Below are 87,151 nucleotides of genomic sequence, written 5' to 3' on the forward strand. Positions count from 1 at the left end.
ACATTGTCGTGCTCGACAATCTCGGCAGCCACAAGGGCAGGCCGGTGCGGGCGGCGATCCGTGCAGCCGGCGCCAAACTGTTGTTCCTGCCGGCCTACAGCCCCGACCTCAATCCGATCGAGCAGGTCTTCGCAAAGCTGAAGCATTGGCTGCGACGCGCGCAGGCGCGGTCGATCTCTGAAACCGTCGAAGCTATCGGCAACGTCCTCAACCGCTTTCAGCCGCAGGAATGTGCCGCCTACTTCGCAAACTCAGGCTATGCTTCCACCTAAAGCGGGAACGCTCTAGGCTGTCGGTCCGAACCGAGAGGCAAGGAGGACCGGGTGGACCAAGAGAAACTGCGGAAGCTGCGCGCGCGCTTTGCCGACCAGGCGCCGGGACAGATGTACGATCCCCGCTTCCGGCCGCTGGCGGAGGTGCAGTTCAAGGCGGACGGCCGCCGCTGGGCGCCCTATTCCGGCATCGCGACCTTCCTGGACGTGCCGCCGGTCGACGGCACCGATCCGGCCGCCCTGGCCGATGTCGACATCGCCCTGGTCGGGGTGCCGATGGACCTCGGTGTCACCAACCGGCCGGGCGCCCGCTTCGGCCCGCGGGCGGTGCGCGCCATCGAGCGGGTCGGCCCTTACCACCACCTGTTCCACCGGGTGCCGTTCCTGGAGGCGCGGGTGCGCGACATCGGCGACGTGCCGTTCCGCAGCCGCTTCAGCCTGGAAACCAGCATCGCCGATATCGCCGACTTCTACGGCACCCTCCGCGATGCCGGCGTGCGGCCGCTGTCGGTCGGCGGCGACCATTCGATCACCTATCCGATCATGCAGGCGCTGGGCCGCGACCGGCCTCTGGGCATGGTGCATTTCGATGCCCATTGCGACACCGGCGGGGAATACGACCTGTCCAAGTTCCACCATGGCGGCCCGTTCCGCCAGGCGGTGCTGGACGGCGTGCTGGACCCGGACCGCTGCATCCAGATCGGCATCCGCGGCTCGTCGGAATTCCTCTGGGAATTCTCCTACGAGGCGGGCATGACGGTGCTGCATATCGAGGACGTGGCCGCCATGCCGGCGGCCTCGATCGCGGCCCGGGCGCGGGAGGTGGTCGGCGACGGCCCGGTCTATGTCACCTTCGACGTCGACTGCCTGGACCCCGCCTTCGCGCCGGGTACCGGCACGCCGGAGGTCGGCGGCATGACACCGCGGGAATGCCAGGCGATCCTGCGCGCGCTGGACGGCCTGGACATCGTCGGCGGCGACGTGGTGGAGGTGGCGCCGCAATACGACGCCACCACCAACACCGCCCAGGTCGGCGCGCAGATGCTATTCGAGATCCTGGCCCTGATGGCGCGGCCGGCCGGATAGCGGTCTCCAGTCAACACCTGGCGGGTCAGTCGATCTCCGGCGTGAAGCGGATCGTGTCGCGGCCGATGCCGTCCAGCACCACCTGCAGGCCGCCGGACTTGATCATCCATTCCAGGCGATGGTCGCGGTACTGGCGGCGGAAGCGGCCGGCCTCCACCGCCTTGTGGACATTCGCCATCTCCGCCACCGCGGCGCGTGCCTCGGCCACCGTCTGTGCCACCGCCGGGCGGGCATTGGCGCGCTTCAGCCAGGCGATGAGGGCCGAGCCTTCCGGCGGCGGGAAGCCGAAGCCGGCAGACGCATTGAGGAACGGCACGACGGAGAGATCCGCACGCCCGAACGGTCCGCAGAACCATTCGGCGCCGGGCGCCAGCCGCCCCTCCAGCCAGGCATGGAAGCCGGCGATCTGGCGGCGGGCCGCCGCCTTCAGATCCGCCGCGTCGCGGCCGTCGGCGCGGCGGAAATAACGCAGCTCCCCCAGCCCCCAGTTCACCGCCTCGTAATGGGTGTCCATCACCTCCTCGATGCTGCGGGCCTGCGCGCGGGCGGCCGGGTCCGGCGGCATCAGGGGCGGGTCGGGAAAGGCATCCTCCAGATAATCGAGCTGGATGGTGGAATCGAACAGCCGCAGACCCTCGTGCAGCAGGAACGGCACCTCGGCGCGAGGATTGCCGTCCAGGAAGTCGTCCTGTTCGACGCCGGGCCCGCGACCGCCGGCGCGGCGCAGTTCGAAGGGAATGCTCTTCTCGCGCAGCGCGATCTTCACCTTCTGCACATAGGGGGAGAGCGGATGTTCGTAGAGGACGATCATGGTGCGGCCTTCCGGGCAGGTTCGGCGGCGCGGCAGTCGGCGAGATGTGCGGCGAGCGCCGCGTCGAAGGCCGCCACCGCCTCGGCATTGATGGAATGGCCGCCGTCCAGGCGCACCGTGCGCAGGCCCGGCAGGCGGGCCTGCGCCAGCGCGGCCAGCGGGAGGAAGGCCTTTTCCCAGACGCCGACGACCATCAGGGTAGGCACGGCAATCCGCTCCAGGTCGCCCAGCACCGACAGGGTCGGGCGGCTGCCCTCGATGCAGCCCAACAGGCCGGCCGGGGTCAGCAACCCGGCATCCGCTTCCAGCGCGGCGCGCACCGCCGGGTGTAGCCGGCGGCCGTTGCGGGGATGGAACGGCAGCTCGGTCAGCGGCGCGCCGGCGGCGAACAGGCCGCGCAGCCGCGCCGCCCGTTCCGCCGCCGCATCGGGCCCGTCGGAAGCCAGGCCGGACAGGGAATTGGTGAAGGCCTGGCCGAACAGGGCTTCCGGACAGAGCAGGCTGTAGCGCAGGGTCAGCCCGGCGCCGAAGCTTTGCCCGACGGCATACCAGGATTCGCCGCCGATCTCGTTGCGGATCGCCTCGAACTGCTCGGCATAGGCGCGCGGGTCGTGCAAGGCGGGATCCTCCGGCACCGGCGATCGGCCATGCCCCCACAGCTCGACCGTCACCGGGCTGGCGACCCGCTTCAGCGCCGGCAGGTTCGCCGCCCATTGCGCCCGGCTGGACATGAAGCCGTGCACCAGCAGCAGCGGCGGGCCATCGCCCTCGTGAACGTCGAAATGCAATCGTGGCCGCATGCTCCGGATCAGCGACGGCTGCTCTGCATTCGGGCCACATATTCCCGAAGCGCGGCGTTGATATGGCTCTGGTAGCCGCGGTCGCCCTCGCGTCGATGAAGACGGAACCATTCGAGAATGTCGGCATCGATCCGGATCGTCGTCTGCTTCTTGACCGGCCGGTAGAAGCGTCCGCGGACGGCGCCAGACCAGTCCACGGTCTCCGGCGCGTCGGGATCGTCGGTGGCGATGTCCTCATCGGACAGACGATCGAGGGCGGCGAGTTCCGCTGCCTGACGTCTGGAGAGGCTTCGCTTGTCAGCCATTCTCATATGCCTTTCGTTCCGCGGGGGTTGCCTTGCGGACGCTGATCGCGCGTGCCACGCCATCCTCTTCGCGATCCGGCCAGCTATGCACGGCAAAGAGCAGCCGCCCTGCGACCATGCCGATCGTACGCCAGCGGTCGCCATCCCGGTGCGCATCGGGCAGCGACAGGCCATGCTTGCGCCGGTTCGCCCTGTCCTTGCCCGGATCCCATATCCACCGCACCATCGCCGCCTGCCATCTACAATTATGTAGTTACAAATTGGATGCCGATCTAGGGATATCGCCACCGGTGATGCTACCTTCGGCGCCCTTTCACCCAGGTAGTCACCGCCCATGCCTCAGCCCGCCGCACCCGCCCGCCACTTCGCTTCCGACAATTATGCCGGCATGTGCCCGGAGGTGCTGGCGGCGATGACCCGCGCGGACGCCAGCGGGCACGAGCCCGCCTATGGCGACGACCGCTGGACGCAGATCGTCTGCGACCGGATACGGGAGCTGTTCCAGACCGACTGCGAGATCTTCTTCGTCTTCAACGGCACGGCGGCGAACGCGCTGGCCCTGGCGGCGCTGACCCAGCCCTACCATTCGATCCTCGCCCATGCCCTCGCCCATATCGAGACCGACGAATGCGGCGCGCCGGAGTTCTTCTCCAACGGCGCGAAGCTGCTGCTGGCCGACGGGCCGGACGGCAAGCTGACCCCGGACGCCATCGCCGCGAAGGTCACGGCGCGGTCGGACGTACACTACCCGAAGCCGGAGGTCGTCTCCCTGACCCAGGCGACGGAGGTCGGCACCCTCTATTCGGTGGCGGAACTGCGCGCCATCGCCGCGATGGCGAAGCGCCACGACCTGAAGGTGCATATGGACGGCGCCCGATTCGCCAACGCGGTCGCGGCGCTGGGGGTGCACCCGTCGGAGATCACCTGGCGCGCCGGGGTGGACGTGCTCTGCTTCGGCGGCACCAAGAACGGCCTGGCGGTGGGCGAGGCGGTGGTCTTCTTCAAGAAGGAGCAGGCGCGCGACTTCGCCCACCGGGTGAAGCAGGCGGGGCAGCTCTGCTCCAAGATGCGCTTCATCTCCGCGCCCTGGCTGGGCCTGCTGGACGATGATGTCTGGCTGCGCAATGCCGGTCATGCCAATGCCATGGCCGCCCGCCTGCACAGCGCGATCCGCGACCTGGCGGGGGTGGAGATCATGTTCCCGCCCCAGGCCAACGCCGTCTTCGCCCGCCTGCCGAAGCCGGCGATCGAGCGGCTCTGGGCACAGGGCTGGAAGTTCTACGACTTCATCGGCGCCGGCGGCTGCCGCTTCATGTGCGCCTGGGACACCACGCCTGAGGTTGTCGACCGCTTCGCCGCCGACATCGCCGCCGCGGTTAGCGCGGCCGCGACCGGCTGAAGCGCCCTTGCGCACGGGGCGGCGCGCCCCGAACATGCGCGCCATCCAGACAGCAAAAGCGGAATGAGGGGGAACGCCAGGTGACGGCGAAGCACATCATCGACATGAGTGGCAAGGTGGTCCTGATCACCGGCGGCAGCCGGGGCCTGGGACGGGAGATGGCGCTGGGCTTCGCCGCAGCAGGTGCCGATATCGGCATCACCAGCCGCAAGCTGGATGCCTGCGAGCAGACCGCGAAGGAGGTCGAGGCGCTGGGCCGCCAGGCCTGGGCCCATGCGGCCCATGTCGGCCGGTGGGACGAGTGCGACGCGCTGGTGGAGGCCGCCTATGCCCGCTTCGGCCGGGTCGACGTGCTGATCAACAATGCCGGCAAGTCGCCGATCTACGACCGTCCCGTCGATATCGAGGAACGGCTCTACGACAGCGTGCTGGACGTGAACCTGAAGGGGCCGTTCCGGCTGTCCGCGGCGATCGGCCAGCGGATGATGGAGGGCGATGGCGGCTGCATCATCAACATCTCCTCCGTCGGCTCGATCCGGCCGCGCAAGGACATCATCACCTATGCCGCGGCGAAGGCCGGGCTGAACGCGATGACCGAGGCCTTCGCCGACGCCTATGGCCCGAAGGTGCGGGTGAACTGCATCCTGCCCGGGCCGTTCCTGACCGACATCTCCAAGGCCTGGGACATGGAAGCGTTCAACGCGCGGGCGGAAACCACCATCGCCATGAAGCGCGGCGGCCAGCCGGACGAGGTGGTGGCGGCGGCGCTGTACCTGGCCTCTCCCCACGCCGGCTATACCACCGGCGCGCTGCTGCGGGTCGACGGCGGCATGCACTGAGCGGGGACGGAAGCCGATCGACAACCGGCGGAGCCAGATGAAATCCGACGACCGTCTGCGCGAGAAACTGCGCAAGATCGAAGCACTCTATGCCGCCGCCGGCACCGCCGGGGAGAAATCCGCCGCCGGCGCTGCGGCCGAGCGGATCCGCCAGCTGTACGAGAAGGCCAGCAGGAAGGAACAGCCGGAGGAGGTCAAGTTCTCGATTCCCGACCAATGGTCCAGGCAACTGTTCATCGCCCTGTGCCGCCGCTACGGCGTGACGCCGTTCCGGTACCCGCGCATGCACCGCCAGACGGTCATGGTCCGGGCTCCGGCGAGTTTTGTGCACCTGACCCTCTGGCCGGAGTTCGAGGAGCTCAGCCAGGCGCTGGCCGCCCATCTGCACGAGATCACCACGACGATCATCCGGGAGGAGGTGCACGACTCCACCCAGGACGCCGAGGAATTCGCCGAGCCGCGCCGTCTGCTGTAGGCGGCGCGGCCCGCGGCGGTCAGAAGTCGATGGTGGCGGAGACCAGGAAGGTCCGCGGCGGACGCGTGATCGCAAAAGCATGCGCGTGTCGTCCGTCTGCCGACACATCCGAAGGTCCGATACGGCCGTATCCTGATGGGAACGCGCCGATGACGGCGCGAAACACGGGAGAATGTCGTCATGACCAGAACCGCCGAGACCGCCCGCCGCCGCTTCCTGCGCAGCGCCGGTACAGCCACCCTCTCGGCCGGTGCGGTGGCACTGCTGGTCGGCTGCGAGAGCATGGCGGCGAAGCCCGGCATGACCGCCGACCCGATGGCCGATGCCGCGCTGCTGAACGGCGCCATCGGCCTGGAGGACCAGGCGATCGGGGCCTACCAGCTTGCTCTGGACAGCGGCCTGCTGGCCGCGGAGGTGCGCCCCGTCGCGATCCTGTTCCAGTCGCATCACAGGGGCCATCGCGATGCGCTGGCCCGCGCCGTGACGAAGCTGGGCGGTGCGCCGCAGGGTCCGAAATCGCTCGCCGACTATGCCGCCGCCCTGGATGCAGCGAGCCTGAAGAACCAGACAGAGGTGCTGGAGCTGGCGCTGCGGCTGGAGAAGGAGGCCGCCGACGGCTACCTGAAGGCGGTCCCCGACCTGCAGGGCGACGGCCTGGTCCAGGCATCCGCCCGCATCGCCGCCGACGAGGTGCTGCACTGGACGGTCCTAGCGCAGGCCCTGGGCCGGCCGCTACCGGCGGAGCCTCTCACCTTCGGGGCCTGACCCGCAAAGATCCATCGTAGCGTTGTCGGCTTTCCCTCGGCCCGCCGGCCTGCCACCTTCCCATCGGCAGGAATGGCAGCCGGGGGTGGAGGTGCGATGAACCAGGAGCCGCGGATCGACATCATCGCCGCCGCGCTGGCGGACCGGGCGCGGGCGCGCATCGTCACAGCGCTGATGGACGGCCGCGCCTATTCGGCAAAGGAGCTGGCGTTCCGGGCGGAGGTCACGCCGCAGACGGCGAGCTTCCACCTGCAACGGCTGACGGGGACCGGGCTGCTGGCCGACTATCGCCGCGGCCGGCACCGCTATTTCTACATCGGCGATGCCGACATGGCCGGCGCGGTCGAGGCCCTGATGGCGGCCGCGCCGCAGGACCATCTGCGCAGCCTGCCGCCGCGGGCCCGCGGCGCCTTCGTCCTGGCGCGGTCCTGCTGGACCCATCTGGCGGGCAAGCTGGCGGTGGCGCTTGCGGAACGCCTGGCGGAGATGGACGCGATCGCCTTCCGCGGCGGCAGTTTCCTGCCCGGGCCGCAGGCGGCCGCCCTCTTCCACCGGCTGGGCCTGCCGTCGGATACGGTCGCGGAACCGGCTGCTGCCCGGCTGCAACCCGGATCGAGCCCCTGCTGGGCCAAACCCTGCCTGGACTGGACGGAACGCCGCTTCCACCTGGCCGGGCGGTTGGGGCGGTCGCTGCTGGAGCATTTCCTGGCGCAGGGCTGGCTGGTGCGGCTGCCGGAGGGCCGGGCCCTGGCGGCGACGCCGTCGGGCATCGCGGCCTTCCGCGACCTCCTGGGCATCGACGTCGAGGCCCTGGAGAGCGCCGTCGCGGTGGAGCGCCAGGCGGCGGAGTGACCGCTGCGGCCGGCCCGGCGACCGCCCCCGGGGCCGGTGCGCCGCTGCGGCACCAGGTCATGGCCCGCCGGCATCGCCGCATGGCATAAGGGGGCATGTCCGACACCCGCTTCTTCCTGGCAGAGAACCTGGCCTGCGCCCGCGGCGAGCGCGCGGTGTTCCGCGACGTCAGCCTGCGGGTCGAGAATGGCGGCGCGCTGGTGCTGCGCGGGCCGAACGGCACCGGCAAATCCTCCCTGCTGCGCATGCTGGCCGGCCTGCTGCCGCCCTTCGCCGGCCATCTGGCCTGGCATGACGGGCCGGTCGACGAGAACCCCGACCGGCATGCTGCGCGGCTGGTCTATCTGGGCCATGCCAATGCCGCGCAGCCCGCCCTGACGGTGCGGGAGAACCTGGCCTTCTGGGCACATCTGCAGCCGGATGGCCAGCCGCAGCGCATCGGCGATGCACTGGGCGCCTTCGCCCTGTCCGACCTGGCGGAGCTGCCGGCGCGCTATCTGTCCGCCGGCCAGACCCGGCGCCTGGCACTGGCGCGGCTGCTGTTGGGCGGCGCGCCACTCTGGCTGCTCGACGAGCCGGCGACCGGCCTGGACGCGGCCTCCACCGCCACCCTGTGGGAACGGATCGCGGCCCATCGGGCGCTGGGCGGCATGGCGATCGTTGCGGTGCACGGCCCGGCCGACCTGCCCGGCGCGGCCGAACTCGACCTGGCCCCGCATTCGCTCATCCGGCAGGCTGCACTGCCGTGACGCGGCCGGATACGCCCTACGGCCATCCTTCCGCCCTGGCGGCGTTCCGCGCCCTGGTGCAGCGCGACCTGCGGCTGGCGGTGCGGCAGGGCGGCGCCACGGTGCTGGTGCTGATCTTCTTCGTGCTGGCGGTCACCCTGTTCCCGCTGGGGGTCGGCCCGGCGCCGGAGGTGCTGAGCCGGATCGCGCCCGGTGTGCTGTGGGTCGCCGCGCTCCTGTCGGCGCTGATGTCGCTGGAGCGGCTGTTCCAGGCCGATTTCGCCGACGGTACCCTGGACATCCTGGCGCTGGGGCGGCTGCCGATGCCGGTGGTGGTGCTGGCCAAGGCGCTGGCGCACTGGCTGACCGCCGGCCTGCCGCTGACCCTGCTGGGCCCGCCACTGGCCCTGTCGCTGGCCCTGCCGGTGGAGGCGCTGGGCGCGGCCTGGATCGCGATGGCGCTGGGCACCCCCTGCCTGACCCTGCTGGGCGCGATCGGCGCCGCCCTGACGGTCGGCGTCCGGCGCGGCGGGCCGCTGCTGGCGCTGCTGGTGCTGCCGCTCTACATCCCGACCCTGATCTTCGGCGCCGCCGCCGTCGATGCCGCCGCCTTCGGCCTGGCGGCGGTCCCGCACCTGCTGCTGCTGGGCGCCACCCTCTGCGTCGCCCTGGTGCTGGCCCCCTGGGCCGCCGCCGCGGCGCTGCGGCTGTCGCTGGAATAGGCGGCGCCCGCCCCGGTCAGCGGCGCGACTGCTGCACCGACCGGCGGGCGCGCTCGCGCATCAGTTCGGCCGCGACCTCCTTCGTCACCACCGCCTTGCCGACCGGCAGCAGGCTGGCCTCCGCCAGCTTCAGATGGGCGATGGCAAATGGAATGCCGATGATGGTGATCGCATAGGCGATGGCGGAGATAACATGCCCAAGCGCCAGCCAGATTCCGGCGACCAGCAGCCAGATGATGTTCGCCACCAGCCCCAGCGGCCCGGTACCCAGGTCGTCGCTGCCGGTCAGGTCGCGCCGGTTGACCGTGGTATGTCCGAACGGCCAGAAGGAATAGAGGCCGATGTTGAAGGCCGCCCGCGCCCAGGGCAGGCCGATGATGGTCAAGGCCAGGATCGCCGCACCGGCCAGCCACATCAGGCCGAGCAGCCAGCCGCCGAACACCAGCCAGATCAGGTTCAGTATTGTCGCCATCGCCGCCCCTCCTGCCCGCGATACTGCAACGGCTCGGCCAGGGCGCAAAGGGGGCGCGACACCGGGACGACTTGCGCCGCCGCGCCGCTGCCTCTAGCTAGGTCGGATCCGACACGGAACCGCCCGAACCATGGCCTCCAGCCTGCACCGTCTTGCCAATCCGACCCGCTTCCTGGCCCTGATCCGGCCGGTGCAGCCGGTGGCCGGCGTGGCGGCGCTGCTGCTGATCGTCGCCGGGCTGGGCTGGGGGCTGCTCTACGCGCCGCCGGACTACCAGCAGGGCGAGACGGTGCGGATCATGTACGTGCATGTGCCCGCCGCCTGGATGGCCCTGTTCATCTATGTCTGCATGACGGTCGCATCGGCCGTCGGGCTGATCTGGCGGCATCCGGTCGCCGACCTCTCCGCCAAGGCCTCGGCACCGATCGGCGCCGCCTTCACTTTCCTCTGCCTGGTGACCGGCGCGCTCTGGGGACAGCCGATGTGGGGCACCTGGTGGGTCTGGGACGGGCGGCTGACCTCGGTCCTGATCCTGTTCTTCCTCTATCTCGGCTATATCGCGCTCTGGTCCGCCTTCGACGATCAGGCGAAGGCGGCGCGGGCGGCGGCGATCCTGGCGGTCGTCGGCGTGATCAACGTGCCGATCGTGAAGTTCTCGGTGGACTGGTGGAACACCCTGCACCAGCCGGCCAGCGTGCTGACGATGGAGGGGCCGAAGATCCACGCCACCCTGCTCTGGCCGCTGCTGCTGACCGGGCTGGGCTTCACCGCGTTCTACATCTACCTGCTGTGCCTGCGGGTGCGGACCGAGATCCTGCGCCGCAAGGTGCGGATCGCCCGGCTGGCGGCGCTCGCGCAATCCTGATCGCGGCACGGTCCTTCCGGGCCGGTGCGATTGTCGCACCGCCTGGACGCACACCGTCCGGCAGATATATTCCGCCCGGCAAGGGATACAGCAGAATCCGGCGGCCTGGCGGAGGGCGCGACGTCGCCCGGCCGGACCGGACAGGGAGATGGCGGCAATAGCCCGCGCCGGGATGGCGCGCCGGCCGCGCGGAGAGAGATGGATTTTCCCGGCAGGTTCGACAGTCTCGGGGCGTTCCTCGCGATGGGCGGCTACGGCGCCTTCGTCTGGCCGGCGCTGGCGCTTGCCGTCGTCATCCTGCTGGGCCTGTGGCTGCAGAGCCTGGCCGCCCTGCGGGAGGCGGTGCGGCAGGAGGCGCTGGTCGCGCAGCTGCGGCGTGACGGCCGCTCCGGCGGCACCGACCGGGACCTGAACCAGGGGCAGCAGCAGGCGGAAGCGGGCCAATGACTTCGGACACTGAAACCGGTCGCGGTAGCCCGGCGCGGCGCCTTCCCGGCATGGGACGCCGCAAGCGGCGGCGGCTGTGGCTGGTGGTCGGCGGCCTGGCGGTGCTCGGCGTCGCGGTGGCCCTGGTCCTGTCCGCCTTCGACGACAACCTGGTGTTCTTCCACAGCCCCTCCGACATCGCGGAGCGGCAGGTGCCGCCGGACCGGCGCATCCGGATCGGCGGCCTGGTCCAGGAAGGCTCCGTCCTGCGCGACGGCATGACCACGGAGTTCACGGTGACCGACATGGCGAACGACCTGCGGGTGCGCTATGTCGGCCTGCTGCCCGACCTGTTCCGGGAGGGCCAGGGCGTCGTGGCGGAAGGCAGCCTGGGGACGGACGGCCTGTTCACGGCCAGCCAGGTGCTGGCCAAGCATGACGAGAACTACATGCCGCCGGAGGTGGTCGACAGCCTGAAGCGGGCCGGGCAGTGGCAGCATGGCCCCGGTGGACCAGAATCGGGTGGGCCGAAGAGGGGCGGCACGTGACCGCGAAGCTCAGCCCCGCACCGAAGGACAAGGCCCGGTGATGATCGTCGAGGTCGGTCATTTCGCGCTGGCATTGTGCCTGGCGGTGGCGATCGTGCAGGCGGTGCTGCCGCTGGTCGGCGCGGCGCGCGGCCATGCCGGCCTGATGCGGCTGGCCGGCCATGCCGCCTGCATCCAGGCAGCACTCTGCCTGGTCGCCTTCGCGGCGCTGACGCATGCCTATCTCGGCTCCGACTTCTCCGTCGTGAACGTCGTCGAGAACTCGCATTCGGCCAAGCCGCTGCTCTACAAGATCACCGGCGTCTGGGGCAATCACGAGGGCTCGCTGCTGCTCTGGCTGCTGATCCTGACCCTGTTCGGCGCGGCGGTGGCGCTTTTCGGCGGCAACCTGCCGGCACAGCTGCGGGCCCGGGTGCTGGCGGTGCAGTCGATGCTGGGGGTCGGCTTCCTGGCCTTCATCCTGTTCACCTCCAACCCCTTCACCCGCACCTTTCCGCCGCCGCTGGACGGGCAGGGCCTGAACCCGCTGCTGCAGGATCCCGGCCTCGCCTTCCATCCGCCCTTCCTCTACCTGGGCTATGTCGGCTTCTCGATCGCCTTCGCCTTCGCGGTCGCGGCCCTGATCGAGGGGCGGGTCGACGCCGCCTGGGCGCGCTGGGTGCGGCCCTGGACCCTGGCCGCCTGGACCTTCCTGACGATCGGTATCGCGCTCGGCTCCTGGTGGGCCTATTACGAGCTGGGCTGGGGCGGCTGGTGGTTCTGGGACCCGGTGGAGAACGCCTCCTTCATGCCCTGGCTGGCCGGCACCGCGCTGGTCCATTCCGCCGTGGTGGTGGAGAAGCGCGATGCGCTGAAGACCTGGACCGTGCTGCTGGCGATCCTGACCTTCTCCCTCAGCCTGCTGGGCACCTTCATCGTGCGCTCCGGCGTGCTGAACTCCGTCCATGCCTTCGCCACCGACCCGGCGCGCGGCATCTTCATCCTGGGCTTCCTGGTCCTGGTGGTGGGCGGCAGCCTGACCCTGTTCGCAATCCGTGCGCCCGCCCTGCGCGGCGGCGGCAGCTTCCGCCCGGTCAGCCGCGAGGGCGGCCTGGTGCTGAACAACCTGCTGCTGGCAACGGCGACGGCGACGGTCCTGGTCGGCACCCTCTACCCGCTGTTCCTGGATGCCGTGACGGGGGAGAAGGTGACCGTCGGCCCGCCCTATTTCAACGCGGTCTTCGTGCCGCTGATGGTGCCGCTGATCGCCGCCATGGGGATCGGCCCGCTGCTCGCCTGGAAGCGCGGCGACCTGGCCGGCGCCCTTGCCCGGCTGCGGCTTGCGATCGCGGTCACCGTGGCGGCGATCCTGCTGGCGATCGCGATGGCCGATACCGGCGCCGCGGGCGCGGCTTTGGGCCTGGGTCTCGCCGCCTGGCTGGCCGCCGGCACCCTGACCGAATGGGCGGAGCGGATCCGGCTGTTCCGCGCCCCGCCGGCGGAGAGCTGGCGTCGTGCCGGCCATCTGCCGCGCGCCGCCTGGGGCATGACGGTGGCGCATCTGGGGATGGCGATGCTGATCGCCGGCATCACCGTGTCGAGCACCTGGTCGACCGAGGCACAGGGCCTGCTGGCCCGCGGCGGGAGCCTGTCCGCCGGCCCGGTCGCCTATCGCCTGGACGATGTCACCGAGCAGCGGGGCGCCAATTTTGACGCCCTGTCGGCGGAGATGACCGCGACCTGGAGCGACGGCAGCAGCGATCGCCTGGCGCCCGAACAGCGCCGGTACACAGACCCGCCGATGGAGACGACGGAGGCGGCGATCCGCCCCTCCCTGGTCGCCGACCTCTATGCGGTGGTCGGCCGGCCGCAGGAGCCGGGCGCGGCGCGCTTCGCCGTCCGCGTCTATCACAAGCCGATGGTGTCCTGGATCTGGCTCGGGTCGCTGGTGATGGCGCTGGGCGGGGCGATCTCCCTCACCGACCGGCGGCACCGGGTCGGCGCGCCGGCAGCCCGGCGGCGCGGCGCGACCGATATCGGGGAGCAGGCGACCGCATGACCGAAAAAGACCTTGCACAAGCGCAGGAGCCGGCGGAAGAGGCCCGGCCGCGGCGCCGCTTCCTGGTCACCTATGGCCTGCCGGCGCTGGTCTTCGCGGTGATCGCGGCGGCGATGGGCTATGGCCTGCTCTACCTGGACCCGCGGTCGCTGCCCTCGGCCCTGATCGACAAGCCGGTGCCGGACTTCTCCCTGCCGCCGCTGCCCGACCGGCGGCGCGGCCTGGACAGCGACGACCTGCACGGGCAGGTCTCCATCGTGAACGTCTTCGCCTCCTGGTGTGCGCCCTGCAAGGTGGAGCATCCGGTGCTGATGCAGATCGCCGCCGACTATGAGGAGGACGTGAAGATCTTCGGCATCGCCTACAAGGACCGGCCGGCCGATACGGTGAAATGGCTGGAAGAGCTGGGCGATCCCTACAACGCCATCGGCGTCGACCGCACCGGCCGGGTGTCGATCGACTTCGGCGTCTACGGCGTGCCGGAGACCTATGTCGTCCGCCCCGACGGCAGCATCGCCTACCGCCATGTCGGCCCGATCACGCAGCAGGACTGGAACCGGGTGATCGCGCCGCTGGTGAAGACCCTGCAGCGCGAAGCCTATCGCCAGGGCTCGTGAAGCGCCGATGGCCCCCCTTCACCGCTTCCTGGCGGCCGTCGCGATCCTGCTGGCCGCCTGCCTGTCCGCCCTGCCGGCGGCGGCGATCGGCGTCGACCGGCCGCTGGACGACCCGGTGGCGGAACGGCGGGCACAGGACATAGCTGAGACCCTGCGCTGCCTGGTCTGCCAGAACCAGACGATCGCCGAATCCGACGCCGACCTGGCCCGCGACCTGCGCGGCATCATCCGCGAACAGGTGGCGGAGGGACGCTCCGACGACCAGATCCGCGGCTTCCTGGTCGACCGCTACGGCCAGTGGGTGCTGATGCGGCCGCCGTTCAACTGGCGCAATGCGGTGCTGTGGATCGCCCCGGCACTGATCCTGCTGGCCGGGATCGTCCTGGTGCTGCGCCGCCGCCGGCGGATGGCGCAGCCCGGCGATACCGGCCGGCCGCTGAGCGCGGCGGAAGAGGCCCGCCTCGCCGCCCTGCTGGACCGCGACGAGACATGAACCGGCCGGCGCAGCATCGGATCCTGTCATGTTCTGGCTGATCATCGGACTTCTGGCCGCGGCGGTCGCCGTGGCGCTGGTGCTGCCGCTGGTGCTCGCCCGCCGGCAGCCGCTGCCGGACGCGGCCGCGCACGACCGGGCCGTCTACCGCGACCAGCTGGCAGAGGTGGAGCGCGACCTGGCGCGCGGCGTGCTGGACGAGAGCGCCGCAGCCGCGGCGCGGGTGGAGATCCAGCGCCGCATCCTGCGCACCGACCGGGAGGCGCCGGAGAAGGCGGCAGGAACCGTGCGGCCCGGCGGAACTGGGCGGCCCGGCGGCCCGGCCGGCCTGCTGGCGGTGTTCCTGGCGGTCCTGGTGCCGCTGGCGGGACTGGGCCTTTACTTCCAGACCGGCACGCCGGGCATGCCCGACATGCCGCTGGCGATGCGCGGTCCCGGCCCGGACGCGGCGCAGATGCGCGCCGCGTCCGGGATGGATCCGGAGGCCCGGGCGGAGATGATCGCCGGCATGGTGGCCGGGCTGGAGGAACGGCTGGCGGAAATGCCGGACGATTTCGACGGCTGGATGCGGCTCGGCCGCTCGCGGCTGGTGCTGGGCGAACCGATGAAGGCGCGCGACGCCTATGCGCGCGCCTCCGCGCTGCGGCCCGACAGCCTGCCGGCGGCGACCGCCTATGCCGCCGCGGTGATGCAGTCCGACGGCGCCGGCCAGCCGGTCTCGCCGCAGGCGGAGGCGGCGCTGAAACGGGTGCTGGAAATCGCGCCGGAGGAGCCTTCCGCCCTGTTCCTGCTGGGCCGGGCGGCCAGCGAGCGCGGCGACTGGCCGGCGGCGATGGACTGGTTCGGCCGGCTGGCGGGCAGCCTGCCCGACAGCGACCCGCGGGCCCCGGTCGTCGACCGCATCCTGGAGGAACTGCGGCAGCGCGGCACCGGCCCGGACAGGTCGGAGGCGGGGCAGGGCGACGATGCCGGCGAAGCGGCCCAACCGTCGCCGCAGAGGTAGCCAGCGGCCGTATCGCTGCCTATCTTGCCTTCAGATGAGCGTGATGGATGGCTGACGGCGACGACACAAGGATTGGCGGACAGGGCAACCCGGCCCTGGGCCCCGTGCAGCGCGTGCGCCAGGTCGCCTCGCGCGGGCGGGCGCGTGCCGGCGCGGACGACGAGGGCCGCACCGGCGAAGCGCCGCAGCAGCATCACCATCTCGACGATCCCGGCATCCGCCCGGGCCCGCGTGGCGGCCTGCCTGACTGGCTCGGCCGGAACCTCAACATCTACGTCTGAGCGGCTGCCTCCGGCGCGAAAGTCACCGCCTCGACATTATGGCCTTCGGGATCGCGCACGAAGGCGGCGTAGTATTCCGGATGGTAGGCCTGCCTGATGCCGGGCGCACCATTGTCGCTGCCGCCATGCGCCAGAGCTGCGGCATGGAAGGCGCGGACAGCCGCGCGGCTGCCGTTCCGGAAGGCGATATGGCAGGGCGGCTGCTGCTGCCCCTTCGCGACCAGCCAGAGCTGGCCCTTGCGGCCGATGCCGAAGCCGACCTGCCCGCCGGCATGCGCGTCCGACGGCAGCGTGCTGACGACCGACAGGCCCAGCGGCGCCAGGACCGCCTCGTAGAACCGACCGGCCAGGTCGAGATCCGCGACACTGAGCGCGACATGGTCCAGCAGCATGGTCAGTTCGTCGGTCATGTCCCGCCCGCTTCCCGGATCGGCCACCGGTTGCCGGCGGCAGGGGACGGCAGACTGGACAGCCCGCCCGCGGCGCGCAAGATAGGCGCCATGAGCGTGCAATCGCCAGCAGACTACGGATTCAGGCAGGAAGTGCCCGAGGGCGACGACCGGCAGCGGCTGGTCTGCGGCGATTGCGGCTGGATCCACTACGTCAATCCGAAGATCGTCGTCGGCGCGGTGATCGCCCATGGCGAAAAGCTGCTGATCTGCCGCCGCGCGATCGAGCCGCGCAAGGGGTTCTGGACGATCCCCGCCGGCTATATGGAGGAACGGGAAAGCAGCGAGCAGGGCGCCGCGCGCGAGGCGCGGGAGGAGGCCTGCGCGGAGATCCGCATCGACGGGCTGCTGGGGGTCTACAACATCGCCCGGATCAGCCAGGTGCAGCTGATCTACCGCGCCGAACTGGTCGACGGGCAGCACGCGCCCGGCCCGGAATCGCTGGAGAGCCGGCTGGTCGCCTGGGACGAGATCCCGTGGACCGAACTGGCCTTCCCCACCGTGCAATGGGCGCTGAACGCCTGGCACGCGCATCGCGGTCGGCCGCTCGCCGCCCCCGACACCAATCCCCCCGACATCGACCCGCACTGGAAAAGCCTGACGGCCCGCCAGGCCTGACCGAACGGCCGCAACGCTGCCGTCAGTCCTTCTGCAGGAAGCGGCGCGCGGCGGCGCGGTGGCTGTCGCGGATCGAGCCGCCGACCGCCCGGGTGGCGGCGAGCAGCACCGCCAGATCGTCGCCATAGCCGATCAGCGGCAGGAAGTCGGCGACCGCGTCGGTCGGCAGGACGAAATAGGCCAGCGCGCCGAACAGGGTCGCCTTCACCGTCAGCGGGGTGGCCCGGTCGGTGGCGCTGTAGAAGGCCGCGGCCGCATCCTCGGCAAAGGGGACATGCCCGGCGGTTCGCCGCAGCTTGCGCCAGAAGCCGTCGCGGACCAGGGCCTCTTCCGCCGCCGGGTCCAGGCCGGTGGCCGTCGCAGTGCTCTCGCTCATTACCAGGATGTGGGAAGCGGGCCGGGGATTCGCAATTGCCGGCGCCTCAACCCGCCGCGTCCATGAAGGCCGCCATGTCGACATCCTTCTGGGTCACGCCGCCGGCATCGTGGGTGGCCAGGGTCACCTCGACCTTGTTGTAGACATTGAACCACTCCGGGTGGTGGTCCATCTTCTCAGCCAGCAGCGCCACCCGGGCCATGAACCCGAAGGCGGCGTTGAAATCCTTGAACTGGAAGGTCTTGCAGATCGCCTCCCGACCCGCCGCCTCGCTCCATCCGTTCAGCCCGGCCAGCGCCTGCCGGCGGGCGTCCGCGTCCAGCTTCGTCATCGCCATGTCCGACTTCCCCGTCATCAGGTTCGTCCGCGTCCGTCCGGCAGGTGTCGCATGTTGAGGCCGGCCAAGGAAGGGCCCGACCGCCTGCTCGCCCTGGCGGAGCAGGCCTATGCCGAAATCCCGGAGGAGCTGCGCCGGCACACCGAAGGCATCGTGTTCCGGGTCGCCGACTGGGCGGACGCCGACACGCTGGAGGAGATGGGCATCGACGATGCCTATGACCTGCTGGGCCTCTATCACGGGGTCAGCCTGGACCATCAGAGCGTTTACGATTCCGGGCGCATGCCGGACATGATCTGGCTCTACCGCGAGCCGATCCTGGCCTATGCGGCGGATACCGGGGAGGCGCTGGCCGACGTCGTCCGCAATGTCCTGGTGCACGAGATCGGCCACCATTTCGGCCTCTCCGACGACGACATGCACGCCATCGAGGATGAGGACGACTGAGCTCAGAACGGTTCCCGGGTCAGGCTCTACGGCGGTCACACGGTCTCTTCGACGCATCTTCCCCGGCACCGTCGCCCTCGGCCCCCGAGCCGAGGGCCGTGACGATACAAGGACGCTGCGCAGCCTCATCGCCTTGCCACGATCCTCGGGTCAAGCCCGAGGACGACGGCGGCAGGAAAGCCGCGTCGAGAAGATGTGTGAATGCCGTAGGCTCGGGGCCGAGGACAACGGCAACCCGGCAGGACGGCAAGGCCGCATCAGGTCCGCTGGTGAGATATTTGAGTGCCGCAGAGCCCGGCCCGGGAACGACGGGCTTCCCCGACGGCAGTGCGAACGCACCACCAGCGTCCGCCGGCCTCCTCTCACCCCGCCGCCAGCAGTTCCTCGACGAAGGCCGGCACCAGGTCCGTCGCCGGGCCCTGGCGGGCCTCCGCGAACAGGGTGGCGCCCTCCGACGGCTCCAGGTTCAGTTCCACGGTATGGGCGCGGCCGTGGCGGCGCACTTCGTCGACGAAGCCGGCGGCCGGATAGACATTGCCCGAGGTGCCGATCGAGACGAACAGGTCGCAGGCGGCCAGTTCCACGCCGATCTTCGCCATGTGGAAGGGCATCTCCTCGAACCAGACGACATGCGGGCGGACATAGCCCGGGGTGGTGCAGGTGGCGCAGATTGTCGCCGTGCCGATCGCCTCCCGGCTTTCGGCGACCGTGCCGCAATTCTCGCAGCGGATCTTCAGGATCTCGCCGTGCATGTGCAGCACGTTGCGGCTGCCTGCCCGTTCGTGCAGGTCGTCCACGTTCTGGGTCACCACCAGCAGACGCCCGCCGTTGCGGGCGGCCAGCTCCGCCTCCAGCCGGGCCAGCGCCTCGTGCGCGGCATTGGGGCTGTAGCCCGCCATGCCGGTGCGCAGGCTGTTGTGGAAGTCATGCACATAGTCCGGGTTGCGGGCGAAACCGCCGGGGGTGGCGACATCCTCCAGCCGCACCTTCGTCCACAGCCCGTCCTTGTCGCGGAAGGTGTCCAGGCCGCTCTCCTTGGAGATGCCGGCGCCGGTCAGCACCACGATCCGCCGGTAGGGACCCGCCATTCGTTCCTCCCCCTCTGCTTCGCCCGGTCTTGCATCCGCCCGGTCTTGCATCCGCCCGGCCTTGCACGCGCGTGCCGACCGATTGCCCGGGCGCGCCGCGCGAGTCAATCTGGGGGCCGGTCCCGTTCGCCAGAGGAGAATGCCGTCATGGCCGCCGCACCGGGCTCCCCGCGCAGGCCGCTGCGCCTCGAGGATTGCGTCAACGAGACCTGTCCCTGGTCGGGCAAGCCGGTCTCCGCCGATTCTCTGACCGTCCATGACGGCGTGGTGGTCGGCTTCTGCAATACCGGCTGCCGCGACAAGTTCGACGCAGCGGTTCGGCATTTCAAGGCGGCGCGGGAACGCCGCCGCGGCGTGGTCTGAGGCGCTCGGCCAAAGGACCGCGCTCAGCGATCCGCCGAGGCGTAGCCGTACCAGGCCTCCTCGTCGTGGAAGTCGTCGAACTCCGCCAGGTCGTCATCCTCCTCCTCGTCCTCCGCCGCGCCGGATCCGCCGGCCAGGTCGAAGCTCTCCTCGATCCGGTAGATCGCGCCGGACTGGCTGAGCTGGGAGGAGAATAGGTGGAAACGGTCCGCCTCGAACGGCATCAGCGACAGTGTGTTGTTGCGCGCCAGATACTCGCCGAGCCGGTTCGCGGGCGCGCCGCGGTCCAGTTTCGCCAGGGTGACATGGGGATGGTATTTCCGGGTCTCCGGCGGCACGCCGACACGGGCCAGCGCTGTGTCGATCTTCGCCCGCAGGTGCATCAGCGACGGGTTGCCGCGCACGCCGGCCCACAGGATGCGGGGCCGCTTCTTCTCGCCGAAGGTGCCGAGCTCGGCGATCGTGACGTCGAAGGCCGGGCTGCGGATCGCCGCCAGGGCATAGACGATGTCGTCGGCCAGCCGCTCGTCCACCTCGCCGATGAAGCGCAGGGTCAGGTGCAACTGGTCCTCCCGCTGCCAGCGCGCGCCGCTGAGGCCTCCGCTGTAGAGCATCAGGTTCTGCTTCACCCTGTCGGGCAGGGCGATGGCGGTAAACAATCTGATCATCGCGGGCGACCTTTCCTGCATCGGCGGCCGCCCGCGCCGCGGGCGGCACGGATATCGACTGCCCTCAGGGGCAGGGATTGGGCTGTTCGGTCTGTATCGTCTCGATGAGTTCCAGCACCTCCTGGTCGAGTTTCACGTCGGCGGCTTCAAGGTCGCGCTCCAGCTGTTCCGTGGAGGTCGCGCCCAGGATGGTGGCGGTGACGAAGGGCCGCGAATGGACATAGGCGAGCGCCATCTGCGCCGGGTCCAGGCCGTTATCTTCCGCCAGCTGCACATAGCGGGCGACGGAGAGGATCGATTCCGGCGTCTGGTAGCGCTGGAACCGGTCGAACAGGGTCAGGCGGGCGCCCGCCGGCTTCTGGCCGTTCAGGTACTTGCCGCTGAGCACCCCCATGGCCAGCGGCGAATAGGCCAGCAGGCCGACATCCTCGCGCATCGCGATCTCCGCCAGGCCGATCTCGAAGGTCCGGTTCAGCAGGTTGTAGGGGTTCTGGATGCTGGCGATGCGCGGGCCCCGCCCGGCATCCGCGGCGCGCAGATAGTCCAGCAGGCCCCACGGTGTCTCGTTGGAGACGCCGACGGCGCGCACCTTGCCGGCGGTCACGAACTCCCCCAGCACCTCCAGGGTCTCCGCGATCGGCACGCTGTTCGGCCGTTCCTCCGGCGCATAGCCGAGCTTGCCGAAGAAGTTCGTCGCCCGCTCCGGCCAGTGCACCTGGTAGAGGTCCAGATAGTCGGTCCGCAGCCGCTTCAGGCTCTGCTCCAGGGCATAGGCGATCTGCGCCCGGTCCAGCCGGCTTTCCGTCACGCCGGAGTCCGCGGCGCGCATCCAGGTCATCGGGCTGCGGCCGGCCACCTTGCTGGCCAGAACGACCCGGTCGCGGTTGCCGCGCGCGCCGAGCCAGCTGCCGATGAACGCCTCGGTGCGGCCCTGGGTCTCCGCCTTAGGCGGCACCGGGTACATCTCTGCGGTGTCGATGAAGGTCACGCCGCGGTCCAGCGCCATGTCCAACTGGCGGTGCGCCTCCGCCTCGTCGTTCTGCTCGCCCCAGGTCATTGTGCCCAGGCAGAGCGCGCTGACCTCGATTCCGGTGCGGCCCAGGCGGCGCCGTTCCATGACCTTCACTCCACTGCGGCGCGCCGGGGTCAGCCGCCGCGCACGAATTCCAGGACCGCCGGCCCCATCCGCTCGGCCAGCAGCGCGGCACCGGCCGCGTTGGGATGGATGCCGTCGGCCTGGTTCAGTTCCGGCCGGATCGCCACCCCGTCCAGCAGGAAGGGATACAGGGCGATATCGTACTTCGCTGCCAGGTCGGCATAGATCGGGTTGAAGGCGGCGGCATAGTCCGCGCCCAGGTTCGGCGGCGCCAGCATGCCGGCCAGCAGGACCGGGATGCCGCGGTCCTTCGCCCCTACCAGGATGGCATCCAGGTTGTCGCGCGCGCTGGCCGGGTCGATGCCGCGCAGCGCGTCGTTGGCGCCCAGGGCCACGATCAGGAAGTCCGGCTTCTCCGCCAGCACCCAGTCCAGCCGGGCCAGCCCGCCGGCGGTGGTGTCGCCGCTGACCCCGGCATTGACCACACGCGCCTGCACGCCCTTGTCGCGCAGCCAGGCCTGCAGCTGCGCCGGCGGCGCCTCGCCCTCCGCCAGGCCATAGCCGGCGGTGATGCTGTCGCCCAGCATGGTGATGACGACCGGGTCGTCATCCGCCGCAGCGGCGGGCAGGGCCGGCAGCAGGAGCACGGCGATCGCCGCGACAACCAGCCCCTTCAGGATGTTGCGGCGGCGCGGCTTCGCCTTGATCCGGGCGGCGGGCCGGCCATATGCACCCTCAGGGCCTCGTCCGCGACGGGGCACAGGGTGTCTTGCCTTGCCTGTCCCGCCACGCATACCGGGTCTCCGATGCATCAGCCACATTCGCCGCAAAGTTCCGCACCCGCCACCGGCAGGGGCGCGGCCAGCGCCGACAGCCCCGCCGCCGCGGCAATGGTCGATCTTCGCGACGTTCATCTGACATTGGTGGGGACGGCAGGGCCCGTCAATATCCTGCGTGGCCTGACCCTCGCCATCCCCGCCGGACAATCGGTCGGCGTGGTTGGGCCCTCCGGTTCCGGCAAGTCCACCCTGCTCGCCGTGATGGCGGGACTGGAACGCGCACAGGGCGGCCAGGTGCAGGTGGCAGGCCAGGATCTGTCGCGGCTGGGTGAGGACGGGCTGGCCCTGTTCCGGCGCCAGCGGCTGGGCATCGTGTTCCAGTCCTTCCACCTGATCCCGACCATGACGGCGCTGGAGAATGTGGCCGTGCCGCTGGAGCTGGCGGGCCGCCGCGACGCCTTCGACCGCGCCGAATCGGCGCTCGATTCGGTCGGCCTGGCGCATCGCCGCACGCACTACCCGACCCAGCTTTCCGGCGGCGAGCAGCAGCGGGTGGCGCTCGCCCGCGCCGCGGCCGGCGAGCCCGACCTGCTGCTGGCGGACGAACCCACCGGCAATCTGGACGCCACCACCGGCGGCGGCATCGTCGACCTGATGTTCGCCCTGCAGGCCCGCCATGGCACCACCCTGGTGCTGATCACCCACGACGAAGGCCTGGCACGGGCCTGCGACCGCATGGTGCGGATCAGCGACGGCCGCATCACCGAGGATTCGGGCGACGCAGGCGCCGACCGGGCGGCGGCCAAGGCCGCCCGCGCCGCCGGCGGCTGAGCGGGTCCGGCCGCATGGAGGGCCTGCCCGTCGCGATCCGCTTCGCCCGGCGCGAGCTGCGCGGCGGGCTGAAGGGCTTCCGGATCTTCCTGGCCTGCCTGGCGCTGGGTGTCGCGGCGATCGCCGCCGTCGGCTCGCTGGCCGCCGCCATCGTCACCGGGCTGGAGCGCGACGGCCGCATCATCCTGGGCGGCGATGTGGAGCTGCGCCTGGTGCTGCGCCCGGCCACCACGGCCGAACGCGACTGGCTGGCGGCCCGGGCGGAGGTCTCCGAGATCGTGCAGACGCGCGCCATGGCCCATGCGGTGGCCAACGACAAGCGTACGCTGGTGGAACTGAAGGCGGTGGATTCCGCCTATCCCCTCTACGGCCGGACGGTCCTGGGCGATGGCGGCGCGGACGCCCTGGGCCTCGACACGGCGCTGGCCGGCCGCGGCGGCCTGCCCGGGGCGGTGGCCGACCCGATCCTGCTGCAACGCCTGGACCTGGCACCCGGCGACCGGGTCCGGGTGGGCGAGCAGGTTTTTGTCCTGATGGCGCCGCTGACCCGGGAGGCGGATCGCGGCAGCGCCGGCCTGACCCTGGGCCCGAAGCTGCTGGTTGCCCGCGAATCGCTGGAGGCGACCGGGCTGGTCACCGAGGGCAGCCTGCTGTTCTGGTTCTATCGCCTGAAGCTGCCCGAAGGCGCCGATCCCGCCGTTTTCGTGGAAGAGATCAAGGCGGCCTTTCCGGAAGCCGGCTGGCGGGTGCTGGACTGGCGCAACGGCAATCCCGGCCTGCGCAGCTTCGTCGACCGGATCGGCCTGTTCCTGGTGCTGGTCGGCCTGACCGCGCTGCTGGTCGGCGGGGTCGGGGTCGCCAATGCGGTGAAGAGCTACCTGGACGGCAAGACCGTCACCATCGCGATCCTGAAATGCCTGGGCGCGCCGGGGCGGGTGATCTTCCAGACCTACCTGGTGCAGATCCTGGTCCTGGCGCTGGGCGGCATCGCCATCGGCCTGCTGCTGGGCGCTCTGGCGCCGGTGGTCCTGGCCGCGGCGCTGGTGGAGGTGCTGCCGGTGCCGGTGGCGGTCGGCTTCTATCCCTGGCCGCTGGCGCTGGCCCTGCTCTATGGCCTGCTGACCGCGCTCGCCTTCGCGCTCTGGCCTCTGGCGAAGGCGCGGGAGGTCAGCCCCGCCGGCCTGTTCCGCGCCGCCGCCGCGCCGCCGGGCGGTTGGCCGCGGCGGCGCTACATCGTCGCCACCGCCGCCCTGTTCCTGGCCCTGGCGGCGATCGCGGTGCTGACCACCGCGGCGCAGGACTTCGCCCTGGGCTTCGTCGCCGGCGCCGCCGCCAGCCTGGTCCTGCTGCGGTTGCTGGCGGAGGGAATCACCCGCGCCGCCCGCCGCGCCGGCCGGCCGCGGGTCGCGGCGGTGCGCCTGGCTCTGGCCAGCATCTGCCGCCCCGGCGCGGCGACCCCGGGCATCGTGCTGTCGCTGGGCCTGGGCCTGTCCCTGCTGGTGGCGGTGGCGCTGATCCAGGGCAACATGAACGCCGAGATCTCCGAGCGCATGCCGGAAGACGTGCCCGGCTTCTTCTTCATCGACATCCAGTCCGACCAGGTCGAGGCGTTCGAGGAAATCGTCCGCACGACGCCGGGCACCAGCGGCCTGGACCGGGTGCCGATGCTGCGCGGCCGGATCTCCGCCGCCAACGGCATCCCCGCAGATGAGCTGGAGGTGACGGAAGACCAGCGCTGGGTGCTGCGCGGCGATCGCGGCCTGACCTATGCCGCTGAGCCGCCGGAGAACGGCGAGATCGTCGCCGGCGAGTGGTGGCCGGCGGATTATGACGGGCCGCCGCTGATCTCCATGGAGGTCGATGCCGCCCGCGGCCTGGGCCTGGATGTCGGCGACAGCCTGACCGTCAACGTGCTGGGCCGCGACGTGGCCGGCACCATCGCCAACCTGCGCACCGTCGACTGGTCGAATCTGGGCATCAACTTCGTGATGGTCTTCTCCCCGGGCCTCCTGTCGGCGGCGCCGCACACCCACCTGGCGACCGTCCATGCCACCGGCGCAGGCGAGGAGGCGGTGTTCAATGCGGTCACCGATGCCTTCCCCAACATCTCCGTGGTGCGGGTGAAAGAGGCGCTGGAAGAGGTCAACCGCCTGCTGGGCCATGTCGCCACCGCGGTGCGGTCCGCCGCCGGCATCACCCTGCTGGCCGGGGTGCTGGTGCTGGGCGGGGCGATCGTCGCCGGCCGCCGCAACCGGCTGCGGGAGGCGGCGATCCTGAAAGTGCTGGGCGCCACCCGCGGCGACGTGCTGCGGGCGATGGTGGTGGAATATGCCATCCTGGGCCTGGCCACCGCCCTGGTCGGCGGGCTGGTGGGCTGGGTGGCCGCCTGGATCGTCATCACCCAGGTGATGGGCGCAGAATGGGTGATGCTGCCCGGCACATTGGTGCTGACCGCGCTGGGGGCGATGGCCCTGACGATCGCGCTCGGCCTGGTCGGCACCTGGCAGGTCCTGTCGCAGCGCCCGGCGCAGGTGCTGCGGGAGATCTGACGGCCAGGCGCCGCCCGAAACGTCGATGACATCGGCGTGATCGACCCGCCTCCGGCACAAATCACTGAATTCATTTGGGATTTGCGAAGCGGGAATCCGTAGCGACGGCGCCGTCAATCCTTGATTTCGCAACCAGTTCCGCCAATATCAGCGGCAGCTATCAGGTCTACCAAAATTGCATAGGGGCAAGGAGGCGATGAACACTCAGCTTGGGCGCGGCTGGTCCGCTACCCGTACCGCCGATCGCGCCGTCGTCGATCAGGCGCTCCGCAGCTACATGCTGCGGGTCTACAACCTCATGGCATCCGGCCTGCTGGTCTCCGGCATCGTCGCCGTGGTGATCGCCATGTCGCCGGCGGTGCAGCAGGTGGTCTTCCAGCCCGGGCTGGTCTGGCTCTTCATCCTGGCGCCGATCGGCATCCTCTTCGCCATGAGCTTCGGCATCAACAAGTGGAGCGCCGGCACCGTACAGGGGATGTACTGGTTGATGGTGGCCGCCTTCGGCGTGTCGTTGTCGACCATCTTCATCGCCTATACCTCCGAAAGCATCGTGCGGGTGTTCTTCATCACCGCCGCGACCTTCGGCGCGATGAGCCTGTACGGCTACACCACCAAGCGCGACCTGTCGGGCTGGGGCACCTTCCTGTTCATGGGGCTGATCGGCATCCTGATCGCCAGCGTCGTGAACATCTTCCTGGAATCCTCGATGCTGCAGTTCGTGGTGTCGGTGATCGGCGTGCTGATCTTCACCGGCCTGACCGCCTACGACACCCAGCGGATCAAGTCCGACTTCTACGAAGGCGATCCCGCCGAGGTGATGTCCAAGAAGTCGATCATGGGCGCGGTCTCGCTGTACCTGAACTTCCTGAACCTGTTCATGCTGCTGATGAGCCTGCTCGGCAATCGCGAGTAGCGCTTCGGCACCAGGTTCGACCGACCGGAACCCTCGGCAGCTCCGCTGCCGGGGGTTTCTTCTTTTCCGGGACATCCTTCGCCGGGGGTTCTGTCCTGGCGGACCGGTGAGCTAGTCTGGCGGGTCAGACAGTCACGGGAGGCCCGACATGCGCGTGCTCATCGCGATGATGAAGCATGAGACCAATACCTTCTCCCCCATCGTCACCGATTTCGCGCGCTTCGCCGCCTGGGGCTGCCATTTCGGCGCTGATGCACGCGCCGCCTATGCCGGCACCGGCATGCCGATGGGTGCCTACCTGAAGCTGGCGGAGGCCCGCGGGGCAGAAATCGTCACCCCCGTCGCGGCAGAGGCGATGCCCTCCGGCCCGGTGACCGCGGATGCCTATGAACGGCTGTCGGCGCCGATCCTGGACGCGGTGTCCAAGGGGGTCGATGCCGCCCTGCTGGACCTGCACGGCGCGATGGTGGCGGAGGTGACCCCGGACGGCGAGGGGACCCTGCTGCAGCGGATGCGCGGAATCGCGCCGCACCTGCCGATCGCGGTGACCTGCGACCTGCACTGCAACCTGACCGCCGCGATGGTGGAGAACTGCACCGCGCTGATCGGCTACAAGACCTATCCCCATACCGACATGTACGAGGTGGGGGAGCGGATCGGCCGGGTCCTGTTCGACACCCTGGACGGCAAGGTGCGGCCGGTGATGGCCTGGGGGAACATCCCGCTGCTGTCGCAGACCCTGATGCAGGGCACCGACGACGAGCCGATGAAGGGCCTGATCGCCATGGCCCGCGCGCAGGAGGCGGAAGGCGCGCTGGCCTCGACCGTGTTCGGCGGCTTCGCCCTGGCCGACATGCCGGATGCCGGCAATTCGGCCATTGTCGTCGCCGACGGCGACCTGGCGAAGGCCGAGGCCTGGCGCGATTCCCTGCTGGCGCGCGCCTGGGACTCGCGGGAGGCGTTCATCTACCGGCACCGCCCGCTGGGCGAGGCGGTGGCCGCCGCGAAGGACCTGGGCGCGCAGGTCGACGGCCCGGTGATCCTGCTGGACCATGCCGACAATTGCGGCTCCGGCGCCACGCAGGACGTGATGACCGTGATCGCGGAGGTGATCGAGCAGGGGCTGGAGGATGTCGCCGTCGCCGCCGTCTGGGATCCCGAGGCGGTGCAGCAGATGCGCGCAGCCGGGGTCGGCGCCACCGTCACCGTGACGCTGGGCGGCCGCACCGACATGCCGGCGATCGGCATGGCCGGCCGGCCGCTGGAGGTGACCGGCCGGGTGCGCACCCTGACCGATGGCGAATGGGTGGTGCACGGGCCGATGTACACCGGGGTGAAGGTGATGATGGGCCCGACCGCGGTGCTGGACACCGGCAAGGTGCAGATTGTCGTCGTCTCCAACCATCACGAGCCCTGGGACCAGGGGGTCTTCACCTCCGTCGGCATCCAGCCGCAGCACAAGAAGTACCTGCTGCTGAAGTCGCGCATCCATTATCGCGCCGGCTTCGGCGGGCTGTCGGAGCATCACCTGACCCTGGACGGCGACGGGGTGACCACCTCCGACAACAGCCTGCTGACCTACGAGCATGTGCGCCGGCCGGTCTATCCGCTGGACCGCCTGAACCGGCCGGACTGAGGGGGAGAGAGATGCTGCAGGACGCGCAGGGGCTGGAGGTCGCCACCGACGATCCGGAACTGGTCGCCGCCATCGATGCCTGCGGCGAGGGTTTCCTGCAGCAGGACCTGGCCGGCGTGCTGAAGATCTTTCCCGCGCTGGAGCGCGATTCCGGCTGCGTGCAGGCGCAGGCCCTGGCGGCGATGCTGCAGATGTTCGGCAATACCTGGGAGAGCCCGCGCAAGGCCCGGCCGCACCTGACGGCGGCGCAAGGCCGCGCGCCCCTGGCGACCGAGCGCGAACGGCTGTGGCTCGACGCGGTCACCGCCTGGGCCGATGACGCCAAGGACCGCGCCATCGCCATCCACCGGGAGATCGCGCGCCGCTGGCCCCGCGACCTGCTGAGCGCCCGGCTGGGGCAGATCCACCTGTTCCTGCAGGGCGATGTCGAGGGCCAGCTGGCGATCACCGAGGATGTCTTCGATGCCAACCGCGACCGTGCCTATGCCCATGGCATGATGGCCTTCGCACTGGAGGAGGTCGGCCGCCTGCGGGAAGCGGAGGAAGCCGGCCGCCGCGCGGTGGAGATGCAGCGCCGCGAGCCCTGGGCGCATCATGCCGTCGCCCATGTGATGGAGACCGAGGGCCGCTGGCAGGACGGGCTCGACTGGATGCTGCCGCTGTCCGGGGAGTGGCAGGGCTGCAACTCCTTCATGTTCACCCACAACTGGTGGCATGTCGCCCTGTTCCTGATCGACGGCGACCGGACCGACGAGGCGCTGGCGCTGTTCGACACCCGCGTCTGGGGCGCCGACAAGAGCTATGCCGGCGACCAGGGCAATGCGATCAGCCTGGCCACCCGGCTGGAATTCCAGGGCATCGAGGTTGGCGCCGACCGCTGGTCGGACATCGCCGATCATCTGAAGAACCGGGTCGCGGAACATATCGACCCCTTCCTGTCGGTGCATTTCGCCTATGCCCTGGCCCGCGCCGGCCGGCTGGCGGAGCTGCGGCAGATGCTGTCGCACCTGGAGGCGTGGGCGCCGGGCGCACCGGACTGGTGCCGGCCGGCCTGGACCGACGCCGCGATCCCGGCCGCCAAGGGCATGGCCGCCCTGGCGCAGGGCGATGCCCTGGGGGCCTTCCAGCTGATGGGGACGGCGCGGCCGCACCTGCAGCTGCTGGGCGGCAGCCATGCCCAGCGCGACCTGTTCCAGCAATGCTGGCTGCGCGCCGCCATCGCCGCCGGCCGCGGCGGTGCGGTGCGCGACAGTCTGGACCGCCGCTGCGCCCGCTGGCCGGATATCGCCTTCAACCGCCGCTGGGCGGCCGAGGCGGCAGCGTAGGGGGGCCTTGTCCCGTGCGCCGAATGTTCGGAAGTCGTCACCCGCGGGCTTGTCCCGCGGGTCCATCGTGCCGTGCCTCAATAAGATCAAGCCCTGATTGAACCTGGCCGCGTCATGGACCGCCGGGACAAGTGTACAGCCCGGCGGTGACGATAATGGAAAGATGTTGCTGACTTTCCGCAGCGCCACCGCCCATTCCGGCGTCCCGTTCGTGTCGTTCCCAGCGCGGAAGCGGCCCACCCATGACCTGTGTGCAGCGCTCGCCCGCTCACCCTTGCGTTGACGGCACGGCGGCCGGCGGCGGAAACTCGACGCACGTTCAAAAACAGAGAAACGCATTTGTTGGAAACGCCTGACCGCAGGGCCCCGGCCCCGTCACCCGGCCATCGATGACGACCGGAGGTCCCGACGCTCCTGCCGGCCCGGCCCGGCAGCGCCGCCGTGGCCGCGCGGTGCGGCTCGCCGTGGTCGCCGTGCTGCTGGCCGCCGGCGCCTGGTTCGGCTGGTCCTGGCTGCACGACCGCTGGACCCATGTCTATGTCGTCGATGCCCGCATCGACGCCTCCGCCGTAACCCTGTCCAGCCGCATCGCCGGCTGGATCGCCGAGATGCCGGTCGACGATGGCGACCGGGTGCGCAAGGGCGACGTGCTGGCAGTGATCGACCAGCGCGAGGCGCGGCTGAAGCTGCTGGAGATCGAGGCCCAGGCCGCGCGGATCGAGGCGGAGGAGGGCCGGCTCGCGGCCGAACGCCGCATGGCCGACCGCCAGACCGAAAGCGAGGTGGCAGAGGCCGAGGCCCGGCTGATCGCGGCGGAGGCCGACCACAAGGTCGCGCAGGCCGCCCTGAAGCTGGCGCAGAACGCCCATCGCCGCACCCGGGAACTGCATGCCAAGAGCGTCTCTTCCGCCGCCCGGATGGATGAGGCCCGCACCGCCGCCGAACTGGCCGCGCAGGAGGAACGCTCCACCCATGCCGACATCGCCTCGGCCCGGGCGGAACTGGCCGCGGCGCAGGCCGCCCGCGAGCGCCTGCTCGTGCTGGACCGCGAACTGGCCGTCCTGCAGGCCCGCCGGCAGGAACTGCAGGCACAGCGGGAGATGGTGCAGCTCGACGTCGAGGACCGGGTGCTGCGCGCCGCCTTCGACGGGGTGGTCGACCGCACCTACATGACGCCGGGCGAGTATGTCGCGCCGGGCATGCGGCTGCTGCGCTATCACGACCCGTCGCGGGTCTGGGTCGACCTGAACGTGAAGGAGACGGAGATCCGCCGTTTCCGGGTCGGCAGCCCCGCCCGGGTCACGGTCGACGCCTATCCCGACCGCAGCTTCGAGGGGCGGGTCAGCCTGATCGGCCATGCCGCCACCAGCGAATTCGCGCTGCTGCCCACCCCCAATCCCAGCGGCAATTTCACCAAGATCACGCAGCGCCTGCCGGTGCGCATCGACCTGCAGCAGGACGGCGACCTGTTGCGCCCCGGCATGATGGTGGAGGCGGTGATCGAGGCCGACGGCGCCGCCGGCGATGCGGCGGCGGGCACCGCGCGCCCCTCCGGGGACTGAGATGGCGGAAGCCGCGCTCGACCCGCCGGCCTCCACACCCGGCGCCCTGCGCCAGACCATCGTCAGCATCACCGCGGTGACGGCGGCGGTGGCCGCGGTCCTGCCCGGCACGATCATCAACGTGGCGATCCCGGACATCATGGGCTCGTTCGGCATCGGCCAGATCGAGGCCCAATGGCTGGCCACCGGCTTCTTCGCGGCGATGACCGCGACCATGCTGCTGACCGACTGGGTGGTGAAGGTGTTCGGCCAGCGCATGGGCCTGGCGCTGGCGATGGCGATCTTCGTCGCCGGCGCGATCCTGGGCGGGATCAGCCCGGACGCCGACCTGCTGGTCCTGTCGCGGGTGCTGCAGGGCGCGGCCGCCGGCGTGGTGATGCCGCTGTCCATGCTGATCATGTTCGAGGCCTTCCCGCCCTCGGCCCGCGGCCTGGCGATGGGCCTGTTCGGGGTCGGCGTGGTGCTGGCGCCGGCGATCGGGCCGCTGGTCGGCGGCATCCTGATCGACGCGCTGGGCTGGCGCTATGTCTTCTACATGGGCGTGCCGGTGGCCAGCCTGGCGATCCTGCTGGCCCTGATGGTGCTGCCCGGCCGGCAGGAAAAGGGGCCGCCGCCCGGCTTCGACTGGATCGGCTTCGCCCTGCTGGCGGCCTTCCTGGTGGCGCTGCTGACCGGGCTGTCGAACGGCCAGATCGACGGCTGGTCGTCGGAGGCGAGCTTCTGGCGCTTCGCCGCGGCGCTGGCGGCCGGCATCGCCTTCGTGTTCTGGGAACGCCATGTGGAAAAGCCGATGCTGGACCTGCGGCTGTTCGCCAACACGGCCTTCTCCGCCGCGTCTGTCGTCGCCTTCATCTTCGGTGCCGGGCTGTTCGGCTCCACCTACCTGATCCCGATCTTCGCGCAGACGGTGCAGGGGATGAGCGCCACCACCGCCGGCCTGCTGATGCTGCCGGCCGGCGTGGCGATGGCGGCGGTGTTTCCCTTCGGCGGCCGGCTGGCGGACCTGGTCTCCCCCGGCTGGCTCTGCGTCTTCGGCACGATCGTCTTCGCCTGGTCCTGCTGGCTGACCGCGCAGGTCGATATCGGCACGGACTTCTGGACCTTCGCGATCTGGATCCTGATCGGGCGGATGTCGCTGGGCGTGCTGTTCCCGGCGCTCAGCGTCGCGGCGCTGGCGGTCCTGCCGCCGCACCTGATGGCGCAGGGCTCCGGCGCGTCCAACTTCGTGCGCCAGCTGGGCGGTGCCTTCGGGGTGAACCTGCTGGCGATCATGCTGGAACGCCGCAGCGCCTATCACGCCGATGCCCTGGCGCTGACCCAGCACCCGGGCAACCCGGCCACCATGGACTGGATCGGCCGCGGCATGGAGATGGCCGCCCGCGCCGGCCTGGGCGAGCCGCAGCACCTGCCGCTGGCGATCTACCAGCTGGGCCGCACGGTCTGGCTGCAGGCCTATATGCTGGGCTTCCGCGACGGCTTCCTGATCACCACCGCCGCCTTCGTGATCTCCCTCCTGCCCTGCCTCTGGCTGGTCCGCACCCTGGCGCTGCAGCGGCGTTAGGGCAACGCCGCGACGTCATCCCGGGCTCGACCCGGGATCCATTCCTCCAGCACCGCGGCCGGGCTGGCGGAATGGGCCCTTGGGTCAGGCCCAAGGGCGACGGATCGGGTATGGCGGAACGGACGGCGGGAGCGGAGACGACAGGACGGGAACGGTATCAGGGCCGCAGCGGCTATTCCGCCTCGACCAGCTTCATCACCTTGCGTTCGAAGACGCCGAGGGTCTGCGCCAGGGAACGGCCGCGCTTCATCACCCGGCCATCGGCGCCGAGCACGGCATAGGCGCCCTGCTTCTTTGCCAGCTTCGGCGTCTTGACGATGCGGTAGAGGGCGCCGTCGGCACTGCGGCGAAAGACGGCGAAGGTGCAGCTCTCGGCGTCATGGCCGATGGCATAGTCGCGCCACTCGCCCGCGGCGACCATCACGCCGTAGAGGCGCAGGATCAGGTCGAACTCCCGCCGGTCGAAAAAGACGTGCCCGGCAGCGTTCTGGCCCTTCTGGCCGGAATTCTGGGCGGATTTCTGGCCGGCGGGGTGCGACGCACCCTGCCCGCCCGCATCGCCCCCGCGATAGCTGTCCAGGGTTACGATGTCCGCCATCAGCGGGTCCGGTTTCGATGCTTGGATGACATGCAGGTGACAGTGTCGGCCGTCGGACGGGAGGGGTCAAGCGGTCTGGGCACCGACGCCGGGCGCAATCGCTTCGGGTCAACGACGCTGGGCTCTATCCGGTGCCGCAACTGGTGTAGGTTTGGCCGGAGCAGCCGAAAGGGGTTCTCCCATGCCCGTCAAGAAGCTCGAGCACTACACGATCCGTTGCAGCGACCTGGAGCGCACGAAGGACTTCTACTGCAACATCCTGGGCCTCGAGGTCGGTCCGCGCCCGCCCTTCGCTTTCCGGGGCTACTGGCTCTATGCCGGCGATACGCCGTCGGTGCACCTGGTGGACAGGGCCGAGACGCAACCGGTGTCGGGGAAGCGGCATACAGCCGAGGATACCGGCCCGGTCGACCACGTGGCGTTCCTGGCCCGCGACCTGGAGGCCACGATCGCCATGCTGCGGGACCACGACGTGCCCTTCCGGGAGGGGTCGCTCCAGGGTGTCATGCACCAGATCTTCCTCGCCGACCCCGACAATATCACGGTGGAGCTGACGTTCCGGGAGGGGGAGGGCTGAGGCAGGCGGGAGCCGGTTTCGCATGCGCCACCGCCATGCCCTTCCGGGGCCGCGGCGGCGGGTACACCTACCGCTGACGGCGCCCCGGCCAATTGGCCATCCCGCAGCCTGGCGTCGAGGCGTTCTGCGCAGGCCCGCCAAATGTCTGGGAGCCCTGAGCCGCAGCCGGCCGCCGCTAACCTGAGGCGATTTCCCCGGCGGCCGCGCCTGTGCCGGGAACGCCCTGCACCTCCGTCGCGAAATGACAGGCCGCCAGATGCCCGCTTTCGCCCGCCACCGGCCGCAGCGCCGGGCGCTCGATGCGGCAGCGGTCCTCCGCCCGCGGGCAGCGGTCGGCGAAGCTGCAGCCCGGCGCCATCGCCATGGCGCCGCCGGCGCCACCCTGCAGGACGGCGCGGCGCCTGCGGCCGCCTGCCCCGCCGGAGCGCGCCGTGCGGTTCGGCACCGCGGCCAGCAGCGCCTGGGTATAGGGATGCGCGGGGCGGCGGAAGATGTCGGCGGCGGCGGCCTGTTCCACCACCCGGCCGAGATACATCACCGCGACCTGCGGGCAGACATATTCCACCACCGCCAGGTCGTGGCTGATCAGGATGTAGGTCAGGCCGAATTCCGCCTGCAGGTCCAGCATCAGGTTCAGCACCTGCGCCTGGACCGAGACGTCGAGGGCGGAGACCGGCTCGTCCGCCACGATCACCTGCGGCCGGGTGACCAGGGCGCGGGCGATGGCGATGCGCTGGCGCTGGCCGCCGGAGAATTCGTGCGGATACTTGTCCATGTCGGTGGGGCGCAGGCCCACCGCCTCCAGCACCTCCGCCACCCGCGCCTGGCGGGCGGGCGGGTCCGAGGCCATGTCCGGCACCGCGTCCAGCGGCTCCGCCACGATGCGGCGCACCTTCTGCCGCGGGTCGAGGGAGCCGTAGGGGTCCTGGAACACCATCTGGAAATGCCGGCGATGGGCGCGTAAGGACCGCCCGTCCATCGCCCCCAGGTCCTGCCCCAGCACCTCCACCCGGCCGGCGGTGGGCCGGTCCAGCGCCATGACCAGCCGTGCCAGTGTGGACTTGCCGCAGCCGCTCTCCCCCACGATGCCCAGGCTCTGCCCCGGCGCGACGGTCAGGTCGACGCCGTTCAGGGCATGGGAGACCGGTGCCGGGCGAAACAGGCTCTCCCGCGGCAGGCGGTAGTGGCGGACCAGCCCCTCCACCCGGACGATGGGGTCGCCGGCCGTCATGTCGGTCCCTCGCCCGCCGTCACTGCGCGGCGGTCCAGGTCGCCATCCGAGCCCACGGGCGGCCGGCCGAACACCCCTTCCAGCGCCTTCGGCACCCTGTGGCAGACTGCCTCGTGGCCGCTGCCGGCCGTTACCGCGCCGCCGTCCAGCGCCACCACCGGCGGCGGCACGGTGGCGCAACGGTCCTCCGCGATCGGGCAGCGCGGGGTGAAGGGGCAGCCGGCGGGCATGTCCGCCAGCTCCGGCACCCGGCCCGGGATCGTCTGCAGCCGGTCGGTCCCGGCCAAAGCGCGGCCGAGCTGCGGCAGGGCGGCGAACAGGCCCTGCGCATAGGGATGGGTCAGGCGGTCGAACACGGCATCGACCGGGCCGCGCTCCACCGCCATGCCGCCGTACATCACCATCACCTTGTCCACCACCTCGCCGATCACGCCCAGGTCGTGGGAGATCAGCACCAGCGCCATGCCGCGCTCCGCCACCAGGTCCTCGATCAGGTCCAGGATCTGGCCCTGGATGGTGACGTCCAGCGCCGTTGTCGGCTCGTCGGCGATCAGCACCGCCGGGTCGCAGGCCAGCGCCAGCGCGATCATCACCCGCTGCCGCTGGCCGCCGGACAGTTCGTGCGGATAGGCATCGGCGCGCCGGCGCGCATCCGGGATGCCGACCCGGTCCAGCAGCTCGACGGCGCGTGCCCGGGCGGCGCGGGCATCCATGCCGCGATGCAGGCGCAGGGGCTCCGCCACCTGGCGGCCGATCCGGTGCAGCGGGTTCAGGGAGGTCATCGGCTCCTGGAAAATCATGCCGATGCGGTTGCCGCGGATCCGGCACAGCGCCGCCTCCGGCGCGCGGGCCAGGTCCAGCCCCTCCAGCGCGATGCGGCCGTCGATGCGGGCGCCGTCCGGCAGCAGGCCCATCAGGGCCAGCGCGGTCATCGACTTGCCGCAGCCGCTTTCGCCGACGATGCCCAGCTTCTCCCCCCGGCGCAGGGTGAAGTCGAGGCCGCGCACGGCGGCCGCCGGCCCGCGCGGGGTGCGCAGGGTCACCGTCAGGTCCGCCACCTCCAGCAGCGGGATGTCGTCGCCGGCATTCATCGCACCACTCACCGCTGCCGCACCAGGCGCGGGTCGGTCAGGTCGCGCAGGCCGTCGCCCAGCAGGTTCAGGCCCAGCACCGAGAGCGCGATGGCGATCCCCGGATAGACCGCCAGCCAGGCGTTCTTGTACATCTGCAGCTGCGCCTCGTTCAGCATCCGGCCCCAGGAGGGCTGCGGCGGCTGGCTGCCGATCCCCAGATAGCTCAGCGCCGCCTCCGCCAGGATCGCGATGGCGAACTGGATCGTCGCCTGCACCAGGATCACCGAAAGGATGTTGGGCACCACATGCTCGACGGTGATGCGGACCCCGCCCTTGCCGGCGGCGCGGGCGGCCAGCACGTATTCCCGGGTCCAGACGCCGTTCGCCGCCGCCCGGGTCAGCCGCGCGAAGACCGGGATGTTGAAGATGCCGATGGCGAGGATCGAGTTCACCGCGCCGGGGCCCAGGATCACGGTGATCATGATCGCCGAGAGGATCGCCGGAAAGGCGAAGGCGAAGTCGGAGAAGCGCATCACCAGCTCCTCCACCCAGCCCTTGCGGGCGGCGGCCCAGAGCCCCAGCGCGCTGCCGGCGGTGACGCCGATCAGCACCGCCACGACGCCGACGGCGATGGAGAGCTGCGCCCCGGCCATGATGTTGGACAGCACGTCGCGGCCGAACTTGTCGGTGCCCAGCCAGTGCGACCAGGACACCGGGGCATAGCGGTCGCGCAGCGCCATCGCCGTCGGCTCGTAGGGGGTCCAGACCAGCGACACCAGGGCCATGCCGACCAGCAGCAGGGTCAGCGCGGCGCCGACGACGAAGCTCGGATGCCGCAGGGCGCGCGCCAGCCAGGCCCGCCGCGCCGCACCCTCCGCACCGGCGGTCATGCCGGGATCCTGCGCAGTCGCCTCAGACATCGGCCGGCTTCAGGCGCGGGTCGATGGCGGCATAGAGCATGTCCACCGCGAAGTTGATGCCGATCACCAGGAAGGCGATCAGCATGACGCAGTTCTTCACCACCTCCACGTCGCGGTCGCTGATCGCGGAGAAGACGAGGCGGCCGAGGCCGGGCAGGTTGAAGACCTGCTCCACCACGATGGCGCCGGTCAGCAGGAAGCCGAACTGCAGGCCGGTGATGGTGATCACCGGGATCAGGGCGTTGCGCACCACATGCCGCCACAGCACGGCACGTCGGGACAGCCCCTTGGCACGGGCGGTGCGCACGAAATCCTCGCGCATCACCTCCAGCATGGCGGAGCGGGTGACCCGGGCCAGGATCGCCGCCTGCACCACGGCGAGGGAGATGGCCGGCAGCAGCAGCGCCTTCAAGGCCGGCCAGAGCCCCTTGTCCCAGCCGGGGAAGCCGCCGGCGCTGAACCAGCCCAGGCCGACGGCGAAGGCGGAGATCAGCAGGATGCCGAGCCAGAAATTGGGGATCGAGATGCCGACCTGGCTGGCGGTCATCACCGCCACGTCGCCGGCGCGGTTGTGTCGCGCCGCGGCATAGATGCCCATCGCCAGGGCGGCCACGATCGCCATCGCCATCGCCAGCAGGGTCAGCGGCAGGGTGATCTCCAGCCGGTCGCCGATCAGCTGCCAGACCGGCACCTGGTAGGTATAGCTCTGGCCGAACTCGCCGACCGCGATGCCGCCGATCCAGGCCAGGTAGCGCTCCAGCGGCGGCCGGTCGAGGCCGAGCTGCCCGCGCAGGGCGGCCACCGCCTCGTCCGGCGCGTCGATCCCCAGGATCAGCAGGGCCGGGTCGCCGGGCAGGATCTCCATCACCACGAAGATGATGACCGAGGTGAAGATCAGGGTCAGCACCAGGGTGGCCAGGCGTTTCGCGATGAACAGGCTCAACCGGCGCCCCTCCGCAAGGGCCCTGGAGTGCGGGATTTCGGCGGCATGTGCCGCATCGGGCAGGACCGGGGGAGGCTAGACGGGGCGGCAGGGCCGGTCAAACCGCATGTCGGCCGGCCTGCAACCCGCCGGACACCGCAGAATACCGCGGTTCTGGAGGAAAAAGCCGCCCAACCGAAATTGCCCAAATCTTGCCCCATTTCCGGCCAACGGCCGCCGCAAACCGCTCTGATATTCAACATCAAGGACACGGGGCAAGGTTCGGTCCAGCATTCGGACGTATCCCCCCCTCCGTCCGTGGTCCCCCCCCGACGGGTCGGGCCGGGCCCCGTGTCCCCCCTTCAATCTGCGTAATCGACACCCCTCCTTCACACCACCTGCGCCGCGACGGTTCCCCGTTGCGGCGTTTTCTTTTGGGGCGGCGTTTTCTTTTGGGGCGGCGTTTTCTTTGGTGCGGACTTTTCTCCGGGACCGCGGCCTTCTCGCGCCAACGCGACCGGGGTGTCGCAGCAGACTTGATGCGCTGCCTGCGAATGCCTATGTCGGGACCGCCATCCGGACAAGCAGAGAGAAGGGCGCAACCCCCATGACCGACCAGACGATGCAGTTCCAGGCCGAAGTGGCGAAGCTGCTGCACATCGTCACCCATTCCCTCTACAGCGATAAGGAGATCTTCCTGCGGGAGCTGATCTCCAACGCCTCCGATGCCTGCGACAAGCTGCGCTATGCCGCGCTGACCGCGCCGGAGCTGCTGACCGAGGATACCGAACTGAAGGTGCGGATCGCGCCCGACCCGAAGGCCGGCACCCTGACCATTGCCGATAACGGCATCGGCATGAACCGCGACGAGCTGGTGGAGAATCTGGGCACGATCGCGCGGTCGGGCACCGAGGCCTTCTCCCGCCAGCTGGAAGAAGCGGCGAAGGAGGCGGGGAAGGAAGAGGGCGGCAAGAAGGGGGCCGAGGCCGGCCGCCTGATCGGCCAGTTCGGCGTCGGCTTCTATTCCGCCTTCATGGTGGCGGACAAGGTAACCGTCACCTCCCGCAAGGCCGGCGAGGCGCAGGCCTGGCGCTGGGAATCCGACGGCACCGGCAGCTACACCATCGGCGAAGCGGACGAAGGCCAGCGCGGCACCACCATCACCCTGCACCTGGCGAAGGCGCAGAAGGAATTCCTGGAGCCGGCGCGCCTGCGCACCGTCATCAAGACCTATTCCGACCATATCAGCCTGCCGGTGATGCTGATCGACCCGGAAAAGGCGGCGGATGCGGAAGATCGCGAGGAGCAGGTGAACGCCGCCGGCGCGCTCTGGGCGCGGCCGAAGTCGGAGGTCAGCGAGGAGCAGTACCGCGAGTTCTACCACCATGTCGGCCGGGCCTTCGACGATCCCTGGCTGACCCTGCATGCCCATGTCGAGGGCAAGCTGGACTACACCCTGCTGCTGTTCGTGCCCTCGCGGCGGCCGTTCGACCTGTTCGACCCGGACCGCCGCCATGGGGTGAAACTGTTCGTGCGCCGGGTCTTCATCACCGACGATTGCGAAGGGCTGGTGCCGCCCTGGCTGCGCTTCCTGCGCGGCGTGGTGGATTCCAGCGACCTGCCGCTGAACGTCAGCCGCGAGATGCTGCAGAACAACCCGCTGGTGGCGAAGATCCGCGCCACCCTGCAGAAGCGGGTGCTGCGCGAGTTGGAGCGGAAGGCGGAGAAGGCGCCGGAGGATTACGCCACCTTCTGGGAGGCGTTCGGCCCGGTGCTGAAGGAGGGGCTGTACGAGGACCGCGAGGCGCAGGAAAGCCTGCTGAAGCTCGCCCGCTTCCATTCCAGCGAACGCGACGGGCTGGTCTCCCTCGCCGACTATGTCGCGGCAATGAAGGAGGGGCAGAGCGCGATCTACACCATCTCCGGCGAAAGCTTGGAGGCGCTGCGCCGCAGCCCGCAGCTGGAAGGCTTCCGCGCCAAGGGGGTGGAGGTGCTGCTGTTGACCGATGCGGTCGACGATTTCTGGCAGAACACCGTCACCGAATTCGACGGCAAGCCGTTCCAGTCCGTGACCCGCGGCGCCGCCGACCTGGGCGAGATCAAGGGCAAGGCGAAGGACGACGGCGAGTCGGACGAGGCGAAGCCGGAGAAGGTCGAGGGCGCGGCGCTCGGCACCCTGATCGCCGCCCTGAAGCAGAACCTGGGCGAGGCGGTGAAGGATGTGCGGGAGACCGACCGCCTGACCGACAGCGCGGTCTGCCTGGTCGCCGGCGATGCGGACCTCGACATGCACCTGGCGCGGATGCTGAAGCAGCACCAGCGCCTGGACGCGGCACCGGCGCGGATCCTGGAGATCAATCCTGGCCACCCGCTGATCCGCCGCCTGGCGGAGCGCGCCGGGGAACCGGGCGGCAGCGACGCCCTGGCCGATGCCGCCCACCTGCTGCTGGACCAGGCCCGCATCCTGGAGGGCGAGACCCTGCCCGACCCCACCGCCTTCGCCCGCCGCATGACCGCCGTGATGACCCAGGGGGTGGGGTGAGGGGGTGTGCGAAGCAGGCCAGCGCCTCGCTTCACGCACCGCAATCTCCGTCGCCCTCGGCCACCGAGCCGAGGGCCCATTCCGCCAGCCTGTCCGCACGGATTGCGGAATGGATCCCGGCTCAAGGCCGGGATGACGGCGCAGACGCGGAACGGGCTACTTCACGATCCGGTCGACCTTGACCTCGCTGATGCCATAGCCGGCCTCCGCCGGGATGCGCAGGACGGCGCCGCCCGGGGCCTCCTTGTCGAGCACCGGTTCCACCGTGACGATCGGCCGGGCACGGGCCCGGGCGATCGCCTCGTCGGCGGTGGCGGCGCGGCCCAGCAGCTCCACGTTCAGGCGGGTCGCCACCACCATGGCGAAGCGGCCTTCCTCGGCCCCCTTCAGCGCCTCTGACGGGGTAATCCACAGCGAATCGACCGACTCGCTGCCGTCGTGGCGGCCGATCTGCCCTTCCGGCGCATGGGCGATGTAGAAGGCGGTGTCGAAACGCTTCGGCATGAAGGTCGGCGTCACCCAGTGCGCAAAGGGCACCAGCGCATCCAGCGCGAAGTCCAGCCCCTCCGCCTCGGCGAAGGCGCGCATCGTCTCCTCGCCCTTGTCGAGCTTCGGCCGCCAGGGCGCCAGGGCATGGGCGCGGTCGGCATCCAGCAGCGCGCTCTCGCCCTTGGCGCGGGCAAGCAGCAGGCCCGATTCCTCGAACGCCTCGCGGATGCCGGCGACCATCATGCCGCGGCTGCGGTCGTCCATCGTCGCGCCGCCGTCGGTGCAGTGCGTGGCGAGAGCGGGATCGCTGTCGCCCTCCGCCAGCTTGCCGCCGGGAAAGACCAGCGCGCCGGAGGCGAAGTCGATGGCGTGGTGGCGTTTCACCATGAAGACCTCCAGCCCGCCGGCTGCGCCATCGCGGACAAGGAGGATCGTGCTGGCCGGCCGGGCGGGCGGTGCCTTGCTCTGGTCGGCAGCGAGGATGTCGGACGTTTCCATGGCCGAAGAGTCGGCCCGACAAGGCCGTGAAGTCAATCGGCTTAAATCACCTGCCGACGGTCAGGAGCCTGGGGCGGAATCCAGCCGTATCTCCGCCGCGCCGATGATCCGCCCCATGTCGGGCGCCTGCACCATGACCACCGCCTTCTCCCGCCCCGCGGCCCGCAGGGCGCCGGCATCGATGGTGACCCGCGCGGCCATACCGTCCCATTCGCCCAGCCGCTCCATGGAGCGGACGATGTTGCTGTAACGCAGGGTCTTGCCGGCATTCTCGCCGCGGGCGATCGGCACCTCCCGTGCCCCGTCCACCCCGGCGAGCCAGATCGCCGCGCCGCGGGCCAGGCCGGGACCGACGGTCTGCGACCCCGATTCCGGCAGGTCGACATGAATCCTGTCGCGGCCGTCCCAGGTGGTCTTCAGCGCCACCGTCGCCATCATCTTGGCATCGTCGATCGCCCTGTCGATGGCGCGCTTGTCGGAGCCGTTGAAATGGCCCAGGCCGTCCACCACCGCCTGCGGCGTGTAGACGTAGCTCTGCTCCATCGCCTTGGCATAGGCGCGTTGCCGCGGCGCATTGCTGTCCAGCGCGAAGCTGTCCTTCCAGCCCAGATAGTCCCAATAGTCGACATGGAAGGCGATGCCGATCACATCCTCCCGCGCGTCGAGCTGCTCCAGAAGCACGTCGGCCGGCGGGCAGGTATTGCAGCCCTGGCTGGTATAGAGCTCCACCAGGACCGGGCAGGGATGCATCACGTCCTTGGGCTGCCCGGCGCCGGCAGCGGCCGGGGCGACAGGCAGCAGTGCCGCCGTGACGAGCGCCGCCAGGGCGACACCGGCGGCCGCAATTCCGTTGAGTTTCATCATGACTGGAGCCTATGGCGCCGGCAGGGGCCGGGCCACTCACGTTTCATTGACGGGACCGTCTGCGGGCTGGCCCGCGCCGTGGCCTTCCAGCACGGAAAGCGCCCCGGATTCCGCCAGGAGCGCTGCCAAACGGTCGGCTGCGGCCGGCGGCAGGGCCGCCCAGGCCTCACGCAGGCGTGACAGGCACTTCGCCTGGTAGCCGAACGGCGCCTGCACGTAGCGCCGCCCGCCCAGCGTCACCGCGACCTCCGCCGCACCTTCCTGCAGCGCCGCCGCGTTCGCCGCCAGGAAGGGCAGGTAGGTGTCGCCGGCCAGCGACAGCAGGTCGCGCAGGGCCGGCCGCAGGTCGGCGGCGGGATCGTCCCAGGCGCCCTCCGCCTCCCCCGACAGGTCGTCCATGTGGCGCACCCAGTTGTCCAGCCGTGGCGCCGCCTGCCGGATCAGCACCTGCGGGCTGGGGTCGGTGACCAGCGGCGCCAGCTGGCCGAAGATCGCGAAATCCGCGACCGAGGGCCGGCTGCCGAACAGCCAGGCACCGCGGGTCACCCGCCCCTCCATGGCCGCCAGCCAGCGGCTCAGGCTGTCGCGGATCACCGGGTCGTTCTCCGGCGTGCAGCCGACCAGCGCCATGCGGGAGACCTGGCGGTCGCGGATCGCGGCGGCGGCATCCGCCCGCTCCGCCGCCGGCGCCTGCGGCATCGCGTCATCGACGATCCAGCCGGCGGCGAAACCGCGGTCCGGTTCCGCCCACCAGCGCAGATGGAACATCGCCTTGGTCAGCCATTCATCGGCCATGTCCTCCACCAGGCGGCAGAGAAAGGCCTGGCCCGGATCGGACGGCCAGACGGCGCGGCCGGGATGGCGGCCCTCCAGCGCCTCGATCATCGGCGTGGAATCGACCAGGTAGGTGCCATCGGGCACCTGCAGGACCGGGATCACCGGCGGCCGCAGATGCGCAATCTCCGCCCGCACCTCCGGCGTCCGGTAGAGCCAGAGATGCGGGATCCGCCGGTAGCGCAGCACGGCCCGCACCTTCATCGAATAGGGCGAGGAGCCCATGCCGATCAGGCGATAGGTTCCCTGCGTTCCGCTCATGCCTGCCTCCTTCCCCTCTCTCAGGTCCGCCGCTGGCGAATCCGCCCCGGCCGGCGCTATGCTGCACCGCAGTTCGACGGTTGCACAGGCGTCAATGCCGCGCCGCTGCGACCCGATACGCATCGCACGAGGTCCGTTTGGCCCATCCGAGGAAGAAGCAGAAGCCGGCCACGCCGCCGCCGCCATTGCGCGGCGATACCGGTGGCGAGCCCGGCCGCGTTTCCCCCTATCGCACCTTCACGCGGGAAACCTGGGCCGGACTTCGCGCGGACACCCCGCTGCCCCTGGAACCCGCCGAGATCGAGCGGCTGCGCGGCCTGAACGAACGGCTGCCGGTGTCGGAGATGGTGGAGATCTACCTGCCGCTGTCCCGGCTGCTGAACCTCTACGTCCATGCCATCCAGGACCTGTTCGCGGCGACCCAGGACTTCCTCGGCATCTCCGACCGGAAGGTGCCGTTCGTGATCGGCATCGGCGGCTCCGTCGCGGTGGGCAAGTCGACCACGGCGCGCGTGCTGCAGGCCCTGCTGGCGCGCTGGCCGAACTCGCCGCAGGTCGACCTGGTGACCACCGACGGCTTCCTGCACCCCAACGCGGTGCTGGAGGAGCGCGGGCTGATGCGCCGCAAGGGCTTTCCGGAGAGCTATGACCGCGGCGCCCTGCTGCGCTTCCTGTCGCAGGTGAAGTCGGGCAAGTCCGCGGTGCAGGCGCCGGTCTATTCCCACCTGTCCTACGACATCATCCCCGGCGGGGCGGTCACCGTGGACCGTCCGGACATCCTGATCGTGGAGGGGCTGAACGTCCTGCAGACCGGCGACGCGCCGCCGGACGGGAAGACGGTGCCCTTCGTCTCCGACTTCTTCGACTTCGCGATCTATGTCGACGCAGAGACCGAGGTGATCGAGCGCTGGTACGTGGAACGCTTCATGCAGCTGCGCCAGACCGCCTTCATGGACCCGGAGGCCTATTTCCACCGACACACGAAGCTGACCGAGGAACAGGCGCTGGCCACCGCCCTGGACCTCTGGCGCGGCATCAACCAGGTGAACCTGGAAGCGAACATCCTGCCGACCCGCCAGCGCGCCGACCTGATCCTGGTGAAGGATCCCGACCACCTGGTGGAGCGGATCGAGCTGCGGCGGCTGTAGCCGCGGGCCGGGGCCCGGTCAGCCTCTCATCAGCCGGCGGCGCGCTTCCTCGGCAATGGCCTGCTTCATCTCGACCCTGGCGAGTTCGGCCATCACGGCCTTGCGCTCGCCCTCGTCGGTGATGCCTGCGAGGTGGGCGCGCAGCGCGATCGCCTGCTTCTTGAATGCGATCTCCTCGGGCAGGACGCCGGCCTGGGCCATCATCTGCAGCCCCACGGCCTCGCCCGCGTCGACATAGGCGTCGCCGCTGCGGTCGCGCAACCGCCGCTGCGGTCGCGCAACGGCTTGCCTTCGCCGGCAAGGCCGCTCAGCGCCCCGCTGCGGGCGGCCTTCTGCATCTGTCGTTCGGCGAGCCTGTTCAGCCAGTTCATATCTGGAAGATAGGATGTCCGCGGCGCCGCCGCGACGCGCATTGCGCCGCAGACGACTCGCCCGCGGGCCACAAAGAAAAAAGGGCGGGCCTTGCGGGGCCCGCCCTTCGGTCTTGCGTGAGGTGCCGCCCGCGGTCAGGCGGCCAGGTTGCGCAGCACGTAGTGCAGGATGCCGCCGTTGGTGAAGTAGGCGACCTCGTCCAGGGTGTCGATCCGGCAGAGCGCCTGGAAGGTCTCGTCCTTGCCCTTGGCCCGCTTGATTGTGACAGTGACGTCCTGGCGCGGCGTGATGCCGCCCTCGATCCCGGTGATCGTGATCTCTTCCGAGCCGTCCAGCTTCAGCGACTTGCGGTCCACGCCGGCCGGGAACTGCAGGGGCATCACGCCCATGCCGACCAGGTTGGAGCGATGGATGCGCTCGAAGCTCTCGGCGATCACCGCCTTCACGCCAAGCAGGTTGGTGCCCTTCGCCGCCCAGTCGCGGCTGGAGCCGGTGCCGTATTCCTTGCCGGCGAAGATCACCAGCGGCGTCTTCTCCTTCTGGTACTGCATCGCGGCGTCGTAGATCGACATCTCCTTGCCGTCGGGCATGTGGCGGGTGACGCCGCCCTCGGTGCCCGGCGCCAGCTCGTTGCGCAGGCGGATATTGGCGAAGGTGCCGCGCATCATCACCTCGTGATTGCCGCGCCGCGAGCCGTAGGAGTTGAAGTCCTTGAAGGCGACCTTGTTCTTCATCAGGTATTCGCCGGCCGGGCTGTCCTTCTTGATCGAGCCGGCGGGCGAGATGTGGTCGGTGGTGATGCTGTCGCCGAGCAGGGCGAGGATGCGGGCGCCCTTCACGTCGGAGATCTTGCCCGGGGTCTTCTTCATGCCCTCGAAATAGGGCGGGTTCTGCACATAGGTGGACTTCTTGTCCCAGCCGTAGGTCAGGCCCTTGCCGGTCTTGATCTTCCGCCAGCGGGTGTCGCCCTTGAAGACGTCGGCATAGCGTTCCCGGAACATCTTTTCCGTCACCGCGCGGTTGACCGCCTTCTGCACGTCATCGTTCGACGGCCAGATATCCTTCAGATAGACCGGCCTGCCCTTGGCATCCTCGCCCAGCGGGTCCTTGCGCAGGTCCACCTTCAGGGAGCCGGCCAGGGCATAGGCGACCACCAGGATCGGCGAGGCCAGGTAGTTGGCCTTCACCAGCGGATGCACGCGACCCTCGAAGTTCCGGTTGCCGGAGATCACGGCGCCGACCGTCAGATCCTCGCCGGTGACGGTGTCGGCGATCGGGTCCGGCAGCGGGCCGGAATTGCCGATGCAGGTGGTGCAGCCATAGCCGACCAGGTCGAAGCCCAGCGCGTCGAGCGGCTCCTGCAGCTTCGCCTTCGCCAGATAGTCGGTGACGACCTGGGAGCCGGGTGCCAGCGAGGTCTTCACCCAGGGCTTCACCTTCAGCCCCTTCTTCAGCGCGTTCTTCGCCAGCAGGCCGGCGCCCAGCATGACGCTGGGATTGGAGGTGTTGGTGCAGGAGGTGATGGCGGCGATCACCACGTCGCCATGGCCGAGGTCGAAATTCTCGCCCTTCACCGGCACCCGCCGGTCGGCTTCCGCCTTCGCGACCTTGAAGGTCTCCACCAGCTCCTTCTTGAAGGCCGGCGCCAGGCGCGACAGCAGCACCTTGTCCTGCGGCCGCTTCGGCCCGGCAAGCGACGGCTCCACCTTGCCCAGGTCCAGCGACAGGGTGCTGGTGAACACCGGATCCGGCGTCCGCGCAGTGCGCCACATGCCCTGCTTCTTGGCATAGGCCTCCACCATCTCGCAGAGATGGCGGTCGCGGCCGGTGGCCTTCATGTAGCGGATCGTCTCCGCATCGATCGGGAAGAAGCCGCAGGTGGCGCCGTATTCCGGCGCCATGTTGGAGATCGTCGCGCGGTCCGCCAGGCTCAGGCCGTCCAGGCCGGTGCCGTAGAATTCCACGAACTTGCCGACCACACCCTTCTTGCGGAGCATCTGGGTGACGGTCAGCACCAGGTCGGTTGCGGTGGCGCCCTCCGGCAGCTTGCCGGTCAGCTTGAAGCCGACCACCTCCGGCAGCAGCATGGAGACCGGCTGGCCGAGCATCGCGGCCTCCGCCTCGATGCCGCCGACGCCCCAGCCCAGCACCGCCAGGCCGTTGACCATCGTGGTGTGGCTGTCGGTGCCGACCAGGGTGTCGGGATAGGCAACCGTGTCGCCGTTCTGGTCGGCGTCGGACCAGACCACCTTCGCCAGGTTCTCCAGGTTCACCTGGTGGCAGATTCCGGTGCCCGGCGGCACGACGCGGAAGTTGTCGAACGCGCTCTGGCCCCAGCGCAGGAAGGTGTAGCGCTCGCCGTTACGTTCGTATTCCACGGCGACGTTCTGCTCGAAGCTCTTCGGCGTGCCGAAATTGTCGACCATCACCGAATGGTCGATGACCAGGTCGACCGGGCTCAGCGGGTTGATCTTCTTCGGGTCGCCGCCCAGCGTCTTCATCGCGTCGCGCATCGCCGCCAGGTCGACCACCGCGGGCACGCCGGTGAAGTCCTGCATCAGCACCCGTGCCGGGCGGTAGGCGATCTCGTGGCTGGACTTCTTCTTCTTCGCCCAGGCCACCGCCTGCTTGATGTCGTCGACGGTGACGGTCTGGCCGTCCTCGCAGCGCAGCAGGTTCTCCAGCAGCACCTTCATGGAGAAGGGCAGGCGCGACGGATCGCCCAGCCCGGCCTTCTCCAGCGCCTTCAGGCTGTAGTAGGCGTAGTTGGTCTTGCCGACCGTGAAGCGGCGGCGGGTCTTCAGGCTGTCCTGACCGACTGTGATCACGCCTTTCTCCTTCTCAGATCCCGGATGCTTTGAGCGGCCGCCGGCGCGGCCGGGCCGCGGACCGGCCGACGCAGCGGACGACCGTTGCGCCATATGGGTCGCTTTTCGCGCCCTTGTGCCGCAACATCGCCGGCTTCACAAGTCGCAGACAGTATTCCGCCCCGCTTTGTCGGCGGGCGATGTCTTTTCAGCACGGCGAAGGTGGCCGCAGCCAAGGACTCCGCAGATGCCGGCGGCCCGCCATCATGTCCTGGCGGGCTTGTACTCCATGAACGGCAGGCTGCAGAAGTCGATGCGGTCGACATAGGCGGCCCCGCCTTCCAGCAGTGCCAGCAGGTTCGCTTCGGAGATCACCGGCTCGCCGGGGATCTTCAGGACGATCTTCGTCGCCTCGCCGCTTTCCGGATCCCAGGCCTTGGTGGAGCATTCGTGCAGGCCGACCGGCACCTCCACGTCCTGCAGGGTGCCGTCCTCGCCGCGCATCTTCAGGTCGAAGCCGTCCGGCACGATGATCCAGAAGGTCGAGGGCAGGCGCGGGAAGGAACCGTCGTCGAAGACATTGGCGTTCTTCAGGAACAGCCCCTCCTCGATCCAGCGGCCGATGCTGTCCAGCGCCATGCCGTCCAGGGTGCGGCGCGTCTCCTGCCCCTTCTTCACCTCGGGCAAGTCGTAGAGCTCGTCCTGGGCGGCGAAGTCGACCCGTTCCTTGCACAGATCCACCAGGTAGCGGGTGGCGGGCTCGACGAACTTCGCCTCGTTCAGCTTCGCCCCCTCGCCGCGGATGAAAGGCTTGCCGGATTTCGACGGGCAGGGCAGCACGACTTTGCGAAAGGGCATCTGGGTGCTCCGGGATCGGGGTCAGGCGGCGGGGTGATCCGCAGTCTCGCGAGGGCGTGGCCGCTTTTCAAGCCGCGCGCGCCGCCGATATAAAACAGCCATGAGTGCATTCCCTCCCGATGACCGGCCGATCCTGCTGGTCGTCCACCAGCAGCATTCGACGCCGGGCCGCATCGGCCAGACCCTGGAGGGGCTGGGCCGGCGGCTGGACATCCGCCGGACCGGCGCCGGCGAAGCGCTGCCGGAGGGCCTGGACGGGCATGGCGGCGTGGTGATCTTCGGCGGCCCGATGAGCGCCAACGACGACCATCTGCCCTTCATCCGGCAGGAACTGGAGCTGATCGGCACCGCGCTGCAAAGCGGCATTCCGTTCCTCGGTGTCTGCCTGGGCGGCCAGCTGCTGGCCCGCGCCCTGGGCGCCCCGGTCCGCCCGCATCCCGACGGCTGGCACGAGATCGGCTTCTACGAGCTGCAGCCCGAGGGCGCCGGCGCGGCGCTGTTCGCGGAACAGTCGACCTTCTTCCAGTGGCATGGCGAGGGCTTCGGCCTGCCGGCCGGTGCCGAGCGGCTGGCGGCCGGGCAGCATTTCGAGAACCAGTGCTTCCGCTATGGCACGACCGCCTATGCGATCCAGTTCCACCCGGAAATGACGAAGGAGATGATCGCGCTCTGGGGCCGGGAGGCCGCGGACCAGCTGCTGCGGCCCGGCGCCCAGAGCCGGGAAGAGCATCGTCGCGGCATCGCCCGCCATCACGAAGGGATCGGCCGCTGGCTGCACGGCTTCCTGCAGGACTGGCTGGCCACCGACCGCCGCGCCGCCGCCGCGACCCGGCCCGCGGCGGAATAGGCGCCGCCACGTCCAGGCCGGCCGCTTCGCGGCGCGCACACGCAAACGGGACTGGCCCGGCGCGACGGGCTGGGCAAGACTTGGGAACTCGTTCGTCTTCTCAACGGCCAGCCGCGATGCCCCGGACGCCACGGTCACCGACCCTGTTCCCTGCCGGCCGAGGGCGCCGGGCCTGCCGGGTGGCTGCCTTCGGCCTGTCTCTCCTGCCGGGCCTCCTGCTGGCTGCGGATGCACCGTCCGTCTGGGCGGACGAGGTCCCTGCGGGCCGGATGCCGGTCTGCGACTATCGGATGAGCCTGTCCGATCCGGCGGCCCGGATGCTGACGGTGGATGCCGACTGCCGGGCCACCGGGCCGGTCGAGCTGCGCCCGCGGACCCCGCTTCTGCGGCGCCACCTGGCGGCGCTGGAGGTCGGCGGCCGGCCCGTTGAAGCCCTGGACCTGTTCGACTGGCGGGTGCCCGCGGTCGATGGCCATGCCCGCTTCGCCTATCGCTTCGACCTGGATGCGGCGGCCGCGGACGACGGGTCGATGGACGGCGCGCGCCGGTTCGGACGGACCGTGGTGGCCCCGCTGCGGACCTGGCTGCTGGCGCCCGCCGCCGACGGGGCGGAGTTGCGGCTGCGGTTCGAGGCACCGCGCGGCGGCGCCGTCCTGACCGGGCTGTCGCCGGCGGATCCGCGGCCGGTCCGGGCAGTGGCGAACCCACCGGCACCTCCCGCGGTGCGGCTGCGGGCGAACGACCTGGCCTATGGCGGCTATGCGCTGCTGGGCACCTTCCGCAGCTACGACTTCACCCTGCCCGCCAGCCCGCAGGCGCCGGGCGAGGGGCCGGCCCGGATCACCCTGGGCCTGCCGGACCCGCCCTTCGCCCTCTCCGACGAGGAACTGCTGCGCTGGGTGATCCGCTCCGCGGAGGTGGTCGCCGGCTACTGGGACGGCATGCCCACCCGGCGCAGCCTGTTCGTGCTGGCGCCGGAGCCGATGTCCGGCGGCGTGATGTTCGGCCGGGTGCGCGGCGGCGGCGGCACCACCGGATTCATCAGCCTGGGGGAGTTCACCGAACGCGAGCAGCTCTATCGCAGCTGGGAGCTGATCCACGAGATGATGCATCTCGGCAACCCGTTCCTGCGCGACGGCTTCTGGTTCATGGAAGGCTTCGCCACCTATGCCGAGCCGGTGGCACGGGCCCGCGCCGGCTGGCGCAGCGCGGAGGATGTCTGGGCGGAGTTCCTCCGCGGCATGCCGCGCGGCCTGGCGGCGATGACCGGCGGCCGGATGGGCGGTCGCGGTATCGACACCGTGTATTGGGGCGGGGCGCTGTTCATGCTGCTGGCGGACGTGGCGATCCGGGTGCAGAGCAGCAACCGGCTGGGCCTGGAGGATTGCATGCGGGCCGTGCTGTCCAGCGGCGGCGACGCCGCACATCGCTGGCGGCTGGACCAGGCCCTCGCCGCCTGCGACCGGGCGACCGGCGGCGGCGCGGTATCGCGGCTGGTACAGCGCCATATCCACAGCGCCCACCCGCTGGACCTGGAGGCGCTGTGGCGCGACCTCGGCGTGATCGGCGACGGCGATGGCGTTACCCTTGTGGACGATGCCCCCCTGGCCGCGATCCGCCGGGCGATCACCGGGACGGCGGGCGGACCGAAGGTGGGGCCGCCCCGCGAAGGGTAATGGGGCAAGGACGACGCGGCAGGAATGACGGGGAAGGGCGACCGCCGGATGGGCCAGCAGACAAAGGCACGGCACGGCATGGCCGCGGGCCGCGCGGCAGGCCTTGCGGCCGCACTGGCCGCCCTGTGCCTGTGGGGCGGCGCGGGGACCGGCCTGGCTGCCGATGACACGGCGCCGCAGGCGGGGGACGGGAGCCCCGGTCAGGCGCCGGGCGGACTGGCGGCAGGCGGACTGGCGGCAGGCGCAGATCCCGCCCTGCTGGCGATCGTGGAGGATATCTGCGGCGAACTGATGGGCGCGGAGCGCGCCCGGCGGCGGCTGAACAGCTACCAGCTGGCCGCGCTGCCGCATGTGGCGCCGCGCGATGGCGACGGGGCGACCCGGGTCGGGTTCTTCGCCGGCAAGACGTTCTATTGCCGGCGGGCGGGCATGGCGCTCTGGGCCACCTACGAAGTGACGCGCCTTCCCCCGCAGGAGATCCTGGCCCTGCAATCGCCGCCGGCGGTGGCGGTGGAGGTCCGCTTCGAGCGCGTGGCGCCGCCGGCCCCGGCGACGGAGCCCGACCGGCTGAAGGCGGCCGCCGAATCGGCCAAGGGCGCCCTGGCCCGTGTCGCGGCGACGCGCGGGGCATCCGGGACGGGCGCGACGGTCAGCGGCCCGACCGGTCAGGCGAATGCCGCCGCGAGCGGCCCGCAGCCGATCATTCCGAGCAGCCTGGATGCGGTCGCCGGGACCGGCCCGGCGGGGAGGTCGCCGGCAACGGAAGCGGACAGGACCGGCGCCCCGCGTGGCGGTACGGCGCCGCCGGCCGGCCGTCAGTAGGCGCTGACTTCCTCGATGAAGCGCTGCACCGCCGGCCCGTCCAGCACCGCAGGCGGGGCCAGGTCCGGGAAGACGCATTCGAAATAGAGCTTGGTGCGCCGGGGGCCGGCGACGCTCTGCCCGTCGAAGACATAGTCGTGGATCGTCTGCCCCGCACGGAAGCCGTCCGGTCCGAAGCCGGTCCCGCCCTCCGGGAACAGCGGCGTCTCCGGATGCCTGGTGCGGGAGGCATGGCTGACGAAGGTCTCCCAGATGTCTGCGATCACCGCCTCGCCGTCCATCCCGGCCGCCCGGTCGCGGCCGATCAGGTCCAGCACCCGCGGGTCCAGGAACCCTTTCATGTAGTTCAGGAACACCATGTCGAGGGCGGCGTCCAGATCCTCCCGCCGACCCGGCCAGCCGGTGGTGCCCGTGATGCCGTCGGCCAGGATCTGCCGGAAGCGGCCATATTCGCGGAACAGCAGCGCCGGGTCCCGGGCCAGGATCTGGTGGGGATGCCAGTTCGAATAGCTGTAGGACTGCCCGGTGGACCGGGCGTAGTAGAGCATCGGCAGGCGTACGACATCGCCCTGAACGACCGTGAGCGCGCCGCTCAGCAGTTCCTTGCCCAGGGTGGTCTCCATGTCCGGCGTGCGCATGAAGGCGCGGCGCGCGACTTCCGTGCGCATCACCGCGTAGTAGACGGCCTCGTACCCGGCGAACTGTGCCTGCAGGCGGGCCAGCGGGTCGGCCCCCTCCACCGACGGGCCGCGATAGACCAGGTACTCCATGGCAAAGAGGTCGGGGCCATCGGAGAAATTGAGATAGCTGCCATGGGCCGCCGCCGCGCCGGGGCGCTGCTCCAGCACCTCCAGGCAGGCGTCGAGGGCGGACAGCAGCAGCACGTCGTCGTCGGCGCAGAAACTCATGAACGGCGTCGCGACAGCCCGCAGCCCGTCGGAGACCTTCGCATAGGGCTCGGTGTCCGCCGGGTAGGCGAGCCGGGTGACGGCCGGATCGGCGGCACAGCGCTCCGCGTTGCGGGCGGCCGCAGGCTCGGGGCTGGAATCCAGCACCAGGATCGGGAAGTCGGCGCCGCGCCGGGCGAGATAGGACAGCAGCCGGTCCAGCAGGTCGGGCCGGTCGTAGGTCGGGATGACCAGGGTATAGCGTCCCTTGCGGGACCGCCCCCGCCCCTTGGCCTGGGCGGCCGCCTGGGCCGGCGCCGTTCCGGCAGTGGCGGCGGCGCCCGGCCGCAGGCGGCGCTTCAGGCGCGCGAGCAGGCTCCCGCCGGGCTCTCCGGGCCCGGTGCGTCCGTCGTTCATCGCTTGTCCGTCAGTGTTGTGGAGGTCGGTCCCTGGCGACCGCCGGGCCGCCCGCAGGTGCGGTCAGCGTGCGCCGCCGGCAGCCGCGTTGCGGTCGCCCGCGGGCAGCGCCGCGCGCAGCCGCTCCAGTTCCTCGGCCGTGGCCGAATGCTCTTCGGTCAGCCGTTCGATCCGGCGCAGCAGGGCGTCGCGCTCCGCCCGCAGGCTCTGCACCTCCGGCGCGGCGGCAGCCGGCCCCGGCACCAGGGTCAGGCCGACCCGGTTGGCCAGGCGCATCGTCAGACGCAGCGCCACCGCGCGGTTCCCCCGCCGCCACATGTGGTTCAGGGTGCGGCCCCAGCTGAGGCCGTGGCCGCGGCGATACTCCCGCATCTTCCAGAACAGATAAGGGAAGAACAGGTCCCAGTCCTGCGGCTGCCGCAGCAGGATGCGCAACATCAGGGTGCCCCAGGGCGACATGTTGCTGGGCGCCTTGCGGAAGGCGCGCCTGATGTCGCGATAGGCGGAGAGGCGGAGCCGGTTGGTCAGCGCCTTCAGCACGCGGGTCTGGCGCACCTCGTCGCGCATGCCGGCAGCGGAGTAGGAAGCCTCGTTCGCCCGGATCAGCGCCAGGGTGTCGCCGATCACGCAGGCCCCGTGGCGCAGGGCGACGCTGGTATAGGCGAATGAATCCGAGTGCCATTCCAGGTCCTGCGGGTACCAGCCCATCGCGGCCAGCGCGTCGCGGCGCACCACCACCGTGTTGGAGCTGATCGGCAGGTAGGCGCGCTGCATGCGGGCCAGGACCTGCGCCGGGGTCATGTATTCCGGCAGGTCCGACAGGTTGAAGATATGGCTGATCGCCGGGATATCGGCGAAATGGTCGATCCGGTCGGAATCGCCCTGGATCACCCCCAGCTCGGAGAAGCAGAGCCCGGCCTGCGGATGCCGTTCCAGCACCGCCATGGAGCGTTCCAGGAAGTCCGGCAGCAGCTTGTCGTCGGACGCCGCCCAGACGATGTATTCGGCCCGCACCAGCGGCAGTACCCGGCGAATCGATGCCTGCAGGCCCATATTGTGCGGGTTCTGCAGGAACTCCACCTGGGGATGGCGGGTGGCGAAGCTATCGATCACGGCCACGCTGTCGTCGGAGGAGCCGTCATCGACGACGATGATTTGGTCCGCCGGGCGGCTCTGGCCGCAGATCGCGGCCAGAGAGGTCGGCAGGTAGCGGCCGTGATTGTAGTTCGACAGCACGATCGCGACGCTGCGCCGCGGCGAACCGACGGGAGGCGCATCCACCGCGGCAGTGTTCACCGGGGAAGTGTTCACGGGGGGCGCTTCCATAGGTTCCGTCGACGTGCCGGCTGAGGTCGTGCATGGCGGCACTGCCGCGGTCGTGCCGAACTTGCCCTTCACGCTGTTCCCCTTCCGACTGACGACCTGTTCGCCTGCGATTCGCCGTCCCGGGTCCCCACCCCGTCCGGCAGATCACTGCTGCGGTCCTGTACAGGCGCTTCCAACCTTGCCGTATTCCGGCTGGCAGGTCCATTATCCCTTGGCAACATTCCGGCGTGGACTTGCATGTGGCGTGCCAGTCCTGCCGCCTCGGCTTCCCGCCAGAACACGCGCAGTGCGGCGAACATCTCCGGCGAGTGGGTGTCGGCGACCTCGATCGCCGGCCGCAGGACCGATCGGGGGGCCGCTCGGGGAGCCTGCCCGGGGGCCGCGCCGCGCAATGCCTGGTCAGCCGACGACGGCGCTGCCGCATCCAGCGGCACGAAGATGCCGGGACGTTGGGCAGTGCGGGCCGCCAGGCCGTAGATGTCGAGGCAGCCGAAGAAGCCCTCCGCCTCCATCGCGAAGGCCAGTACGTCCTGCTCTGTCAGGCCGGCCTGCCGGATCGCATGGATGCCGCGCGGCAGGCTGCCCAGCCCGTCCGCCCCCTGAACGAACCGGTTCAGCAGGCAGACCGTCAGGCTGTCCTGGCGGGCGGTCAGTCGTTCCAGGTGCGGCAGCCAGGCCTGCAGGCTGGCATCGGCGAAACCGTCGGCATCCTCCGGCAGGCTCACTGCCAGGCGATAGCCGCGCGGATGCGCGATCTTGATGAAATGCGTGACCTGGCGGCGCGGATCCAGGCTGGGGTGGAAGGCACGGGGCACCCCGTCCCGCTCCGCCGCCAGCAGCGCCCGGGGATCGTCCCGGTCCGCGGTTGCCCGGTCCGCGGCTGCCCTGTCCGCGGCTCCCCTGTCCGCGGCAGCGGCCACCGGCCCGCCGGCAGGCGCGGGCAGTACCATGTCCAGGTCGAAGACCCCCTTGCCGTCGCGCCAGCGCAGATACTCGCCCTCGGTCAGGCCCAGCGGCGCGGCAAAGCTGCGGCGGGCCTCGGCCTCGTCCCAGAAGATCGACAGACCGTTCACGGTGTCGGACAGGCAGAGGGCGGAGAACAACCGGTCGGTCTGCACCTCTTCGTCCTTCCCCACCAGCAGCACAGCGTTGAACTTGAACCCCGGGGGCAGGTCCTGGTTCCGGATCATGCGGTCCTGCCACAGCACGAAGTTGCGCAGGCTCGCCTGACCGACCGGCCGGTTCAGCCGGCCGACGAAGTTCATGCCCTCGAAATAATGGTTCTCGCGGTATTTCAGCAGCGCGTAGCAAAAGACCGCGACCCGCTGCCAATAGGGCTTGTCGCGCTGACGGCTGGCCAGGCTGGCGACATAGTTCACGATCTGCTGCAGCGGGCTCAGGGCCCAGTGATAGTCGCGGATGCCGGTGGCGAAGAGGATCAGGTTGCCGCCGCCGCGCAGATAGCGGCCCAGGGCGCGCATCATGACCGCGCCCCCGCCTGCAGGACCTCGGCACCGCTGGCCCCGTCGCCGGCGCCGCCGCTCCCCCCGGCACTGGCGCCGGCCGAAGCTGCGTTTGCCGAAGCTGCGTTTGCCGAAGCTGCGTTCGCCGAAGCTGCATTCGCCGCCGGGCGCCCGGCCAGGCGGGCGGGCTGCCGGCCGGTGGTCGCGCTGTAGAGCTCCGCCAGGTAGTCGTACAGCAGGTCGGCATTCTCCTTCGTCCAGACCAGCCGCTGGTGGTCGACGGCGAAGGGATAGCGCTCGCCGCCCACGGGCACCTCGATATAGGTCGAGAAGAAGGCCTCGATGTCGACGATCAGGTAGGGCCGGTCGCTGAAGGTCGCCTTGGTGGCGAAGCCGGAGGAGGTCCCGATGAAGGCGTCCGCGACATGCATCAGCGCCAGTTCGTGGGCGAGCCCCAGGCCGGTCAGGCGCGGGATCATCACGTTGCGGCGGGACAGCAGCCGATGCTCCCATTCCTGGAAGCCGCCCAGCATCAGGAACACCACGTCGGGCATCGTTTCCGCCGCGCGGTCGATGAAGGCGTACCATTCCGACAGCGGCGCATCGCGGTGGGTGGTGGTGGGGGTCGGGGTCAGCTTCGCCTGGCGCGGATTGATGCAGACCACGAAGCGGTCCTTCAGCACCGTCTCGCGGAACCGGCGGGCCCAGCCCTCATAGCCCCGCGGCGCTTCGAGCAGCGGCAGGCGGCCATTGCGGGCGTGGAAGGCGTTGATCTCCTGATGGCCGACCGGATAGGTCATGCGCCGCTCGGTATGCTGCTTCAGGGAGGGCCAGTGCGGCGCCCCGCTCCAGTGCATCGACGCCATGGTGAGCGCCAGGGTCAGCGGGTCCCGGATCAGGCGCAGGGAGGCAAGATGCGGCTGGCAGAGGAAGGCCGGGAACAGCGAATCCAGATAGCTCTGGTAGTTGTCCGGGGTGATGAAGCCCTGTGCGGGGGCCCGCGGCAGGCCGGGATTGACGTAGACGAACAGGTCCACCGCCCGGGCACCGCGATCCTCCGCCTCGCAGGCGAACTTGACCAGGCCGGTCAAGGTGTCGCCCAGCGCATAGTGGTGGTAGGTGAAGTCGATCAGGGCGCCGTAGCGGTCCTTGGCGACACCATTGTGGAGGACGCCCCTGAACCCCCGCGCCATCCGCACGAAGGTGGCGGGCCGGCGCAGCATGCGCCGCAGGCGGTTCACGCCACGCATCGCGCCCCTGCCCCTCCTGGCCCTGCCCCTGCCGGACCCGGCCGCGACACGGCCCTCTGCTCCAGGGCGGCCGACGCCGCTGCTCCTGACCGCTGCACTTCAAACCTCTAACGTTGACGGAAATCCGGCCGTTCGCGGCGCGGCCTGTCCGGCCGGCGCCCGGCCCTGCGTGAACCCTGTCCCGGATCTGACGGCCCGAAGACGGCGACCCGTCAGACCGAACCCTGCGCCTTCGCGAACACCGCCTCGAAGAAGCGGGGATCGGCGGTGTCGGTGCGCCACAGCTGCGGCTGCCAGCCTTCGGGCAGGCGATAGGCCGATTCCTGGACGATCAGGCGATCCGCCGGGTTCACATACGTCTTGTACTGCTTGAGATAAACGGCCGCGCGTGCCAGCCGGGCCATCTGTCGCAGGGTGTTGTCGATTTGCCGCGGCTTGAACTCGTGCAGGGACGAGATGTTGACCGCCACATCCGCGGCATCGCCGGGCATCGCCTCGATCTGGTTGACGGTGAAGAAGGCGATGTCCGCCTCGGCCAGCTCCGCGGCGACGTCCTGGTATCGGTCGAAGGGCCGGAACCGGAACTGCCGCAGGCCGGGAAACAGCCGCCCCAGATACCATTGAGAGACGTAGAGCGCCGGCGGCACGTCGAAGATCCAGTAGCGTACCGGCATGTCCGTCAGCAGCGCGCTGGCCAGGCGGCCGTAGCCAGCGCCCACCTCCGCCACCACGGGCACATGGTCGCCCTGGCGCAGGCCGGCGAGCACCGGCGCAAGGGTCCGCCATTCCAGGAAGGAATGGGCCAGGTCCTGGGAAATCAGCCGCCCGTCGCGCCGCAGGTCGATCGGGTTGCCGATCTCCGGCTCCGCGGCCTGGCGCAGCCGGTCGTCGGGCAGTTCGCGCGCGACATGGTCCCACAGCAGGTCGACCATTGTCCGATAGAGGAACTTCCGCCAGCCGCGCCGGCCGTTGAAAATCCGCTCCTTCGCCGGCAGCAGCCCGCCATCGGCGGTCAGGTCGGGATCCCGCATGGTGGACCGCGGCAGCGGCAGCCGGCCATGCCCGACAGCATCCCGCATCAGGCGGAACAGCTGCGCATCGCCAAGGGTCAGCGGCAGAAAGTTGAAATAGTTCTGGTTGATGCTGCGCTTGAAGTTCTCGATCCCGCCACGGCGCAGCTGTTCCGTGTTCTGACGGTTCAGGTCCTGCCAGAGGCGCGACGGATGATAGATCTCCGGCCCCGCCAGCAGTTCGGCGTCCATGGCGTCGATCGACTTGTCCATCTCGGACGTCTCGCCTGGCGCAGGGATCATGTCAGGGTTGAGGGCATCCATCGTGAGCAGTCGTTGATACTATCACATACCGCGATCGGCAGCGCCGGCAATGGGCCGGGGCAGGTTCGCCCCCCTGTCGCCCAGGGCAAAGCTGCCGTAGAGGCGGCGGTACTGCGCCACCGACCGCTCCAGCGTGAACCGGTCCAGGATCCGGGCCCGGGCGGCAGCGCCCTCGGCCCGGCGTTCGCCCGGCGACAGGCGCAGGGCCGAATCCAGCACCGCCTCCAGCGCGGCCGGTGCCCGCGGCGGCACCACCCGGTCGGGGCGTCCCAGGATCAGCGCCGCATCGCCGACATCCGTGGTCACCGCCGGGACCCCGCAGGCCATCGCCTCGGCCAGCACGTTGGGAAAGCCTTCGCCATAGGCGGCACTCATGCAGAACAGGTCCAGGGCGGCCATCATCGCGGCCATGTCGTCCCGTTCCCCCAGCAGCCGCACATGGTCGCCCAGGCCGAGCCGGTCGCGCAGCGGCGCCAGGTCCACCGTGCCCCGCCCGGCCAGCACGGCGCGGAACGCCACCCCCCGGCGCGCCAGGCCGGACAGCGCCTGCAGGAAGCCGGGATGGTCCTTCTGCGGATCGGTGCGGGCGACATGGCCGATCAGCGGCACCCCGTCGTCGGGCAGCCCGACCGCCGCGCGCCATGCCGCCGCCGCCTCCGGGTCCGGCCGGAAGCGGGTCGCATCGATGCCGTTCGGGATCAGATGCCAGGCCCGCGGCCGGTAGCCGAGCCCCTCATGCACCCGCCGGCCGGCGGCGGAGTTCACCACGACCCCCGCCGGCAGCCGCGACAGGAGGGCCGCCAGGCGTACGGTCAGCCGGGTGCCGCGGCCATAATTGCTGAAGTCCATGTCGGAGCAGCGGATGTTCCACAGCACCGGCAGCCGCCGCCCGCCGCCGCCGAACCGCACCGCCAGCAGGCCCGCCAGGTCGGCATGGTAGAGCCAGGTCTGAACCAGGGCGGGCGCGGCCGCAGCGATATGCCGGGCAAGCTGCCGGACCTGGCCGGGCATCGGCGGGCGGCCACGGCGCCAGCCAAGGCAGTGCAACTCCGCGCCGGCGGCCTCCACCGCACCGCCGAGCACGCCGCGGTCGGTCAAGGACAGGACTGTGGGCGTGAACTCGGCCCTGTCCAGGCCGCCCAGCAGGCGCACCAGCGCGGTTTCCGCGCCGCCACGCTCCAGGCCGGTGATGACATGGCAGACCCGCATCGGCGCGCCGCGCCCCGCGGTGCTTCCCGTCGGATTTTCCATGATGCTCACTGGCCGGCACGGCCGGCTGGCGGCGCCAGCAGTAGGCAGCCGCTGGACGCCCCCGCCAGCGCGGCGATGCGGCGCCGCGCCGGCATCGAAAGACGGCCGGCCGCCAGCATGTAGCCGCTATAGAACAGGCCGAGGGACCGGCACTCGACAAGCTGCCAGCCGCAGGCGCGGAAGCGGCGGCGCCAGTCGCGCAGCGAGAAATGACGCAGTTCCTGCAGCGCTGTGCCGGTCTCGCCATGGGGTGCCGCCGCGGCGAGCCGCATCGCCGCATGCCAGGGACCGCGGCGCGCCGGCCGCGCGGCATCCGGATCGCCCTGCCCTGCCATGGGGCCGCGCAGGCGGTTCGCCACCAGCTTCGGCAGGGCGGGATAGTGGGCGACCAATGTCCAGAACCGCCAGGCAGCCGTCGGCACGACATGCAGTGCCAGCCCGCCGGGCCGGAGGATCCGCATCACCTCTGCCTGGAAGGCGTCGAAATGCGCGACATGCTCCATGACATGGCTCGAATAGACCAGGTCGAAGGCGCCGTCCGGGAAGGGCAGGCGATGCCCGTCGTAACGCTGCACCGGAAACAGCGGTGCCGCCGGCACGGCGACATCGACCGCCTTCACCTGACGGCTGCGGGCGGCCAATAGCTGCGCCACATGGCCGTCCGCGCCGCCGATCTCCAACACCGCAGCGTCGCGCAACGCGAAGTCGGGCGGCAGGACGCCCAGCGCGCCGTCGAGTTCCGCCGTGCGCAGGGCATGCAGGTAGTGCCGCTCCGCAGGGGTGGTCACAGGGGGGCTGGTCACGGGCGCGCGGTCATCGGGCCGTCGTCACCGGTGCCGGATCATCCGCCAGCGGTCGGCGTGTCCCGGCGCAGCAGGAATTCGTTGCAGCCCTGGCGCCGGCCGACGGTGACGGTGGCCAGGAGGGTGAAGCCGCGCGCGGTCAGGAAGGCCTCGATCTCCGCCGGCCGGGCGACCTCGAACGGCCAGCCGCCCAGCCAGTCGCGCAGGTCGGTCCAGAGCGACATGCCGCGCCGTTCCCGCCGCCCCCGCACCTGCTGCACCAGCCAGCGCAGGCCGACATAGTAGGGGGCGAAGGCGAGCATCAGCGGCAGGCGCAGGACCGGCCAGCCGTTGTACATCCGCTTGATGCGCCGCCAGGCCCGGCTGACCAGGCCCTGATCGTTGTAGATCGCGATGAAGAACAGTCCGCCGGGCGCGACCCGCTTCGCGGACAGGTCGATCGCCTCCCACATCGCGCCGGTATGGTGCAGCACGCCCCAGGAACAGACGATGTCGAAATGACCCAGCGCCGTCAGATGGTCCTCGTCCAGGGCAGAGCCCTGCGTGATCCGCCAGCCGCCGCCTTCGGCGAGATCCGCCGCGCGATAGCGCCGCCGCAGTTCCTGGGCGCAGCCCACGGCCTCCGGGTCGAAGTCGATGGAGACCACTTCCGCGCCGAGCTGGCGGGCTGCCAGGCTGGTCAGGCCGCTGCCGCAGCCGATGTCCAGGAAGCTGCGCCCCGCCAGCGGCTGCACGGCAGCCGGGTCGACCTGCAGCGAACGCGCGAGCGCCTCGCGCGCCCTGGCGATCTGGTCGTCCCCCAGCCCTTCGATGAACCGTGCCCAGTTCCGCCCGAAGGCGAATCGCCGGCCCGTCCGCATCTCATAGGCGTGCCAGGCGGCGACACTCTCGTCGATCGCCGGAATGTCCGCATCCGGACTGTTCACTCGGTTCGCTCCATCATTCGGCAGGGTCCGGACGGCTCAGTGGGGGCCGGCTCAGTGGATCGTGTCGCCGGCCGCGGGCCGCGCCCGCAGCCGGTCCCGCAGCCCGCCCTGCACCCGCAGCGCCGCCAGGGCGGTTGCCCGAGGCGCCGCCGCGGCCAGCACCGGGTCGCTGCCGATGTACATGTCCGCCGACCGGACCAGCGCCACCTTCAGATGCAGCCCCAATCCCGCGGCGCCAAGCGGGACCAGGTTGCCGGGACGTTCGCCCGGCGCCAGGGAGCCGCGGCAGGCCAGGTCGACGAACAGGAACTCCGGCGATTCCGCCGCCAGGGCCTGCGCCTCCTGCAGGCTCAACTGGGCATCGTCAAGGACATAAACAAGACGGCCGCCGGCAAGACGCGCCAGCAGCAGCTCGCCCTCCCGCTGCGCCCCGGCATAGGGCACCGGCCGCACCGGGCTGCCGCTGCCGCGTTCCAGCGCGCGGCCCCACAGCGGCAGGTCCTCTGCCAGTGCGCCAGGGTCGAAATAAAAGCCGATGGAGCGGATCGCGGGATTGGCCAGGGAAGCTGCGAGGATCGCAGCCGGCGCCGGGCGTCCGGCGCTGCCCGCCTCGGCGGCTTCGCTGCCGCAATCGACGACCAGGTCGGCCGGGAGGGGTCCCGCGCGCAGCAGCTGCGCATAGCCCGCCGCAGTGTCCGACAGGTCGAACCGGCGATGCTGCGCCCTGTCGCGCCGCAGGTCGATCCGCCGCAGCATGGCGCCGATCGCCAGGAAGACCAGGCTGAAGGGAAAGAAGCGCAGGCGGCGGGCGATGCGCAGGCCCAGGTCCAGGACGGGAACCAGCAGCCGCTTCATCGCCGGTGCTCCCGCTGCATCCGGCAGCGGTCAGGCATGGCCGCCATCGGTTCGCCGCCCCGCCAGCTCCGTCACCTTTTCGCGCAGCAGGACGAATTCCTCGCTCAGCCTGTCGCGGTCCTCCTCCTCCCACAGCAGCCGCTGGTGGGCGGCGCCGAAAGGATAGTGCGCGGCGCCGACCGGCACCTCGACATAGCGGGCGAAGAGATGCTCGATCTTGGTGATCAGGTAGGGCCGGTCGGCAAAGGTCGCCATCGCGGCAAAGCCGCTTGAAGAACCCATGAACATGTCGGCCAAGGTGACCAGGGCCAGTTCCTCGCCCAGGCCCAGGCCCTCGCGCCGCGCAATCCGCAGGTTGGGCAGGCGCAGCAATCGCCGGTCCCATTCGCCATAGCCGCCCAGCAGCAGGAAAAGGGTGTCCGGATGGCTGCGCGCGACCCGGTCGAAAAAGGCATACCATTCCGGCAGCGGGGCATCCCGGAACAGGTTCGCCGGCAGGGGCGCGCGGACGCTCTGGCGCAGGTTCACCGCGACCGTGAAGCGGTCCGCAGCGACCTGGCGCAGCCAGGCGCGAGCGGCCCCTTCGTGGCCGCGCGGCGCCTGCAGCCGCGGCAGGAAGCCGTGCTTGCGCCAAAAGGCATTGATCCGGAAGTGCGAGACCTGATCGAGCTTCCGGTTCAGGTGCTGCCACAGGCTCGGCCACATCGGCCGGCGGAAGCCGTCGCGCCACAGGAAGCGGTGGAAGGTCGGCGCATCACGCAGCACCTTCAGGCTGCGCAGGCCCGGCGTGCAGAGGAAGCCGGGCAGCAGCTGGTCGATTGCCGACGGCGCCGTCAGCGCCGTGATGAACGGCTGGTAGCGGCTGCTTGGCCGCTTCGGATCGATGAACAGCACCTGGTCGACCCCGCCGCAGCCCCGATCCACCGCCAGGCAGGCCAGGTTCATGCTCCAGGTCAGCGCATCGCCCAGCGCGTAGGGTCCGTAGGAGAAATCATAGACCCCCAGGGCGACGCGGCCGTCTGCACCGCTGCCGCGCCGGGGGTCCGCCGCCGCCTCAGACATCGTGGCGGCCCTGTCCGGCAAGGCCGGAGGCCCGGCGTCGCAGCCAGCGCCGTGCACCGAGCGGCGCCAGCGGCCGCAGCCCGTCCCACAGGCCGCGCGCGCCCATGCGCAGGGCCAGATGCGGGGTCAGGTAACGCCGTCCCCGCCGATCGGAAAGCAGCCAGCCCAGACCCCGCAGCGAGAATTCGGTCATCAGCCCGGAGCGCCGGAACAGAGGCGCCACATCGGCATAGCGTGGCTCGTCCAGCATCGCCAGGACCCGGTCGGTCACCGCCCGCTGGGCCGCCGCATCGCGGACACCCTTTGCGGAATAGGATTGCGGCGACACCCGGAACCAGGCCAAGCGACGCGGCACATAGCCGGCGCCGTGCCGATAGGCCAGGACATAGTTCACCCACCAGTCCGCATACCATTCCAGGTCTTCCGCGAAGCCGCCGATTTCCTGCAGGCGGTCGCGCCGGTAGACGGCGGTGTTGGAAGAGATGGTGAAAAAGGCGCGGCGCATGATGGCGATCATTCGCTCCGCCTCCAGATAGGCCGGGGCCGTGGAGAGGTAGAGCGGGAACTCGCGGACGATGCCGCTCTCTCCCAGCAGTTCCGCCGGGTCGGAGAAGGCGAAGGCGGCCTGCGGGCAGGCATCCAGAAGGGCCAGGTTTTCCGCGGCGAAGTCGGGGCCGACCAGGTCGTCGGCGGCGGAGAAGCAGACATAGTCGCCGCGCGCCTCCGCCAGGCCGCGGTTCATCGCAGCATTGACCCGCCGGTTGCGGTCCTGGCGCAGCAGGCGGATGCGCGGCTCCTGCGCCTGCAGCGCCGTCACCACCGCCACCGAATCGTCGGTGGAGGCATCGTCGACGACGATCACCTCCAGCGGCGGCCGGCGCTGGCCCAGATGCGCCGCCACGGCCGTCTCCAGGAAACGGCCATGGTTGTAGTTCGGGATGACGACGCTGAGTTGTCCGGCGCAGCCCTCCGGCTCGCTCATGGCTTCTCGCGGACCCGCTCCGCCACCGTTCCGGCGCTCACGCCGACGGCGGAGCGGGTGTCAGAAAGGGCCGGTGAAGCTCGAATCGGGCACGTCCAGGAAGTCGCCCGGATTGATCTCCATCCGCTCGCCGTCCGGGCGGCCCATCAGGCGCCGCGCGGCGACGACGATGTCGTCGGGCTGCGGGTAGTAGTAGTTCGACAGCGCCCGGCTGGTCGGGGTGGGCAGGTCCGGCAGGGTGATCCGGACCGGCGCCTCCTTCAGGTCCCGCAGGCCGTCCTCCACCACCCGTGCGACGATCTCGCCGGCGAAGCCGACATTGCGGCAGCCGGTGTCGGCGGCGATCAGGCGGCCGGTCTTCTTCACCGATTCCAGGATCGGCGAGGCATCGAACGGGTTCAGGGTATGGACGTCCAGAATCTCTGCCGAGATCCCTTCCGCGGCCAGCCGGTCCGCCGCCTTGGTCGCCTCCAGGGTCATGTAGGAGGTGGCGGCGATGGTCACGTCGGACCCCTCGCGCAGCCGGGTCGCGGCGCCCATCGGCAGCTTGTAATGCCCCTCCGGCACATTGCCGTGGATGCTGTAGAGCCAGCGATGCTCCAGGCAGACCACCGGGCCGTTATCCTCGATGGCGGAGATCAGCAGCCCCTTCGCGTCATAGGGGGTGGCCGGCATGATCACCTTGAGTCCCGGCACATGCGCGAACCAGGCCTGCAGGCTCTGGCTGTGCTGCGGGCCCTGGCCCCAGCCGCGGCCGACGACGCAGCGGATCACCATCGGCGCAATCGCCTGGCCGCCGAACATGTAGTGCCACTTCGCCGCCTGGTTGACGATCTGGTCCATCGCCAGCATCGCGAATTCCAGCCGGATATGGGTCATGATCGGCCGCATGCCCGACAGCGCCGTGCCCAGCGCGACGCCGGTCAGGCCGGCCTCGGAGACCGGCATGTCGATCACCCGGTCGGGATACTTCTCCGCCAGACCCTTGGTGGAGCCGAAGATCGCCGCCGCATCCGGCGCGCCCAGCCCCATGATGTAGACGGTCGGGTCGGCCGCCATGCAGATGTCCTGCGCCTCTTTCAGCGCCTCGACGAATTTCAGCTGCCGTTCACTCAAGGCCGGTGTCCTCGTTTCTCGGTGACGCGCCGTCAGGACGCATAGAGATAGGTGTCGAGCTCGCTGCGCGCCGGGAACGGGCTTTCCCGCCCGTAGTCCAGCGCGGCCGCGACCTCGTCGCGGATCTCCGCGCTGCGCTTCTCGATCTCCGCCGCGTCGGCCAGGCCGCGCTCCATCAGCCGCTTGGAATACATCGCCAGCGGGTCGCGGGACTTCCAGTCGTCCAGCTCGCCCTCCGGCCGGTAGCCCAGATGCTCGTCGTTCAGCGGGCCGCAATGTTCCAGCCAGCGATAGGTGGCGAATTCCAGGAACACCGGCCCCTTGCCGCTGCGGGCATGGGCGAAGGCCTGGCCGGTCAGGCGATAGACCTCGTCCGGGTCGTTGCCGTCGCCGCCCAGCGCCAGCGCGCCATGCGCCGCCGCCAGGTCGACCAGCTTGCGGCCCGGCGGCTGCCGCACGTCGAGTGCAGAGAGCACCGAATAGAGGTTGTTCTCGCAGACCATCACCACCGGCAGCTTGTGCAGCACCGCAAAGGCCAGGCTCTCGTGGAACACGCCGGTCTCCGCCGCACCGTCGCCGAAGAAGATCACCGTCAGGGTCGGGTCCTTCTTCAGCACGGAGGCGAAGGCGCAGCCGACGCCGATCGGGATCGTCGCACCCACGACCGGCACCGCGCCGATGAAGCCGACATTGTTGTCGACCAGGTGCATCGAGCCGCCCTTGCCGTTGGCGCAGCCGGTGGCCTTGCCGTACAGCTCCGCCACCATCGCCTTCAGGTCGCCGCCTTTGGCCAGGTAGTGGGCATGGCTGCGATGGGCGGAGGTGATCTTCTCATCGACCGTCATCTGAGAGCAGACGCCGACCGCCACCGCCTCCTGTCCGATGGAAAAATGCGTCGGGCAGCGCATCAGCTGCTCCTTCGCATAGACCTCGGCGATGCCCTGCTCGATCAGGCGCACCCGCAGGATGCCGTCCAGCATCCTGCGGGCGGCCTCGGGCGGCACCTGTCCGCCAGCAGCGTTGTCGGCAGCAGTGATGGCGTCTGCACTCATTGCGGCGCTCCCTCAGTTCGGCCGATCAGGCCCGCAGGGTGTAGTCGGTGGGCCAGGTCTTCAGCTCGTCAAAATAGGTCTTGCCCCAATTCACCATGTCGGCCAGGCCCTGCTCCCAGGTGATCTCCGGCTCCCAGCCCACGTCTTCCTTGATCGCGGTGGAATCCAGCCAGTAGCGGCTGTCCTGACCCAGGCGGTCGGCGGTGACCTCGCAGAGCTGGTCGAACGGGATGCCCAGCGCGTCGGCCGTCAGCTCCACCACCCGGCGGATCGAGGTCGGCTCCTTCGGTCCGGCATTGTAGATCTTGCCCATCGGCGCCTTGTTGGCGACCAGGTGGATCGCCCGCGCCAGGTCGGTGGCGTGGATGTAGGACTTCTCCGCGCGGCCGCCGCCGTGCAGCGGCAGCTTCTCGCCCTTCAGGCCCAGCACGACCGCCTTCGGGATCACCCGGTGCAGCAGCTGGCCGGGGCAGTAGGCGTTCGACGGCCGGATCACGTTCATCGGGAAGTTCAGGAACTTGTGCACCGACATCAGGTACATGTCGAAGGCGACCTTCGACGCCGCATAGGGGCTGGACGGCTTGATCGGCTCGTCTTCCTTCGCGGCATGCTCCACCGAGCCGTACATCTCGGAGGTGCCGATCTGGATGAAGCGCTTCATCCAGTCGCGCTTCATCAGCTCCTCGGAGAACTTGGCCAGCGCCATTGAATTGGTTTCGAAGAAGCGCCAGCTGTGCTTCCAGCTCACCGCGCCCTCGCCCTGCGCGGCGTAGTTCACGATCACCTCCGGCTGCTCCTTGTCCAGCAGCTCCAGCAGCAGGTCCATCTCATAGGTGATGTGATAGGCGTGGTAGCTGTAGCGGGGATCGTCCTTGCCCACGTTCAGGGTGAAGGGCTCCGGCCGGGCCAGGTTGCGGCCGACGGAAACCACCCGCTCCACCTCCGGCTGCTCCAGCAGGTACTTGGAGGTGTGGATGCCGAAGGAGCCGCCGCCCCCGATCACTGCGTACGACTTGATCGTCATGGATATCCCCGTCTGCTCGATGGTGTGGATGCTTGGCTGTGGATGTTCGGATGATTGCGCGCGCCCGGCCCGGATCTGGCCGGTGCGACGTCAGCTGTTCGGCGCGGCCTGGTCGCCGAAGTCGGTCCAGTCCGGATCCGGATCCAGGATGGTCCAGTGATAGTCGCCGACATAGCCGGCCTCGGCGAAGAGTTCGCGCCACTGGTCCGGCCGCAGGAAGGTGAGCGCGGTCAGCACCCAGCCCTGGAAGATCTCGCGCTCCGCCTCGTTGTAGTAGGCGTCCAGCTGCACGTAGGTGCGGCCCGGGGCGGAAACCCGCTGCAGCTCCTGCAGGGCGGCGATCAGGCGCGGCCGCTCCAGGTTGTGCAGGGTGTTGATCGACAGCGCCACGTCGAAGCTGCCGTCGGCGAAGGGCAGGCGCTCGGCCGTGGCGACGCCCAGGCGGCCTTCCGCCTCCGGCTCGCAATGGGTCGCGCCGTAGTGAGAGATGTCGACGCCGAACACCTCCAGGCCCGGACAGGCGCCCATCAGGTCCTTCACCAGAAAGCCCTTGGCGGAGCCGACGTCCAGCACCTTCATGCCGGGCTTCAGGTCGAAATGATCGACGATGTCCTTCGCGATCGGCACCCAGCGGCCGTCATAGCGGTAGCCGCCATAGCCCGTCTCGCGCGCGCCGTCGAAATAGTCGCGGCCGAACTGGCGGGCCAGGCGCACATTCTCCGGATCCTGCGAGCGCGGCTTGTCCAGCTTGCGGCGCGCGCGCGGATACTGCCGGAGCAGGTTCACCTCGGCCATGTCAGGCGGCTCCCGTCATCAACTCTGGTCCTTCAACTCTCATGCGCCGCCTTCATGCCGGCGCATCTCGTCATGCGCAAGCGCCAATCCCCGCTCCAGCGGCAGCAGGCGGAAATCCGGGAAGGCGCGGCGCAGCGCGGTGACGTCGAAATGCCGGTGGGTGACCGCCTGCATGCGCGGCCCGCCGACGATCTCGACCGGCGCCTCGAACCGGGCGGCCACCATTCCGGCCAGTTGGCGATAGCTGACCGAGCGGCCGGTCGCAATGTTCAGCAGGCCGGCAGACCGCCGCCGCAGCACGGCCAGGATCAGCCGCGCCACGTCGCCGACATAGACATGGTCGCGCATCTCCTCGCCCTCGCCGAACAGGGTGATGCGGCCGTCCGCGGCGGCCATCCGGCGCAGCCGGTTGGGGCCGTAGGAATTGTGCGTGTCGCGGCCGCCATAGATCAGGGTCGCCCGCAGCACCGCCATCGGGATCTCTAGCCGGCCGGCAAGGTCGCGCGCCAGGATCTCCCGCGCCAGGTGCATGGCGCCGTAGGAATCCACCGGCGCGGCGGGCGTTGCCTCGCTGACCAGCGCCTCGCGGAAGGGATAGACGCCGTCGGTCGAGAAATAGAGCAGGTGCGCCACCGGGGCGGCGGCCAGGGCCGCCAGCACCCCTTCGGCAATGGCGAGGTTGGTCCGGAAGGTGCCGGCATCGCGCCCCTTGTCCGGGGTCAGCGAGGCCAGGAACACCAGCGCGTCGTCGGGCCGCAGCTCGGCGGCGAGCGCCGCGCCCGCGCCGTCGCGGGTCAGGTCGTGGCCCGGCAGGTCGACCGGCAGCACCGGCACGCCTTCCCCGGCCAGCAGCTCCGACAGGGTGCGGCCGATGAAGCCGCCGGAGCCGACGACCACCACCCGCGCCGGGTCGCGGGGCTTGTCCAGGCGATGCGTCAGCACGGCCGGGCGGTCAGCGCAGGCGGACAGTCAGCACGGGGCCGCGGTCACTCGGCGGCGGCGCGCGCCGGCGCGGCCGCCCCCAGGTCGACACCAAGGGTCTGCAGGTCCAGCCCGGCGGCCTGCGCCGCCTTGCGGTCCAGGACGGCATAGGGATCCAGCACCAGCCGGCCCGACATGCGGGCGGCAATCTCCGCCGGCGCGATCTCCCGGAAGGCGGACCAGGGGGTCATGATCGCCAGCACTTCCGCGCCCTCCAGCGCGGCCAGCGCGCTCTCCGCCCCTTCGATCCGCGGATGGAAGGCGGGATCGGCCTTCACCACCGGATCGAAGGCCTGCACCCGGAACGGCCCCAGCGCCGAAAGGAAGGCCAGGCTGGGCGAGTTCTTGGTGGAATGGGTGTCCTGCTTGTAGGCCAGGCCCCAGACCGCGACGACCGGGTCGATATCGGCGCCGCGGCTCAGCAGCACCTCGTGCAGGCGGCGCAGCGGCCAGTGCCGGCGGTACTGCGAATTGGCGATCATCGCGCGGATGAAGCCGGAATCGGTGCCGTAGCGGTCGGAGAAGCGGCAGACCGTCGCCAGGTCGCGCTCCAGGTTGCCGCCGGCAATGCCCAGGCCGGGCGCCAGGTAGGAATAGGGGCCGATGCGGCGGTCCAGCTTCAGCGCCGGCACGATCTCCGACCAGTCGGCGCCGATCTTCTCGCACAGCTCGCCCAGGGTGTTGGCGACGCTGACCGAGGCGACGAGGCAGACATTGATCGAGATCTTCGCAAGTTCCGCGCTCTCGTAGCGCATCGGCAGGATCGGGCAATTGTCGAAGGCCGCCAGGTAGGTCGCCAGTGCCGGCGGCAGCGGCACGTCCGGATCATCGCAGCCGACGATGAAGCGCTCCGGATACATCGCCCGCTCGATCGCGCGGCCGAAGATCAGGGTCTCCACCTGGTAGTACTTGACCGCGCCGGGCCGCGGCAGCGGCCGGGTGAAGCCCGGCGACACCTGGCTCAGGATCACCATCACCGCGTCGGCGCGCATCGCCGCATCGACGGTCGCGATCAGCGCCTCCAGCGGCCCGGTGTCGCTGGCCCCGGCATCGTCGGTCGGCACGTCGGGCGCGACATAGACCAGGTCGCAGGCGGCCAGGTCGGCCGGGTCGGAGGTGAAGGTGATGCGGTCGCGGTTCTTCGCCAGCAGCTCCGGCAGGTCCGGTTCCACCACCGGCAGCTCGCCCTTCTGCAGCGGCGCGATCCGGCTCTCGTCAGGGTCGAAGCAGACCATGTCGAAGCCCCGTTCCGCCGACGCCACGGCGGAATTGAGGCCCAGATGGGTCATGCCGGCATAGCCGACGACAGGCTTGGTCGCGGTCATACGTCTCGCGCTCCGGGATCTTTCGGGTTCTGGCAGGGTCTGGGCCGGCTTCAGGCGGCGGAGGCCGGGGCCGGCGGGAAGCGGCGCAGCGCCTCGTCGGCCAGGGCCTTCAGCTGCCGGTTCAGCCACAGGTCGTTGTCGATATTGCCGGCGCCGGTGCCGCACAGGCTCTTGAAATGGGCATATTCGATGTCCCAGGTCGGGTCCGGCTGCACCAGGGTCTCCGCCCGCTCGTCCGGCCGCCCGGCGGGCACCTTGCGGTCGCGCACGGTCAGGGTGGAGGGGCCCCACTTGCACAAGGATTCGATATGCGCCGAGCCCTTCTCGGCAAAGATGTCCGTGGTGTGGTGGTTGCGCCACGACATCAGGGTCATCTCCAGCTCCAGCCGGGGCCCGCGGCCCTGCTGCGGCTCGCCGCCGACGACGACATGGTCGAAGGCGCGGTTCTCGAACCGGTCGGCGGAGATGATGCGGAAGTCGTAGTCCGGCCGTTCGAACCAGAACAGCAGGGTGTCCAGCAGGTGCGAGCCCAGGTCCGGCAGCACGCCGGACCCCTGGTCCCGCCATTCGGAATTCCGCACCAGCCGGGCGGTGCCGTTGCCGTAGAACATCCGGCAGCGGTAGATCTCGCCCAGTTCCCCCGAATCCAGCACCCGCTTCATGTTCACGAAATGCGGTTCGAAGCGGTGGTTGTAGGCGGTGTAGCAGGTCGCGCCGGTCTTCTGCGCCAGCGCCTTCAGGCGGAGCAGGTCGTCTTCGCTGTCGGCGAAAAGCGGCTTCTCCACCAGGACATGCTTGCCGTTCTCCAGCAGGTAGCTGAGCAGCGGCAGCTTGACCTCGTCCGGGGTGCAGACCAGGGCCGCGTCGTAGCGGTCCAGGGGCACCTCCTCGACCCGCCTGAAATCGGCTTCCGGCTTCACCGGATCCACGGTCGCGACATTGTCGGGACCCGCCGCCTTGATCCGCTTCGGCCCCTGCACACCCAGGCCGATCGTGATGCACCGCATGCTGCTGCTCTCCCGCCCCCTGGGATCAGGCGTACTTGATCGCCCGTTCCACCGCGTCGATCTTCTGCATCACGTCGCGGGTGGTGATCGGGATATTGCCGTCGCGCTCGCATTCCATGCCGGCGGCGAAGCTGCCCAGGATGGCGCCGATCACCTCGCTGCCGGTGGTGACCATCGACATGGTGGCATAGGCCACTAGGGCGTCGCCGGCGCCGACGGGATCCACCGCGCGGTCGCAGAAGCTCTCGATGGTGAAGAACGACCGCGCGTCCTGCGCCGGCCGGTCGCGGAAGGTGATCATGCCGCGATCGCCCAGCTTCAGCATCAGGGTCTTGCATTCCGCCCGGGTGAACAGCTCAACCCCCAGCGGCCGCACGACACTGTCCTGGTCGGCCAGCGCGAAGCGCGCCTCGCGCTCGTTCGGGGTGATCAGGTCGAAGCCGCGGAAGTCCAGGATGTTGCCCCAGCGGCTGGCGACCTGGCTGTCGGCGACCTTGAAGGCGCCTTCCGGGATCGCCTCGATCAGCTCCGGGATCGTGTGCTTGTTGAAGATGCCGTGGCGGAAGTCGGAGAACACCACGGCATCCGCCTTCTCCCGCTGGATCTGCTCGCAGAGCTGGCGGAGGATCTTCTCGGAGATCGAGCGGTTGTCCAGGGTGTCGATCTTCAGCAGGCGGTAGTTGCCGACGACGATCGCGTTCTTGTTGGTGGTGGGCCGGGTCGGATCGACGATCGCGGCGCAGGTGATGCCCTGCGCCTCCAGGTCCTTCAGCACCATCTCCTTCTGCGGGTCGTCGCCCAGCACGGTGGAGAACACCACCTGCGCGCCTGCCGCCCGCATATGCTTCGCCACCACGGCGGCGCCGCCGATGAAGTCCTGCTTCTCCTCGAAGCGGACGCTCATCGTCGGCGTCTTGGTCATGCCGCCGATCATCGAGCAGTGGGTGTAGCTGTCGATGATGGTGTCGCCCAGCAGGTGGACCCGGCTGCCGTCGAACTTCAGCACCGCCTCGCGCAGGTCGTTGAAGGTCAGCCCCTCGCCGTCCATCAGCACCATCAGCTTCTCGTGCGCGATGTTCGGCGGCGAGGTCTCGATGATGTTGGAGGAGGAATAGACGATGTCGCCCGGCGTGTAGATCATCTCGCCGCCGTAGGATTCGACGATATCCGCCTCCTCCTGCGTCTTCGGCGTCAGCTTGCCGTCGACATACTCGTAGCCCTTCGCGAAATAGTCCGGCTGGATCCGCTTCAGGTTGGAGATCGGCGTCGGATCCTTGTCGATCACCACATAGTCGACCATCTCGAAGGCCGCGAGGTTGATCGCCCGCAGTTCCTCCGGCACGTAGGGCCGGACATTGGCCTTCATGATGTGCTCGTCGGCGGTGACGGTGACCACCAGCAGGTCGCCCTTCGACTTGGCGTACAGCAGGTGGCGGACATGGCCCGGATGGACGATGTCGAACACGCCGTGGCACATGATCACCTTCTTCGCCCGCGGCCGCGGGCCGATGATCTCGATCAGTTCTTCCGGCGTCTTCACCTTGCGCCGGTACTGGAACATGCTGTCGGCGTCCATTTGCGACATCGCCTCCAAGCTCTCTATCTCGTTATGGTCTTGTTCGGGATCGGGCTGCGCCGCCCTCAGGACGGCGCGTTGCCCTTGTCAGCGAGGGTCTCGAACCAGGTCTTGGTCGCCTTCGCGATCGAGTCGGGATCCCACAGCGGGGCCTCGCGCCAGTAGTCGATGTTCGCGACCACCTTTGCGACCCCTTCCTCGAAACTCACTTCCGGCTTCCAGCCCAGGTCGCGCTGGATCTTGGCAATGTCCGCATGGGTCACGTCCGGTTCGCCCGGACGCTTCGGGATATGCACCGCCTCGCCCTGCAGCAGCGCGACCAGCCGGTTCACCGACTGCGGGTTGCCGGCGCCCAGGTTCCAGACCTGGCCGACCTTCTCGGTCCGGGCCGCGGCCCAGAACGCCTTCGCCACGTCGGTGACGAACAGGAAGTCGCGCCGCTGGGTGCCGTCGCCGACCACCGTGAAGGGCTTGCCCGCCAGCTTCTGGCGCAGGAACACGCCGAACACCGCGCCATAGGCGCCGGAGGTGCGCGACCGCGTGCCATAGGCATTGAAGATGCGGACCGAGTTCACCGGCAGGTGGTAGACGTCGTGCCAGTGGAACACCGCCATCTCGCCCTGGTACTTCGACAGGGCGTAGGGATATTCCGGCCGGATCGGATGGTTCTCGTCGGTCGGCGTCTGCGCCAGCCCGTAGCAGGACGACGAGGCCGCATAGACGAACTTCTTCACGGTGCCGGCGGCGCGGGCGGCCTCCAGCATGTGGACGGTGCCCATCACGTTCGCGGACATGTACTCCATCGGCCGCTCGATCGACGGCACGATGTCGCCGATGCCGGCGAAATGGACCACGTAGGAGGCGCCCTCGAACAGCTTGTCGCCGGGCTGGACGGCGCGGATGTCGCGCTCGTCCAGCACCACGTCCGGGTTGCCGGCATGCTGCTCCAGGTTGGCGGCGCGGCCGCCCACCATGTTGTCGACCACATGCACCCGGTAGCCGTCGGCGACGCAGAGGTCGACCATGTGGCTGCCGATGAAGCCTGCGCCGCCGGTGACGACGACGAGGGGCTTTTCCGCCATTCTATCGACCCCGCCCTACATGATGCCCTTGGACTTGAGCACCTTCACGTTGTGGTAGCCCTCGTCCGTCATGGAATTCGGCAGCTTGCCTTCCTTGAAGGCCTTGCACAGGTCGCGCACCGCGTCGCCGATATTGCGCTTCGGGGTGAAGCCCAGCTTCTGCTGGATCTTGGTGGAGGTGATCCGGTAGGAGCGGATGTCGTTGGTCGGCGTATGCTCGATCTCGATCGGCGCCCGGTCCGGGAACTCCTCCTCCACGACCTTCTTCACCTCCAGCGCGATATCGTCGATCGACTGGTTCTCGTAGCCGGCGTTGAAGGTCTCGCCCTGGATCTTCTCGTCCTCCAGGGTCAGCAGCAGCTTGTACAGGTCGCACATGTCCTGGACATGCAGGTTCGGGCGCTGCTGGGAGCCGCCGAAGACGACGATCTTGCCGTTGTTCACCGCATGGTTGGTCAGGATGTTGACCGACAGGTCCAGCCGCTGGCGGGGCGAATAGCCGCACAGGGTGGCGGGGCGGATGGTGACGCAGGTGAAGCTGTCATCGGCATGCTTGAACAGCAGCGGCTCGCACTTGCCCTTGTACTCGTTGTACAGGCTGACCGGCTTCAGCGGATGCTCCTCGGTCACCTCCGGGGCGTCGGACACGCCGTAGACGGAGGAGGAGGAGGCGTAGATGAAGCGGTGCACGCCCTGCTCCTTCGCCGCCTTCACCATCGGCTCGAAGCAGTCGTAGTTGATCGTCTTCGACAGGTCCTCGTTCAGCTCGTAGCCGGCGTCGTTGGAGATGCAGCCCAGCGAGATCACCGCATCGATCCCCCACAGGTTCTCCTTCAGGAACTTCGTGTCGCGGATATCGCCCTGCACGATCTTCAGGCGGTCCTGCGGCTTCAGCTCGCAGCCGTAGTACATCGTGTCGTAGACCAGCACGTTGTAGCCGAGCTCCAGCAGCTGCGGCGTCAGCAGGGTCCCGACATAGCCGGCGCCGCCGGTGATCAGCACGTTCCGAATGGGCTTCACGTTCGTCTTCCTTCACGGGATCGCCGCGGACCGGTCCGACCGGCGGCGGCGCAGGGCTTGCAGTCAGGGGCGCGGCGACCGCGCCCGGCGTCAGGCTCCCGGCCGGGCGGCCGGGGCCACCCGTCGGGAGCGATCAGGGGAGGGGGCGGTTCCGGCCGGCGCCGCCCCGGATGGCAGGACCGAGGGCTACTCGGCGGCCTCGGCCTTGCCGGTCTCGATGCTGTAGCCGGCCGCCGTGGCGTCCTTGTGGAACATCTCCACCGTCTCCAGGGAGAAGGCGTCGAGGTCCTTGCCGACGGTCTTCAGCTTGCCGAGGATGTCGTTGGTCACGGTGATGATGCCGCAGCCGACCTCGTCCGCCTGGATGATGTTCAGCACCTCGCGCGGGCTGGCCCACAGGAGCTCGGCCTTCGGCCGCGCCTTCAGCACCTCGTGGCATTCCTTCATCAGCGGCACCGGGTCGACGCCGGCATCGGCCACCCGGCCGGCGAAGACGGAGACGATCGCCGGCGTCTCCGGCGCCAGGGCCTCCGCGATCGCCTTCACCTGGTCGACGGTGAAGACCGCGGTGATGTTCAGCACCACGCCGGCCTTCGACAGCTTCGCGATCACCGGGCCGGTGAAGACGCCGCGGGTGTTGGTGACCGGGATCTTGACGTTGACGTTGTGGCCCCAGGTCGCGATCTCGCGGCCCTGGGCCTCCATCTCGTCCAGCTCGTCGGCGAACACCTCGAAGGAGATCGGCCGGTCCGGGATCGCCTCCAGCACCTGCTTGGCGAAGGCCTTGTAGTCGGTCACGCCGGCCTTCTTCATCAGGGTCGGGTTCGTGGTGAAGCCCTTGATGTGCGGCTGGGCGTACATTTCCTTCATGCCGGCCAGGTCGGCCCCGTCGGCGAAGATCTTGACCTTCAGGTCTTTCAGGTTGGGCATCGTCCGCGCTCCTCGCTTTTCGGCTCTGCGGCCTTTCCGCTTGCGCCAGTCCTCGGCGGTCAAACTCAAGATGATGTCGGCGGCCTGCAGCAGGTCCGCGCAGACGGCGTCCGGCACCTTCAGGGGCGGTTCCGGCCAGCCGTGGTTCACCAGGATCGTGTAGCAGCCGGCATTCTGGCCGGCGCCGACGTCGCGCCAGCGGTCGCCGACCATGATGCTGGCGTCCAGGTCGATGTCGAATTCCCGCGCCGCCTCCAGCAGCATTCCGGGCTTCGGCTTGTAGCAGGTGCAGGCCGGGCCGTCCTCTTCCCAGCACACCTTGATCGCATCCAGCGGCAATTCGGCGCGGAGCCGGTCGTGCATCGCCTCCACCGTCTGGCGCGGCTGGATGCCGCGGGCGACGTCCGGCTGGTTGGTGGCGACGATCAGCAGCCAGCCGGCCTCCTTCAGCCGCTGGCAGGCCTCCGCCACGCCCTGCATGATCTCGAACTGGCTGAGATCCAGCGGCGGGCGCGGCTTGCCGTCGGCAAGGAAGGCCCGGTTCAGGACCCCGTCACGGTCGAGGAAAACGGCGCGCTTCATCGGGCGCTTTCCTTCCCTGTCGCTGCGAAGTCCGGCCGGGCTCAGCCGGCCGCCGCGACCGCCGGCTGCGTCGCGCTCTCCCACTTCGTGCCCTTGGTCTGCAGCACCGGGTGGGAGACCAGGCAGTGCCAGACGACCGCCTGGAAGGCTTCCGAATGCGGGGTGATCCGCTCCGGCACGGGCGCCGGCACCACGACCACCGCGTCGCCCACCTTGGCGGTGTAGCCGGTGGAGCGGCCGACGATGCCGAAGATCTTCATCCTGCGGGCCTGCGCCTCCTGCACCGCCTTCACCAGGTTGGCGCTGATGTTGCGCTCCGCATCGCCGCCGCCGACGGAGAAGACCAGGATCGCATCCTTCTCGTTCGCCTTCGACACCGCCATCCAGGCGGCGAAGACCGTGTCCCAGCCCTCGTCGTTGGTGCGGGCGGTCAGCTCCGACACGTTGTCGGTGGGGGCATAGGCCTCCACCCCGCAGAGCTTGCGGAAGTCGTTCACCGCATGGCCGCAATTGCCGGCCGATCCGCCGACACCCAGCAGGAACAGGCGGCCGCCGCCCTCCCGCACCGCGGCGATCCCCTCGGCGATCTTCTCGATCATGCCGGTGTCGATCTCGCTCGCGATCTGCGCGGCTTCCTTCATGTATGTGGCTGCATGGCCCATTGTGTCATCTCCCGACCGAAGAACCGTTGTCCGCAATCCCGCCCGCCGGCCACGCGCCTCAATCCGGCGCGTCGCAGGCCCAGTACCTGTCGATGGTCGCGATCAGCGACCGCACCTGCGCATCCTCCGGCACCGGCGCCCCGGTGCCCGAGGGCAGCAGGAATTCCTGCCCCAGGGTGAGCCGGGCACCGCTGCGCGGCAATGACACATGTTCATCCGTTTCCACCGGACGGCGATGGTCCCGGGTCAGCCGCCGCAGCGCCCGATGCCCGATGCTCGCCCCGCGGCGGCGCAGCGCAGCACCGCGGCCGGGCCGCCAGGGCCGCAGATGCCGGCCACGCGCCCGGCCCGCGCCGCGCGCCCATTTCCGCCACACCGCGGCCAGTGCCTCGCCGTCGGCCGCCCTGCCCCGCCGCGCCGCGATCAGGTCGTCGACCGCGCCGGACGACAGGAAGCCGCCCAGGTAGCGCAGCAGCAGCAGGTCGAAGCGCGCCGCTTCGGGCCCGTCGCCGGGCACCGCCAGCACCTGCGCCAGGATGCCGTCGCGGAAGCTGCGCATGCCGTCGACCAGGCGCATCGGCCGCCGCGCCATGATCTCATGCGGATGCCAGTCGCTGAACCCCGGCAGGTCGACGACAAACCGCCCGTAGCCCCATTCGTTCCGCCGGCCGATCGGCCCGGCCGCCGCGCTGGCCACCGACAGCCAGAGCTCCTGCCACAGCGGCTCCGCCTCCGCCGGCATGGCGGCGAAGGCCGCCTGCAGCGCCGGCCGCCGGTAGACCGCGTAGAACGGCGCCTCGTAGGCGGCGAACAGCGCCTCCAGCCGGGTCCAGCGGTCCGCCGCGGAAAGGTCGTCCCGCCAGTAGGCCGCCGATTCCAGCGCCAGGCCGTCCGGCCGCTCCGCCAGGTAGAAGGACCGCCCCTGCACCGCGACCCGGCCATCGTCCGGATGCGCCGCCAGCTCCGCGACCGCCGCGTCCAGGGCCTCCGGCACCACCAGGTCGTCGTCGGCACAGAAGGAGGCGGTGTCGCCTTCCGCCGCGGCGGCCAGGGCGCCGTACTTCACGAAGGCCGGCATCTCCTCCGGGAAGTCCAGCAGCTCGACCGCCAGCCTGCCCGCCACCGCCGCCACGGCCTGCCGGTTCGCGGCCCGGTTCTCCGGCCGGCTGGAATCGCCGACCAGGACCTCCGCTGCCAGCGGCCCGGCGGCACCGTCCGGGCCGCCCGCCAGGAAGCGCAGCAGCCGCGCCAGCTCCCGCGGGCGGTTGTAGGTCGGGATCAGCAGCTGGTGCCGCATCCCGCCCCCCGGCGCGCTCCCCGGCCCCGATGGGCCGTCAGGCCTTGCGGCGCAGCCAGGCGTCCGGCCAGCCGGTCAGGTTGCGGTCCAGGTCGCTTTCGTTGAAGTCCCATTCCGGCTGCACGATCTCGAACTCCGGATGCGCCGCGGCGAATTCCCGCGCCGCCGCCGCCGGATTGTCGTCCTTCCATTCCGGATGCCCGCGGGGCACGTCGTGCAGCACCTCCATCAGCCCGTCGGTGGCGACGATGTAGGAACCCGGGGTGACCAGGTGGTGATAGGCCTGCAGCTCCTTCGCCACATGCCCCTTGGTGTGGTTGGAATCCAGGATCACCAGCACGGTGTCGCCGGGTCGGATCGCCTCCGCCGCCTTGTCGACGATCTCCTTCGCGGCGGAATCGCCCTCGATCAGGGTGATCATCGGCTTCAGCTCGTGCGCCTCCAGCGCCGCGCGGTTGTGCGGCCGGATCTCGATGTCGACGCCGACCACCCGGCCGTCATGCCCCATCGCCTTGAACAGGCTGGCGTAGTAGATCAGCGAGCCGCCATGGGCGATGCCGGTCTCGATGATCACGTCGGGCCGCAGGCGGTAGATCACCTCCGCGGTGCGGATCATGTCCTCGGGATGCTGGATGATCGGCCGGCCCATCCAGGTGAAGGTGTAGGAATATTTCTGGTTCCAGCTGGTCTTCATCCACAGGTCGGCGACCAGGTCGTAGGCCTCCCGGCCGTAGAGGTCCAGCGCCTTGCCATCCACCGTCAGCGACTTGGCGTCGGTGTCGATCTCGATCTTCATGCAGTCCGCATCCCGTTCATTGTGCCGCCGCCGACGGCGGATCCAGTCTCGTCTTCCAGTCCGCTATGCAGCGCTCCAGCCCGTCGCGCAGGCCCGTCCGCGGCTGCCACCCGGTGACCTTCCGCAGGCGGTCGACCGACGCCACCAGCGCCGGCGGCTCGTGCGCCGGGGCGGCCCGCGCGCCGAAGCGGACCAGGTCCGCCCCGCCGGCGATGGCGGTGATCGTCTCGATCACCTGCCGCAGGCTTGTATCGACGCCGCTGCCGACATTCACCGGCCCTTCGGCTTCCGCGTCCAGAAGCCGCACCAGGGCCTCCGCCACATCCTCCACATAGATGAAGTCGCGGATCTGGCGGCCGTGCGTCGTCTCCACGACCTCCCCCTTCAGCACCGCCTGGATCACCGAGGGGATCAGCCGGCCCGGCGGCTCGCCGGGACCGTAGGGGAAGAACAGCCGCGCCCAGCCGGCGCGGCCGCCATGGGCCTGGGCCGCGGCCAGCAGGCCTGCGCCCATCGCCACCTTCGCGCGGCCATAGACGGTGTCCGCCTCCACCGGGGTCTCGCCCTCGCGGCAGGCGGCGCGGTCGCCGCCATATTCGGCACAGGTGCCGACCCCCAGGGCATAGCGTCCGCCGGCGGCATAGAAGGCCTCCGCCATCGCCGCGCCGGCCGACAGCCAGTGCAGGTTCTCCGGCGCCGACCAGAACTTCCCCGGCGTCGCGATCCAGGCCAGGTGCAGCCAGCGGCCGGGCCGCAGCTCTGCCATCAGGCCCGCCGCCGCCTGCGGGTCGGTCAGGTCGACCGGCCGCCAGTCGACGCCGTCCCGCCCTTCCGGCGCGCGGCCGGGCGACGCGGTCGCCACCACCGCCAGGCCGCGGTCGCGCAGGCGCGACAGCACGTGGCGGCCGACGAAGCCGGTCGCGCCGGTGAGCAGGATCGTGTCGCCGTCTGCCATCGGTTCAACCGGCGCCCGTGCGCATCGGGGCGGCCAGGCTTTCCGGCGGCAGGCTGTCGAAATCCGGGTAGGACAGGTCCTTGTCGGAGATCACGATATCGCCCGGCGGCCAGTCGATCGCCAGGGCAGGATCGTCATGGCGCAGCCCGGCGCCGGCCCCCGGCACGAAGGCGGTGCCCATCTGGTAGAACACCTCGGTCGCGTCGGCGAGGGTCTTGAAGCCGTGCGCGAAGCCTTCCGGCACGTAGAGCATGTGGCGGTTCTCCGCCGTCAGTTCCGCCGCCACCCATTGCCCGCGGGTCGGACTGCCGGGGCGCAGGTCGACGATCACGTCATGGATCGCGCCGGCGGTGCAGCGCACCAGCTTCGCCTCCTCGTGCGGCGGGCGCTGGAAATGCATGCCGCGCAGGGTCCCCTTCCGCGCATTGAAGGAAATGTTGCACTGGGCGAAGCCCGGCTTCAGGCCGTGCGCGGCGAATTCCTCGGCGCAGAAGCTGCGGGCGAAGAAGCCGCGCTCGTCGCGGATCGGCTCCGGCCGGATCAGCCAGGCGCCGGCCAGGGCCAGCCGTTCGAACTGCATGCCGGCGGCTCAGACGATCCGCGGCTCGGGCACCGGCAGGATGAACTTGCCGCCGGCTTCGCGATAGGCGGCCTGCTGCGCCAGGATCTCGTCGGCGAAGTTCCAGGTCAGCAGCAGGCAGTAGTCGGGGCGCCGCTCCAGCAGCACCTCCGGCGACAGGATCTCCAGGTGGGTGCCCGGGGTGAAGCGGCCCTGCTTCACGGTCGAGCGGTCGACCACATAGTCCAGGGTCTCCGCACCGATGCCGAAGAAGTTCAGCAGGGTCGCGCCCTTCGCCGAGGCGCCGTAGGCGGCGATGCTGCGCCCTTCCGCCTTCAGCCGCGCCAGCAGCGCCTTCAGCTCCTCCCGCAGGGCCGCCACCTTGTCGCCGAAGCGGGTGTAGTAGGCGGCGCGGGTCAGGCCGATCCGCTCCTCCTCCGCGAACAGGTCGGTCACCGCGCGGGCCACCGGACGGCCCGCATGGCCGACGAAATAGCGCAGCGAGCCGCCATGCAGCGGGATCGCCTCGACATCCGTCAGGGTCAGGCCGTGGCGGGCGACCAGCGCTTGGAACGGCGTCGCCGCGTGATAGAAGAAATGCTCGTGATAGACCGTGTCGAAGGCGCAGCGCTCCACCAGCTCGCGGACATAGGGCGCCTCGATCACCGCCACCCCGTCGGGCTTCAGCACCGCCTTGATGCCGGCGAAGACGCCGTTCACGTCCGGGATATGGGCGATCACGTTGTTGGCGTGGATGACGTCGGCCTGCACCCCTTCCGCCGCCAGGGTCGCCCCCAGCGCCCGGCCGAAGAAGTCGACCCGGGTGGTCACCCCCTTCTTCTCCGCCGCCGCGGCGACATTGGCGGCCGGCTCGATCCCCAGCACCGGCACGCCCAGCCGCAGGTAGTGCTGCAGCAGGTAGCCGTCATTGCTGGCGATCTCCAGCGCCAGCGATCCCGCGCCGAGGCCGCGGTCGGCGACCAGCCGCTCCACCAGCCGGCCGGCGGAGGCCACCATCGCGTCGGAGAAGGAGGAGAAATAGGGATAGTCGGAGAACAGGATCTCCGGCCGCACCGTCTCGGTGATCTGCACCATGCCGCAGCCGCCGCAGAACACCACCTTCAGCGGAAAGCGCGCCTCCGGCTGCTTCAGCTCCGCCTGCTCCAGCAGGGCATTGGCCAGCGGCGTGTCGCCCAGGTCCAGCACGTCGACCAGGTCGGCACTGCCGCAGGAGCGGCAGGCCGTGATCGTCTCGCTGGCGGGGCCGCTTTCCTTGATCGCCGCGATGCTCATGCCGCCTCCAGATAGTCGCGGTACCAGCCGATCGTCTTCTTCAGCCCCTCGTCCAGCCCGAAGCCCGGTTTCCAGCCCAGGGTCTCGCGCGCCTTGGTGGCGTCCAGGTACTGGTGCGGGATCTCGTTGGACGCCTCGTTGCGGACATCCGGGTCCAGGTTCGAGGTCATGTGCCCCAGGATCCGGTCGACCAGTTCCCGGGCGCTCTGCCGCTCGCCGGTGGAGAAGTTGAACGCCTCGCCCGCCAGGTCCTTGCGGTGGGCCAGCTGCTCCGCCAGGGTCAGGTAGGCGCCGACCGCGTCCTCGACGTAGATATAGTCGCGCACCAGGGTGCCGTCGGAGCGGATCACCGGCCGCTCGCCGCGCACCACGGAACGCACGGTGCCGGGCACGATCCGGTTCCAGTTCAGGTCGCCGCCGCCGAAGAAGTTGCCGCAGCGGGTCACCGCGGCCGGCACCCCGAAGCTGCGGGCGTAGGACTTGGCGATGATGTCGCTGCAGGCCTTGCTGGCGTCGTAGGGAAACACCGCCTGCAGCGGCGTGTCCTCGCGGTAGGGCAGGTCGGTCACCTCGCCATAGGCCTTGTCGGAGGAGGCGAGCACCACCTCGGAAACCTTCGGGTTCAGCCGGCAGGCCTCCAGCAGGCGCCAGGTCCCGGCGATGTTGCTTTCCCAGGTGGAGACCGGGTTGCGGTTGGCGATCGGCACGATGGTCTGCGCCGCCAGGTGGATCACGGTGGCGATCTCGTACTCCGCCAGGGCGCGGGTCAGCAGCTCCTGGTCGCGGATGTCGCCGCGCACCACGGTGACCCGCTCGATGGTGCCGTCCTTCACCAGGGCGGAGCCCGGCACCCAGTCGCGCACCAGGGCGACGACATCGGCCCGCAGGTCCAGCAGGGTACGGGTCAGCGCCGAACCGACCAGGCCGGTGGCGCCGGTGACGAACACCCGGCGGTCGCGCCAGAACGCCTTGCGGTCGACACCCGCCGGCTGCGTCGTGATGGTCATGCTTGAGATCCTGCCGCTTCCGCTGCTGCCACTTTCCACCGCTTCCCGGCCCGTCACCACTTCAGCCAGGGCGCCCTGCCGCTGTCCCAATGCGCCTCCAGCTGGCGCTTGTCGCGCAGCGTGTCCATGCACTGCCAGAATCCCTCGTGGCGATAGGCCATCAGCTGGCCCTCCTCGGACAGCTGCTCCAGCGCGCTGTGCTCCAGGCTGTCCTCGTCGCCGCCGATATAGTCGATGATGCCCGGTTCCAGAACCATGAATCCGCCGTTGATCCAGCCCTCGCCGATCTGCGGCTTCTCGATGAAGGTCTCCACCTTGCCGGCATCGTCCAGCGCGATGCCGCCGAAGCGCGCCGGCGGCCGTACCGCGGTCACCGTCGCCAGGCGGCCATGCGACCTGTGGAAGGCCAGCAGCGCCTTCAGGTCGACATCGGCCACGCCGTCGCCATAGGTCAGCATGAAGGTCTCGTTGCCGATCCAGTCCTTCAGCCGCTTCACCCGGCCGCCGGTCTGGGTGTTCAGCCCGGTTTCCACCAGGTGCACCTTCCACTGCTCCGGCGGGCCGTCATGCTGCGTCGTCTCGCCGGTCTTCAGGTCCAGGGTGTAGCTGCCGCCCAGCAGCTGCAGGTCGAAGAAGAAGCGCTTGATCACCGCGCCCTTGTAGCCAAGCGCGACGATGAACTCCTCGAAGCCGGCGGCACCGTAGATCTTCATGATGTGCCACAGGATCGGCCGCCCGCCGATTTCCACCAGCGGCTTGGGGACAACCTGCGTCTCTTCCGCCAGGCGGGTGCCGAACCCGCCGGCCAGTAGCACTGTCTTCATCGATCCTCTGCCGCCTCAGCTCTGTCAGTGTCGGTTTCAATTTCCGGCCCGCTCCGCAGGCCGCCGCCGAGATGCCGCACCTGCCATGGCAGGGCGGGCCGTACCACCCCGGGAAACTCGCCGCCATAGGCGCCGCGGACCGAATCGCCGTCCAGGCTGTCCACCACCTCGAAGGCCACCGCCTCGCGGGCATGGGCATGGACCGTGACCGGCTCCAGGGTGGACAGGGCGGCATCGACGATCACCAGCCCCTCGGCCAGGAAATTGCCGGGGATCGTCAGGGTGGCGGAAATCTCGCCCGTCCCCTTCGGCGCCGCGCCGGCGGCCTCCACGCTGATGAACAGGCAGGTCCCCGCCTCGTTGAAGAAATGGAGGTTGGCCAGCGGCCGCGTGCCGTCCCGCAGCACCCGGTAGGTCACCTCGATCTCCACCGGCTGGCGGATATCCACCATCCCCGGCGCCGCGCCGGTGGTGCCATCGCCCGGCTGGCGCACCCGCACCGACCGCAGCCGCGCGACCGCATCGCCCGGCGCGGCGGCCTCGTCCGGCCAGTCCGCCGCAGCCTGGGTCCCGGCATCGCCGCGCAGGTAGCGGGCAACGACCTCGCCGGTCGGGCCTTGCATCGCCAGGCGGCCGCCCTCCAGCAGCATCGCCTGCGGGCAGAGCCGGGTGACCGAGGTCATGGCGTGCGAGACGAAGACCACCGTCCGGCCCTCGCGCGCCACCGCATCCATCCGGCCCAGGCATTTGCGCTGGAAGGCGGCGTCGCCGACCGCCAGCACCTCGTCGACCAGCAGGATCTCCGGTTCCAGATGTGCCGCCACCGCGAAGGCCAGCCGCGTATGCATGCCGCTGGAATAGCGCTTCACCGGGGTGTCGAGGAACGCCGCCACGTCGGCGAAGGCCGTGATCTCGTCGAAGCGGCGGCGGACATCCGCCCGGCTCATCCCCATGATGGCGCCGGCCAGGAAGATGTTCTCCCGCCCCGTCAGCTCCGGATGGAAGCCGGTGCCGACCTCCAGCAGCGCGCCGACCCGGCCGCGCAGCCGCGCTTCGCCTTCCGTCGGCGGGGTGATCCGCGCCAGCAGCTTCAGCAGGGTGCTCTTGCCCGCGCCGTTGCGGCCGATCAACCCGACCACGGCGCCGCGCGGCAGGACGAAGTCGACCTCCCGCAGCGCCCAGAACGTCTTTCGCCCGCCGGCATCGCCGCCACCGGGGCGGCCCGCCAGCCGCCGGGCCAGGGCCCGCGCGCCGCCGGCCAGGCTGTCGCGCAGGGCACCATAGGGGGCGTCTTCTCCCAGGCGATAGCGCTTGCCCAGGCCGCTGGCGCGGATCGCCCAGTCGCTGCCGCCGGCGCTGCCGCCGGCGCTGCCGCCGGCAAGTTCAGATCCGGTCGGCAAAGCGCTGCTCCATCGCCCGGAAATAGGCCAGGCCGCCGATCAGCAGCACCGCCGTGACGGCGATCCCCGGCAGCAGGATCCAGGTCGCCGCAGGTGCGCTTCCCAGCATCGCCCAGCGGAAGCATTCCACCACCGGCAGCATCGGGTTCAGCGCGTAGAGCCAGAGCCAGTCCGCCGGCACCAGGGCCGCCGGATAGAGGACCGGGGTCATGAACAGCCAGGTCTGCGCCAGGAAGGGCAGGACGAAGCGGACGTCCCGGTACAGCGCATTGGCAGCCGACAGCCAAAGCACTGCGGCGAAGGAAACCAGGGCCGCCCAGGCCAGGATCGGCAGGGCGAGCAGCGCCGGCCAGCCCGGTACCGCGCCGTAGGCCAGCATCAGGACGACCAGCAGGGCGAGTGCCAGCAGCGCGTCCAGCAGACCCGCCGCAGTCGCCGATGCCGGCAGGAGCAGGCGCGGCAGGTAGACCTTGGTGACCAGCGCCGGATTGTTGGTGACGCTCAGCGCGCCGTCGGTCAGCGCGCGGGAGAAGGTCTGCCAGGGCACCATCGCGGCGAAGGCGAACAACGGATAGGGCAGGTCGCCGGTATCGACCTTTGCCACCCGGCCCAGCAGGAAGCTGAAGATCGCCACCGTCAGCACCGGCTGCAACAGCACCCAGGAGATGCCGATCGCCGTCTGCTTATAGCGGATCGCGACGTCGCGGACGACCAGGGCGCGGAACAGGTCGCGGCGCTGCCAGGCCTCCGCCAGCTCGCGCAGGGCCAGGCCGCGCGGCGGTGCGATTCGCGTTTCCTGCGGCTGGGTCAACAGGGTCGGCCGATGATTGTTCCGATGGTTGTGGTTGTTCCGATGGGTATCGCCCGGTGCCGCGGCCGGCGCGCCACCATAGCTACCGCACTTCGGGTGAAAGCGGCCCGAAGCGCAAACCTCACCTGTCCCGTGCCGCGGCACGTCAGGGGCTCGTCTCTGTTTTCGATCGCTGCCGTCAGGGCCGGACGGAGTGGGATTCGACTGCCCGGCCGGCCTCCGCAACGCGGCGCCGTGATACCGTGTTCATGGCGTGAACGTCAACCGTCTTGGTTGCGGTTCAATCCCGTGCAGCGCCGCTGGAAATGCCGGCCATGGCAAGGTCCCGGCGGCGGCGTTCCTCCCGCCCCAGGATCCACAGCGGCAGCCCCGGCAGCGCCACCAGCAGGCTGACCAGACCCAGCAGCACCGAGATCGCCACCGCCTGTGTCTCATTTGCGCCGACCGCGGTCAGAAGGCTCAGCGCGGCGACCTCGCGCACCCCCCAGCCGCCGATCGAGATCGGCAGGACGGAGGCGAGGATCAGCGGCGGCACCACCAGCAGATAGGCGTCGGGCGGGATCGCCGCGCCCACCGAGCGGCCAAGCAGCCAGATCGTCACGCCGAGGCTGGCATAGGAGACCAGCCCGTTCAGCAGCAGGACCAGCGAGGTCGCGGGCCGGAACAGCAGGATGCGCAGGTCTTCCGCCAGGTCGTGCGCCCAGCGCACCGACCGCCGCCGCAGCCAGCCCGGCGGCAGCCGCTTCGCGGCAAGCAGGATCGCGCCC

88 protein-coding genes are annotated in these 87,151 nt (G+C 70.1%); 33 read left to right on the forward strand and 55 right to left on the reverse strand.

What is annotated here, in order from left to right:
* Together ACFOGJ_RS07660 and speB are read left to right on the forward strand one after the other, a co-directional pair.
* A partial coding sequence (locus tag ACFOGJ_RS07660) for a transposase (RefSeq protein WP_379899263.1) occupies positions 1 to 272 on the forward strand: 272 nt, incomplete at its 5' end.
* 51 nt (positions 273 to 323) lie between these two features.
* Entirely contained in the window at positions 324 to 1,358 is a 1,035-nt protein-coding gene (gene speB / locus ACFOGJ_RS07665) for an agmatinase (RefSeq protein ID WP_379899264.1), read from the forward strand.
* 25 nt (positions 1,359 to 1,383) lie between these two features.
* On the opposite strand, the gene ACFOGJ_RS07670 is transcribed toward speB, so the two are convergent.
* Genes ACFOGJ_RS07670 through ACFOGJ_RS07680 form a run of 3 tightly spaced genes read right to left on the reverse strand, consistent with a single transcriptional unit; the run spans position 1,384 to position 3,274 of the window.
* The gene (locus ACFOGJ_RS07670; RefSeq protein WP_379899265.1) at positions 1,384 to 2,169 is read right to left on the reverse strand and encodes a glutathione S-transferase family protein; all 786 of its coding nucleotides are present in this window, start codon (positions 2,167 to 2,169) and stop codon (positions 1,384 to 1,386) included.
* Positions 2,166 to 2,969 carry an alpha/beta fold hydrolase gene (locus tag ACFOGJ_RS07675; protein ID WP_379899266.1) on the reverse strand — a complete coding sequence of 268 codons (804 nt, stop codon included), beginning with the start codon at positions 2,967 to 2,969 and terminating at the stop codon, positions 2,166 to 2,168. Before ACFOGJ_RS07675 ends, ACFOGJ_RS07670 begins: the two co-directional genes overlap by 4 nt.
* Before the next feature lie 8 nt (positions 2,970 to 2,977).
* Complete coding sequence (locus ACFOGJ_RS07680; protein WP_379899267.1) at positions 2,978 to 3,274, reverse strand: BrnA antitoxin family protein; 297 nt, start codon at positions 3,272 to 3,274, stop codon at positions 2,978 to 2,980.
* 334 nt (positions 3,275 to 3,608) lie between these two features.
* On the opposite strand from ACFOGJ_RS07680, the gene ACFOGJ_RS07685 reads away from it, so the two are divergent.
* From ACFOGJ_RS07685 to ccmB, 7 genes are all read left to right on the forward strand, one after another.
* A complete protein-coding gene (locus ACFOGJ_RS07685; RefSeq protein WP_379899268.1) occupies positions 3,609 to 4,673 on the forward strand; it encodes a threonine aldolase family protein in 1,065 nt (354 codons plus the stop codon).
* A gap of 80 nt (positions 4,674 to 4,753) precedes the next feature.
* Complete coding sequence (locus ACFOGJ_RS07690) at positions 4,754 to 5,512, forward strand: SDR family NAD(P)-dependent oxidoreductase (RefSeq protein ID WP_379899269.1); 759 nt, start codon at positions 4,754 to 4,756, stop codon at positions 5,510 to 5,512.
* A 37-nt stretch (positions 5,513 to 5,549) separates the two neighbouring features.
* Entirely contained in the window at positions 5,550 to 5,987 is a 438-nt protein-coding gene (locus ACFOGJ_RS07695; protein WP_379899270.1) for a hypothetical protein, read from the forward strand.
* 180 nt (positions 5,988 to 6,167) lie between these two features.
* Complete coding sequence (locus ACFOGJ_RS07700) at positions 6,168 to 6,752, forward strand: ferritin-like domain-containing protein (RefSeq protein ID WP_379899271.1); 585 nt, start codon at positions 6,168 to 6,170, stop codon at positions 6,750 to 6,752.
* Between the two features lie 96 nt (positions 6,753 to 6,848).
* Complete coding sequence (locus tag ACFOGJ_RS07705; RefSeq protein WP_379899272.1) at positions 6,849 to 7,604, forward strand: helix-turn-helix domain-containing protein; 756 nt, start codon at positions 6,849 to 6,851, stop codon at positions 7,602 to 7,604.
* A 95-nt stretch (positions 7,605 to 7,699) separates the two neighbouring features.
* The gene (ccmA, locus tag ACFOGJ_RS07710) at positions 7,700 to 8,353 is read left to right on the forward strand and encodes a heme ABC exporter ATP-binding protein CcmA (protein WP_379899273.1); all 654 of its coding nucleotides are present in this window, start codon (positions 7,700 to 7,702) and stop codon (positions 8,351 to 8,353) included.
* 35 nt (positions 8,354 to 8,388) lie between these two features.
* Positions 8,389 to 9,054, forward strand: a complete 666-nt coding sequence (gene ccmB, locus ACFOGJ_RS07715) for a heme exporter protein CcmB (protein ID WP_379899461.1) — start codon at positions 8,389 to 8,391, stop codon at positions 9,052 to 9,054.
* Positions 9,055 to 9,070: 16 nt separating this feature from the next.
* On the opposite strand, the gene ACFOGJ_RS07720 is transcribed toward ccmB, so the two are convergent.
* On the reverse strand, positions 9,071 to 9,526 hold the full coding sequence (locus ACFOGJ_RS07720; RefSeq protein ID WP_379899274.1) for a YccF domain-containing protein: 456 nt from the start codon (positions 9,524 to 9,526) through the stop codon (positions 9,071 to 9,073).
* Positions 9,527 to 9,656: 130 nt separating this feature from the next.
* Here ACFOGJ_RS07720 and ACFOGJ_RS07725 point away from each other — a divergent pair, with 130 nt between their 5' ends.
* The 8 genes from ACFOGJ_RS07725 to ACFOGJ_RS07760 all read left to right on the forward strand — a co-directional run bounded on the left by ACFOGJ_RS07725 (position 9,657) and on the right by ACFOGJ_RS07760 (position 15,797).
* Complete coding sequence (locus tag ACFOGJ_RS07725; RefSeq protein ID WP_379899275.1) at positions 9,657 to 10,391, forward strand: heme ABC transporter permease; 735 nt, start codon at positions 9,657 to 9,659, stop codon at positions 10,389 to 10,391.
* Positions 10,392 to 10,589: 198 nt separating this feature from the next.
* Entirely contained in the window at positions 10,590 to 10,838 is a 249-nt protein-coding gene (gene ccmD / locus ACFOGJ_RS07730; protein ID WP_379899276.1) for a heme exporter protein CcmD, read from the forward strand.
* Between the two features lie 50 nt (positions 10,839 to 10,888).
* Entirely contained in the window at positions 10,889 to 11,365 is a 477-nt protein-coding gene (ccmE, locus tag ACFOGJ_RS07735; RefSeq protein WP_379899277.1) for a cytochrome c maturation protein CcmE, read from the forward strand.
* A 40-nt stretch (positions 11,366 to 11,405) separates the two neighbouring features.
* Positions 11,406 to 13,403, forward strand: a complete 1,998-nt coding sequence (locus ACFOGJ_RS07740) for a heme lyase CcmF/NrfE family subunit (protein ID WP_379899462.1) — start codon at positions 11,406 to 11,408, stop codon at positions 13,401 to 13,403.
* A complete protein-coding gene (locus tag ACFOGJ_RS07745; protein WP_379899278.1) occupies positions 13,400 to 14,020 on the forward strand; it encodes a DsbE family thiol:disulfide interchange protein in 621 nt (206 codons plus the stop codon). Before ACFOGJ_RS07740 ends, ACFOGJ_RS07745 begins: the two co-directional genes overlap by 4 nt.
* A 7-nt stretch (positions 14,021 to 14,027) precedes the next feature.
* Entirely contained in the window at positions 14,028 to 14,513 is a 486-nt protein-coding gene (locus tag ACFOGJ_RS07750) for a cytochrome c-type biogenesis protein (protein ID WP_379899279.1), read from the forward strand.
* A 28-nt stretch (positions 14,514 to 14,541) separates the two neighbouring features.
* Positions 14,542 to 15,516: a c-type cytochrome biogenesis protein CcmI gene (ccmI, locus tag ACFOGJ_RS07755; RefSeq protein WP_379899280.1), complete on the forward strand. Its 975-nt coding sequence runs from the start codon at positions 14,542 to 14,544 to the stop codon at positions 15,514 to 15,516.
* Between the two features lie 47 nt (positions 15,517 to 15,563).
* On the forward strand, positions 15,564 to 15,797 hold the full coding sequence (locus ACFOGJ_RS07760) for a hypothetical protein (RefSeq protein WP_379899281.1): 234 nt from the start codon (positions 15,564 to 15,566) through the stop codon (positions 15,795 to 15,797).
* Here ACFOGJ_RS07760 and ACFOGJ_RS07765 read toward each other — a convergent pair.
* Complete coding sequence (locus ACFOGJ_RS07765; RefSeq protein ID WP_379899282.1) at positions 15,788 to 16,207, reverse strand: VOC family protein; 420 nt, start codon at positions 16,205 to 16,207, stop codon at positions 15,788 to 15,790. The two genes, ACFOGJ_RS07760 and ACFOGJ_RS07765, sit on opposite strands and share 10 nt — an antisense overlap.
* 90 nt (positions 16,208 to 16,297) lie before the next feature.
* Between ACFOGJ_RS07765 and ACFOGJ_RS07770 the strand changes: the two genes are divergently transcribed.
* Positions 16,298 to 16,864: an NUDIX hydrolase gene (locus ACFOGJ_RS07770; protein WP_379899283.1), complete on the forward strand. Its 567-nt coding sequence runs from the start codon at positions 16,298 to 16,300 to the stop codon at positions 16,862 to 16,864.
* Between the two features lie 22 nt (positions 16,865 to 16,886).
* Here the strand turns inward: ACFOGJ_RS07770 and ACFOGJ_RS07775 are convergent, their stop codons facing one another.
* Both ACFOGJ_RS07775 and ACFOGJ_RS07780 read right to left on the reverse strand, forming a co-directional pair.
* Positions 16,887 to 17,240, reverse strand: coding sequence for a YkvA family protein (locus ACFOGJ_RS07775; RefSeq protein WP_379899284.1), 354 nt, complete (start codon positions 17,238 to 17,240; stop codon positions 16,887 to 16,889).
* A 46-nt stretch (positions 17,241 to 17,286) separates the two neighbouring features.
* Entirely contained in the window at positions 17,287 to 17,595 is a 309-nt protein-coding gene (locus ACFOGJ_RS07780; protein ID WP_379899285.1) for a 4a-hydroxytetrahydrobiopterin dehydratase, read from the reverse strand.
* A gap of 33 nt (positions 17,596 to 17,628) precedes the next feature.
* On the opposite strand from ACFOGJ_RS07780, the gene ACFOGJ_RS07785 reads away from it, so the two are divergent.
* Positions 17,629 to 18,024, forward strand: a complete 396-nt coding sequence (locus ACFOGJ_RS07785; RefSeq protein WP_379899286.1) for a metallopeptidase family protein — start codon at positions 17,629 to 17,631, stop codon at positions 18,022 to 18,024.
* A gap of 362 nt (positions 18,025 to 18,386) precedes the next feature.
* Here the strand turns inward: ACFOGJ_RS07785 and ACFOGJ_RS07790 are convergent, their stop codons facing one another.
* Entirely contained in the window at positions 18,387 to 19,112 is a 726-nt protein-coding gene (locus tag ACFOGJ_RS07790; RefSeq protein ID WP_379899287.1) for an NAD-dependent deacylase, read from the reverse strand.
* A 147-nt stretch (positions 19,113 to 19,259) separates the two neighbouring features.
* Between ACFOGJ_RS07790 and ACFOGJ_RS07795 the strand changes: the two genes are divergently transcribed.
* A complete protein-coding gene (locus ACFOGJ_RS07795; protein ID WP_379899288.1) occupies positions 19,260 to 19,475 on the forward strand; it encodes a glutathione S-transferase in 216 nt (71 codons plus the stop codon).
* A gap of 23 nt (positions 19,476 to 19,498) precedes the next feature.
* Here ACFOGJ_RS07795 and thpR read toward each other — a convergent pair whose 3' ends face one another.
* The 3 genes from thpR to ACFOGJ_RS07810 all read right to left on the reverse strand — a co-directional run bounded on the left by thpR (position 19,499) and on the right by ACFOGJ_RS07810 (position 22,000).
* The gene (gene thpR / locus ACFOGJ_RS07800) at positions 19,499 to 20,143 is read right to left on the reverse strand and encodes an RNA 2',3'-cyclic phosphodiesterase (RefSeq protein ID WP_379899289.1); all 645 of its coding nucleotides are present in this window, start codon (positions 20,141 to 20,143) and stop codon (positions 19,499 to 19,501) included.
* A 64-nt stretch (positions 20,144 to 20,207) separates the two neighbouring features.
* A complete protein-coding gene (locus tag ACFOGJ_RS07805) occupies positions 20,208 to 21,260 on the reverse strand; it encodes an NADP(H)-dependent aldo-keto reductase (RefSeq protein WP_379899290.1) in 1,053 nt (350 codons plus the stop codon).
* 29 nt (positions 21,261 to 21,289) lie between these two features.
* On the reverse strand, positions 21,290 to 22,000 hold the full coding sequence (locus ACFOGJ_RS07810; RefSeq protein ID WP_379899291.1) for an arylesterase: 711 nt from the start codon (positions 21,998 to 22,000) through the stop codon (positions 21,290 to 21,292).
* A gap of 129 nt (positions 22,001 to 22,129) precedes the next feature.
* Here ACFOGJ_RS07810 and ACFOGJ_RS07815 point away from each other — a divergent pair, with 129 nt between their 5' ends.
* The 7 genes from ACFOGJ_RS07815 to ACFOGJ_RS07845 all read left to right on the forward strand — a co-directional run bounded on the left by ACFOGJ_RS07815 (position 22,130) and on the right by ACFOGJ_RS07845 (position 32,395).
* Complete coding sequence (locus ACFOGJ_RS07815) at positions 22,130 to 22,849, forward strand: ABC transporter ATP-binding protein (protein ID WP_449288582.1); 720 nt, start codon at positions 22,130 to 22,132, stop codon at positions 22,847 to 22,849.
* A gap of 14 nt (positions 22,850 to 22,863) precedes the next feature.
* On the forward strand, positions 22,864 to 25,398 hold the full coding sequence (locus ACFOGJ_RS07820) for an ABC transporter permease (protein WP_379899293.1): 2,535 nt from the start codon (positions 22,864 to 22,866) through the stop codon (positions 25,396 to 25,398).
* A gap of 196 nt (positions 25,399 to 25,594) precedes the next feature.
* Positions 25,595 to 26,311, forward strand: a complete 717-nt coding sequence (locus ACFOGJ_RS07825; RefSeq protein WP_379899294.1) for a Bax inhibitor-1/YccA family protein — start codon at positions 25,595 to 25,597, stop codon at positions 26,309 to 26,311.
* 148 nt (positions 26,312 to 26,459) lie between these two features.
* Entirely contained in the window at positions 26,460 to 27,947 is a 1,488-nt protein-coding gene (locus ACFOGJ_RS07830) for a M81 family metallopeptidase (protein ID WP_379899295.1), read from the forward strand.
* Between the two features lie 11 nt (positions 27,948 to 27,958).
* Positions 27,959 to 29,272, forward strand: a complete 1,314-nt coding sequence (locus tag ACFOGJ_RS07835) for a tetratricopeptide repeat protein (protein ID WP_379899296.1) — start codon at positions 27,959 to 27,961, stop codon at positions 29,270 to 29,272.
* A 389-nt stretch (positions 29,273 to 29,661) separates the two neighbouring features.
* A complete protein-coding gene (locus ACFOGJ_RS07840; RefSeq protein WP_379899297.1) occupies positions 29,662 to 30,834 on the forward strand; it encodes an HlyD family secretion protein in 1,173 nt (390 codons plus the stop codon).
* A 1-nt stretch (position 30,835) separates the two neighbouring features.
* On the forward strand, positions 30,836 to 32,395 hold the full coding sequence (locus ACFOGJ_RS07845) for a DHA2 family efflux MFS transporter permease subunit (protein ID WP_379899298.1): 1,560 nt from the start codon (positions 30,836 to 30,838) through the stop codon (positions 32,393 to 32,395).
* A 172-nt stretch (positions 32,396 to 32,567) separates the two neighbouring features.
* On the opposite strand, the gene ACFOGJ_RS07850 is transcribed toward ACFOGJ_RS07845, so the two are convergent.
* Positions 32,568 to 32,993 (reverse strand): DUF2794 domain-containing protein, encoded by a 426-nt coding sequence (locus ACFOGJ_RS07850; RefSeq protein ID WP_379899299.1) that lies wholly within the window; start codon positions 32,991 to 32,993, stop codon positions 32,568 to 32,570.
* A gap of 181 nt (positions 32,994 to 33,174) precedes the next feature.
* Between ACFOGJ_RS07850 and ACFOGJ_RS07855 the strand changes: the two genes are divergently transcribed.
* Positions 33,175 to 33,570 (forward strand): VOC family protein, encoded by a 396-nt coding sequence (locus tag ACFOGJ_RS07855; protein WP_379899300.1) that lies wholly within the window; start codon positions 33,175 to 33,177, stop codon positions 33,568 to 33,570.
* Between the two features lie 175 nt (positions 33,571 to 33,745).
* Here ACFOGJ_RS07855 and ACFOGJ_RS07860 read toward each other — a convergent pair whose 3' ends face one another.
* The 4 genes from ACFOGJ_RS07860 to ACFOGJ_RS07875 are packed head-to-tail and all read right to left on the reverse strand — an operon-like array spanning position 33,746 to position 37,737.
* A complete protein-coding gene (locus ACFOGJ_RS07860) occupies positions 33,746 to 34,801 on the reverse strand; it encodes an ABC transporter ATP-binding protein (RefSeq protein ID WP_379899301.1) in 1,056 nt (351 codons plus the stop codon).
* On the reverse strand, positions 34,798 to 35,892 hold the full coding sequence (locus tag ACFOGJ_RS07865; protein ID WP_379899302.1) for an ABC transporter ATP-binding protein: 1,095 nt from the start codon (positions 35,890 to 35,892) through the stop codon (positions 34,798 to 34,800). Before ACFOGJ_RS07865 ends, ACFOGJ_RS07860 begins: the two co-directional genes overlap by 4 nt.
* An 8-nt stretch (positions 35,893 to 35,900) precedes the next feature.
* Complete coding sequence (locus ACFOGJ_RS07870; RefSeq protein ID WP_379899303.1) at positions 35,901 to 36,794, reverse strand: ABC transporter permease; 894 nt, start codon at positions 36,792 to 36,794, stop codon at positions 35,901 to 35,903.
* The gene (locus tag ACFOGJ_RS07875) at positions 36,787 to 37,737 is read right to left on the reverse strand and encodes an ABC transporter permease (RefSeq protein ID WP_379899304.1); all 951 of its coding nucleotides are present in this window, start codon (positions 37,735 to 37,737) and stop codon (positions 36,787 to 36,789) included. Before ACFOGJ_RS07875 ends, ACFOGJ_RS07870 begins: the two co-directional genes overlap by 8 nt.
* 586 nt (positions 37,738 to 38,323) lie before the next feature.
* Here ACFOGJ_RS07875 and htpG point away from each other — a divergent pair.
* Positions 38,324 to 40,258 (forward strand): molecular chaperone HtpG, encoded by a 1,935-nt coding sequence (htpG, locus tag ACFOGJ_RS07880; RefSeq protein ID WP_379899305.1) that lies wholly within the window; start codon positions 38,324 to 38,326, stop codon positions 40,256 to 40,258.
* Positions 40,259 to 40,414: 156 nt separating this feature from the next.
* Here htpG and ACFOGJ_RS07885 read toward each other — a convergent pair whose 3' ends face one another.
* Genes ACFOGJ_RS07885 through ACFOGJ_RS07895 form a run of 3 tightly spaced genes read right to left on the reverse strand, consistent with a single transcriptional unit; the run spans position 40,415 to position 43,204 of the window.
* A complete protein-coding gene (locus ACFOGJ_RS07885) occupies positions 40,415 to 41,245 on the reverse strand; it encodes an NUDIX hydrolase (RefSeq protein WP_379899306.1) in 831 nt (276 codons plus the stop codon).
* Positions 41,246 to 41,305: 60 nt separating this feature from the next.
* Complete coding sequence (locus tag ACFOGJ_RS07890; protein ID WP_379899307.1) at positions 41,306 to 42,109, reverse strand: DUF1223 domain-containing protein; 804 nt, start codon at positions 42,107 to 42,109, stop codon at positions 41,306 to 41,308.
* Between the two features lie 36 nt (positions 42,110 to 42,145).
* The gene (locus ACFOGJ_RS07895; protein ID WP_379899308.1) at positions 42,146 to 43,204 is read right to left on the reverse strand and encodes a glutathione S-transferase family protein; all 1,059 of its coding nucleotides are present in this window, start codon (positions 43,202 to 43,204) and stop codon (positions 42,146 to 42,148) included.
* A gap of 137 nt (positions 43,205 to 43,341) precedes the next feature.
* On the opposite strand from ACFOGJ_RS07895, the gene coaA reads away from it, so the two are divergent.
* On the forward strand, positions 43,342 to 44,352 hold the full coding sequence (gene coaA / locus ACFOGJ_RS07900; protein ID WP_449288581.1) for a type I pantothenate kinase: 1,011 nt from the start codon (positions 43,342 to 43,344) through the stop codon (positions 44,350 to 44,352).
* An 18-nt stretch (positions 44,353 to 44,370) separates the two neighbouring features.
* Here coaA and ACFOGJ_RS07905 read toward each other — a convergent pair whose 3' ends face one another.
* The 3 genes from ACFOGJ_RS07905 to ACFOGJ_RS07915 all read right to left on the reverse strand — a co-directional run bounded on the left by ACFOGJ_RS07905 (position 44,371) and on the right by ACFOGJ_RS07915 (position 48,389).
* Entirely contained in the window at positions 44,371 to 44,613 is a 243-nt protein-coding gene (locus tag ACFOGJ_RS07905; protein ID WP_379899309.1) for a hypothetical protein, read from the reverse strand.
* Positions 44,614 to 44,858: 245 nt separating this feature from the next.
* A complete protein-coding gene (acnA, locus tag ACFOGJ_RS07910; RefSeq protein WP_379899464.1) occupies positions 44,859 to 47,549 on the reverse strand; it encodes an aconitate hydratase AcnA in 2,691 nt (896 codons plus the stop codon).
* A 246-nt stretch (positions 47,550 to 47,795) separates the two neighbouring features.
* Positions 47,796 to 48,389, reverse strand: coding sequence for a hypothetical protein (locus ACFOGJ_RS07915; RefSeq protein WP_379899310.1), 594 nt, complete (start codon positions 48,387 to 48,389; stop codon positions 47,796 to 47,798).
* 100 nt (positions 48,390 to 48,489) lie between these two features.
* Here ACFOGJ_RS07915 and ACFOGJ_RS07920 point away from each other — a divergent pair, with 100 nt between their 5' ends.
* The 3 genes from ACFOGJ_RS07920 to ACFOGJ_RS07930 all read left to right on the forward strand — a co-directional run bounded on the left by ACFOGJ_RS07920 (position 48,490) and on the right by ACFOGJ_RS07930 (position 51,734).
* Complete coding sequence (locus ACFOGJ_RS07920) at positions 48,490 to 49,236, forward strand: glutamine amidotransferase-related protein (protein ID WP_379899311.1); 747 nt, start codon at positions 48,490 to 48,492, stop codon at positions 49,234 to 49,236.
* Positions 49,237 to 49,526: 290 nt separating this feature from the next.
* Positions 49,527 to 50,912: a hypothetical protein gene (locus ACFOGJ_RS07925; protein ID WP_379899312.1), complete on the forward strand. Its 1,386-nt coding sequence runs from the start codon at positions 49,527 to 49,529 to the stop codon at positions 50,910 to 50,912.
* A 24-nt stretch (positions 50,913 to 50,936) separates the two neighbouring features.
* Positions 50,937 to 51,734: a hypothetical protein gene (locus ACFOGJ_RS07930; RefSeq protein WP_379899313.1), complete on the forward strand. Its 798-nt coding sequence runs from the start codon at positions 50,937 to 50,939 to the stop codon at positions 51,732 to 51,734.
* On the opposite strand, the gene ACFOGJ_RS07935 is transcribed toward ACFOGJ_RS07930, so the two are convergent.
* From ACFOGJ_RS07935 to ACFOGJ_RS08095, 33 genes are all read right to left on the reverse strand, one after another.
* Positions 51,728 to 53,038 (reverse strand): TIGR00180 family glycosyltransferase, encoded by a 1,311-nt coding sequence (locus tag ACFOGJ_RS07935; protein ID WP_379899314.1) that lies wholly within the window; start codon positions 53,036 to 53,038, stop codon positions 51,728 to 51,730. The genes ACFOGJ_RS07930 and ACFOGJ_RS07935 overlap by 7 nt on opposite strands.
* Before the next feature lie 63 nt (positions 53,039 to 53,101).
* Positions 53,102 to 54,349 carry a glycosyltransferase gene (locus ACFOGJ_RS07940; protein WP_379899315.1) on the reverse strand — a complete coding sequence of 416 codons (1,248 nt, stop codon included), beginning with the start codon at positions 54,347 to 54,349 and terminating at the stop codon, positions 53,102 to 53,104.
* Positions 54,350 to 54,432: 83 nt separating this feature from the next.
* A complete protein-coding gene (locus tag ACFOGJ_RS07945) occupies positions 54,433 to 55,848 on the reverse strand; it encodes a hypothetical protein (RefSeq protein WP_379899316.1) in 1,416 nt (471 codons plus the stop codon).
* The gene (locus ACFOGJ_RS07950) at positions 55,845 to 57,077 is read right to left on the reverse strand and encodes a hypothetical protein (protein ID WP_379899317.1); all 1,233 of its coding nucleotides are present in this window, start codon (positions 57,075 to 57,077) and stop codon (positions 55,845 to 55,847) included. The genes ACFOGJ_RS07945 and ACFOGJ_RS07950 overlap by 4 nt, the downstream gene beginning before the upstream one ends.
* A gap of 212 nt (positions 57,078 to 57,289) precedes the next feature.
* Complete coding sequence (locus ACFOGJ_RS07955; protein WP_379899318.1) at positions 57,290 to 58,360, reverse strand: putative sugar O-methyltransferase; 1,071 nt, start codon at positions 58,358 to 58,360, stop codon at positions 57,290 to 57,292.
* A 72-nt stretch (positions 58,361 to 58,432) separates the two neighbouring features.
* Positions 58,433 to 59,662, reverse strand: a complete 1,230-nt coding sequence (locus tag ACFOGJ_RS07960) for a glycosyltransferase (RefSeq protein WP_379899319.1) — start codon at positions 59,660 to 59,662, stop codon at positions 58,433 to 58,435.
* A 5-nt stretch (positions 59,663 to 59,667) separates the two neighbouring features.
* Positions 59,668 to 60,465: a class I SAM-dependent methyltransferase gene (locus ACFOGJ_RS07965; protein ID WP_379899320.1), complete on the reverse strand. Its 798-nt coding sequence runs from the start codon at positions 60,463 to 60,465 to the stop codon at positions 59,668 to 59,670.
* Between the two features lie 38 nt (positions 60,466 to 60,503).
* Positions 60,504 to 61,391 (reverse strand): class I SAM-dependent methyltransferase, encoded by an 888-nt coding sequence (locus tag ACFOGJ_RS07970; protein ID WP_379899321.1) that lies wholly within the window; start codon positions 61,389 to 61,391, stop codon positions 60,504 to 60,506.
* A 51-nt stretch (positions 61,392 to 61,442) separates the two neighbouring features.
* A complete protein-coding gene (locus ACFOGJ_RS07975; protein WP_379899322.1) occupies positions 61,443 to 62,246 on the reverse strand; it encodes a hypothetical protein in 804 nt (267 codons plus the stop codon).
* A gap of 30 nt (positions 62,247 to 62,276) precedes the next feature.
* Positions 62,277 to 63,308, reverse strand: coding sequence for a hypothetical protein (locus tag ACFOGJ_RS07980; RefSeq protein ID WP_379899323.1), 1,032 nt, complete (start codon positions 63,306 to 63,308; stop codon positions 62,277 to 62,279).
* On the reverse strand, positions 63,301 to 64,290 hold the full coding sequence (locus tag ACFOGJ_RS07985) for a glycosyltransferase family 2 protein (protein ID WP_379899324.1): 990 nt from the start codon (positions 64,288 to 64,290) through the stop codon (positions 63,301 to 63,303). Before ACFOGJ_RS07985 ends, ACFOGJ_RS07980 begins: the two co-directional genes overlap by 8 nt.
* Positions 64,291 to 64,350: 60 nt before the next feature.
* Complete coding sequence (locus ACFOGJ_RS07990) at positions 64,351 to 65,406, reverse strand: alpha-ketoacid dehydrogenase subunit beta (protein ID WP_379899325.1); 1,056 nt, start codon at positions 65,404 to 65,406, stop codon at positions 64,351 to 64,353.
* Positions 65,407 to 65,438: 32 nt separating this feature from the next.
* The gene (locus ACFOGJ_RS07995; RefSeq protein ID WP_379899326.1) at positions 65,439 to 66,458 is read right to left on the reverse strand and encodes a thiamine pyrophosphate-dependent dehydrogenase E1 component subunit alpha; all 1,020 of its coding nucleotides are present in this window, start codon (positions 66,456 to 66,458) and stop codon (positions 65,439 to 65,441) included.
* 25 nt (positions 66,459 to 66,483) lie between these two features.
* A complete protein-coding gene (locus tag ACFOGJ_RS08000) occupies positions 66,484 to 67,482 on the reverse strand; it encodes a GDP-mannose 4,6-dehydratase (RefSeq protein WP_379899327.1) in 999 nt (332 codons plus the stop codon).
* Between the two features lie 90 nt (positions 67,483 to 67,572).
* The gene (locus ACFOGJ_RS08005) at positions 67,573 to 68,277 is read right to left on the reverse strand and encodes a class I SAM-dependent methyltransferase (protein WP_379899328.1); all 705 of its coding nucleotides are present in this window, start codon (positions 68,275 to 68,277) and stop codon (positions 67,573 to 67,575) included.
* 39 nt (positions 68,278 to 68,316) lie between these two features.
* The gene (locus tag ACFOGJ_RS08010; protein WP_379899329.1) at positions 68,317 to 69,219 is read right to left on the reverse strand and encodes an NAD-dependent epimerase/dehydratase family protein; all 903 of its coding nucleotides are present in this window, start codon (positions 69,217 to 69,219) and stop codon (positions 68,317 to 68,319) included.
* Positions 69,220 to 69,263: 44 nt separating this feature from the next.
* Complete coding sequence (locus tag ACFOGJ_RS08015; protein ID WP_379899330.1) at positions 69,264 to 70,583, reverse strand: nucleotide sugar dehydrogenase; 1,320 nt, start codon at positions 70,581 to 70,583, stop codon at positions 69,264 to 69,266.
* A gap of 50 nt (positions 70,584 to 70,633) precedes the next feature.
* Positions 70,634 to 71,590 carry a Gfo/Idh/MocA family protein gene (locus ACFOGJ_RS08020; protein ID WP_379899331.1) on the reverse strand — a complete coding sequence of 319 codons (957 nt, stop codon included), beginning with the start codon at positions 71,588 to 71,590 and terminating at the stop codon, positions 70,634 to 70,636.
* 25 nt (positions 71,591 to 71,615) lie between these two features.
* The gene (locus ACFOGJ_RS08025) at positions 71,616 to 73,166 is read right to left on the reverse strand and encodes a PfkB family carbohydrate kinase (protein WP_379899332.1); all 1,551 of its coding nucleotides are present in this window, start codon (positions 73,164 to 73,166) and stop codon (positions 71,616 to 71,618) included.
* A gap of 65 nt (positions 73,167 to 73,231) precedes the next feature.
* Positions 73,232 to 74,248 (reverse strand): GDP-mannose 4,6-dehydratase, encoded by a 1,017-nt coding sequence (locus tag ACFOGJ_RS08030; RefSeq protein WP_379899333.1) that lies wholly within the window; start codon positions 74,246 to 74,248, stop codon positions 73,232 to 73,234.
* A 15-nt stretch (positions 74,249 to 74,263) separates the two neighbouring features.
* On the reverse strand, positions 74,264 to 75,268 hold the full coding sequence (locus ACFOGJ_RS08035; protein WP_379899334.1) for an NAD-dependent epimerase/dehydratase family protein: 1,005 nt from the start codon (positions 75,266 to 75,268) through the stop codon (positions 74,264 to 74,266).
* A gap of 186 nt (positions 75,269 to 75,454) precedes the next feature.
* The gene (locus ACFOGJ_RS08040) at positions 75,455 to 76,780 is read right to left on the reverse strand and encodes a transaldolase (RefSeq protein WP_379899335.1); all 1,326 of its coding nucleotides are present in this window, start codon (positions 76,778 to 76,780) and stop codon (positions 75,455 to 75,457) included.
* 41 nt (positions 76,781 to 76,821) lie between these two features.
* On the reverse strand, positions 76,822 to 77,442 hold the full coding sequence (locus tag ACFOGJ_RS08045; RefSeq protein ID WP_379899336.1) for an SIS domain-containing protein: 621 nt from the start codon (positions 77,440 to 77,442) through the stop codon (positions 76,822 to 76,824).
* A 58-nt stretch (positions 77,443 to 77,500) separates the two neighbouring features.
* Entirely contained in the window at positions 77,501 to 78,739 is a 1,239-nt protein-coding gene (locus tag ACFOGJ_RS08050) for a TIGR00180 family glycosyltransferase (RefSeq protein ID WP_379899337.1), read from the reverse strand.
* A 37-nt stretch (positions 78,740 to 78,776) separates the two neighbouring features.
* Entirely contained in the window at positions 78,777 to 79,535 is a 759-nt protein-coding gene (locus ACFOGJ_RS08055) for a cephalosporin hydroxylase family protein (RefSeq protein WP_379899338.1), read from the reverse strand.
* A gap of 16 nt (positions 79,536 to 79,551) precedes the next feature.
* Positions 79,552 to 80,490 (reverse strand): NAD-dependent epimerase/dehydratase family protein, encoded by a 939-nt coding sequence (locus ACFOGJ_RS08060; protein WP_379899339.1) that lies wholly within the window; start codon positions 80,488 to 80,490, stop codon positions 79,552 to 79,554.
* Positions 80,491 to 80,494: 4 nt separating this feature from the next.
* Complete coding sequence (rfbC, locus tag ACFOGJ_RS08065; RefSeq protein WP_379899340.1) at positions 80,495 to 81,070, reverse strand: dTDP-4-dehydrorhamnose 3,5-epimerase; 576 nt, start codon at positions 81,068 to 81,070, stop codon at positions 80,495 to 80,497.
* Positions 81,071 to 81,079: 9 nt separating this feature from the next.
* Positions 81,080 to 82,342: a methyltransferase domain-containing protein gene (locus ACFOGJ_RS08070; RefSeq protein ID WP_379899341.1), complete on the reverse strand. Its 1,263-nt coding sequence runs from the start codon at positions 82,340 to 82,342 to the stop codon at positions 81,080 to 81,082.
* Positions 82,339 to 83,349, reverse strand: a complete 1,011-nt coding sequence (locus ACFOGJ_RS08075) for a GDP-mannose 4,6-dehydratase (RefSeq protein WP_379899342.1) — start codon at positions 83,347 to 83,349, stop codon at positions 82,339 to 82,341. The genes ACFOGJ_RS08070 and ACFOGJ_RS08075 overlap by 4 nt, the downstream gene beginning before the upstream one ends.
* A 53-nt stretch (positions 83,350 to 83,402) precedes the next feature.
* Positions 83,403 to 84,173 carry a glucose-1-phosphate cytidylyltransferase gene (gene rfbF / locus ACFOGJ_RS08080; RefSeq protein ID WP_379899343.1) on the reverse strand — a complete coding sequence of 257 codons (771 nt, stop codon included), beginning with the start codon at positions 84,171 to 84,173 and terminating at the stop codon, positions 83,403 to 83,405.
* Positions 84,170 to 85,573: an ABC transporter ATP-binding protein gene (locus ACFOGJ_RS08085; RefSeq protein WP_379899344.1), complete on the reverse strand. Its 1,404-nt coding sequence runs from the start codon at positions 85,571 to 85,573 to the stop codon at positions 84,170 to 84,172. Before ACFOGJ_RS08085 ends, rfbF begins: the two co-directional genes overlap by 4 nt.
* On the reverse strand, positions 85,557 to 86,384 hold the full coding sequence (locus ACFOGJ_RS08090) for an ABC transporter permease (RefSeq protein ID WP_379899345.1): 828 nt from the start codon (positions 86,382 to 86,384) through the stop codon (positions 85,557 to 85,559). The genes ACFOGJ_RS08085 and ACFOGJ_RS08090 overlap by 17 nt, the downstream gene beginning before the upstream one ends.
* A gap of 280 nt (positions 86,385 to 86,664) precedes the next feature.
* The coding region (locus ACFOGJ_RS08095) for a lysylphosphatidylglycerol synthase domain-containing protein (protein ID WP_379899346.1) at positions 86,665 to 87,151 on the reverse strand (487 nt) is incomplete at its 5' end.

This window comes from Marinibaculum pumilum (assembly GCF_042646425.1).
In the GTDB taxonomy this organism is placed as follows: domain Bacteria; phylum Pseudomonadota; class Alphaproteobacteria; order Ferrovibrionales; family Ferrovibrionaceae; genus Marinibaculum; species Marinibaculum pumilum.

Coding starts and splice junctions, on each gene's coding strand:
- rfbC (WP_379899340.1), bottom strand. CDS start 81,070: ATGCAGTTCGAACGGCTGGCCCTGGCCGGCGCCTGGCTGATCCGGCCG.
- ACFOGJ_RS07975 (WP_379899322.1), bottom strand. CDS start 62,246: ATGAAGCGGCTGCTGGTTCCCGTCCTGGACCTGGGCCTGCGCATCGCC.
- ccmA (WP_379899273.1), top strand. CDS start 7,700: ATGTCCGACACCCGCTTCTTCCTGGCAGAGAACCTGGCCTGCGCCCGC.
- ACFOGJ_RS07835 (WP_379899296.1), top strand. CDS start 27,959: ATGCTGCAGGACGCGCAGGGGCTGGAGGTCGCCACCGACGATCCGGAA.
- ccmD (WP_379899276.1), top strand. CDS start 10,590: ATGGATTTTCCCGGCAGGTTCGACAGTCTCGGGGCGTTCCTCGCGATG.
- ACFOGJ_RS07935 (WP_379899314.1), bottom strand. CDS start 53,038: ATGAACGACGGACGCACCGGGCCCGGAGAGCCCGGCGGGAGCCTGCTC.
- ACFOGJ_RS08005 (WP_379899328.1), bottom strand. CDS start 68,277: ATGGCCGAGGTGAACCTGCTCCGGCAGTATCCGCGCGCGCGCCGCAAG.
- ACFOGJ_RS07950 (WP_379899317.1), bottom strand. CDS start 57,077: ATGCGTGGCGTGAACCGCCTGCGGCGCATGCTGCGCCGGCCCGCCACC.
- ACFOGJ_RS07750 (WP_379899279.1), top strand. CDS start 14,028: ATGGCCCCCCTTCACCGCTTCCTGGCGGCCGTCGCGATCCTGCTGGCC.
- ACFOGJ_RS07840 (WP_379899297.1), top strand. CDS start 29,662: ATGACGACCGGAGGTCCCGACGCTCCTGCCGGCCCGGCCCGGCAGCGC.
- ACFOGJ_RS07805 (WP_379899290.1), bottom strand. CDS start 21,260: ATGGAACGGCGCCGCCTGGGCCGCACCGGAATCGAGGTCAGCGCGCTC.
- ACFOGJ_RS07705 (WP_379899272.1), top strand. CDS start 6,849: ATGAACCAGGAGCCGCGGATCGACATCATCGCCGCCGCGCTGGCGGAC.
- ACFOGJ_RS08025 (WP_379899332.1), bottom strand. CDS start 73,166: ATGGACGCCGACAGCATGTTCCAGTACCGGCGCAAGGTGAAGACGCCG.
- ACFOGJ_RS08030 (WP_379899333.1), bottom strand. CDS start 74,248: ATGGCGGAAAAGCCCCTCGTCGTCGTCACCGGCGGCGCAGGCTTCATC.
- ACFOGJ_RS07785 (WP_379899286.1), top strand. CDS start 17,629: ATGTTGAGGCCGGCCAAGGAAGGGCCCGACCGCCTGCTCGCCCTGGCG.
- rfbF (WP_379899343.1), bottom strand. CDS start 84,173: ATGAAGACAGTGCTACTGGCCGGCGGGTTCGGCACCCGCCTGGCGGAA.
- ACFOGJ_RS07790 (WP_379899287.1), bottom strand. CDS start 19,112: ATGGCGGGTCCCTACCGGCGGATCGTGGTGCTGACCGGCGCCGGCATC.
- ACFOGJ_RS07770 (WP_379899283.1), top strand. CDS start 16,298: ATGAGCGTGCAATCGCCAGCAGACTACGGATTCAGGCAGGAAGTGCCC.
- ACFOGJ_RS07945 (WP_379899316.1), bottom strand. CDS start 55,848: ATGATGCGCGCCCTGGGCCGCTATCTGCGCGGCGGCGGCAACCTGATC.
- htpG (WP_379899305.1), top strand. CDS start 38,324: ATGACCGACCAGACGATGCAGTTCCAGGCCGAAGTGGCGAAGCTGCTG.
- ACFOGJ_RS07700 (WP_379899271.1), top strand. CDS start 6,168: ATGACCAGAACCGCCGAGACCGCCCGCCGCCGCTTCCTGCGCAGCGCC.
- ACFOGJ_RS07795 (WP_379899288.1), top strand. CDS start 19,260: ATGGCCGCCGCACCGGGCTCCCCGCGCAGGCCGCTGCGCCTCGAGGAT.
- ACFOGJ_RS07780 (WP_379899285.1), bottom strand. CDS start 17,595: ATGACGGGGAAGTCGGACATGGCGATGACGAAGCTGGACGCGGACGCC.
- ACFOGJ_RS07830 (WP_379899295.1), top strand. CDS start 26,460: ATGCGCGTGCTCATCGCGATGATGAAGCATGAGACCAATACCTTCTCC.
- ACFOGJ_RS07995 (WP_379899326.1), bottom strand. CDS start 66,458: ATGAGTGCAGACGCCATCACTGCTGCCGACAACGCTGCTGGCGGACAG.
- ACFOGJ_RS08075 (WP_379899342.1), bottom strand. CDS start 83,349: ATGACCATCACGACGCAGCCGGCGGGTGTCGACCGCAAGGCGTTCTGG.
- ACFOGJ_RS07865 (WP_379899302.1), bottom strand. CDS start 35,892: ATGAATGCCGGCGACGACATCCCGCTGCTGGAGGTGGCGGACCTGACG.
- ACFOGJ_RS07745 (WP_379899278.1), top strand. CDS start 13,400: ATGACCGAAAAAGACCTTGCACAAGCGCAGGAGCCGGCGGAAGAGGCC.
- ACFOGJ_RS07980 (WP_379899323.1), bottom strand. CDS start 63,308: ATGTCTGAGGCGGCGGCGGACCCCCGGCGCGGCAGCGGTGCAGACGGC.
- ACFOGJ_RS07680 (WP_379899267.1), bottom strand. CDS start 3,274: ATGGCTGACAAGCGAAGCCTCTCCAGACGTCAGGCAGCGGAACTCGCC.
- ACFOGJ_RS07845 (WP_379899298.1), top strand. CDS start 30,836: ATGGCGGAAGCCGCGCTCGACCCGCCGGCCTCCACACCCGGCGCCCTG.
- ACFOGJ_RS07890 (WP_379899307.1), bottom strand. CDS start 42,109: ATGATGAAACTCAACGGAATTGCGGCCGCCGGTGTCGCCCTGGCGGCG.
- ACFOGJ_RS07740 (WP_379899462.1), top strand. CDS start 11,406: ATGATCGTCGAGGTCGGTCATTTCGCGCTGGCATTGTGCCTGGCGGTG.
- ccmI (WP_379899280.1), top strand. CDS start 14,542: ATGTTCTGGCTGATCATCGGACTTCTGGCCGCGGCGGTCGCCGTGGCG.
- ACFOGJ_RS08050 (WP_379899337.1), bottom strand. CDS start 78,739: ATGCGGCACCAGCTGCTGATCCCGACCTACAACCGCCCGCGGGAGCTG.
- ACFOGJ_RS07720 (WP_379899274.1), bottom strand. CDS start 9,526: ATGGCGACAATACTGAACCTGATCTGGCTGGTGTTCGGCGGCTGGCTG.
- ACFOGJ_RS07860 (WP_379899301.1), bottom strand. CDS start 34,801: ATGACGGCCGGCGACCCCATCGTCCGGGTGGAGGGGCTGGTCCGCCAC.
- ACFOGJ_RS07775 (WP_379899284.1), bottom strand. CDS start 17,240: ATGAGCGAGAGCACTGCGACGGCCACCGGCCTGGACCCGGCGGCGGAA.
- ACFOGJ_RS08055 (WP_379899338.1), bottom strand. CDS start 79,535: ATGAAGATCGAGATCGACACCGACGCCAAGTCGCTGACGGTGGATGGC.
- ACFOGJ_RS07765 (WP_379899282.1), bottom strand. CDS start 16,207: ATGACCGACGAACTGACCATGCTGCTGGACCATGTCGCGCTCAGTGTC.
- ACFOGJ_RS07815 (WP_449288582.1), top strand. CDS start 22,130: ATGGTCGATCTTCGCGACGTTCATCTGACATTGGTGGGGACGGCAGGG.
- ACFOGJ_RS07855 (WP_379899300.1), top strand. CDS start 33,175: ATGCCCGTCAAGAAGCTCGAGCACTACACGATCCGTTGCAGCGACCTG.
- ACFOGJ_RS07925 (WP_379899312.1), top strand. CDS start 49,527: ATGAGCCTGTCCGATCCGGCGGCCCGGATGCTGACGGTGGATGCCGAC.
- ACFOGJ_RS07985 (WP_379899324.1), bottom strand. CDS start 64,290: ATGAGCGAGCCGGAGGGCTGCGCCGGACAACTCAGCGTCGTCATCCCG.
- ACFOGJ_RS07915 (WP_379899310.1), bottom strand. CDS start 48,389: ATGCCCTTTCGCAAAGTCGTGCTGCCCTGCCCGTCGAAATCCGGCAAG.
- ACFOGJ_RS08045 (WP_379899336.1), bottom strand. CDS start 77,442: ATGGGCCATGCAGCCACATACATGAAGGAAGCCGCGCAGATCGCGAGC.
- ACFOGJ_RS08020 (WP_379899331.1), bottom strand. CDS start 71,590: ATGCGGTGCATCACGATCGGCCTGGGTGTGCAGGGGCCGAAGCGGATC.
- ACFOGJ_RS07695 (WP_379899270.1), top strand. CDS start 5,550: ATGAAATCCGACGACCGTCTGCGCGAGAAACTGCGCAAGATCGAAGCA.
- ACFOGJ_RS07885 (WP_379899306.1), bottom strand. CDS start 41,245: ATGGAAACGTCCGACATCCTCGCTGCCGACCAGAGCAAGGCACCGCCC.
- ACFOGJ_RS07675 (WP_379899266.1), bottom strand. CDS start 2,969: ATGCGGCCACGATTGCATTTCGACGTTCACGAGGGCGATGGCCCGCCG.
- ACFOGJ_RS07920 (WP_379899311.1), top strand. CDS start 48,490: ATGAGTGCATTCCCTCCCGATGACCGGCCGATCCTGCTGGTCGTCCAC.
- ACFOGJ_RS07895 (WP_379899308.1), bottom strand. CDS start 43,204: ATGAGCGGAACGCAGGGAACCTATCGCCTGATCGGCATGGGCTCCTCG.
- ACFOGJ_RS08015 (WP_379899330.1), bottom strand. CDS start 70,583: ATGACCGCGACCAAGCCTGTCGTCGGCTATGCCGGCATGACCCATCTG.
- ACFOGJ_RS07820 (WP_379899293.1), top strand. CDS start 22,864: ATGGAGGGCCTGCCCGTCGCGATCCGCTTCGCCCGGCGCGAGCTGCGC.
- ACFOGJ_RS07760 (WP_379899281.1), top strand. CDS start 15,564: ATGGCTGACGGCGACGACACAAGGATTGGCGGACAGGGCAACCCGGCC.
- ACFOGJ_RS07930 (WP_379899313.1), top strand. CDS start 50,937: ATGACGGGGAAGGGCGACCGCCGGATGGGCCAGCAGACAAAGGCACGG.
- ACFOGJ_RS07725 (WP_379899275.1), top strand. CDS start 9,657: ATGGCCTCCAGCCTGCACCGTCTTGCCAATCCGACCCGCTTCCTGGCC.
- ACFOGJ_RS08070 (WP_379899341.1), bottom strand. CDS start 82,342: ATGAGCATCGCGGCGATCAAGGAAAGCGGCCCCGCCAGCGAGACGATC.
- ACFOGJ_RS07960 (WP_379899319.1), bottom strand. CDS start 59,662: ATGGAAAATCCGACGGGAAGCACCGCGGGGCGCGGCGCGCCGATGCGG.
- ACFOGJ_RS08000 (WP_379899327.1), bottom strand. CDS start 67,482: ATGACGATCAAGTCGTACGCAGTGATCGGGGGCGGCGGCTCCTTCGGC.
- ACFOGJ_RS08040 (WP_379899335.1), bottom strand. CDS start 76,780: ATGAAGCGCGCCGTTTTCCTCGACCGTGACGGGGTCCTGAACCGGGCC.
- ACFOGJ_RS07685 (WP_379899268.1), top strand. CDS start 3,609: ATGCCTCAGCCCGCCGCACCCGCCCGCCACTTCGCTTCCGACAATTAT.
- ACFOGJ_RS07670 (WP_379899265.1), bottom strand. CDS start 2,169: ATGATCGTCCTCTACGAACATCCGCTCTCCCCCTATGTGCAGAAGGTG.
- ACFOGJ_RS08060 (WP_379899339.1), bottom strand. CDS start 80,490: ATGGCAGACGGCGACACGATCCTGCTCACCGGCGCGACCGGCTTCGTC.
- ACFOGJ_RS07850 (WP_379899299.1), bottom strand. CDS start 32,993: ATGGCGGACATCGTAACCCTGGACAGCTATCGCGGGGGCGATGCGGGC.
- ACFOGJ_RS07955 (WP_379899318.1), bottom strand. CDS start 58,360: ATGGACAAGTCGATCGACGCCATGGACGCCGAACTGCTGGCGGGGCCG.
- ccmE (WP_379899277.1), top strand. CDS start 10,889: ATGGGACGCCGCAAGCGGCGGCGGCTGTGGCTGGTGGTCGGCGGCCTG.
- thpR (WP_379899289.1), bottom strand. CDS start 20,143: ATGATCAGATTGTTTACCGCCATCGCCCTGCCCGACAGGGTGAAGCAG.
- ACFOGJ_RS07870 (WP_379899303.1), bottom strand. CDS start 36,794: ATGTCTGAGGCGACTGCGCAGGATCCCGGCATGACCGCCGGTGCGGAG.
- ACFOGJ_RS07825 (WP_379899294.1), top strand. CDS start 25,595: ATGAACACTCAGCTTGGGCGCGGCTGGTCCGCTACCCGTACCGCCGAT.